Origin of the sequence: Pseudomonas sp. FP2338 (genome assembly GCF_030687515.1) — a bacterium.
Taxonomy (GTDB): Bacteria; Pseudomonadota; Gammaproteobacteria; order Pseudomonadales; family Pseudomonadaceae; genus Aquipseudomonas; species Aquipseudomonas salomonii.
Genome location: NZ_CP117436.1, coordinates 2,758,039 through 2,870,138, shown reverse-complemented (window position 1 = coordinate 2,870,138; position 112,100 = coordinate 2,758,039). Strand labels below are relative to the sequence as shown.

The 112,100-nt window shown below is 60.3% G+C and carries 111 protein-coding genes and 1 pseudogene (2 of these 112 only partly in view); 37 read left to right on the top strand and 75 right to left on the bottom strand.

Features of this window, described 5'->3' with window-relative positions:
* The 14 genes from tssM to tssA form a co-directional block, all read right to left on the bottom strand.
* Window positions 1-3,325, bottom strand: the 5' portion of a protein-coding gene (gene tssM, locus PSH96_RS13035) for a type VI secretion system membrane subunit TssM (protein WP_305459595.1). The gene continues 53 nt to the left of window position 1, outside the view; the window shows 3,325 of its 3,378 coding nt (coding positions 1-3,325); the start codon lies at window positions 3,323-3,325; its stop codon lies beyond the left edge, outside the window.
* Between the two features lie 15 nt (window positions 3,326-3,340).
* Entirely contained in the window at window positions 3,341-4,207 is an 867-nt protein-coding gene (gene icmH, locus PSH96_RS13030; protein ID WP_305459594.1) for a type IVB secretion system protein IcmH/DotU, read from the bottom strand.
* A gap of 5 nt (window positions 4,208-4,212) precedes the next feature.
* Entirely contained in the window at window positions 4,213-5,541 is a 1,329-nt protein-coding gene (gene tssK, locus PSH96_RS13025; protein WP_305459593.1) for a type VI secretion system baseplate subunit TssK, read from the bottom strand.
* Window position 5,542: 1 nt separating this feature from the next.
* A complete protein-coding gene (gene tssJ, locus PSH96_RS13020; protein ID WP_056859232.1) occupies window positions 5,543-6,025 on the bottom strand; it encodes a type VI secretion system lipoprotein TssJ in 483 nt (160 codons plus the stop codon).
* A complete protein-coding gene (tagH, locus tag PSH96_RS13015) occupies window positions 6,022-7,215 on the bottom strand; it encodes a type VI secretion system-associated FHA domain protein TagH (protein ID WP_305459592.1) in 1,194 nt (397 codons plus the stop codon). Before tagH ends, tssJ begins: the two co-directional genes overlap by 4 nt.
* 13 nt (window positions 7,216-7,228) lie before the next feature.
* On the bottom strand, window positions 7,229-7,360 hold the full coding sequence (locus tag PSH96_RS13010; RefSeq protein WP_305459591.1) for a type VI secretion protein: 132 nt from the start codon (window positions 7,358-7,360) through the stop codon (window positions 7,229-7,231).
* 73 nt (window positions 7,361-7,433) lie between these two features.
* The gene (locus PSH96_RS13005) at window positions 7,434-8,954 is read right to left on the bottom strand and encodes a sigma-54-dependent Fis family transcriptional regulator (protein ID WP_305459590.1); all 1,521 of its coding nucleotides are present in this window, start codon (window positions 8,952-8,954) and stop codon (window positions 7,434-7,436) included.
* On the bottom strand, window positions 8,951-11,389 hold the full coding sequence (locus PSH96_RS13000; protein WP_305459589.1) for an AAA family ATPase: 2,439 nt from the start codon (window positions 11,387-11,389) through the stop codon (window positions 8,951-8,953). The genes PSH96_RS13005 and PSH96_RS13000 overlap by 4 nt, the downstream gene beginning before the upstream one ends.
* Before the next feature lie 12 nt (window positions 11,390-11,401).
* Window positions 11,402-12,394, bottom strand: a complete 993-nt coding sequence (gene tssG / locus PSH96_RS12995; RefSeq protein ID WP_305459588.1) for a type VI secretion system baseplate subunit TssG — start codon at window positions 12,392-12,394, stop codon at window positions 11,402-11,404.
* Window positions 12,358-14,145: a type VI secretion system baseplate subunit TssF gene (tssF, locus tag PSH96_RS12990; RefSeq protein WP_305459587.1), complete on the bottom strand. Its 1,788-nt coding sequence runs from the start codon at window positions 14,143-14,145 to the stop codon at window positions 12,358-12,360. Before tssF ends, tssG begins: the two co-directional genes overlap by 37 nt.
* On the bottom strand, window positions 14,135-14,554 hold the full coding sequence (gene tssE, locus PSH96_RS12985) for a type VI secretion system baseplate subunit TssE (protein WP_370694337.1): 420 nt from the start codon (window positions 14,552-14,554) through the stop codon (window positions 14,135-14,137). The genes tssF and tssE overlap by 11 nt, the downstream gene beginning before the upstream one ends.
* Window positions 14,551-16,026, bottom strand: a complete 1,476-nt coding sequence (tssC, locus tag PSH96_RS12980; RefSeq protein WP_305459586.1) for a type VI secretion system contractile sheath large subunit — start codon at window positions 16,024-16,026, stop codon at window positions 14,551-14,553. Before tssC ends, tssE begins: the two co-directional genes overlap by 4 nt.
* 26 nt (window positions 16,027-16,052) lie before the next feature.
* Window positions 16,053-16,550: a type VI secretion system contractile sheath small subunit gene (tssB, locus tag PSH96_RS12975; RefSeq protein WP_305459585.1), complete on the bottom strand. Its 498-nt coding sequence runs from the start codon at window positions 16,548-16,550 to the stop codon at window positions 16,053-16,055.
* A gap of 34 nt (window positions 16,551-16,584) precedes the next feature.
* On the bottom strand, window positions 16,585-18,168 hold the full coding sequence (tssA, locus tag PSH96_RS12970; RefSeq protein ID WP_305459584.1) for a type VI secretion system protein TssA: 1,584 nt from the start codon (window positions 18,166-18,168) through the stop codon (window positions 16,585-16,587).
* Window positions 18,169-18,648: 480 nt separating this feature from the next.
* On the opposite strand from tssA, the gene PSH96_RS12965 reads away from it, so the two are divergent.
* A complete protein-coding gene (locus PSH96_RS12965) occupies window positions 18,649-19,164 on the top strand; it encodes an Hcp family type VI secretion system effector (RefSeq protein WP_017136833.1) in 516 nt (171 codons plus the stop codon).
* A gap of 53 nt (window positions 19,165-19,217) precedes the next feature.
* Here the strand turns inward: PSH96_RS12965 and PSH96_RS12960 are convergent, their stop codons facing one another.
* The gene (locus PSH96_RS12960; RefSeq protein WP_305459583.1) at window positions 19,218-20,039 is read right to left on the bottom strand and encodes an aldo/keto reductase; all 822 of its coding nucleotides are present in this window, start codon (window positions 20,037-20,039) and stop codon (window positions 19,218-19,220) included.
* 106 nt (window positions 20,040-20,145) lie between these two features.
* On the opposite strand from PSH96_RS12960, the gene PSH96_RS12955 reads away from it, so the two are divergent.
* Window positions 20,146-20,640 (top strand): DUF1543 domain-containing protein, encoded by a 495-nt coding sequence (locus PSH96_RS12955; RefSeq protein WP_305459582.1) that lies wholly within the window; start codon window positions 20,146-20,148, stop codon window positions 20,638-20,640.
* 4 nt (window positions 20,641-20,644) lie between these two features.
* Here PSH96_RS12955 and PSH96_RS12950 read toward each other — a convergent pair whose 3' ends face one another.
* A complete protein-coding gene (locus PSH96_RS12950) occupies window positions 20,645-21,190 on the bottom strand; it encodes a GNAT family N-acetyltransferase (protein WP_305459581.1) in 546 nt (181 codons plus the stop codon).
* Between the two features lie 20 nt (window positions 21,191-21,210).
* Between PSH96_RS12950 and PSH96_RS29580 the strand changes: the two are divergent.
* A pseudogene (locus PSH96_RS29580) lies at window positions 21,211-21,285 on the top strand (methyltransferase); the annotation flags it as partial.
* Window positions 21,286-21,288: 3 nt separating this feature from the next.
* Here PSH96_RS29580 and PSH96_RS12945 read toward each other — a convergent pair.
* Complete coding sequence (locus PSH96_RS12945; RefSeq protein ID WP_305459580.1) at window positions 21,289-22,512, bottom strand: YgcG family protein; 1,224 nt, start codon at window positions 22,510-22,512, stop codon at window positions 21,289-21,291.
* A gap of 127 nt (window positions 22,513-22,639) precedes the next feature.
* On the opposite strand from PSH96_RS12945, the gene PSH96_RS12940 reads away from it, so the two are divergent.
* Both PSH96_RS12940 and PSH96_RS12935 read left to right on the top strand, forming a co-directional pair.
* Window positions 22,640-23,458, top strand: coding sequence for an alpha/beta fold hydrolase (locus PSH96_RS12940; protein ID WP_305459579.1), 819 nt, complete (start codon window positions 22,640-22,642; stop codon window positions 23,456-23,458).
* Window positions 23,448-24,581 carry a PAS domain-containing sensor histidine kinase gene (locus tag PSH96_RS12935; RefSeq protein WP_305459578.1) on the top strand — a complete coding sequence of 378 codons (1,134 nt, stop codon included), beginning with the start codon at window positions 23,448-23,450 and terminating at the stop codon, window positions 24,579-24,581. Before PSH96_RS12940 ends, PSH96_RS12935 begins: the two co-directional genes overlap by 11 nt.
* Here PSH96_RS12935 and dapF read toward each other — a convergent pair.
* Window positions 24,578-25,381 (bottom strand): diaminopimelate epimerase, encoded by an 804-nt coding sequence (dapF, locus tag PSH96_RS12930; RefSeq protein ID WP_305459577.1) that lies wholly within the window; start codon window positions 25,379-25,381, stop codon window positions 24,578-24,580. The genes PSH96_RS12935 and dapF overlap by 4 nt on opposite strands.
* A gap of 104 nt (window positions 25,382-25,485) precedes the next feature.
* Between dapF and PSH96_RS12925 the strand changes: the two genes are divergently transcribed.
* Both PSH96_RS12925 and PSH96_RS12920 read left to right on the top strand, forming a co-directional pair.
* Window positions 25,486-26,514: an alginate lyase family protein gene (locus PSH96_RS12925; protein WP_305459576.1), complete on the top strand. Its 1,029-nt coding sequence runs from the start codon at window positions 25,486-25,488 to the stop codon at window positions 26,512-26,514.
* Window positions 26,515-26,556: 42 nt separating this feature from the next.
* Window positions 26,557-27,111, top strand: a complete 555-nt coding sequence (locus tag PSH96_RS12920) for an AAA family ATPase (protein WP_305459575.1) — start codon at window positions 26,557-26,559, stop codon at window positions 27,109-27,111.
* Between the two features lie 46 nt (window positions 27,112-27,157).
* Here PSH96_RS12920 and PSH96_RS12915 read toward each other — a convergent pair whose 3' ends face one another.
* Complete coding sequence (locus PSH96_RS12915; protein ID WP_305459574.1) at window positions 27,158-28,741, bottom strand: murein L,D-transpeptidase; 1,584 nt, start codon at window positions 28,739-28,741, stop codon at window positions 27,158-27,160.
* 41 nt (window positions 28,742-28,782) lie between these two features.
* Here PSH96_RS12915 and PSH96_RS12910 point away from each other — a divergent pair, with 41 nt between their 5' ends.
* Complete coding sequence (locus PSH96_RS12910; protein ID WP_056859212.1) at window positions 28,783-29,496, top strand: murein L,D-transpeptidase catalytic domain family protein; 714 nt, start codon at window positions 28,783-28,785, stop codon at window positions 29,494-29,496.
* A 30-nt stretch (window positions 29,497-29,526) separates the two neighbouring features.
* Complete coding sequence (locus tag PSH96_RS12905) at window positions 29,527-30,273, top strand: creatininase family protein (protein WP_305459573.1); 747 nt, start codon at window positions 29,527-29,529, stop codon at window positions 30,271-30,273.
* 130 nt (window positions 30,274-30,403) lie between these two features.
* Here PSH96_RS12905 and PSH96_RS12900 read toward each other — a convergent pair whose 3' ends face one another.
* Window positions 30,404-30,745 carry a hypothetical protein gene (locus PSH96_RS12900; RefSeq protein WP_056859833.1) on the bottom strand — a complete coding sequence of 114 codons (342 nt, stop codon included), beginning with the start codon at window positions 30,743-30,745 and terminating at the stop codon, window positions 30,404-30,406.
* Between the two features lie 33 nt (window positions 30,746-30,778).
* On the bottom strand, window positions 30,779-31,423 hold the full coding sequence (locus tag PSH96_RS12895) for an ATPase (protein WP_305459572.1): 645 nt from the start codon (window positions 31,421-31,423) through the stop codon (window positions 30,779-30,781).
* A gap of 143 nt (window positions 31,424-31,566) precedes the next feature.
* Between PSH96_RS12895 and PSH96_RS12890 the strand changes: the two genes are divergently transcribed.
* Window positions 31,567-31,812, top strand: coding sequence for a hypothetical protein (locus PSH96_RS12890; protein ID WP_305459571.1), 246 nt, complete (start codon window positions 31,567-31,569; stop codon window positions 31,810-31,812).
* Window positions 31,813-31,815: 3 nt separating this feature from the next.
* Here PSH96_RS12890 and yfcF read toward each other — a convergent pair whose 3' ends face one another.
* The gene (gene yfcF / locus PSH96_RS12885) at window positions 31,816-32,448 is read right to left on the bottom strand and encodes a glutathione transferase (RefSeq protein WP_305459570.1); all 633 of its coding nucleotides are present in this window, start codon (window positions 32,446-32,448) and stop codon (window positions 31,816-31,818) included.
* A 186-nt stretch (window positions 32,449-32,634) separates the two neighbouring features.
* Between yfcF and PSH96_RS12880 the strand changes: the two genes are divergently transcribed.
* Window positions 32,635-34,074, top strand: coding sequence for a hypothetical protein (locus tag PSH96_RS12880; RefSeq protein ID WP_305459569.1), 1,440 nt, complete (start codon window positions 32,635-32,637; stop codon window positions 34,072-34,074).
* Between the two features lie 60 nt (window positions 34,075-34,134).
* On the opposite strand, the gene PSH96_RS12875 is transcribed toward PSH96_RS12880, so the two are convergent.
* From PSH96_RS12875 to PSH96_RS12865, 3 genes are all read right to left on the bottom strand, one after another.
* The gene (locus PSH96_RS12875) at window positions 34,135-34,677 is read right to left on the bottom strand and encodes a DUF924 family protein (RefSeq protein WP_305459568.1); all 543 of its coding nucleotides are present in this window, start codon (window positions 34,675-34,677) and stop codon (window positions 34,135-34,137) included.
* 187 nt (window positions 34,678-34,864) lie between these two features.
* A complete protein-coding gene (locus PSH96_RS12870) occupies window positions 34,865-35,470 on the bottom strand; it encodes a LysE family translocator (protein ID WP_305459567.1) in 606 nt (201 codons plus the stop codon).
* Window positions 35,471-35,542: 72 nt separating this feature from the next.
* Window positions 35,543-36,415 carry a LysR substrate-binding domain-containing protein gene (locus tag PSH96_RS12865; protein WP_305459566.1) on the bottom strand — a complete coding sequence of 291 codons (873 nt, stop codon included), beginning with the start codon at window positions 36,413-36,415 and terminating at the stop codon, window positions 35,543-35,545.
* A gap of 117 nt (window positions 36,416-36,532) precedes the next feature.
* Here PSH96_RS12865 and PSH96_RS12860 point away from each other — a divergent pair, with 117 nt between their 5' ends.
* The 8 genes from PSH96_RS12860 (at window position 36,533) to PSH96_RS12825 (ending at window position 45,281) form a co-directional block, all read left to right on the top strand.
* Window positions 36,533-37,822, top strand: a complete 1,290-nt coding sequence (locus PSH96_RS12860) for an FAD-binding oxidoreductase (protein ID WP_305459565.1) — start codon at window positions 36,533-36,535, stop codon at window positions 37,820-37,822.
* Between the two features lie 20 nt (window positions 37,823-37,842).
* Window positions 37,843-38,931 carry a polyamine ABC transporter substrate-binding protein gene (locus PSH96_RS12855; protein WP_305459564.1) on the top strand — a complete coding sequence of 363 codons (1,089 nt, stop codon included), beginning with the start codon at window positions 37,843-37,845 and terminating at the stop codon, window positions 38,929-38,931.
* A gap of 69 nt (window positions 38,932-39,000) precedes the next feature.
* Window positions 39,001-40,644, top strand: a complete 1,644-nt coding sequence (locus PSH96_RS12850; protein ID WP_305459563.1) for a sensor domain-containing diguanylate cyclase — start codon at window positions 39,001-39,003, stop codon at window positions 40,642-40,644.
* Entirely contained in the window at window positions 40,644-41,093 is a 450-nt protein-coding gene (locus PSH96_RS12845; protein ID WP_305459562.1) for a GNAT family N-acetyltransferase, read from the top strand. Before PSH96_RS12850 ends, PSH96_RS12845 begins: the two co-directional genes overlap by 1 nt.
* 172 nt (window positions 41,094-41,265) lie before the next feature.
* Window positions 41,266-42,363, top strand: coding sequence for a carboxynorspermidine decarboxylase (locus tag PSH96_RS12840; RefSeq protein WP_065912037.1), 1,098 nt, complete (start codon window positions 41,266-41,268; stop codon window positions 42,361-42,363).
* A 28-nt stretch (window positions 42,364-42,391) separates the two neighbouring features.
* Entirely contained in the window at window positions 42,392-43,636 is a 1,245-nt protein-coding gene (locus PSH96_RS12835) for a saccharopine dehydrogenase family protein (protein ID WP_056859823.1), read from the top strand.
* Between the two features lie 734 nt (window positions 43,637-44,370).
* Window positions 44,371-44,706 carry a DUF6124 family protein gene (locus PSH96_RS12830; RefSeq protein WP_305459561.1) on the top strand — a complete coding sequence of 112 codons (336 nt, stop codon included), beginning with the start codon at window positions 44,371-44,373 and terminating at the stop codon, window positions 44,704-44,706.
* 71 nt (window positions 44,707-44,777) lie between these two features.
* A complete protein-coding gene (locus PSH96_RS12825) occupies window positions 44,778-45,281 on the top strand; it encodes a signal peptidase II (protein WP_305459560.1) in 504 nt (167 codons plus the stop codon).
* A 25-nt stretch (window positions 45,282-45,306) separates the two neighbouring features.
* On the opposite strand, the gene PSH96_RS12820 is transcribed toward PSH96_RS12825, so the two are convergent.
* The 4 genes from PSH96_RS12820 to PSH96_RS12805 form a co-directional block, all read right to left on the bottom strand.
* Complete coding sequence (locus PSH96_RS12820) at window positions 45,307-45,852, bottom strand: zeta toxin family protein (RefSeq protein WP_305459559.1); 546 nt, start codon at window positions 45,850-45,852, stop codon at window positions 45,307-45,309.
* Between the two features lie 193 nt (window positions 45,853-46,045).
* A complete protein-coding gene (locus PSH96_RS12815) occupies window positions 46,046-46,336 on the bottom strand; it encodes a hypothetical protein (protein ID WP_305459558.1) in 291 nt (96 codons plus the stop codon).
* A 147-nt stretch (window positions 46,337-46,483) separates the two neighbouring features.
* A complete protein-coding gene (glsB, locus tag PSH96_RS12810) occupies window positions 46,484-47,392 on the bottom strand; it encodes a glutaminase B (protein WP_305460059.1) in 909 nt (302 codons plus the stop codon).
* A gap of 231 nt (window positions 47,393-47,623) precedes the next feature.
* Window positions 47,624-48,034 (bottom strand): hypothetical protein, encoded by a 411-nt coding sequence (locus PSH96_RS12805; RefSeq protein ID WP_305459557.1) that lies wholly within the window; start codon window positions 48,032-48,034, stop codon window positions 47,624-47,626.
* A 109-nt stretch (window positions 48,035-48,143) separates the two neighbouring features.
* Here PSH96_RS12805 and PSH96_RS12800 point away from each other — a divergent pair, with 109 nt between their 5' ends.
* On the top strand, window positions 48,144-48,995 hold the full coding sequence (locus PSH96_RS12800; RefSeq protein WP_305459556.1) for a helix-turn-helix domain-containing protein: 852 nt from the start codon (window positions 48,144-48,146) through the stop codon (window positions 48,993-48,995).
* Here the strand turns inward: PSH96_RS12800 and PSH96_RS12795 are convergent, their stop codons facing one another.
* Both PSH96_RS12795 and PSH96_RS12790 read right to left on the bottom strand, forming a co-directional pair.
* Window positions 48,996-49,625: a ribonuclease T2 gene (locus PSH96_RS12795; protein WP_305459555.1), complete on the bottom strand. Its 630-nt coding sequence runs from the start codon at window positions 49,623-49,625 to the stop codon at window positions 48,996-48,998.
* 37 nt (window positions 49,626-49,662) lie between these two features.
* Window positions 49,663-50,643, bottom strand: a complete 981-nt coding sequence (locus PSH96_RS12790) for a Gfo/Idh/MocA family protein (protein WP_305459554.1) — start codon at window positions 50,641-50,643, stop codon at window positions 49,663-49,665.
* Window positions 50,644-50,770: 127 nt separating this feature from the next.
* On the opposite strand from PSH96_RS12790, the gene PSH96_RS12785 reads away from it, so the two are divergent.
* Complete coding sequence (locus PSH96_RS12785) at window positions 50,771-51,133, top strand: NUDIX hydrolase (RefSeq protein WP_065912014.1); 363 nt, start codon at window positions 50,771-50,773, stop codon at window positions 51,131-51,133.
* A 339-nt stretch (window positions 51,134-51,472) separates the two neighbouring features.
* On the opposite strand, the gene PSH96_RS12780 is transcribed toward PSH96_RS12785, so the two are convergent.
* From PSH96_RS12780 to PSH96_RS12765, 4 genes are read right to left on the bottom strand one after another with little or no spacing between them, the layout of a single operon-like run.
* On the bottom strand, window positions 51,473-51,967 hold the full coding sequence (locus PSH96_RS12780) for a periplasmic heavy metal sensor (RefSeq protein WP_305459553.1): 495 nt from the start codon (window positions 51,965-51,967) through the stop codon (window positions 51,473-51,475).
* Window positions 51,964-52,395: a hypothetical protein gene (locus PSH96_RS12775; protein ID WP_305459552.1), complete on the bottom strand. Its 432-nt coding sequence runs from the start codon at window positions 52,393-52,395 to the stop codon at window positions 51,964-51,966. The genes PSH96_RS12780 and PSH96_RS12775 overlap by 4 nt, the downstream gene beginning before the upstream one ends.
* The gene (locus PSH96_RS12770; RefSeq protein WP_305459551.1) at window positions 52,392-52,970 is read right to left on the bottom strand and encodes an RNA polymerase sigma factor; all 579 of its coding nucleotides are present in this window, start codon (window positions 52,968-52,970) and stop codon (window positions 52,392-52,394) included. Before PSH96_RS12770 ends, PSH96_RS12775 begins: the two co-directional genes overlap by 4 nt.
* Before the next feature lie 33 nt (window positions 52,971-53,003).
* Complete coding sequence (locus PSH96_RS12765; RefSeq protein WP_099547786.1) at window positions 53,004-53,315, bottom strand: YXWGXW repeat-containing protein; 312 nt, start codon at window positions 53,313-53,315, stop codon at window positions 53,004-53,006.
* A 217-nt stretch (window positions 53,316-53,532) separates the two neighbouring features.
* Between PSH96_RS12765 and PSH96_RS12760 the strand changes: the two genes are divergently transcribed.
* On the top strand, window positions 53,533-53,673 hold the full coding sequence (locus PSH96_RS12760) for a hypothetical protein (protein ID WP_183144480.1): 141 nt from the start codon (window positions 53,533-53,535) through the stop codon (window positions 53,671-53,673).
* Here the strand turns inward: PSH96_RS12760 and PSH96_RS12755 are convergent.
* On the bottom strand, window positions 53,670-53,918 hold the full coding sequence (locus PSH96_RS12755) for a DUF1652 domain-containing protein (RefSeq protein ID WP_305459550.1): 249 nt from the start codon (window positions 53,916-53,918) through the stop codon (window positions 53,670-53,672). The two genes, PSH96_RS12760 and PSH96_RS12755, sit on opposite strands and share 4 nt — an antisense overlap.
* Before the next feature lie 246 nt (window positions 53,919-54,164).
* Between PSH96_RS12755 and PSH96_RS12750 the strand changes: the two genes are divergently transcribed.
* Window positions 54,165-55,109 carry a sensor domain-containing diguanylate cyclase gene (locus PSH96_RS12750; RefSeq protein WP_305459549.1) on the top strand — a complete coding sequence of 315 codons (945 nt, stop codon included), beginning with the start codon at window positions 54,165-54,167 and terminating at the stop codon, window positions 55,107-55,109.
* Window positions 55,110-55,396: 287 nt separating this feature from the next.
* Here the strand turns inward: PSH96_RS12750 and PSH96_RS12745 are convergent, their stop codons facing one another.
* The 5 genes from PSH96_RS12745 to PSH96_RS12725 form a co-directional block, all read right to left on the bottom strand.
* Window positions 55,397-55,657 carry a hypothetical protein gene (locus PSH96_RS12745; protein WP_305459548.1) on the bottom strand — a complete coding sequence of 87 codons (261 nt, stop codon included), beginning with the start codon at window positions 55,655-55,657 and terminating at the stop codon, window positions 55,397-55,399.
* A gap of 3 nt (window positions 55,658-55,660) precedes the next feature.
* Window positions 55,661-56,107 (bottom strand): GNAT family N-acetyltransferase, encoded by a 447-nt coding sequence (locus PSH96_RS12740; protein ID WP_305459547.1) that lies wholly within the window; start codon window positions 56,105-56,107, stop codon window positions 55,661-55,663.
* 81 nt (window positions 56,108-56,188) lie between these two features.
* On the bottom strand, window positions 56,189-57,097 hold the full coding sequence (locus tag PSH96_RS12735; protein ID WP_305459546.1) for an AraC family transcriptional regulator: 909 nt from the start codon (window positions 57,095-57,097) through the stop codon (window positions 56,189-56,191).
* Window positions 57,098-57,133: 36 nt separating this feature from the next.
* Window positions 57,134-57,829 carry a fumarylacetoacetate hydrolase family protein gene (locus PSH96_RS12730; protein WP_305459545.1) on the bottom strand — a complete coding sequence of 232 codons (696 nt, stop codon included), beginning with the start codon at window positions 57,827-57,829 and terminating at the stop codon, window positions 57,134-57,136.
* A 66-nt stretch (window positions 57,830-57,895) separates the two neighbouring features.
* A complete protein-coding gene (locus PSH96_RS12725) occupies window positions 57,896-58,951 on the bottom strand; it encodes an AbrB family transcriptional regulator (RefSeq protein ID WP_305459544.1) in 1,056 nt (351 codons plus the stop codon).
* Between the two features lie 106 nt (window positions 58,952-59,057).
* Between PSH96_RS12725 and PSH96_RS12720 the strand changes: the two genes are divergently transcribed.
* Window positions 59,058-59,957 carry a LysR family transcriptional regulator gene (locus PSH96_RS12720; RefSeq protein WP_305459543.1) on the top strand — a complete coding sequence of 300 codons (900 nt, stop codon included), beginning with the start codon at window positions 59,058-59,060 and terminating at the stop codon, window positions 59,955-59,957.
* 13 nt (window positions 59,958-59,970) lie between these two features.
* Here the strand turns inward: PSH96_RS12720 and PSH96_RS12715 are convergent, their stop codons facing one another.
* Both PSH96_RS12715 and PSH96_RS12710 read right to left on the bottom strand, forming a co-directional pair.
* Window positions 59,971-60,300 (bottom strand): hypothetical protein, encoded by a 330-nt coding sequence (locus PSH96_RS12715; RefSeq protein ID WP_305459542.1) that lies wholly within the window; start codon window positions 60,298-60,300, stop codon window positions 59,971-59,973.
* 327 nt (window positions 60,301-60,627) lie between these two features.
* Window positions 60,628-63,120, bottom strand: a complete 2,493-nt coding sequence (locus tag PSH96_RS12710; protein ID WP_305459541.1) for a TonB-dependent siderophore receptor — start codon at window positions 63,118-63,120, stop codon at window positions 60,628-60,630.
* Window positions 63,121-63,375: 255 nt separating this feature from the next.
* On the opposite strand from PSH96_RS12710, the gene PSH96_RS12705 reads away from it, so the two are divergent.
* Window positions 63,376-67,983: an RHS repeat-associated core domain-containing protein gene (locus PSH96_RS12705; RefSeq protein ID WP_305459540.1), complete on the top strand. Its 4,608-nt coding sequence runs from the start codon at window positions 63,376-63,378 to the stop codon at window positions 67,981-67,983.
* A 1-nt stretch (window position 67,984) separates the two neighbouring features.
* Complete coding sequence (locus tag PSH96_RS12700; RefSeq protein ID WP_305459539.1) at window positions 67,985-68,368, top strand: hypothetical protein; 384 nt, start codon at window positions 67,985-67,987, stop codon at window positions 68,366-68,368.
* A gap of 56 nt (window positions 68,369-68,424) precedes the next feature.
* Here PSH96_RS12700 and PSH96_RS12695 read toward each other — a convergent pair whose 3' ends face one another.
* The 8 genes from PSH96_RS12695 to PSH96_RS12660 all read right to left on the bottom strand — a co-directional run bounded on the left by PSH96_RS12695 (window position 68,425) and on the right by PSH96_RS12660 (window position 76,446).
* A complete protein-coding gene (locus PSH96_RS12695; protein WP_305459538.1) occupies window positions 68,425-69,957 on the bottom strand; it encodes a sodium:solute symporter in 1,533 nt (510 codons plus the stop codon).
* Window positions 69,957-70,208, bottom strand: a complete 252-nt coding sequence (locus tag PSH96_RS12690; protein WP_305459537.1) for a hypothetical protein — start codon at window positions 70,206-70,208, stop codon at window positions 69,957-69,959. Before PSH96_RS12690 ends, PSH96_RS12695 begins: the two co-directional genes overlap by 1 nt.
* A gap of 133 nt (window positions 70,209-70,341) precedes the next feature.
* On the bottom strand, window positions 70,342-71,277 hold the full coding sequence (locus PSH96_RS12685; protein ID WP_305459536.1) for a choline kinase family protein: 936 nt from the start codon (window positions 71,275-71,277) through the stop codon (window positions 70,342-70,344).
* Window positions 71,274-72,230, bottom strand: coding sequence for an aminoglycoside phosphotransferase family protein (locus PSH96_RS12680; RefSeq protein WP_305459535.1), 957 nt, complete (start codon window positions 72,228-72,230; stop codon window positions 71,274-71,276). Before PSH96_RS12680 ends, PSH96_RS12685 begins: the two co-directional genes overlap by 4 nt.
* An 8-nt stretch (window positions 72,231-72,238) precedes the next feature.
* Window positions 72,239-73,519, bottom strand: a complete 1,281-nt coding sequence (locus tag PSH96_RS12675) for a Zn-dependent hydrolase (RefSeq protein ID WP_305459534.1) — start codon at window positions 73,517-73,519, stop codon at window positions 72,239-72,241.
* On the bottom strand, window positions 73,497-74,255 hold the full coding sequence (locus PSH96_RS12670) for a DeoR/GlpR family DNA-binding transcription regulator (protein WP_017134612.1): 759 nt from the start codon (window positions 74,253-74,255) through the stop codon (window positions 73,497-73,499). The genes PSH96_RS12675 and PSH96_RS12670 overlap by 23 nt, the downstream gene beginning before the upstream one ends.
* 221 nt (window positions 74,256-74,476) lie before the next feature.
* On the bottom strand, window positions 74,477-75,877 hold the full coding sequence (locus PSH96_RS12665) for an amidase (protein ID WP_305460057.1): 1,401 nt from the start codon (window positions 75,875-75,877) through the stop codon (window positions 74,477-74,479).
* Between the two features lie 131 nt (window positions 75,878-76,008).
* Complete coding sequence (locus PSH96_RS12660) at window positions 76,009-76,446, bottom strand: DUF3995 domain-containing protein (RefSeq protein WP_305459533.1); 438 nt, start codon at window positions 76,444-76,446, stop codon at window positions 76,009-76,011.
* 92 nt (window positions 76,447-76,538) lie between these two features.
* On the opposite strand from PSH96_RS12660, the gene PSH96_RS12655 reads away from it, so the two are divergent.
* Window positions 76,539-76,928 (top strand): DUF2946 domain-containing protein, encoded by a 390-nt coding sequence (locus tag PSH96_RS12655; protein ID WP_305459532.1) that lies wholly within the window; start codon window positions 76,539-76,541, stop codon window positions 76,926-76,928.
* Between the two features lie 94 nt (window positions 76,929-77,022).
* Complete coding sequence (locus PSH96_RS12650; RefSeq protein WP_305459531.1) at window positions 77,023-79,149, top strand: TonB-dependent siderophore receptor; 2,127 nt, start codon at window positions 77,023-77,025, stop codon at window positions 79,147-79,149.
* Between the two features lie 118 nt (window positions 79,150-79,267).
* Here PSH96_RS12650 and PSH96_RS12645 read toward each other — a convergent pair whose 3' ends face one another.
* Both PSH96_RS12645 and PSH96_RS12640 read right to left on the bottom strand, forming a co-directional pair.
* Window positions 79,268-80,287: an ABC transporter substrate-binding protein gene (locus tag PSH96_RS12645; protein WP_305459530.1), complete on the bottom strand. Its 1,020-nt coding sequence runs from the start codon at window positions 80,285-80,287 to the stop codon at window positions 79,268-79,270.
* 132 nt (window positions 80,288-80,419) lie between these two features.
* Entirely contained in the window at window positions 80,420-80,869 is a 450-nt protein-coding gene (locus tag PSH96_RS12640; protein ID WP_050547738.1) for a hypothetical protein, read from the bottom strand.
* Between the two features lie 406 nt (window positions 80,870-81,275).
* On the opposite strand from PSH96_RS12640, the gene PSH96_RS12635 reads away from it, so the two are divergent.
* From PSH96_RS12635 to PSH96_RS12625, 3 genes are all read left to right on the top strand, one after another.
* Window positions 81,276-81,551 carry a hypothetical protein gene (locus PSH96_RS12635; RefSeq protein ID WP_305459529.1) on the top strand — a complete coding sequence of 92 codons (276 nt, stop codon included), beginning with the start codon at window positions 81,276-81,278 and terminating at the stop codon, window positions 81,549-81,551.
* A 124-nt stretch (window positions 81,552-81,675) separates the two neighbouring features.
* Window positions 81,676-81,906, top strand: coding sequence for a hypothetical protein (locus tag PSH96_RS12630; RefSeq protein ID WP_056859433.1), 231 nt, complete (start codon window positions 81,676-81,678; stop codon window positions 81,904-81,906).
* Between the two features lie 77 nt (window positions 81,907-81,983).
* Entirely contained in the window at window positions 81,984-82,220 is a 237-nt protein-coding gene (locus tag PSH96_RS12625; RefSeq protein ID WP_305459528.1) for a DUF2789 domain-containing protein, read from the top strand.
* 6 nt (window positions 82,221-82,226) lie between these two features.
* On the opposite strand, the gene PSH96_RS12620 is transcribed toward PSH96_RS12625, so the two are convergent.
* From PSH96_RS12620 to iolC, 14 genes are all read right to left on the bottom strand, one after another.
* Window positions 82,227-82,430, bottom strand: coding sequence for a hypothetical protein (locus tag PSH96_RS12620; protein ID WP_017136429.1), 204 nt, complete (start codon window positions 82,428-82,430; stop codon window positions 82,227-82,229).
* A gap of 114 nt (window positions 82,431-82,544) precedes the next feature.
* Window positions 82,545-83,777 (bottom strand): methyl-accepting chemotaxis protein, encoded by a 1,233-nt coding sequence (locus PSH96_RS12615; protein ID WP_370694362.1) that lies wholly within the window; start codon window positions 83,775-83,777, stop codon window positions 82,545-82,547.
* A gap of 544 nt (window positions 83,778-84,321) precedes the next feature.
* The gene (locus PSH96_RS12610) at window positions 84,322-84,726 is read right to left on the bottom strand and encodes a TraR/DksA C4-type zinc finger protein (RefSeq protein ID WP_003191666.1); all 405 of its coding nucleotides are present in this window, start codon (window positions 84,724-84,726) and stop codon (window positions 84,322-84,324) included.
* A gap of 461 nt (window positions 84,727-85,187) precedes the next feature.
* Window positions 85,188-86,210 carry an ABC transporter permease gene (locus PSH96_RS12605; RefSeq protein WP_026013640.1) on the bottom strand — a complete coding sequence of 341 codons (1,023 nt, stop codon included), beginning with the start codon at window positions 86,208-86,210 and terminating at the stop codon, window positions 85,188-85,190.
* Between the two features lie 31 nt (window positions 86,211-86,241).
* The gene (locus PSH96_RS12600; protein ID WP_305459526.1) at window positions 86,242-87,795 is read right to left on the bottom strand and encodes a sugar ABC transporter ATP-binding protein; all 1,554 of its coding nucleotides are present in this window, start codon (window positions 87,793-87,795) and stop codon (window positions 86,242-86,244) included.
* A gap of 65 nt (window positions 87,796-87,860) precedes the next feature.
* Entirely contained in the window at window positions 87,861-88,790 is a 930-nt protein-coding gene (locus PSH96_RS12595; RefSeq protein WP_065931775.1) for a sugar ABC transporter substrate-binding protein, read from the bottom strand.
* A 48-nt stretch (window positions 88,791-88,838) separates the two neighbouring features.
* Window positions 88,839-89,015, bottom strand: a complete 177-nt coding sequence (locus tag PSH96_RS12590; protein WP_163005443.1) for a hypothetical protein — start codon at window positions 89,013-89,015, stop codon at window positions 88,839-88,841.
* Between the two features lie 127 nt (window positions 89,016-89,142).
* Window positions 89,143-90,171: a Gfo/Idh/MocA family oxidoreductase gene (locus PSH96_RS12585; RefSeq protein WP_305459525.1), complete on the bottom strand. Its 1,029-nt coding sequence runs from the start codon at window positions 90,169-90,171 to the stop codon at window positions 89,143-89,145.
* A 154-nt stretch (window positions 90,172-90,325) separates the two neighbouring features.
* Complete coding sequence (locus PSH96_RS12580; RefSeq protein ID WP_305459524.1) at window positions 90,326-91,336, bottom strand: Gfo/Idh/MocA family protein; 1,011 nt, start codon at window positions 91,334-91,336, stop codon at window positions 90,326-90,328.
* 18 nt (window positions 91,337-91,354) lie between these two features.
* The gene (gene iolD, locus PSH96_RS12575) at window positions 91,355-93,286 is read right to left on the bottom strand and encodes a 3D-(3,5/4)-trihydroxycyclohexane-1,2-dione acylhydrolase (decyclizing) (protein WP_305459523.1); all 1,932 of its coding nucleotides are present in this window, start codon (window positions 93,284-93,286) and stop codon (window positions 91,355-91,357) included.
* An 88-nt stretch (window positions 93,287-93,374) separates the two neighbouring features.
* On the bottom strand, window positions 93,375-94,196 hold the full coding sequence (locus PSH96_RS12570) for a TIM barrel protein (protein WP_305459522.1): 822 nt from the start codon (window positions 94,194-94,196) through the stop codon (window positions 93,375-93,377).
* Window positions 94,197-94,222: 26 nt separating this feature from the next.
* Window positions 94,223-95,011, bottom strand: coding sequence for a 5-deoxy-glucuronate isomerase (gene iolB, locus PSH96_RS12565; protein WP_017136421.1), 789 nt, complete (start codon window positions 95,009-95,011; stop codon window positions 94,223-94,225).
* The gene (iolE, locus tag PSH96_RS12560) at window positions 95,011-95,901 is read right to left on the bottom strand and encodes a myo-inosose-2 dehydratase (protein WP_305459521.1); all 891 of its coding nucleotides are present in this window, start codon (window positions 95,899-95,901) and stop codon (window positions 95,011-95,013) included. Before iolE ends, iolB begins: the two co-directional genes overlap by 1 nt.
* A gap of 175 nt (window positions 95,902-96,076) precedes the next feature.
* Window positions 96,077-98,014, bottom strand: coding sequence for a 5-dehydro-2-deoxygluconokinase (gene iolC, locus PSH96_RS12555; protein WP_305459520.1), 1,938 nt, complete (start codon window positions 98,012-98,014; stop codon window positions 96,077-96,079).
* On the opposite strand from iolC, the gene PSH96_RS12550 reads away from it, so the two are divergent.
* Window positions 98,013-98,216 (top strand): hypothetical protein, encoded by a 204-nt coding sequence (locus PSH96_RS12550; RefSeq protein WP_141722670.1) that lies wholly within the window; start codon window positions 98,013-98,015, stop codon window positions 98,214-98,216. The two genes, iolC and PSH96_RS12550, sit on opposite strands and share 2 nt — an antisense overlap.
* 82 nt (window positions 98,217-98,298) lie before the next feature.
* Complete coding sequence (locus PSH96_RS12545) at window positions 98,299-99,207, top strand: MurR/RpiR family transcriptional regulator (RefSeq protein WP_017136418.1); 909 nt, start codon at window positions 98,299-98,301, stop codon at window positions 99,205-99,207.
* Window positions 99,208-99,300: 93 nt separating this feature from the next.
* On the opposite strand, the gene PSH96_RS12540 is transcribed toward PSH96_RS12545, so the two are convergent.
* Complete coding sequence (locus tag PSH96_RS12540) at window positions 99,301-100,722, bottom strand: PLP-dependent aminotransferase family protein (RefSeq protein ID WP_305459519.1); 1,422 nt, start codon at window positions 100,720-100,722, stop codon at window positions 99,301-99,303.
* A 94-nt stretch (window positions 100,723-100,816) separates the two neighbouring features.
* Here PSH96_RS12540 and PSH96_RS12535 point away from each other — a divergent pair, with 94 nt between their 5' ends.
* Window positions 100,817-102,046, top strand: coding sequence for a multidrug effflux MFS transporter (locus PSH96_RS12535; protein WP_305459518.1), 1,230 nt, complete (start codon window positions 100,817-100,819; stop codon window positions 102,044-102,046).
* A gap of 155 nt (window positions 102,047-102,201) precedes the next feature.
* Here PSH96_RS12535 and PSH96_RS12530 read toward each other — a convergent pair whose 3' ends face one another.
* Window positions 102,202-103,107, bottom strand: coding sequence for a hypothetical protein (locus PSH96_RS12530; protein WP_056859446.1), 906 nt, complete (start codon window positions 103,105-103,107; stop codon window positions 102,202-102,204).
* 411 nt (window positions 103,108-103,518) lie between these two features.
* Between PSH96_RS12530 and PSH96_RS12525 the strand changes: the two genes are divergently transcribed.
* Both PSH96_RS12525 and PSH96_RS12520 read left to right on the top strand, forming a co-directional pair.
* Window positions 103,519-104,202 carry a response regulator transcription factor gene (locus PSH96_RS12525; RefSeq protein WP_003219726.1) on the top strand — a complete coding sequence of 228 codons (684 nt, stop codon included), beginning with the start codon at window positions 103,519-103,521 and terminating at the stop codon, window positions 104,200-104,202.
* The gene (locus tag PSH96_RS12520; RefSeq protein ID WP_099550136.1) at window positions 104,180-105,574 is read left to right on the top strand and encodes a HAMP domain-containing sensor histidine kinase; all 1,395 of its coding nucleotides are present in this window, start codon (window positions 104,180-104,182) and stop codon (window positions 105,572-105,574) included. Before PSH96_RS12525 ends, PSH96_RS12520 begins: the two co-directional genes overlap by 23 nt.
* Window positions 105,575-105,707: 133 nt before the next feature.
* On the opposite strand, the gene PSH96_RS12515 is transcribed toward PSH96_RS12520, so the two are convergent.
* The 3 genes from PSH96_RS12515 to PSH96_RS12505 are packed head-to-tail and all read right to left on the bottom strand — an operon-like array spanning window position 105,708 to window position 107,971.
* A complete protein-coding gene (locus tag PSH96_RS12515) occupies window positions 105,708-106,124 on the bottom strand; it encodes an SRPBCC family protein (RefSeq protein ID WP_305459517.1) in 417 nt (138 codons plus the stop codon).
* A gap of 27 nt (window positions 106,125-106,151) precedes the next feature.
* Window positions 106,152-106,949 (bottom strand): SDR family NAD(P)-dependent oxidoreductase, encoded by a 798-nt coding sequence (locus tag PSH96_RS12510; protein WP_305459516.1) that lies wholly within the window; start codon window positions 106,947-106,949, stop codon window positions 106,152-106,154.
* A 17-nt stretch (window positions 106,950-106,966) separates the two neighbouring features.
* The gene (locus PSH96_RS12505; protein WP_305459515.1) at window positions 106,967-107,971 is read right to left on the bottom strand and encodes an aldo/keto reductase; all 1,005 of its coding nucleotides are present in this window, start codon (window positions 107,969-107,971) and stop codon (window positions 106,967-106,969) included.
* Between the two features lie 114 nt (window positions 107,972-108,085).
* On the opposite strand from PSH96_RS12505, the gene PSH96_RS12500 reads away from it, so the two are divergent.
* Window positions 108,086-108,976 carry a LysR substrate-binding domain-containing protein gene (locus PSH96_RS12500; RefSeq protein WP_305459514.1) on the top strand — a complete coding sequence of 297 codons (891 nt, stop codon included), beginning with the start codon at window positions 108,086-108,088 and terminating at the stop codon, window positions 108,974-108,976.
* 873 nt (window positions 108,977-109,849) lie between these two features.
* Here PSH96_RS12500 and PSH96_RS12495 read toward each other — a convergent pair.
* The 3 genes from PSH96_RS12495 to PSH96_RS12485 all read right to left on the bottom strand — a co-directional run.
* Entirely contained in the window at window positions 109,850-110,074 is a 225-nt protein-coding gene (locus PSH96_RS12495) for a hypothetical protein (RefSeq protein WP_370694361.1), read from the bottom strand.
* Complete coding sequence (locus PSH96_RS12490; protein ID WP_305459512.1) at window positions 110,049-110,831, bottom strand: hypothetical protein; 783 nt, start codon at window positions 110,829-110,831, stop codon at window positions 110,049-110,051. Before PSH96_RS12490 ends, PSH96_RS12495 begins: the two co-directional genes overlap by 26 nt.
* Window positions 110,832-110,995: 164 nt before the next feature.
* Window positions 110,996-112,100 carry the 3' portion of an FAD-binding oxidoreductase gene (locus tag PSH96_RS12485; protein ID WP_305459511.1) on the bottom strand. Its footprint extends 188 nt past the window's final position, so only the last 1,105 of its 1,293 coding nucleotides appear in the window; its start codon lies beyond the right edge, outside the window; it ends in the stop codon at window positions 110,996-110,998.

Genomic DNA, 112,100 nt, shown 5'->3' with positions numbered 1-112,100 from the left:
TGGGTGTGCGCTGGCTGACCAACAGGTAATTGGCACGCAAACCGGCAAGATCGGACTTGAGTAGCTGCGCGTCGCGCCCACTGGCGGGCTCGCTGTGCAGCAAGTCAAAGAAGCGAAACAACGACCAGGCCCCGCTGTTCTTCTCGATGCCCAATGGCCGCTGTGCGCCGCGCTCCAAGACCAGGCTGCTGCGACCATTTTCCACTTCGCTGGGCCACTGGAACGTCACAGGCACAATCGGCCCATGGCGGTACTCCAGCTGCTGACCGCCAAAGCTCAACACCGCGCGGCTGACCGCCTGGTCCAGGCTATAAGGCGCCAACGTAAATCGAACCGCCAGTTCGGTGGAGTCGCCACCGAAAAAACCACGGCGGATGGTCTGCGCTTTGTCGAGTTGCTCCAGCAACGCGCGTGACATTGGCAGGCTCTGGCCTTCCAGGCCGCGCAAGCGATAACGCCCGCCGTCGGCGCTGATAAACGGGCGCAGGTAATGGTCATAGAACCTTGCCAGCACGCCCTGGGGTTTGAAAAACTCCTCGAAATCGCCCAAAGCCACGTCGCTGCTGGCATGGGCATTGAACGGGTAACGCTGGCGGATAGCCCTGGCATACAAGCTATACACCTCGCTCTGATAGCGTTGGTTCACATGCGTATAGGCCTCATCGAACAAATGCCGCCAACTGTCGTCGGCAAGGCCCTCGACCCAACCTTTGAGCGGCAGCGGCAAACGTGCGGCACTGTCGCGTAACTGTCCCAACCCGGGTTGTTGCCCTTCCATACGCCGTTTCACCATCTGGAACGCCGCCTGCTCCGGTGCCCCTTCGCGGTTCAGCGCCGCCAGTTGCAGGTGCACAGCATCAAGCTGGCGCAATGCCTGGGTCAGTTGTTCACCCGGGTTTTGCTGCTCATCAAGCAGTTGATGCAAGGGCTCGAAACGGCGTTGCAAGGCGCGTCTTGCGGCGTCATCGCCTGTGGGCTTGGGCAAAACGCCTGCGTGTACACGGGCAGCCATCGACTGAGCAATAGCCGCCACATCACCGGCCTCCTGAGGCATCGCTGCCATCGGGTCATCGGTGGATAGCAAACGGGTATTTTCACGCACCTGCTGTAACAGCAACACCAGCGGTGATTGCGCCGAGGTAAGGCGCGCCAGTTGTTCGGCGTCCTGGCGCAGGTTGTCGGTTTCGCGCAATCGAACCTGGCCCAAGGCCTGGCTCCACGCATCGGCGTACTCACTGAAGTAGCGCTGTTGCAGCTCGACGATCAACCGGCGCAATTCCATCGCACTGAGGTCAGTCGCCTGCCCCAGCACCCAATTGTCCAGGACAATCGCGTTAACCAGTCGCGGGCCTTGCTGGTCGAAATACTGCACATAGCGCTTGCTGTAAAACCCGGCAATCGGTTGATCCAGCGCCGTGAACACAGTGCCGTCCGTGAGGCGGCTGGGTTCCAGCGTGTGCGATTGCTCGCGCAGTACGCGATACACCACATCTGCCAGCGACTCTGCGCGCAACACCTGGCGAGCCTGGGCGACCAGCTCATCATTGAGTGGAGCGGCAAAGGGTTGTTCAAGCAGCCGGGCGAAGTGCTCACTCAGGCGCGCCTGCGTCGCAGCCTCACCGGCAAAGCGCTCGGACCACCGACTGGCTACGCGCTCCGCCAGCCACCCGGCGTCACGTCGCTCGCGCAGATTGAGCATCAGGTAGGCGCGCAGGTTATCCAGTAACCGTTCGCGATCCCCAAGGCTCGACTGCACCTGTTCTTCGAGCAGCGAAGCGACTTGCACAACCATTTGCTGCAGGGCATCGTTGTAGGCCCTGACTAGCGGCGGTCGGCTCACTTCGCCCTGAAACAGTCCGGCTCTCTCCAGCACGCCTGCCTCTGACACCGACGGAAACACCCGCGTGGCCGCCAGGCGATTATCCAGCAACGTCAGTAACGCCAAGGTCTGGTCCGCATCGGTCGGGGCCGACGTATCCACCTGACCTAACTGCGCCAACTGCTCCAGGCGTTGGTGGTTGATCCCATAGCTGTGCATCCAGAGCATGCCCGCCGCACCGATGACCAACGCTACGGCGCTCGCCCATCCCGCCTGCTGCCAACGAATGCGTCGATGCTCCTCGGTGTGCAACCCCGCAAGATCGGCCTCGGCGAAAATCACTTGGTTGAAAAGACCTTGCACAAAGCGTTCGTGCCGCTCACCCGCACTGGTCAAATAGAAACCTCGCAACCCCTGGATGCGCTGATTGCGATGGGCGCAGAACGCCACTTCGATAAACAGGCACAAACGCTCACCGATGCGTGCCACCTGGGGCACAAAATCCAGCATCCGGCCACGGCGCTCGACATTGCGCTCCTGGTGCAGGCGCTGCACCAGTTCGCCACTCACACGCTGCAGCAACGCCTCGAACGCCTGGCGTACCTGCGCCATGGGCACACCCGTGGGGCCGCCAGTGATCAGCTCACCGAGCACGCCCTCTGCGGCGCTGTCGTGCGGTGTATCAAAAAACGCGCTAAAGCCCGGGATGTGGTCAGCGTGGGTCAGCACCAGATAAACCGGAATATCGATATGCAGCGTCTGCTGGATATCTTGTAACCGGGAATGCACATGCCGTGCATGGCGCTCCAGATCATGCTCATTGCTGCCCAACAGGGTGTCCACCGACAACGTCACCACCACCCCATTGAGCGGGCGTACCCGGCGCCTGGACTTGAGCAGCCCGAGTAACGTCGACCAACCTGCGGCATCGACTGCGCGGTCGGGTTGGTCCAGGTAGCGCCCGGCACTCTCCATCAGGACGCCCTGATCGGCGAAGAACCAGTCACAGTAAGCACCGGCCCCTGATGATACGGCCTGAAGGTGATCCGGCGGGCGCTGCAAGCCATTGGCCGCCAGCAAAGCACTCTTGCCGCTGCCTCGCTGTCCGATCAACAAGTACCAGGGCAGCTCATTGCGTGCGCGCAGGCTGCGCCCGACATATTGGCGAGATGTTTTCAAGGTATGCAGCGCCTCCTTGAAACGTCCCCGCACCTGTTTGCGCTCATCCTCTACCAGCCCAGGGTGCTGACGGCCAGCCTGGTCTTCCTCGATCCGGGACCGCACGCTGCGGCGTGTTCCCATAACAGCCATCGCCAGCCCCCATAGCAGAAACAGCGTGCTGATGGTCAAAAGGCGAGCCGTAGCGCCCTGCCAGAACCGGTGGTCATCCACCGCCAGCAGAGGCCCGAAAAACCACACCAGGCAGGCGCTGCAAAGCACCAGCAACAAGCTCCATACCCAAACGATGCGCAGCAGGGTGCCCGCGCCCTTGAAAAAAGCGTTCATTGAATGTTCCCAGCGTTACAAGGGCGTCGGAGTCAGTTCCGGCGCCGAAGATTGAAAGGGTTGCAATGCATGGGCTCGCTCCTGCCCCAGTACCCAGGCAGTCGTCGAATACATCGCCAGCAAAGCGATCACGCCCAACGCCACACACCAGGTTGCAGAGAGCGTGCGCAGCCGCTTGCGGCGTGCCTGCTGCGGTCGGGAGGCACAGGCAGACACAGAAACCGGGGCGCCACGCACATGCCTTATCTGGCGATACAGCGCGTCACGTACGCCCTCAAGCTCGGTCACGCCGCGCTCCATGACTCTGTATTTGCCTTCAAACCCCATCGACAGGCACAGGTACATCAGCTCCAGCATGGCCAAGTGTTTTACCGGGTCGCGAGACAGTCGCTCCAACAGCTGAAAAAACTTTTCGCCGCCAAAGGTTTCGTTGTGAAAACGGCTTAGCAGACTGATCTTCGACCAGTCGCTGCGGCTCCCCCACGCCGTGGTGACTACCGCCTCATCAACGACGCTGCACAGCACATAGCGAGCAGCAATCACCTGAGCGCTTTCAATGCCTTCATGCTGGGCGCGGACCTCAAAGCGTGTGAGGCTCGCGGCCAGGCGGTCGTTGAGCGTCTGCAGGTTCTCCCGGCCGCTGCCGAGTTTAAGTTCAAGCACCTCGGACATCAGTTCCCAGGCCGCTGTCACCAGCGGGTTAAGGCCCACGTTGAAACGTGGCGCGCCCTGTACAGCGGCGGCGTAGACCATGCGGTCTTCCAACTGCTCAAAACGCGGTGGTGAGACGAAGTCCGTCACCGGCCCCTGTGCCGGGCCGTGGCCGTTACGGTCCAGCAAGACGGTTTTCTCATCCAGCGGGTATTCACTGTCCATGTTCATGATGTTCAATTCCTGATAGCCCAGAAGGTCAGTTCCAACTCGCTGAACTCGCCGCCGACATGGAACGCAAAACCACCCGATTGCTCCAGTTGTGCGATGTCACGGGCACTGAGCTCGAGCATGAAATAGGTTTTACCGGCATGAAACGGGATCTGGCGTGGCGCGACCGGCAGCGGTTTGACCTTGATGCCCGCCAGGTGCAGGTTGACCAGTTCACGGATGCGCTCTACGGGGCCGACCTTGAGATGGGCCGGCAAACGATGGCGCAGTTCTTCCGAATCGCATTGAGCCGCGACCGCCAGGATGAATGTCGCGCTGCCCAGCAGCTTGAGATCGGCCACAGGGCAGACCATCACCCCGTACTGGCGTTGTTGCAGCAGCAGCTCCAGGGCATGCTGCTCAAAGACCATCGACAGCACCGTGCGCAACCCCGCCATCAACCCACGAAAACTCGCGCCCTGGTCACCATGGAGGTAGCGCACCTGCTGGGTGGCACGTTTGCTGTCGCTGGCAAACGTCGCCAGTTCGCCCAGTATCGACAGCATCTCGCGGAACAACGCCTCTGAACGCACTTGCGGCTGAGCCAGGTAATGACGCAACACCGGCTCGGCCCGATTGATCAGTTGCAGCATCAGAAAGTCGGCAATCTGCGCACCCGCCGTGGCGCCATTGCCGCCAATCCGCTCAGCAATCGCATCTCCCCGGCTGGCCAGCAGGCTGATCACTTCTTTGAGGCAGGACGAAACAAACCCCGAGCCCTGCACATAAATAAACGTCGGGGCAAAATCAGGCTCCATCCGCAGCCCCTCTTGCGCAGAGCATTCCAACACCTGGGCAATCTTCAGCTTCACGTAGACCTCATCACCCGGCTGCTCACCCAGCAACAGGCGCAAATCCGGGCGTGCGCAACTGATCTGGCAACGCGCGTCCCGGCCCGCATTGGAGTCCGCCACTTCAACGTCACAGGCGATGTAGCGCGCCAGCACATCCGACGCCTCCTGCGTGCGGGTTTCAACCTGGTTGCCGGTCGCCATCGGCAACGCCAGGTACACCGATTGGCTGCCCGCGTTGGCCGGCACCTCCAGTACCAGTGGCGCCATGGTAGTGGTCAACTCGAACAGACTGCCGTCCGGCAACACGCCACTGGCTTGATTGACCACCAACTTGCCCAGGCCCAGGTACTGCAGGTCGATGTCCAGGCTCATGAAACCCCAGGCATCACTGCCCAGCAAACGGGTTCGGTTGAGCTGCTGCTGGTAATAACGGTCGTTGTGTTGCAAATGCTGGGGGCGCAGCAACATCCCTTCCTGCCAGATGACTTTATGAACCTGCATCTCAATTCTCCAAGGCGCTGACGAGCGGGTCGCCAGCACGGATGCCCGCCTGGTCAAGCACCAGGTGCGCTCGCGTCACTTGCTGTGGCGCCAGCGGCAGCACCCAACGCCATTGCACATGGGGCAAATCGCGATACGCCGCGATGATGCCCACGTAACGGCTTTGCGGTTCGCTCCTGAGCTTGAGGGCCACCTGCTCGCCGGGGCGCAACTCGAGTTCCTCGCTGCTCACCCAGTCTTTGGGCAATGCCTGCTCGGCATGCCCATACAGCGTGAAAAAATCCGCGTTTTCGAATGCCACCGGATGCTTGAGTTCGAACAGCTGCACCACCACCGGAGAGGGGCGCCCATGCAGGTCGGGGTTCACTTCGTCACTGGCGGCCAGCGTCAGGTCGAGCTTGGTCACTGTGGAAAAGGGTGACAGGCTGCTGCAACCCCCCAGCAGCATCAATACGACCAAAAGAGGTAGAGCGACACGGGTCATGGGCATCCTCCTGGCGGTGTGGCAAACAAGGCTGAGGCCAGGCGTACCTGCTCCTCATAGGCCTTGGCAAAATCGCCGCGCAACGGGCCCGAGTTCAATGCATCTGCTTCGACCAAGCGTTGATAATGGCGCTGGTAGGCCCGCCAATGCGCCCTGTCGGTAAAGAACCTTGGCACCTTGTCATCGCGCGCAAAACCGGCCTGCAAATGGCCGGGGGCAAACGTCGCCAGCGAGGTGCGCAGCGCCGTGCGGCACGCAACGAGCAGCGCGACCTGATGCACTTGCATTTGCCGGTACACCTGCGTAATGGCCGCTTCGGCGCTGGGTTGCGCCAACTCCCCCATGCCCAGCAGCGCCGCCAACACAGAATCCATGCCCAGGTTGTCTTTCAACGCGTTCGGACGTTTGATCAAGGTGCTCGCGTCCAGCCTCAATTCGTTGTGCAGTTCCTCGTGAGTGCGCAGGTTCTGTTGCAACCCATCAATTGCGTGCCTGAGTAAATTCGCAGCCTTAATCGCCAATGCCTCGCGGCCAGCGCAATCGAGCGCCTGCACACTGACCCCCAACGCCGTGGCGAACTGAGCCCAGAACCCTTCGTCGGCTGCGGGCGCCTGCGAGTCAGGCAATACAGGCTCGACCCTGTCTCCCGGAGCGTCTGCCTGTGCGGGTAAGGCCAGGTAATCGCGCTCAACACAGTCACCCGACATCCAGACACTCGGTGCCTCTTGTACGTCGTTCAAGGCGTCCAGCTCGCACGGCGGTGCCCCGTGCATCGACTGGCGATCCCATTCATGCACGGGGTCCAGGCCCAGATAAGCGTCCTCGGGTATCACCCCGCCCGCGGTGGGTAATGGCTGGCGATGCGATGCCACGCGCTCAATCAACCGCGCACGGACAGCAAACGGCCCCAACTGGAAAACATCACCCTCCACGATCAGCCGCGCCTGCCCCTTTTGCAGCGACTTGCCACTGCCCACCTCACGGATACCGTTACTGCTGATATCCGTCAGGAAATAACGCGCGTCACGGTAAGCGATCAACCCGTGGTGACTGGAAAGCAAGCGACTGGGGTCAGGAATAATCCAGTCGCAACCGGCTCCACGACCGAACACGCCGCCTATTCCATCGAACACCTTGCGCGGTGGCGGCTCACCGCCCCCGCCCTCACACACCTCAAGCACTAATCGCATGAAAGGCTCCATTTCATTGGCCGCGACGGGTCGCTTGGGGGTCACCCAAAGGACGATAGTCAGCATCATCAAACACGTAATTGGCGCTGCAGCCGCTCAGCAAATACAACACAAGCACCACGGCTCGCCATGGACGATCAGGCATCGGGGTTCTCCCAGGTAGATAAGACAAACGGATAAGCGCAGCGCCCATGAGCACGCCAGCGTGAACACGCCATTCAACATTCCCCTCGAGTGGGGATATTCAACCGCGCAAGCCGGTACAGCAGCGTGCGACGCGCTACCCCAAGTTCACGCGCAGTGCGCGTTCGATTGCCACGGTTCTTGTGCAGGCAATCGATCAGAAAGACCCGCTCCACCCGCTCCATGCGCTGACGCAGGGTTGCCTCGAGGGTTGCACCTGCGGGCGCCGATGACAGCGACAGGTGCGCAGGTAAAATTACCCCGTCATCACACAGCAGCACCGCCCGTTCGACCAGGCATTTGAGCTCACGCACATTGCCTGGGAAGGCGTGGCCGGAGAGCTGATCAAGCGCTGCGCTGGACCAGCTGACCAGCGGTTTTTCGAGTGCCGCGCAGACCTTTTCAGCAAAGTGCCGGGCAAGCAGCAGCACATCGCTGTCGCGCTCACGCAATGCCGGTAATTGGATAGGGAACTGGGCCAATCGGTAATAGAGGTCCTCGCGAAAAGTCCCCTGGCTGACCATTGCCAGCAGGTCGCGATGGGTGGCGGCGATAATTCGCACGTCGACCTTGTGAGCGGTATTGGCGCCCAGCGGGCGCACTTCACCTTCTTGTAGAACCCTCAGCAGTTTTGCCTGCAGGGAGAGCGGCATATCGCCAATCTCATCCAGCAGCAGTGTGCCGCCATCGGCTGCGTCAAACAGCCCGGCATAGTTACGCTCCGCACCGGTGAACGCGCCTTTGCGGTAGCCGAACAGCTCACTCTCCAACAAGCCCTCAGGGAAGGCTGCACAGTTTTGCACCACAAACGCTCGCGTGCTGCGCGGGCCGGCGGCGTGAATCGCACGCGCCACCACCTCCTTGCCCGTGCCGGTTTCACCGTGCAACAGCACGGTAAACGGGGCCTGCACAACCTTGCCGATCAGGCGGCAAGTGGCCTCCATCGCAGCGCTGTTGCCGATCAAGCCATAGGCGCCGGTCACAGGTGTATTGCACGGGGGAACAAGCATGACTTGCCTGGGCTGGGCAAGCCGCAACAGGGTTGATTGGCCCAGGGCAAAGCTGCCCAATTGGCCCAAAGAAGCGGCGTAGCCGTGCAATTGCGCAGGGCGCAGGCTGGCGCAAAGCAGAACGCCGCACACCGCTTTGCTCCGATTAAACAAGGGCAGGCATGTCAGCGAGTGCCAAGGCAGCGCCGCCAAGGGCAGAAAACCGCTGTCATAGGCGCTGTTGCACAGTTCATCAATGGTCAGTTCCCGCCCCTGATCAAGGACGTAGTGCAATAACTGCTGGTGCTGAACATCTACGCTTGCGGCCCGCTGGCCTGAGGGTTCCCCGTCGGGAAAATACTGAGCGATCAGCCCCAGCTGGCCGGTGGTTTCATCCCGTGCATACAGTTGGCACAGGTCGCACTGGCTCAACTGCGCAGCGGCCGTGACGCAAAGGTCCGCCAACCTCGATTCCTCGCGCTCGAAGCCCAGGCGGGTAAACCAGCCCAGCAGTTGGTCGGCGTAGGCCAGCGAATCAGGCAACGGCTTGAATGGGCTGTGCGTCATAGGCTGAACTCACACACTGGCACACCGCTGCCATCCAGCGTCGCGTGGGTGGCCGAGAGAGATTCACCAACGGCCATCGCACCGAGCAGACGATCAACGATCGGCGGCAGCAGGTGAGACTCGATCCACTGGTCGATATAACGCGCGCCACTGTCCTGGTGCATACAGCGCTCGACCATGTGCGTGACCAGTTCGGCGCTGTAGCTGAACACCAGTTCGCGCGCCTGCAACCGTTGGCCAAGGCGCGCCAGCTTGAGCCTTGCCACGTCCTGTAAGCGTTCGCCTGCGAGCGGGTAATACGGCACGACACGCATGCGGGCCAGCAGAGCCGGCTTGAAGTGAGCGCGCAATACCGGGCGAATCACTTCCTCCAGGGCCGCTGCGTCAGGGCGCCGGCCGTCGGCGCACAGTGTGCTGATGCAATCGCTGCCCAGGTTGGACGTCATCAGGATCAGCGTATTACGAAAATCAATTTCGCGGCCTTCACCGTCATTGGCCAGGCCCTTGTCAAAGACCTGATAGAACAGGTTCAGCACCTCTGGGTCGGCCTTCTCGATTTCATCGAGCAACACCACTGAATAAGGTCGCTGGCGCACGGCCTCCGTCAGCGCCCCGCCCTCGCCGTAACCAATGTAACCGGGAGGCGCTCCAATCAATCGGGACAGCGAGTGTTGCTCCTGGTACTCCGACATATTGAGCGTGATCACAAACCGCTCACCGCCGTACAGCAAGTCCGCCAGCGCCAGCGCCGTCTCGGTCTTGCCGACCCCGCTTGGGCCGGCGAGCAAAAATACGCCCACCGGCGCCTCAGGATTATTGAGGCCCGCAGCCACCGCTCGCAGGTTACGATCCAGCGCCTGCACCGCCGGTTCCTGCCCGATAATTCGCTCGCGCAGGGCGTCGGCAAAACCCAGGACGCGCTCACTGTGCTCCAAGGCCAGTTGCTCAACCGGGATGCCGGTCCAGCCGCTGATTACCTGGGCGACTACCCGTGGGCATACTTCATGGCTGGCTTGCTGCTGTTCACGCTGCATCCAGCGCTGCTCGATTTGCTGGCGCTCAAGCTCCAGAGCGTCCAACCGCTGGGCCAGTGCTTGCAACGCCGGTTGGTCAACGGGCAAGCCGGCTTCAACATCGCGCTCAAGCGCCACACGCTGGCGAGTGCCCTCAGCCCATTCAGCGCACAGCTGCTGCAACGCCTCAGGCGCCGTCGTCAGGCGTATACGCACTTGCGCACAGGCGGTATCCAGTACGTCGACGGCTTTGTCCGGCAACTGTCGCCCTGCCAGGTAACGAGCGCTCAGTTGTGCTGCCGCCACCACCGCATCGTCACGTATATAGACGCCGTGGCTGGCTTCATACACCGGCACCAACCCGCGCAAAATGGAGACCGCCTGCGCAATACTCGGCTCGCCGACTTTTACCGGCTGGAAGCGCCGTGCCAACGCCGGGTCTTTTTCGATGTATTTTTTGTACTCGGACCAGGTCGTGGCGGCGATGGTGCGCAATTGACCACGCGCCAGGGCGGGCTTGAGCAAATTGGCGGCATCGCCTCCACCCACCTGCCCGCCGGCACCCACCAGGGTATGTGCCTCGTCAATAAACAGGATCACGGCCTGTGGTGAGGCGTTAACCTCGTCGATCACACCTTTGAGCCGCCGTTCGAACTCGCCCTTGATGCTGGCGCCGGCCTGCAACAAACCCATGTCCAAGGTCAGTATGCGTACGCCTTTGAGTGGCTCGGGCACCTGTGAGGCAACCACTCGCAATGCGAGCCCCTCGACGATGGCGGTCTTACCCACGCCCGCGTCTCCCACCAGAATCGGGTTGTTCTTGCGCCGACGCACAAGGATATCGATCAATTGACCGATCTGCGCGTCACGACACAGGACCGGGTTGATCCGCCCTTCACGAGCCTGATGCGTCAGGTCATGGGTAAAGCGCTCCAGCAGTGACTCGCCTTGTCGCAACGGCGCGGTTTCGCAGCCCCGGCTCAACAAAAAATCACGCACGCGTTGCGCGTCCAAGCGGCTCAATAACGGCTGATAAGCACTGCCCGCGTGTTGCAGCGGATGACGCAGAAGTGCCAGTAATAAAGCACCGGCGCCGACCTCAACCTGCCCCAACTCCAGGTGGGCAACCATTAACGCTTGTTGCAACCATTGCACGAGTGCCGGGGCAAACACCGGGCTGCGCGATGCACTTTGTTCGCCGTTGAGCAGTAACAGAGCCTGAAGCTCACCTGGAGCAATTCCGGCATCCGCCAGCGCCTTTACCAAAAGCCCCTCGGCATGTTCCAGCAGCGTCAGCAGCAGGTCCTCAACCAACACTTCCTTGCCGCCACGCGTTACACAACGCTCGGCGGACCGCGCCAGGTCAAGGCGCGTCTGAGGCGTCAAGGTCCGGATCAGTTGTTGCAGGTCTACATTCATCATAATCATCAGTCCCTAATCAGAGTTGCTGGCCAGAGTGACCACACCGTCGGCACTCTCGTACCCCAACCAACTGGTCCAACCGAGACGACACACGTTGCGCTCGCCAATATGCAGCGGCCGCACTTCGCCCTCGGCCAGTACCAGGCGCACGTCATATTCCAGTGGCGTGCGCAGCATCAGGCGAACCAGCGAGCACAGCGGCTTGCAGGCGCTGCCAGCGGGTAGAAACGCGTGAAAGCGCGGCCAGCTCAAGCCCTCGACATGCACCCTGAATTTGCCGCTGCGATCGGCAACCTGGTGCCCGAGCAGCAGGTCTTCGCCAAGCACGTTGTTGGCCGCCCCGAGTTGATTGCGTTGCTGTTGCGCGATAACCACCGTGCGTTCAACCCATTGCTCTATGAACAAACGGCTGTGCTTGAAGTAATGACGCAGCACCGTTTCGATCAAGGTGGCCGAGTGCACTCGCAGGCTCAGCAACCCCAGGTACGGCAACAATCGCTTGCAGTCCAATTGCGCCGCGTCGCGAATCTGGTGGCTGCCCAGCCCGACCAGCGCGAACATCTGTGCGGAAAAAGCATCACTGGCGTCGGTGCGAAAACTCGCTCGGTAGCGATATTTGCGCCAGATCGGCAGCATCAACCTCTGCAGGCGATGGTGAAATACGTCAAGAAAGCCACGGCTCACGCTGCCACTCGCCTGCTCTTGATAAAACCCGGGCAATGGCGAACCGGCGCCAAACAGGCCGAGCACGTTAAGCCGCAGGCGAGCGCGTAACTGTCCGTGCTCGACAAAAAAAGCCACCCGGTCAATGTCGTGCCCAGGGAACCCCAAGCTTGGGTTGGCCTGGAACTCGAGCAGGTCATAGAGCGCGTCGTCATCCAGCGATGGATGGCTGTCGCGCAGGCGTTCGATCACCTGCAGCACCGCCTGGAACAACGAATACTCGCGAATGGTGCGTGTTAGAGCGGTCAAAGCAGGGCCTGCCGGCCCATCCGGGGTGGCCATAGATACACGTCTCCTTGTGTGCTGGTGACCCGCAGTTCGTGATACGAATTGAGGCCGGCGTAGAGGGCAAAAAACTCATTGAGTGCCGAGGCGAAGACAAACAGGTCGCCCTGGCCGGCAAAGCCGTTGGCGTCAATATTCAGGTCGACCTGCAGGCCGCGTATTGGCAGCCCTCGATGCATTCGGTCGACGGCTTGATGACGGATGGCCTTCAACGCATCCAGTCTTCGCTGACTGACGTTGTGTGCCTGTCGATCGTGGTAGCGCGGCAGGTCGTAGGTCTGGAGGATGACTTTCAGGGCGCTGGTATCGGTCAACGAGAGGTAGTTGAGCGACATGTTGCTGATCAACTTCCAGAGGAAGTCCTGGTCCAGAGGCGGAGCAAAGCTCGCCGTCGGCGCACAGATATTGCGAAACGTCAGGAATTCCGGTGTTTGTTCGCAGGGCTGGTTGATCTCTCCCACTTGCAGCAGCTGTGGCAGGTTGTGGTTGGTGCAGGTCAATTCAATCGAGAGGGTTTCCTGCTCATGGCCTGGGCCAATACCAAAACTCAACCAGGTATCCAGTTCGGCACTTTGCACCGACGAGCGCTGACGAATGCTGTAGCTGGGCGTGCGCGTTGAAGTGGCATTGCCACTGCCATGCTCGAAGGATTCGAATGGCACATACGCCTGGTAGCCCAACCCACCCGGGCGCCATCCGGTCACCTGGTCCACGGAAAAGACTGCGGCATTGCCCCGCGCTATGCCACCCGGCAGCAGCAAGTACTCATCCTGCTTGCCATCCAGGCGAATGGGCACTGCATCATGTTTGAACAGGTTGGCAATGGGCGTGCAATACAGCTTTACGTTGTCCAGAGTGGGACGGTACGTCGCATGCGCGTGGTGGCTTAACTTGAAACGCAGCTCTACACACCTGGCCCGCTTGAGCAGCTCATGCGGCAACGCCTGCAATACATCCAGCCCCAGTACATCGACAAACAGATACTTGTCCGCAAACGCAAAATATTCCTGCAGGTGGCGATAGCCGCAAAAAGTGTTCGCCGGATAGGGAATCAGTGCATGTTCCTCATCGAATCCCACCGGTTTTACCTGGTTTGCAGCAAGCCGCAACGACAACGGCTGGCCCTCGCGATCACTGATCACAAGCCCTTCATGGTCAAAGAGCCGTAATTCAATGCCTTCCAGATGACGCAGCAGGCTCAGATACAAGCCTTGGCTCACCTGTCGATCACCCGCAAGGTGCAAGCGCAATTGATCGAATGCCAACTGACTCAGATTGCCCTCCACGCTCATCTCCATGCGCAGGTTGAGGAGCGTTTGTGCGCCCTGGGCCACGTACTCCAGGCGGCTCAGTTGCAACGCCAGCACCTGGGTGGCGTAGCAGGTACGAAAGCGGCAGCGCTCACCATTGACCAGTACGCTTTCAACCGGCGTGTCCCGTTCTACGCTTACCGTGGTGCACGCATGTTTCAACGGGTCAAACTGCAAGATGCTGAAGGCCGGCAGCGGCCGCATATAGTTGGGCCACAGCAGATGCATCAATGAATGAGTCAGCTCTGGAAGCTCGTCGGCAAGCTTCTGGCGCAAGCGTCCAGTCAGGAACGCAAAGCCCTCCAATAGACGCTCTACATCCGGATCCTGGCCTGAATCGGCGAGAAAAGGTGCCAAGGCAGGATTACGCTCAGCAAAACGCCGCCCAAGTTGACGCAAGGCACTGAGTTCACTTTGGTAAAAGTGGTTAAAGGACATCAGGCTGTACCTCAACCTGACCACCACCGGCCAACTGCGCGTTAAAAACCACCGGTTGCACAACGCCGTCGATGAGCAGTGTTGCCTCAATCACAAACGCCAGGACCAAAGGGTTGCCGGTATCGGGCAAGCCCCTGACACGCACATTCGACAGACGTGGTTCGTATACCTGGATGAACCGTTCAATCGACAGCCGCGACTGGCTCAATGACTCATGCAGGCTCAAGCGCATGTCATTGAGGTCGGGCAGCCCGTAGTCTGGCAGCGTCAAGACACTGCCTGCACGTGTGCCGAGCATGTTCTCCAAGTGCGCGGCAATCGACGCTACGCTGCCGGCCCTGCCGGGTGCCAGGCCTTCGAGACGCTCAAACAGGCTGCGATAGTCGGGTATCCCCTGCCCCTTTCTCATTCTTTGTCGAGTTTGCCGACGAGGGACAGGGTGAAGTCCGCGCCCATGTACTTGAAGTGCGGCCGTACACTGAGGTTGACGCGGTACCAACCCGGTTCGCCCTCGACATCACTGACCACGATGCGAGCAGCCCGCAATGGGCGTCGCCCACGCACTTCGGCGCTGGGATTTTCCTGGTCGGCAACGTATTGGCGGATCCATTTGTTGAGTTCCAGTTCCAGGTCGGTGCGCTCCTTCCATGAACCCAACTGCTCGCGCTGCAACACCTTGAGATAATGCGCCAGCCGGTTGACCACCATCATGTAGGGCAGTTGCGTTCCCAGGCGGTAGTTCAACTCAGCGTCCTTGCCCTCGGCGCTGTTACCGAAATACTTGGGTTTTTGTACCGAGCTGGCGGAAAAGAACGCCGCGTTATCACTGCCTTTGCGCATGGTCAGGGCAATAAAGCCTTCCTGCGCAAGCTCGTACTCGCGACGGTCAGAGACCAGGACTTCGGTCGGGATCTTGGTTTCAATTTCTCCCATGCTCTGGAAGTGATGCAGGGGCAGGTCTTCCACCGCGCCACCGCTTTGCGGACCGATAATGTTCGGGCACCAGCGAAAGCGGGCAAAACTGTCCGTCAGCCGGGTGGCAAAGGCAAACGCGGTATTGCCCCACAAATAATGTTCGTGGCTGTTGACCACGTTTTCCTGGTAGGCAAATGTCTTGACCGGGCACTCAAGGGGATCGTAAGGGGTACGCAACAGGAATCGCGGCACGGTCAGGCCAATGTAACGGGCGTCTTCGCTCTGACGAAAGCTTTGCCATTTGGCAAATTGAGGCCCCTCGAAATGATCCTTGAGGTCCTTCATGTCAGGCAAACCGGTAAAGCTTTCCAAACCGAAAAAGCTCGGCCCTGCGGCGGCGATAAACGGTGCATGGGCCATGCAGGCAACACTGGAAACGTATTGCATCAGCTTCACATCCGGCGCGCTTGGCCCAAGGAAGTAGTTGGCAATAATGGCGCCCACGGGCTGGCCGCCGAACTGGCCATATTCGGCACTGTAGATATGCTTGTAGAGCCCGGACTGAGTGGTTTCCGGGGAGTCTTCGAAATCGTCCAGCAGGTCCTGTCGTGAGACGTTCAGCAGTTCGATCTTGATGTTCTCGCGAAAATTGGTGCGATCGACGAGCAGTTGCAACCCTCTCCAGGCAGCTTCCAGCGCCTGGAAATCCGGGTGATGAAGGATTTCATCCATTTGCTCGCTGAGCTTCATGTCGATCTCGGCGATCATTCGATCGACCAGACGCTTCTTGACCGGCTCGCCGCTGTTGTGCGGTTTGACAAGCTCTTCGATAAACGCCGAGACACCGCGTTTGGCAATGCTGTAGGCCTCGTCATCCGCGCTCAGCAGTGTCTGGGCAATGATGGTATCGAGAATGCTGTGCTCGTCAGCCATTCGGGTGGGTAGCGCATGCTGTGGGATGGTCATGGCATCAGTGTCCTTTACTGAAAATGTCAGGCTGCGGGGTCACTCAACCCCAGTTCGGCCAATACCCGGGCGCGGGAGTCGTCATCCGCCAGCGCCTGTTCGATCGCCTTGCGAAAGCTCGGCGTGTTACCCAACGGCCCCTTGAGGGCCATCAGCGCTTCACGCAGCGCCATGAGTTTTTGCAGCTCCGGGATCTGCTCGACCAGGTTCGCCGGGGTGAAATCCTTCATCGAGTTGACCCGCACCTGGATCGACAGCGCTTCGATATCGGGCTGTTCCTGCAGGCGATTAGGCACGCTCAGGGTCAACGCCAGTGCCTGTTTGGCCAGTACGTCATCAAAGGTGTGCTTGTCGATACCGATCGGCTTGCGGTCTTCGAGCTTGCGTGAGTCTTCGCGCTGGGCGAAGTCGCCCAGCACCAGCAACTTCAGCGGTAGCTCGACCTCTTCCTGGGCGCCCCCGACGGCGGGCTTGAAGGTGATATTGATACGTTCCTTGGGTGCTACCGAACCTTCTTTGGCCACGGTAAATCTCCTTTTTTCGAGGGGGTTCAAAAGCCTATTCAAGTACCGCTTCAACATCGAAGTGGCAGAGCCTTCGGTGGGTAGTTTCCTTGCGCTCGCGTATGGCCTGGTTTTGCGGCAAAAGCTCGCAACAGCGATACAAAAGCTGTGCAACCTGCAGTGCCAGTTCAGGCTCCCAACGATCCAGACTGTCGCGCTGAAGCTCGTGGTCCAGGCCTTCCAGCTGCACCTTCGCCAGCGCATGCTTGCCTGCCGATAGGCACAATCGCGCCAGTGCCAGCCGCCAATGAAAACGCGCGCGCTCGCTGCGTGCGCTGCGCATGCCCTGCTTGAGTTCGTGTATTGCCTCCTTGAGCCCGTCCTTGCGCAACCTGGGCATGACCTCTTGCAAGGCCGCCTCCCAGGGTTCGGCGTTGGCATCCTCCACCACGGCGGACGGCGCAGGCGGCTGCAAGTGCCGAGCGACCTGAAGCGTGATCCAGTCCCGGGTGGCGGTATCGGCAAACGGCGCACCCTCGTGAAACCTGAATTGGGGCAGGTCCGGCAGCCGTTGCAGTAACAGCGCGAAGCTGACTTCCAGTTCGGTCATGGCCAGATCGGCCTGCAAGGCCTCAAGGCATTCCCAGACCATGCGCAAGCCGTCAAACCAGAACAACGCACCCGCCAGGCTGGCCTCAAGCTCAAGCAACAGTTCGCCGTAATGCCCTTGGGCAAAACGCTCCCGGTAGCGCTTGAGCTTGTCGGGCGTCGGGCCACGCAGCACCGTGAGGCGGTCACTATCAGCGTCCGGGTAGCTGTTGAGTGCCAGCCAGGTCAATGCACGGTTAAGGCGCAAGGCGCGCAGGTCGGTCGCATCCTGGCGCAGCCACCAGTTGCATAAGTGCCGTCCATGCTCCTGCAATGTGCGCAGTGACTTGTGGGCCTCTTTTTCGCTGGCTATCGCAGGGTTGCCTGTTTTTTCCTGACCTGTTGCCGGCTCGGGGCTCAGCAACCGCGTCGCCGCCTGCTTGACCTGAGCAATCACACCCGCCGAAACGGCTTCTGGCAGTTCTGCTTGTGCGGCCTGCTCCAATCGCTGCGTCAACTGCCTGCGCAGCGGCAACAACAGCGGCGCCTCATCACTCAAGTGCGCAGACCAGAGCCGATCAAGGTGCGCCAGGTGCTCAAGCATGCAGCGAAATAGTGGCTGTTGATCCTTGAGCGAAACGCTGTGTGCAAACACCTGCTCCAGGCGCAGCGCCAACCAGCCCAGTGCGGCGCCACGGGTGCGCATTTTTTGCGGATAGACAACCGCCCAATGGTGCTCACACAAATGACGCATCAACCCCAGGCCCGCCAACAGCCCTGGAAAAGATTCGCGTTGGTACAACGCCCAGGTCAACCAGGCCGCCAGCCGCAGATCCTTGGTGTGCTGACGCAACAGGCCTTCGCTGATCTGCATGACCGCCTGCCAGTCCGGCTGGGTGCTGACGTGCATCGATTGCAGCTTGCCAATCTCGGCCTCCAAAGCCTCATATTCACTTGAAAAGCGCATGTCTGCACCTGCAAAGTTACCTGGCGAACAGGGCACTAAGGCAAGTTCAATATAATAACCACACAAAGCGCCTGAATAATCCATTTTGGACCGCACACCATTTAAAACAATAAAATTCTGCGCACCTGAAGCACGCTCAGGCGCAAAAAACACGACTATAAAAACCTCGCCACTCTCTCCACGAAGTTCGCAAACACTAGCCGGACAAATAACATCCGGCAAGTGTCAAGTCGGCACTTAAGGATTTTCCTACAACCCCCTAAATCATTGGCGTGCGCACCATTTTGCGCAGCAAAACCAGCACATCATGCTCCATCAACCCTCTCCTCCAACAAGCACACGAAAAAACTAGACGAGCAAATTAATGCACACTTCTGCGCAACCAATTTCATTTAAATCTGATTAAAGGACCCACCTTCTTAATGAAATCAAGTTCAATAACAAGCAAACCCCCTGCTTTTACTGGGCTTGTTAATTTCAGGCACGCTTCTTGTTATAGGAACTTGCCCAGCCGGCACAACTACGGCTGGGCACTACTTCAACCATCAGGCAAGGAAACCCGTCATGCCAACACCCGCATACCTCTCGATTACCGGTGTCAAACAAGGACTGATTACGGCAGGCACGTTCACCCAGGACTCGGTAGGCAACATTTACCAGGAGGGCCATGAAGACCAGATCCTGGTCCAGGCTTTTTCGCATCAGGTGATCATTCCCCGTGACCCGCAATCCGGTCAGCCAACCGGCCAGCGCGTTCACAAACCGCTGATGATCAGCAAGGTCTTCGATAAATCATCGCCCCTGCTGTTCAGCGCGCTGACCAGTGGCGAGGAAGTCAAATGCCAACTGCAATGGTTTCGTACCTCCTCGGCCGGCACCCAGGAGCACTATTTCACCATCGAGCTTGAGGGGGCGACCATCGTGGACATCCAGTCACGCATGCCCAACTGCCAGGCACCGGAAAACGCGCACTTCACGCATCTGGAAGACGTGCATTTCACCTATCGCAAGATCATCTGGACGCACGAAGTGGCGGGTACTTCCGGCTCGGACGACTGGCGTAGCCCGGTCGCCGGCTAACCCTGGGTGACGCAGAAACGGCGGCCATGGACGGCACCGTTTCTGCGGGTCTGCTAGACCATTGACAGTGGATGCTTGCGCTTGGGTGCACCGAACACGCGATCAATCGCATCCAGATCGTGCTCGTCGAGCACCAGTTTCGCGGCGTTCGCGTTAAGCCGCACATGCTCGGGGCTCACCGCCTTGGGGATGGCAATCACACCGTCCTGGCGCAGTACCCAGGCCAGGGCGATCTGTGCGGGTGTGGCCTCATGTCGATGGGCAATTTGCTTGAGCGTCGGGCTGGACAGCAGTTCGCCGCCCTGGGCAATTGGGCAGTACGCCATCAGTGGCAAATGGTGCTGTTGCCACCAGGGCAACAGGTCGAACTCGATACCCCGCTCTTCGATGTTGTAGAGCACCTGGTTGGTCGCACAGGCGGGGGACGCAAGTTCCTGCAGGTCGGCGACGTCAAAGTTGGAAACACCCCAGCGGCCGATCTTGCCTGCCTCGCGCAGACGTTCAAACGCTTCGACGGTTTCTTCAAGCGGGTACTGGCCGCGCCAGTGCAGCAGGTACAGGTCGATATAGTCGGTGCCCAGCCGTTTGAGGCTGGCCTCACAGGCACGCGGCACGCCCTTGTGGCTGGCATTGTGAGGGTAGACTTTACTCACCAGGAACACCTGCTCGCGCTTGCCGTGAATGGCCTCGCCCACCACCTCTTCGGCGCCGCCTTCGCCGTACATTTCAGCGGTGTCGATCAAGCTCATGCCTTCGTCGATACCCAATTGCAACGCGGTGACTTCGGCTTTGCGCAGGTCCGGGTTTTCACCCATGCGCCAGGTGCCTTGGCCGATGACAGGCACGGGAACACCGGCCAGATCAATGGTACGCATAACAACCTCCTGATGAGTTGGCGAATTAACAGTGTGGCACTGACCGGACAAAAGGGTTCAATCGAAGTATGGTTAGCCTTTACCCAATCACCAGGCAGGAACTGTAATGCTGTTTGTGGTCATGCTCGGGGGCAAGCACCCAAGGGCAAAAATCGAAGTTCACGATGTGGTGTTCGCAGTGGCGGACACGCTGCAAGCCACCTACTCGCAATTGCGCAATGGCTGGTTCGGCAGCCCCAAGGGTATGCACATCGACGCCTGGATGGCGGTCGATGGCGTAGACGGCTGGAAGGTCGAACTCAGCCAAATGGCGCCGCCTGCCGGTGCCCATCACCTGTACTTCATCAACCTGGGTGGTTATGAAGCCAAGGTGTTCGGCGAGGCCCACCATTACTTACTGGTGGTGGCCCGCGACAAACAGGAAGCCAAGCGCAAGGGCCAGCAGCAGCGATTGCAGCACTGGTCGCAGGCCCATACCGATGGCGTGATGGACATTGACGACTGCCTGCCTATCGATCTGGTGGACGGGCGCTATGTTCACCTGGTGCAAGGCGCACACCTGCCGATCATCCAGCAGAACGACTACATCCCCCTGCCCTGAGCCCTTATGTGCAGGGCTCCAAGGTTTTGCCAAATAAACGATTGCCGTGGGTTTCTCCCTGGAAGGAATAGGTCGGCGAGCCCAGCACCTCGTAACCACGTCGAGGGTAAAAACCCAACGCGCGTTCATTGCCTTCCCACACGGTCGCCCACAATAAAGACGCGGCGCCCAGGGCCGCGCGCTGTTCCGCCGCCTGCAGCAACCGATAGCCAATGCCCTGCCCGGTAAATCGCTCCTGGATGTAGAGACGCTGCAACTCGGCGGCATCCGGTGCTGGGATCATCGAATGAGCGGCATGGAGTTTGATCTGGGCGAAGCCGACAAGGTGGCCGTGCGACTCAGCCACCACCAGCGAGAGACCGGGCTGTGCCAGCAGTTGGGCGATGGTCTGCGGCGCAAAGGCTTGCAACGCCTCTTTGGCAATCGAGGCGCGGATGCCTTGGGTGGCATACGTATCGAGAAACACCTGCATACCGAGCACGCCAATGCATAAGGCGTCCTCGGCAGTGGCATCCCGAACAGTCATGGGCGGCGGCTTGATAACAGGCATTGAGTCTCCGTGGGGTTAAAGCCGGATTCGAAGGCGTGGAGCTGTTCTACGCCGGCTTCAGTTTTAAAGGATGGGTAGGCTACAAACCGCGCTAGCGCTTACCAACTGCCGGATGCACCCCCGCCACCACTGGAACCCCCACCCCCGGACGAGCTGCTGCTTGAACTGGAACTTGAACTGGAACTTGAACCCGAGCTGCCGGAGCTTGAGCCAGAGCCGCCCCCCGAACCCGAGCCGCCATCGGAAATGCTCTGCAAAAATACAATAAACGCCACCACCGATGCGGCGGGTATGGCGATGATCCAGCCTTGGTAACCATGCCCCAGCAGCAACCCGACGACCACATACACCGCTGCCACCACCAGCACCCGCATGAGGAAAAAGCGCGGGCTATTCTTCCAGGATTGGTGGATAACGAAAAACAGCCCCACGTACAACCCCAGCACCAACGCACTGCCAAACGGCCACACCAGCCAATGGACGAAGTTGACGGCCACGAAGTGGTCCACCACCAGCAGCCCGACAACGTAGGCCAACACGCCAATCACGCAATAAAATACGGTGCGCGCCAGCCACAACGCGCCGAAAGTCGCGCCGCCAATCAGCAGGGTCAGCGGCAATACCAGCAGGTACATCGGCCAATCGCGGCCGCCCCCATACAGCGTCAACAGCAGCGTAACTGCCACGGTGGCGATTAACGCCCGGCGCCAGGGCAGCTTGCCGGCGGCGATCAGCACGCCGCCGACGCCTCCCAAAATAAACGCCAACAACACTGCAATAGCCTGCGGGTTGACCTCAGGCCCCACTGGTTCGGGCAGGTCGCCGCCGTCTACCAGCACGCCCAGGTCATCGACAGCTTGTTGAATCCCTCCCGCATAGTCGCCCTGGCGAAACGCCGGGGTGATGTGTTCTTCGATGATGCGATGGGCCAGCAGGTCGGTAACCGTGGCTTCGAGGCCGTACCCCACCTCGATACGCACTGTGTGGTCGTTCTTGGCCACCACCAGCAGGATGCCGTCATTGACGTCCTTGCGCCCCAGTTTCCAGGCACGGAACAGTTGATTGGCAAAGTCCTCGATGGTAGCGCCGCCGGTAGTGGGCACCAGCAGCACGGCAACCTGGGCGCCTTTGCGTTGTTCGAGGGCGGCGAGTTGAGCCTTCAAGCGCTCGGTTGTGCCGTTATCCAGCGAGTTGGTGAGGTCGATCACCCGCTGGTTGAGGGCGACCTTGATCGGCGAAGTGTCCGCCTGGGCCATGCTCAACAGACCCATCAGCAGCAGGGACAGCAGGCTCAAGACGGATTGGCGCACATACAGCCGCATGCTTTGTTACCTGAAGTTTCTTCGAGGAGGCGTCGACTTTACCTTATAGACGTATAACGCGTGACCCCACGCCCACGACTATCTAAACTGCCCACACATATAGCAATGCGCCATAGCAGAGAACTCCATGAACCTAAAGCACCGCAACAACGTCAGTGTGATGGGCAACGGCACGGCGACCTTGGTGTTCTCCCACGGTTTCGGCTGCAACCAGGCCATGTGGAATTATCTGGCGCCGCACTTTACCGGGCGTTTTCGCGTCGTGATGTATGACCTGGTGGGCGCCGGCCTGTCGGACCTCAGCGCATTCGACAAGACCAAATATGCTGCGCTGGAGGGCTACGCCCGCGATTTGAACGAGATTATCGACGCGTTCGCCAGCGGTCCGGTGATCCTGGTCAGCCATTCGGTCAGCGCGATGATCGCCACCCTTGCTGACCGCCTGGCACCAGACCGTATCGCCGCCCATGTGATGATCGGCCCTTCCCCGCGTTATATCGACGACGTGGGTTACGTCGGCGGTTTCAAGCGCAGCGATATCGATGACCTGCTCGAAACCCTCGACAGCAACTACCTGGGCTGGTCCAGCACCATGGCCCCGGTGATCATGGGCGCCTCCCCCGAGCCAACGGCGTTGAGTGCCGAGCTGAGCGACAGCTTCTGCCGCACCGAACCGGACATCGCCAAGCAATTTGCGCGGGTAACCTTTATGTCGGATAACCGCAAAGACGTGATCGGCCTGACCACGCCCGTGCTGATCCTGCAATCCCGTGACGACCTGATTGCGCCAGTGGCGGTGGGCGAATACCTGCACAGCGTGCTGCCCAACAGCACCTATTGCCTGGTCGATAACGTCGGCCATTGCCCGCATATGAGCGCGCCCCTGGCCTGCACGGCGGCGATGGACGACTTCCTGGCGCCGTGGGCCGTGGCCCATGTCGGCTGACCTGTTCGACAGCGCCGCCTGTGCGCTGGCCGTCACCACTGAGGACGGCACGATCCTGCGCGCCAACACGCTGTTCGGCGAATGGCTGGGGCTGCGCAGCGCCGAGCTGGGCGGGCGGCGCTTCCAGGACTTGCTGACCATGGGCGGGCGAATATTCCACCAGACCCACTTGGCACCCATGCTGCGCATGCGCGGCAGCGTGAGCGAAGTCAAACTCGACCTGGTGCACCACGACGGGCACAAAGTGACCGTATTGCTTAACGCCAGCGCCCGCGAACAGGCCGGCGCGTTGGTACACGAGATCGCGCTGTTCGGCACCACCGACCGCGACAAGTACGAGCGCGAGCTGCTCAATGCGCGCAAGCTTGCCGAAGCCCTGTTGCAGGAACGCACCAGCACCGAATTGGCGCTGCATCAGGCCCAGGCCGAGCTGAGCGAAGCCTACGCCATCGCCCAGCGCCGCGCGTTGTTTGCCGAGCAGATGGTGGCGATCGTCAGCCATGACTTGAAAAACCCACTGACCGCCATCCGCATGGCCACGGACATGCTCGCGCGCAGCGAGCGCACGCCCAAGGAGCGCCAGTTGCTGGGCCATATCGGCCAGTCCTCGGAGCGCGCCCAGCGAATGATTGCCGACCTGCTGGATTTCACCCAGGCGCGGGTCGGCCACGGGATCAGCATCAAAACCACGCCCTTGGACTTGCACAGCGTGATCCTGCACGCCGTGGATGAACTGCGCGTGGCCTTCCCCAAGGCCACGTTAAAGCACCAGGCCGAAGGTATGGGCGAAGCGTGCCTGGATGCCGACCGGGTGCAGCAGATCATTGGTAACCTGGTGGCCAACAGCGTGGCCTACGGCGACTTGTTGATGCCCATCACCGTCACTTCACGCCTGGGCGAGGGTGGCTGCCAAGTGGCCGTGCATAACCACGGCGCCGCGATCCCGCAAACACTGCTGGCCGGGCTGTTCGAGCCCATGACCCGTGGCACCGACCAGGGCAGCGAGGTGCGCAGTGTGGGGCTGGGCCTGTATATCGTGCGTGAACTGGCCAGGGCCCACGGTGGCGACGTGGTGGTGAGTTCCTGCGCCACCAAGGGCACGACCTTTACCGTGACGCTTTAGACCAGGTACGCCGTGCCCTGCATGACCGGCTCGACACGGCCGGTCAACACCACACCGCCCTGCCCATCCCACTGCACAGTGACCGTGCCACCGTCGCACTGCACCTCAACCGTAGCGCTCAGCAACCCGCGTCGAATCCCATTGACTACCGCGCCGCAGCAGCAGGAGCCGGAACCCAGCGGCACGCCCCCGCCGCGCTCCCAGATCCGTAGGCGGATGTGAGAGCGGTCCAGCACCTGCACAAAATGCACATTGGTGTTGGCCGGGAACAGCGGATGGGTTTCCAGCGCCGGGCCCACGGCCTCCAGGTCGATGCCGCTGATGTCGTCGACAAAATAGGTGCAATGCGGGTTGCCCATGCTGCAGGCGGCAGGCGCGCCATCGATGGGCAAGGTGCGGGTGTCCAGCGCTTCGGCCAGCGGCACGGCAGACCAGTCCAACGAGGGCGCACCCATGTCCACCGACACTTGCTGCCCGGCGGCCCGCACACAGGTCAGCAAGCCTCGATCGGTGCGCAGTACGAGGGTGTCGCGGCCGGTTTCATGCATCAAGCGGTCGGCCACGCCGCGGGTGGCGCTGCCGCAGGTTTGCAGCGGTGTACCGTTGGGGTTCCAGAACTTGATGCGGGCCAGGGCATCTTCGCAGTCGAGCACCACGGCCAGTTGGTTGAAGCCGATACCGGTGTGGCGGTTGCCCAGGCGCCGGGCGACCTGCGCAGTGATCGGGTCATCCTGGCCACGGCGGTCGATGATGATGAAATCGTCGCCATGGGCATGCATCTTCACAAAGGGCAAGGTCATGGGCGGTCCTCGGTCGAGATCAGCCCGCAAGCATACGGGAGTTTCATCCAGGCTGTTTCAGCCGCGTGCTAGCGTTGGCGCATCCCTGTCCAACAGAACCGCTCATGAACAAAACGACTTTTGCCTTTACCTTACTGCTGGCCGCGTTGCCCGCGATGACGATGGCTGCAAGCCTCTGCCAGCCTGCGGCTGCAAACCCTGCCGCCAAAGCCCTGTTGGCCGCCGCCCAACGGCATTTGGTCGACCTGCCAGCGCCGTTGCCGCATGTGCACACCGAAGGCACCCTGCCAAACCATGGCATTCGCGAGCAAAGCATGGTTGCCGAAAAGGACTGGCCGCTGATGCGCCAGGCGGCGCTGGCCTGGCGCATCAGCGGTGACCCGCGCTACCTCAAGCAAGTCGACGAGTACCTTGCCGCCTGGGCCGATGTCTACCAGCCGGACTTCAACCCCATCGACGAAACCAACCTCGATATGCTGATCACGGCCTATGCGCTGACCGCCGACCATTTGCGCCTGGAAACCCGCGCCGCAAGCCGCCGCTTGATCAGCAGCCTGGGCAATGGCTACATCGCGCATATCGAGCAATTCCACGGGCAGAAAAAAGCCACCCAGACCAATAACTGGCAGAGCCACCGCGTCAAGTTGGTGACCCTGGCCGCCACCGCACTCGACGACCGAGCCATGCTTGAGCAGGCCCATCAGCTGTTTAAACAGCAAGTGGCCGACAATATCCTGCCTGACGGCTCGGTCACCGACTTCCAGGACCGTGACGCCCTGCATTACGTGGTCTACGACCTTGAACCGCTGGTGCAGGCCGCACTGGCCGCCAAGCCCTACGGCGGCGACTGGCTCAACCTCAAGACCAATGGCACGTCGCTGCGCGCCGCCCTGGATTGGCTGGTGCCTTACGCCACCGGGCAACGCAGCCACCAGGAATTCCTGCATACCCACGTACAGTTCGACAAAGACCGCGCCAAGGTGGGCGAAGCCGGCTACAGCGGCACCTGGGATGCCAAAAGCAGCGCAACGTTGTTCTGGCTGGCGGCGCAACTGGATAAACGCTACCTGCCCGTGGCCACGCAATTGGCCGCCCGCCCCGCCGGCTGGATCAGCGCCTGCTATTTGAAGTAAGCAACGCTAGACTGGCCAGGCGCCCTACTCGAAGGATTGACCATGCTTATTGTATTCAGCGGCCTGCCCGGCACCGGCAAGACCACCATTGCCAGCGCACTGGCACGTCGGATAAACGCGGTTTACCTGCGTATTGACGTGATTGAGCAGGCGCTTAGGGATGCAAACGTATTGAACGCTGATGTGGGTGCCAGCGGTTATGGCGTGGCGAATGCGCTGGCGTTGAGTAACCTGCGACTGGGGCAGACGGTGATTGCCGACGGTGTAAACCCGGTGAAGGAGAGCCGGGAGGCGTGGCAGGCCGTGGCGGCGACAGCGGGTGTCGAGCTGCTTGATATTGAAGTGGTTTGCTCTGACCTGCGGGAACATCGGCGCCGTGTGGAAAGCCGCACCGGTGATGTGGCCGGGTTGGTGCCGCCTTCCTGGCAATCCGTTTCAGTACATGAATATGAAGCGTGGGCTGAAACGCCACTGACTGTCGACACTGCACGTGCGACAGCTGCCGAGGCCGTCGACGTGATCCTGGCGCACATCAACCTTGTGGCGAGCAGGCATGATGTGGAGAACAAGCCTGCTCGCCACAACGACCCCGTCTGACACAATAAGCCTGCTCGCCACAACGAACCCATCTGCCACGCGAGCTTCAGAGCACCGCGCCCATCGCCTTCACCAACACCGGGTCACGCCCATAAATATCCGGCGAGTACACCAACCCGCCCTGGCGATCGACTTCCACTGTCCAGTAGCCCAACAGCACCGGCACCGGCGTGGCCAGCCTGAATTCATGGGTTGTGCCGGTGGCGAGCAATTCTTCGGTGCGTGTGCGTTCGGCCGGGGTTACCAGCAGGTCGCGCAGCATCATCGGTTGCTCAACCCGCACACAGCCCGAACTGAAGGCCCGTGGGCCTTTGGTAAACAGCGGCTGGCTCGGCGTGTCGTGCAGGTAAACGGAATAGGGGTTGGGAAAGCGCATCACGATACGGCCCAGGGGGTTGCGCGGGCCGGCTTCCTGGCGCAGCAGAATGTTGCCGGGGTGCGACCAATCCACCTGGTCGGCCGTCAATGGGCGGCCCTGAGCGTCGAGCACTTGCAGGTTTTGCTGGCGCAGGTATTCGGGGTTAAGGCGGATGGCCGGGAGTTTGTCCTCACGCATGATGGTCGGCGGAATGGTCCACGTGGGGTTAAGGGTCAGCCGGGTAATGCGCGACTTGAGCAGTGGCGTCTGGCGCTCGGCACGCCCGACTTGCAGGCGGGTTTGCCACACCGGGATGCCGCTCTGGTAGACGCTCAGTTGCGCGCCCGCGACATTGACCACCACGCCTTCGGGCTCCAGGTCCTGGGCCAGCCAGCGGAAGCGTTCGAGGTTGATGCGCAGCTGGTCGCGGCGCATCGCCGGGCTGATATTGAGTTCGGCCACGGTGCCCGTGCCTATTACACCGTCGGCCTGCAGCGAGTGGCTGAGCTGGAAGGCCTTGACCGCCTTGACCAACTCATCGCGGTACTGCCGGCTGTTGCCCGTCGGCGCCTTGGCCAGGTAGCCACCGCTGTACAAGCGCCGCGCCAGTTCGGGCACGCGCGGGTCGTCCATGCCTGGCTTGAGCAGCGGCCCGGTGGCGACCGGGTCCCAATGGGGCAAAGGCTGCAGGCGCACAGTGGCATAGGTATTGCGCAAACTGCGGTACAGATCAGCGCTGGGGCGCGCCTGGTCAAAGGCTTGGGCCATGTCTTGCAGGCCGGTGGCGGCGAAGGCCAGCACTTGAATATTGGGGTCGAGGGTGGGTGGCTGGGAATGCCACAGCGGCTCGAAACGCGATTGTTGCAGGCGCCCGTAATGTAAATCCTGCAGGGCTTGCAGGTATTGCCGGCTGCTGCCGATATCGCTGCACAGCATGTTACCCGTGGCCTCCACGATAGGCAGGCTATAGTGAGAGGGCTCCAGGCCATCGTCGGCCAGCATCAACAACTGAGATTGCAGTGCGTGGCGGCGCTCATCGGACCACAGCGTCACATTGCCCTGTTGCTGGTAGAGCGCCTGCAAGCGTGCTTGGGCCGTGGCGTCTATCTGCGCGGCAAGGTCGGGGCAAACGCTGGGCAGTTGAGAAAGGGCCAACTGCACCGGGCTGGTCGAAACCACCGGTACGGCATCCACCGGCAGCTCATCAGCTGTCGCGACCAATGGTGCAACGAGCAGGCAAATGCTCAAGTAACATGCGTGTTTTTTGAACAATTGACTCAACTCCAATCCACAGCGGGGGGGATGTACTGTACATGCTGACTTTAATATGCCGCGCCGGCTTGATCGCCGTGGCCCTGGCTTCGTTGAGCAATGTTACGCTCGCCGCCACTGCCAACCCTCCTACTTTGTATAGCAGCCTGGCGCGCTCGGCTCCAGAACTCAATCCCACTGTACTGAAAAGCGCCCTGAGCGCGGTGCAATGCGCGGTCAATAACGGCGAAGAGCGTTCGGATCGCCTGGCCGTCATTGACTACTCCCAGCCCTCGACCGCCCGTCGGCTGTGGATCTTCGACCTGCGCAAGAAGACCCTGGTACTGCGCGACCTGGTGGCCCATGGTGCCAAATCCGGGGAAAACTTCGCCACGCAATTTTCCAATCGAGAAGGCAGCCACCAATCCAGCCTGGGTTTGTTCCGCACCCAGGAGAGTTACCTGGGCACCCACGGCTACTCGTTGCGCATGGACGGCCTGGAGCCGGGCTTCAATGACCAGGCCCGCGACCGCGCGCTGGTGATTCATGCGGCCGACTACGTCAACCCGGCCTGGAGCAGGCGCGAAGGCCGTATCGGCCGCAGCCAGGGCTGCCCGGCCGTGCGCCCGCAAGTGGCGCGCCAGGTGGTAGACAAACTCAAGGATGGGCAGTTCATGTTCTCCTGGTACCCGGACCAGCGCTGGCTGAAGTCTTCGACGTACCTGAACTGCAAGCCCCAACAAGTGGCGAGTAGTCGTACAATCCGTGGTGGTTAGCCTGTCCCCACAGATAAAAGAGAGCGTCGCATGCTTCTACACACATCCACCTGGATCGAGATCGGGCAGTTTCTGGAGCGCAGCCGCACGGTGGTGATCCCCATCGGCTCCAACGAACAACACGGCCCTACCGGCCTGCTGGGCACTGACTGGATGTGCCCGGAAATCATCGCCCATGAGGCGCAGAAGAACGCCGACATTCTGATCGGCCCGACCTTCAATATCGGCATGGCCCAGCACCACTTGGGCTTTCCCGGCACCATTTCATTGCGCCCTTCCACCTTTATCGCTGCAATTGGCGACTGGGTGCGTTCATTGGCCGGGCATGGTTTCGACAAAATCCTTTTCTTGAATGGTCACGGCGGCAATATCGCCACCATCGAAGCGGCCTTTTCCGAGCTGTACGCCGAAGCCAGCTACGCTCGCCGCCCGGCCGGGTTTGCGCTCAAGCTGGTGAACTGGTGGGACCTGGAAGGCGTTAATGAGCTGGCTCACCGCCAATTCCCGGTGGGCCACGGCAGCCATGCCACGCCGTCGGAGATTGCGGTGACGCAGTGGGCGTACCCGGAATCGATCAAGTCGGCCGAGTATTCGCCGCAAATCGCCAACACTGGGCCGATCCGCGAAGCGCTGGATTTTCGCGCGCGTTTCCCGGATGGGCGCATGGGTTCGGACCCGGCGTTGGCGACGGTGGAAAAAGGCGGTGAATTGGTAGCGTTGGCGGCCAAGGGGTTGGTCAACACCGTGAACGCCTTCAGCAACGAAGCCAAACCTTAAGCCTTACATAAAACAAAATGTGGGAGCTGGCTTGCCTGCGATGGCGGTGTATCAGTCGAGAAGTATAGTGACTGACACTCTGCTATCGCAGGCAAGCCAGCTCCCACATTGAACAGTGTGAAGGTTTGGGTTACTTGCAATCCTGCGCCGCCAACTCCAGCCGCGAAGGCTTGATTGCCGACGCCAGTGGCTTGCGCTCATACAGGAACACCTTGGTGCCGTCCTGGGACTTGTAGGCTTCCAGCACATCATCGGCAGCAATCTTGCTGGTCAACACCACTTTGGCGTGACGCGAGTTCTGGGTCACGGTCGAGGTAATGCCATGCTTTTCAAGCTTGGGCAATACGCACTGCACATAGCCCTCAGGCGTCTTGCTGGTTTGCAGGGTCAAGCTCGGAGCATTGGGAGCGGTGATACAACCGGTCAGCAACAAAGGTGCCGCGGCCAGGGCCGGAATGAAAAAAGCGCGCATATAAAATCCTGAGTATAAAAAGAAAAGTTCATATCAACTGGCGCGTACCAACGCCTTGAGCGACACATCGAACTGCTTCAACGCATCAAGCTGTACATCACGCTGCTGTTCAATCTGTGCGGCAATTTCCGGCGCCGCCTTGTCATGCACCCACACCGCCGGCACTTGCTTGTGCACCGAGCCTTCGGCCTTGGCGATGTATTGCAGGTTCGCGTCATAGAAGCGTGCAACAAAGCGCGCCTCAACCTGATCGTTACGCTGGGTCAACAGTTGGTTGTGGGTATCGAGCACCACCACCACATCCGGGTGCGCCTGCACCAGTTCATCCAGGCTGCTATAGACCGTTACGGCAAGAAAAGTGCCCTGCAACGAACTCATTAACCAATCGATCGCCAGTTCCGGGTCGGAGCTGTTGACGAATGCCTCACGGATGCGCCCGTCGAGGGCGTCCTTGGCGCCGTTCATGGCCATGGCGTGGTAGCGTTCAAGGTAGCTGAGGTTGTCGCGGGTGTTTTCGCTGTACAGCACTCCCACCGATTGCGCGTGCCGCAGGGAGTCTACGCTACCGACGAGGGGCAGCAAATGGCCGGTACGCAGATCATCGGCAATCGCCGGGTTGGCCAGCACCGTGGTGCCGAGCATCAGTATCATCAGGCCCAGCTGAATAATCGTCCTCATCGCGCATTTCCTTGAGCAGCGTGTCGATGGGGCGATTGTCCGCTTTTGGCGCAAAAACAGAACCTGTGATCCTTGATGGTGACTATCATTTGAACCGATAGTGTCAGGCAGCCTCTTCTCATAAAACCTATAAGGACCACGCCATGAAGCCCCACCAGAAAACCTTCGACCGCATCCGCGAAGCCGTATTGCCGGAGTTTCGCGAGCGGGTCGCCGATTACCTGGTCGATTATGAAGACGTGCTGCAGGACGAAACCGCAGAAGCCGACCTGCGTTACGCCACTGTCCAGCAACTGCGCGGCTACCTGCGCGGTTTGAACACCACACGGGTGCTGGGCATGGCCGATTGGGAAGACCTGGACCGGCGTGTGGCCCAGGAATGGCTGTAACCCCTAGAGCGCCGGGCGTTGCAGGTTGACCCAGGCCTGCACCGAGGGCCGCTGCCATTGGCGTTGTGCATAGGCCACCAGCTCGGACGGCACGTTGTCACCGTTGAGGATCAGGCGGTTGAGCATCACGGCCAGGTCAACATCAGCAATCGACCACGCGCCGAACAGGTATTGCGCGTTGCCTGCCAATAACGCCTGTGCCGCGCTGATCAACTTGCGCGCGGCCGCCTCACCTGCAGGCGACAGCGGCGGCCTCTTCTGTTCGTAAAACACCACCAGCGTCGAGCGTTCCTGACGAATCGCCTGCAAGTCGCTGCGCAGCCACGCCTGGACCTGACGCGCCCTCGCCCGCTGTTTTGCGTCCGTCGGGTACACCGTGGTCTCGGGGTAAGCCTCATCCAGGTATTCGCTGATCGCCGAGGACTCCGACAATGCAAAGTCGCCTTGCACCAACGTGGGCACGCGCTGGGTCAGGGACAGTTGGGCAAATTCCGCCGCGTGGTTTTGCGCCGTGTCCAGGTCAAGGGTGACGGTTTCGAAGGCCAGGCCCTTTTCCAGCAGGGTGACGAACACCGACAGGGCGTAGGGGCTGGTGAATTGAGCATCGACATAAAGGCGCAACGACGGTGCGGGCATAGAGGTTCTCCTCGGGTGAAGGCCCACGCTACGAGATCGGCGCCCAGAAAGACAATGCGCAGTTTTTATGGAGGCATTCCTGGCGGGAATAGCAGCATTAATGGCAAGATCATAGCTCTTTGCCACCTGGCGAAGCCGTGCCGGCCTTCGCACCACTCACCCATAGCTTTCAAGGAAGATAAGCTTATGAAACAAGCAGTTGTCGTTATCCATGGCATCGGCGAACAGCGCCCGATGGACACCTTGCGCGGCTTCGTCGAAGCGATGATCCCGGCGGACACGCCCGATGGCACGCCGTTTTACTGGAGCAAGCCGGACCGGCTATCGCGCAACTTTGACCTGCGTGTATTGAAGTCGTCGGGTCGCACCAGCACGGATTTCTACGAGTATTACTGGGCCCACAAGATGCAGGGCACCAAGGTTGGCCACCTGCTGGGCTGGTTGTGGGATATTTTCAAGCGCCCACGCCGTGACATTCCCGAGGCCATCGTGCCGATCTGGCGCACCACGCGCTGGACGGTGCTGGTGCTCCTGCTGCTGATTGCCAGCGGCACCCTCGCCACGGCCTGGGGCCGGTTCGACCACAGCGACAACCCCTTCGCGCTGGTGCCACTGCTGCTCGGGGCCATCGGCCTGGGCCTGCGTTATTCCGCGCTGTCCTACCTGGGCGATGCGGCCCGCTACCTGAGCCCCAACCCGCAGAACGTGGTGGTGCGCGAACAGATCCGCGCCGATGGCGTCGCGTTACTGCGCGCCCTGCACAACAAGGGCGACTACGACCGCATCATCGTCGTCGGCCACAGTTTGGGCAGTGTGATTGCCTACGACATCGTCGGCTACCTGTGGCATGAACATCACGATCAACTGACCAAGGTGATTCCCAGCAACCGCGAGTTGGCCAACCGTTATGCCGAGCACCAACCGCTGCAACCGGTGATCAACGAAACGCTGCCCAACGCCGGCGCCGCCCTCGACGGTAGCCTGGGCAGTGTCCTGAGATTTCGTGACCAACAGGCCCAAGCGTTTATCGAACAGCGCGGCCTGGGCAACCCCTGGCGCATTACGGATTTGGTCACGGTGGGTAGCCCCATGGCCCACGCCAGCCTGTTGCTGGGCCGCAGCGTGAGTGACTTTAAAAAACGCATCGAGCGCCGCGAAGCGCCGGCCTGCCCACCTACCGAAGACACCAAGGGCTACGGCTACAACGCCCGCCAGCCGGTGATGCTCGGGCAAAAACCGTTCACTCCACAGTACCTGCACCACGCCGCGGCGTTTGCCGTGACGCGCTGGACCAACCTGTACTTCCCCGCGCCCTACGGCTTGTTTGGCGATATCGTCGGCGGCCCGGTCAAGCCGGTGATGGGTGCAGGCGTGCTGGATTTACCCGTCACCGTGGGCACCTGGAAAGGCTGGCTCGCTCGCTCCTGGCTCAGCCACACCCGCTACTGGAGCGAGCGCGGCGGTGCACAGGGCTACCTCGGCACGCTCACCCAGGATGAAAACGCGATTACCCATGGCCCGCGCCCCTCGGCCACCGAAGCACTGCGCTGGGCGGTCGACCTCAAGGGGCTGCGGCGCTTTCGTCCAGTGGCTACCAAGGAAACCCTGGCGCCCGCCGAGGCCTAGGACCACGCACGTCCAAACGGTTTCGATTGAAGGTGGGAGCTGGACCGAGTCGTCTCTGGCCTAGCCGGCGAAGCCGCCGGCCTTGAGAAACTCGTGCTCGAGTTCGGTGGTTGCCCTGGCCAATACCGCATTGCGATGGGGAAACCGCCCAAACCGCTCAATGATATCGGCGTGCTCCTTGGCCCAATGGTAGGTGCTGGCGTCCAAATGCTGGTTCAACGCCAGCGAATGCTGCTGGTCCGCCGGGTCTTCGGAATGTTCAAACGGCAGATAACAGAACGCGCGCAGTTCCGGCTCGATCTGTTGATCCAACCCGGCGTCCACCATCCGGTAGGCGTATAAACGCGCCAGCGGGTCGGTAGCAAACATATGTGCTGTACCGCGAAAGGCATTGCGTGGGTATTGATCCAACAGAATCAACAAGGCCAAAGCGCCCGGCGCCGAATCCAGCCAACCCTCCAACTCACGCCGGGCGGCTTGCATATGCGTGGCGTGAAAGGTCTCGCGAAAGGCCGCGTCAAACGCCTCATCCTTGGTGAACCAGCGCTTGGGCCCGGCCTGCCTCCAGAACGCGATCACTGCCTCGGCGGATTGTTCGTTCATGCTCGTCATTGTTCTCTCCCACTCTTTAACGCAAAAAAAGCCCGGTAGATTTCATCATCGACGTCGGCGATATCCATCAAGTTTCCCACAAGAGCCGCTCAAGCTCGTGCGCGGTCGCACTTATGGGGTATGGATCGCCCTTGACGTCGGAGCCTGACACTGCGCGCCACCGAGGCTGCCCCACGGCTTAAGGTGTAAAGACGTGCAGGTAGAACGCATGAAACATGAAATACGCACACCCGGCCAGCGCCAGCCCCATGCAGCGGTTGAACCAGATAAACGCCGCCGCCCCGTTGATCCGCCGCCCCAGCAGCGCGCCCAGCAAGGCGTACACCCACGGCGCGCCGACCGCGCCCAGCCCCAGCAAGGCCGACACGCCAAAGATCGAGGCGCCGGTAATATGCGCCGCCGGCAACATCACGCTGGTGATCGGCAACACCGCGACGATGCCCTTGGGGTTGAGCAGCTGAATCACCAGGCCATTCCAGAAGGTCAGGGTCTTGGCCGGCGAACCTGAAGAATCATCCACCTCGGTACGCGCGGTGAACACCTGGTACGCGAGGTACAGCGTGTACACGCCGCCAATCAAAGAAATATACGGCAACGCCGCCTGGGAGATGATCGCTTCGCCGGTGTAGCCGAACACCACGAACATCAACAGCATCGCGCACCCCACGCCGATGTAGAAGCCGGTGGAGCGACGGAACTTGCCCGTGAGGCCGGCGTTCAGGCCCATCAGGTTGACGGGGCCGGGGCTGTACATGACGCTGAACGCGTAGAGAAAAATGTCCATGGGGAACCTGCAGTAGAAGAAGTCAGGCGAGTCTACTGAGGGGGTTAGTGCGCATTCTTGAACGTTTGTGGTTCAGCGCACCTGTCGCCCAAACCACTCCATGATCACTGCACAAGCCGGATGGGATGCAGCCATCGGTTGCAGGCACAGCGCGTACACCCCGCCCGTTTCCAGCGGCTCACCCAACGGCACCACCAACATCCCGCGCTCGATCGATTCGGCAGCCAGCGTCAGGTCAGTCATCGCCACACCAAGCCCCCGCGCAGCGGCATCCAGCGCCAGCTCGTCAAGGTTGAACGGGATGTGCCGGTAATCCTCCAGCACACCAGCGCCGTGGGCGGCCAGCCATACACGCCAGTCTTGTTTGTCCACCGAACGGTGCAGCAGCGCCACGCTACGCAGGTCATCCAGCGTGGCCAGCGGCCTCAGGCCGGGTGTGCACACCGGCACCAGTTTTTCCTGGAACAGCGTCAGGCATGCCGGATCATTCGGCGGTTTGGGCAGGTATTGAATGTACGCATCGCTGTCGCCCGCTGGCTCAACCACTTCGGTGGCGACGGTCTCGATCGCCAGGGCAATATCCGGGTGCAGTCGGTAGAAATCACTGAGTTTGGGCAGTAACCAACGCACGGCCAGCGACACATGCAAGCGAATGCGAAAGGCGCGTTTTTGCGGTGAAATCCGCTCCTCCAGCACCTTCAGTTGCCCGAGTATGCTGCGGGCGCTGGCCAACACTTGCTCGCCCTCGGCGGTCAGGCACAGGCTACGACTGGTGCGGGTCAACAGCGGTACGCCGAAATGGCCTTCCAATTGCTGAATCTGGCGACTGACTGCGCTTTGAGTCAGGCACAGGGTTTGCGCGGCTTGGGTAAAGCTGGCGCTGTCGCTGACTTCTACCAACGCTTGCAGGCCCTGCAACGAAGGTACGTGACGAATCTTATCCATGCGTTTTCCGAATAGCTGGATGATTTTATAACGTTGGTTGTATCACCCAAGCCCCTATAAATTCCAGCCATCGACTTAACTCATTCATGCTATCAACGCATGCATCCGAGGTTTTCCGTGGACAATATCTGTGGCTGGATCGCCCAAACCGTCGCTCTTCCCATCCGCAGCAGCTTGCAGGGCACGCAACAAGCCGACTGGCTGGTGATCGGCGCGGGTATCACCGGCCTCTGCGCAGCTCACAGCCTGGCAGCCATGCACCCGCAAGCGCGCATCGTGATCGTCGATCGCCAGTGTGCGGCCCAAGGTGCTTCCGCGCGGAACTCGGGGTTTGTGGTGGCCCATGAACATCCGGCCGAAAGCGAATTGATGGGCCGCCCCGGGTTCGCAGGATTCGAGGTGGACACTGTCATCTCCCGCGCGGCCAGTGACGAAGTGCGAAAACGCATCAAGCACCATGGCATCGACTGCGACTTTCGCGACAACGGCTATTTCTTTGCTGTGCATGACAGCGACAAGCTCACCCACGTCGATGCCAAGCTCGCCACCCTGCATGCCCTCGGCGCATCCGCGCAACTGTTGCAAGGCGACGCACTGCGCCACACGCTCGGTACCGCGCATTATCAGGCAGGGATCTGGTGCGGCGATGGCAACGCTCTGCTGCAACCGGCCAAGTATGTTAAGGGGTTACTGGACGCTTTACCGACCAGCGTCAGCCTGTTTGAAAACACCGATATCACCGGGTTGGAGCGCATGGCAAACGGTGCCATTCGCGCCACCAGCACTCATGGGAGCGTCAAGGCGCGGCAGGTGCTGGTGTGCCTGAACGCCTTTATCCCGCGTGTCGGCCTGGACCGCAGCGCCACCTTTCCCATGGAACTCAGTGCCAGCCTCACCCGCCCGCTCACACCAAAAGAATGTGCAGCCGAGCCCTGGGGCGTGCTGTCGACGCGGCCGTTGGGCGCCACCGTGCGCCTGACTCCGGACCGGCGCTTGATGATCCGCAACACCGCCGAATACCGCACCCGTGACTTGTCCAACGGCGATTTGCTGCAACGGCGCCATCACCATTTGCTGGGTTTGCAACGGCGCTTCCCATGGCTCACTGAGCAGGATATCCACTACACCTGGACCGGCCACCTCAGCGCCTCACGCTCTGGGCAGCCCTACTTCGCCAAAGTCGAAAACAACCTGTACGCCATCGCCGGCTGCAATGGTTCCGGTGTAGCACGCGGCACGTTGTGGGGGCGATTAATAGCCGAATGGGCTTCAGGTGAAAGCTCGCCTTTGCTGCAATCGGTCATCCAGCGCGCGCAACCCGGCTGGTTGCCACCGCGCCCGCTGTTCGACCTCGGTGCCCTGCTGCGCATGCGCGTCGAAGCTGTGCGTGCCCGTTCAGAAATCTAAAACAAGAAAAGGTGAATGCAATGCACATCAACCAATTGCCCATGGCGGTTTTACTCAGCGCGTTTTCAGTGGTCGGCTACGCCGCCGAAGAAGTGAATATCTCCAACTGGAACGGCTACATCGCCGACGACACCCTCACCCGCTTCACACAAGCCACCGGCATCAAGGCTACCTACGATATTCACGACAGCAACGAAGTGCTCGAATCAAAGCTGATGACCGGCAATACCGGCTATGACGTAGTCAGCCCTTCCAACCACTTTTTGTCGCGACTGATCAAGGCTGGCGCCATCCAGAAGCTGGACCGCAGCCAGCTGCCGAACTGGAAAAACCTCGACCCATTGCTGATGAAAAAACTCGAGGTCAACGATCCGGGTAACCAGTACGGCTTCCCGTACATGTGGGGCACGGCAGGCATCGGCTACAACGTCGAGAAGATCAAGGCGATTTTCGGCAACACTGACGTCACCCGCTCATGGAAGATGTTCTTTGATGAAGAAACCCTCAAAAAACTCAGCACCTGTGGCGTGGCGATCATCGACAACCCCACACAGATCCTGCCCATCACCCTTAACTACCTCGGTCTGCCCCATCACAGCCATGAGCCCGCCGACTATAAACAGGCCGAGCAGGCCTTGTTGAAGATCCGGCCCTATATCCAGTACTTCCATGCGTCCAAGTACATCAGCGACCTGGCCAACGGCAATATCTGCGCGGTGATCGGTTTCAACGGCGACGTAGTGCAAGCGGCTGCGAGCGCGAAGGAGGCCAAAAACGGCATAGAGATCGCCTACTCGATCCCCGAAGAAGGCTCGACACTGTGGCTGGACATGGTGGTGATGCCAAAGGCTGCGCCCCATGAAAAAAATGCTTACTCGTATATGAATTATTTGCTCGACCCCAAGGTGATCGCCAACATCAGCAACAGCATCCACTACGCCAACCCCAACAATGCTGCGGATGAGTTTCTTGACCCGGCAGTGAGACAGGACATGGCGATTTACCCGCCAAAAAGTGTGGTGGACAAATTGTTTATCGTTGAAGACTTGCCACCTGCAATAGCACGCCTGGCGACGCGTTTATGGACCAAATTGAAGACCAATACCTGAATCAAAACCTGGCAATCGGTCTGAAATTACGCCTACCATGTAAAGACTTGCCGCCTTAGACAAAGCCCCATGATCAAAGCCAGTCTGCGTAGTCACCTGACCCTGTGGTTTGCCGGTTTATCACTGCTGACGTTGTTGAGCGTCGGGGTCTACGTGGGCCGTATCGCCACTGAACAGATGAAGCAGGCCAGCGGCAATGCCCTGCTGAGCACGGCGCGCTCCACTGCGGCCTTGCTCGCTGTGCAACTGCGTGAACGCCAGCTGGAAGTGTCTTTGCTGAGCAAGGCGCCGATCATGCGCAAGGGCAACCTGGATGCGCCGGACATCCTCACCCTGATGGAACTGCGCACCCAGTCACGCGCCGAATATGCCTGGATGGGTATCGCCGACGCCGAGGGGCATGTTCGTCAGGCGGTCAATGGGTTGCTGGTCAACCAGTCGGTAAGCCAGCGGCCCTGGTTTCAGGCTGGTCTTCGCGGCGAATACACCGGTGACCCTCACGAAGCGGTGTTGCTGGCCAAGCTGTTGCCCAGTTCGGCCAGCGGCGAGCCATTGCGTTTTATCGACTTTGCCGCACCTATCCGCAATGCCCAGGGAGAGACCATCGGTGTGCTGGGTGCGCATGCGCATTGGCGTTGGGTCACGCAGATCGTCGACTCGGCGGTGATGCAAAAAGACGCTATCCCCGATATCGAGGCCCTGATCGTCGACTTCGACGGCAAGGTGCTCTACCCCGAAAGCCTTTCCGGCGAGCAAATGCCGCAAGGCAAACTGATCACCCATTCCGGCTGGTGGGCCGGCAACGGCTACGTCACTGCCTCCGTCGCCGTGCCGAGCCCGTCCAATGCGAACATGACCTGGTACATCATGGTCCGTCAGCCGCTGGACGTGGCCCTGCAACCGGCGCGCACACTGCTGTATAAATTGCTGATGCTCGGCGTACTGGCAGCGGTCGCGTTCGTATTGGCGGCCTACTACCTCGCCTCCTCCCTCAGCCGCCCGATCGAACGCCTGGCCAAATCCGCCAGGCTCGTTCAGGAGCAGCAACCTGGTGCCGCGTTTCCCCAGGAACACTCAGTGCTGGAGATTGCGCAACTGGGCCGCTCCCTTACCAGCATGACCCAATCGCTGCTGGCCAAAGAGCGCCAATTGCAAGAAGCCAACGCCTCTCTGGAAGCCACCGTCGCCCAACGCACGGCCGACCTCACCCAGGCCAACGCCGACCTGCTCAACCTGGCGACCCACGACGCGCTGACCGGCGTCTACAACCGCCGCCGCTTCGACGAAAAACTCGCCGAGAACAGCCTGCTGTTCCAACGCACGGGCCGCACCTTCGCCCTGCTGCTGATCGACGCCGACTACTTCAAGCGCGTCAACGATACCTACGGCCACGCGGTCGGTGACGAGGTACTGTGCCAACTGGCAGCCCTGATCGAAAGCAACACCCGCGCCACCGACTTTGTCGCACGGTATGGCGGTGAAGAATTCGCGGTGTTGCTGCCGGAAGTCGAAGAGCCGGACAGCCCTGAGGTGGTCGCCGAGAAAATCCGCGCGGCGGTGGCGGCGGCGACATTTGCGACGGTGGGGCATGTGACGGTGAGTATTGGCGTGAGCATCGCAGAGTCAGCCGACCGGGATTCCTCGGCATTGCTCAAGCGTGCGGATATGCAGTTGTATCAAGCCAAGGACGCGGGTCGCAATCGGGTGGCGTGATGGTTCTCAGCCAAGACTTTTCGATAAAACGACTGGAAGATCTGCCCGAGCAGATCCACACGCTGCAAGTGCAGGCCGTGGCCGAGGGGTTCAGGTTCCTCACGCGGCTTATCACCGAATGGGAAAACCGCACCACTCGGTTTGATCAACCCGGCGAATGCCTTTTGGGTGTGTTCCGCCACGACCAGTTGGTCGCAATCGGGGGCGTTTCACGCGATCCGTATTCCACTCCCGACAACGGCCGAATACGCCGCGTCTACGTCGCTCCATCGATGCGTGGGCAACATATTGGAAAAGCGCTGGTACAACAGTTGCTGGCATTCGCCGCCATGCACTTTCAAACGGTGCGCCTGACGACAGACACAGCGCAGGGCGCAGCGTTTTATCTACAGTGCGGGTTTCACTCGGTGACTGATGACACCGCCACTCACGCCAAGTCCGTGAAGTGATTTGGCTCACCTGCAGCTACCGAAGACCGGCGTTGTAGCCATAAACAGTCATACTCAGACGCTACCCTTGGAAACCTGGCGCGCAAAATCCGCCCGCTAACCTTTCGATCTGATCCAAGTGCGGGCACAATGCGTGTCCTTTTTTGGCAGGCACCGCCGCAGGCTCTCAAAAATGATCAAAACGCCGTACTACCTCATCGATAAACAGAAGCTTCTGGTCAACATGCAGAAGATTGCTTACGTGCGCGAGCAGTCCGGCGCCAAGGCGCTGCTGGCGCTCAAGTGCTTTGCCACCTGGTCGGTGTTTGACCTGATGCAGGAATACATGGACGGCACCACCTCGTCGTCGCTGTATGAATTGAAGCTCGGTCGCCAGAAGTTCGAAGGTGAAGCGCACGCCTACAGCGTGGCGTGGGCTGACGACGAAATCGAAGAGATGCTGGAGAACTGCGACAAGATCATCTTCAACTCCATCAGCCAATTGCAACGTTTTGCCGAACGCAGCGAAGGCAAGACCCGCGGCCTGCGCGTCAACCCGCAGGTAAGCAGCTCCGACTATTTGCTCGCCGACCCGGCGCGCCCATTCAGCCGCCTGGGCGAATGGGACCCGGTGAAGATCGAAGGCGTGATCGAGCAGATCTCGGGCTTCATGTTCCACAACAACTGCGAGAACGGTGACTTCAACCTGTTCGACCAGATGCTGAACACCATCGAAGAACGCTTCGGTGCGCTGCTGCACAAGGTCAACTGGGTGAGCCTCGGCGGCGGCATCCACTTTACCGGTGAAGGCTATGCCATCGACGCCTTCTGCCAGCGCCTCAAGGCGTTCTCGCAGAAGTACGACGTGCAGGTGTACCTGGAACCCGGCGAAGCGGCGATCACCAACAGCGCTTCCCTGGAAGTCACCGTGCTCGACACCCTCTACAACGGCAAGAACCTTGCTGTAGTGGACAGCTCCATCGAAGCCCACCTGCTGGACCTGCTGATCTACCGCCTCAACGCCAAGCTGGCGCCGAGCGAGGGTGAACACACCTATATGGTGTGCGGCAAATCCTGCCTGGCCGGGGACATCTTCGGCGAGTATCAATTTGATCGTCCGCTGGCCATCGGCGATCGGCTGTCGTTCATCGACACCGCAGGCTACACCATGGTCAAGAAAAACTGGTTCAACGGCCTGAAAATGCCGTCCATCGTAGTGAAACAACTCGACGGTACAGTCGAGGTGGTTCGTGAATTTGGTTACGACGACTACCTGTCCAGCCTTTCGTAAGCTGGCGGATAAAGGAGAGATAAAGCAATTGAAAAAGAACGTTCTTATCATTGGTGCAGGAGGTGTCGCCAAGGTGGTGGCCCACAAGTGCGCGCAGCACAACGACGAACTCGGTCGTATTGCTATCGCGTCGCGCAACATCTCCAAATGCCAGGCCATCATCGACAGCGTCAAGGCCAAGGGTAGCCTCAAGGTGCCTGCGGATATTAAAGCCTTTGCGCTGAACGCCATGGACGTGGAAGCGACCAAGGCCCTGATCCGCGAGACAGAGTCGCAGATCGTCATCAACGTAGGTTCCTCGTTCCTCAACATGTCGGTACTGCGTGCCTGCATCGACACGGGCGTTGCGTACCTGGACACCGCCATTCACGAAGAGCCGGGCAAGGTCTGCGAGACCCCGCCGTGGTACGGCAACTATGAATGGAACCACCTGGAAGAGTGCAAACAGAAGAACATCACTGCCATTCTTGGCGTGGGCTTCGACCCGGGTGTCGTCAACGCGTATGCCGCGCTGGCGCAGCAACAGCATTTCGACCGCATTGATTCGATCGACATTCTCGATGTCAATGCCGGCAGCCATGGCAAATACTTTGCCACCAACTTCGACCCGGAAATCAACTTCCGCGAGTTCACCGGGCAGGTGTGGAGCTGGCAGAACAGCCAGTGGACCAGCAACACCATGTTCGAAGTCAAACGCACCGACGACCTGCCGGTCGTCGGTTCGCAGAACCTCTACCTTACCGGCCACGATGAAGTGCACTCGCTGTCGAAAAACCTCGACGTGCCCAACGTGCGTTTCTGGATGAGCTTCGGCGAACACTACATCAACGTGTTCACCGTATTGAAAAACCTCGGCCTGCTCTCCGAAAAGCCGGTCACCACCGCCGAAGGCCTGGAAGTCGTGCCGCTTAAACTGGTCAAGGCCGTGCTGCCCGACCCGTCTTCGCTCGCCCCGGGCTACACCGGCAAAACCTGCATCGGTGACCTGGTCAAAGGCACCAAAGGCGGCCAGCCACGTGAGATGTTCATCTACAACGTGGCCTGCCATGAAGAAGCCTTTGCCGAGACCGACAGCCAAGGCATCTCCTACACCGCAGGCGTTCCCCCAGTAGCCGCAGCGCTGCTGGTAGCCCGTGGCGAGTGGGATGTGAAGCACATGGCCAACGTCGAGGAACTGCCGGCTGAGCCGTTCCTGAAGGCGCTGGACGTGATGGGCTTGCCGACTCGGATTAAAGACGAGCACGGTGATCGGGCTTGGGATGCGATTGCCTGATCAGGTGATTACTGACCGAACAAAAAAATGCGCCCTCAGGGGCGCATTTTTTATTGGCCGGATATCAACCGCAACCCCAATGAAGATCAAAGTGTGGGAGCTGGCTTGCCTGCGATAGCCATAGGTCTCTACACAATTTTTTAAAGCTGCCACATTCCTCTGTGGCGAGCAGGCTTGCCCTGCGTTGGGCTGCGCAGCAGCCCCAATGTAGACACCGAGATACTCCTGAAAGAACGCTGAGTCTGTTTTTTTGGGGCTGCTGCGCAGCCCAACGCAGGGCAAGCCTGCTCGCCACAACAGCCCACTTGCCACAGACGTTGTGTTCACCAGAAGTAGATACCTATGCTGCGATAGCAGGCTTCCAGTGCCGCATGGGTTGGCTGACACACTGCTATCGCAGGCAAGCCAGCTCCCACAGGAGATCGCGTGCGTTCAGATATTTCCCACAAGGGTTTCAGGTTGTCGGTCGGAAGTGGGCTGACTAATCTCTGTGCCGTCGCTGCCAATTCAGCGGCCGGATTTGACCGTCCGATTAATTAAAGTACAGCTTGGCTCAAAGCTATTTCAGGTGTTTTTTTCACGCCTGAGGTATCGTGTTGCGGTGGCTGTACGCGGGATACCTTCGGGTATGCCGGATTTCCTTTGATTGCCGGTCGGTCAACCCGTGTACAGCTGCCACCCTCTTCGCTTGACCGCGAACGTTGGCAGCTCCACTCAATCTTAGGACCTTCACCATGATCAAAGACAGCCCAAATCCCCCAGGCCAGTCAGACTACGACACCAGCACCCTGCACGAAGTGGCCTACCGTGCGATCGCCCACTACCTCAACCCCGGCAAACCCATTCCCGAACCCAGTGAAGGCATCTTCACCGTGCGCGCCGACCTGGGCACCGAAACCCTGCTGGTCAACGCTTCCCAGGACTTGGCGTCCATCAGCGATATCGCCAACCACCTGGCGTTTGAAATCGACGGCTCCCAACGCAATGTCGCGCTGGGCATCTGCCGCATGCTCGAAGGTGTGCAGTTGCTGGTGGACAAAGCCCTGAACGTAGCCCACCCAGCCGCCTAAAGATGGACGCGATAGAGCGCCTGAGCTATCTTCGGGCGCTCTATCGACAGACCGGAACAGGAAGTTACCGCTTGAGTACATCGCCCCTTCTGCGAAGCCGCACCTTCGCCCTCCTCGCCGGCCTTGCCTTTGTTGCCGTGGACCAGTTGGTCAAGCTGCTGGCCTTGGTTTCGCTTCAAACCAGCAGCTTCAAAATCGGCTCCAACCCTCTCAACCTTGCGCTGGAACTGAGCCTCAACCCAGGCGCCTTCCTCAGCCTGGGCGCCGCATTGCCGCCGCAGGTCAAACAGCTGATCTTTATCGTTGGCGTAGCCGTCGTGGTGACGTGGGCCATGGGGTGGTCGCTTTCCAACTGGAGCCAGCCGCTGCGTAAAGTCTTGCCGCTTTACGCAATTGCCTTGGGCGGTATCGCCAACTTGATCGACCGTGTGTTTCGCGACGGGCATGTCGTGGATTACATGGTGCTGAGCGTGGGGCCCACACACACCGGGGTGTTCAATATTGCCGATATCGCGATCACCGCCGGGGCGCTTTATTTGTTGGTGGATTTGCTCAAAAAACCGCGAAACGCTTGATTAGCCAAAGCCCTTACCCTTTGCTCTACGTCAGCTTTTCGATGACATACTGCTGAAACCAGGCCGGCTGGGTATTAGAGACGATATCGATATCTTCGCCTTCTGTAATTTCAGCAAGCTGAGCAAAGCTAGGCTCACCGTCCTGCGAGTTGTCAAAAATATAAGCTCGATTGGATAGCAATATCGCCTCGAAAAGATTCTCCAAAGAGCGGTTATATCGAGATCGGATTTTGTCGGCAGGAACATCATGCCCGCCAATGGAAGCTCTGTAAGCAACCCGAGCAACGTTGATATCTGCGTCTGCCGTAGCGACGTAATAAACGTAGACGCGATAACCGGCAGCTTTCGCGTGCCGCAACAACTCAATCTTGCTAGTGTCCGACATCACGGTTTCAAAGGTAAAACTCACGCGTTCTTTAATCAGAGACACGCGAATAAAGTCAGATAAAGCCGACGCAATATAGGAATCAATTTGCCGGGATGGAAAGGTCATCCACTCGCCGTCCACAACCAGGTTATCCAGCTTGGCAAGAGAGTCGGGGAACCTTAAAAGTAGCGTATGACTGCGCAAGAATGGAAGCGCCAGCCTGGCATATTGCTCAAGTCCAAACGTAGCGAACTCGAATGCCCCGTTTCGCGGATGCCTAACTCAATCGCGTCAGGATTGATGTAGTTAACCAGCAAATGCGCCGGAACCTTCGAGTTGAACGTACTTTTCCCGCTCCCGTTAGGTCCGGCGAACATCCGGACTCGGGGCGTTGTACTCAAGCCTGGATCTGCGCCTGGGCGGATCGGCGATCCAACAGAGACTTTCTGGTTTTCAAGCGCGTGCCGGCCTTGAGGGTCCCGTAGGCTTCGACCGGTCGAATAACCAGAGCCTCTGTGTTTGAAACTTTCATGAGTTGGCCCGCACGCACCACGAGGACAGACTCACCTTTGGAAATGGCAACCTCGTAAGCGTCCCGAAATGCCTTGGCTGCTATAGAGGGAATACTCGACTCTTGGGCGAGCACCTGTGCTTCAGTGATCTGCGGCTTAACTTTTTTACGCGACATGCTGGTCTCCGGCTTAGGACAAGGGAGGATCAATGACGATTAGCATAGATCACCCCGGGCGTCGAACGCTGGATCAACTTTACCTCAACGTGTATCCCCTGTCCTCTCAGCCAGTGTTAGCGTCACTTGCCTTCAAGGTCGACGCTTTCAAAACACCGACCAGCCAATCCGCTCACTCAGCAACTCCAACGCCTTCATCCCCGCCAGCGAGTTCCCCGCCGCATTCAATTCCGGCGACCACACGCAAACGGTAAACTGCCCCGGCACCACCGCGACAATCCCGCCGCCAACCCCGCTTTTACCCGGCAAACCCACGCGGTAGGCAAAGTTGCCCGCCTCGTCATACAGCCCGCTGGTGGCCATGATCGAGTTGACCTGCTTGGTCTGGCGCGCGGTCAAGATCTGTTCGCCACTGTGGGCACTCACGCCCTCATTGGCCAGGAAGCTGAAAGCCCTGGCCAGATCCAGGCAGCTCATTTGCAGCGCGCAGTAGTTGAAGTAACTGTGCAGCACCGCGTCGACGTCGTTGTGGAAGTTGCCGAAGGCCTTCATCAGGTAGGCCATGGCCGCGTTGCGCGCGCCGTGTTGGGCCTCGGAGTCGGCGACGACGCTGTTGACCAGGATGTGCGGGTTACCCGACAGGCGCCGCACGAAGTCACGCATCGACAGGATCGGCACGGCAAAGCGCGACTGGTTGATGTCGCAGATCACCAGAGCGCCGGCATTGATGAAGGGGTTGCGCGGGCGGCCGCGTTCGAACTCCAGCTGCACCATGGAATTGAACGGTTGCCCCGAAGGCTCGTGGCCCAGGCGCTCCCAGATGGTTTCGCCGCCATGGTCGATGGCCTGCACCAGGCTGAACACCTTGGAGATGCTCTGTACCGAGAACAGCGTGTCGGCGTCGCCGGCACAATAGGCCGAGCCGTCGTTGCCGTACACGGCGATGCCGAGCTGGTTGGCGGGTACATCGGCGAGTGCGGGGATGTAGTCGGCGACTTTGCCCTGGCCGATCAGGGGGCGAACTTCGCCCAGGATCGATTCCAGCAGTGCCTGCATGTCTTGTCCGGTCATTCTTTTTGAATCAGTGATAAGCGGGGCGCGGAGGATACTTTAATGTGCCCGTAAGCACACCACTCAACCAATGTGGGAGCAGGCTTGCTGTGGCGAGGGAGCTTGCTCCCGCTGACTGCGAAGCAGTCTCCGGCTTTTTAGGGGCGCTTCGCACCCCAGCGCAAGCAAGCTTGCTCGCCACTGTTAGCCCGCATACATTTTGTATCGCATAGCCGCTCAGAAATGCGCCACATCCGACACCTGCTCATCGAGCACATCCCGCGCCAGCGCCCAGGCGCGATCCCTGGATTCCACCACCAGCAGCGGATAGCCCCAGGCTTTGCCGAACATCACCGCAAACGGCTTGAGGGCCAGGCGTTGCGCGGCGCTGGGCTCCACCTGGATCATGCCTTTGACGTAGGCACGCAGCGCCTGTTTGTTTTTCTTCATCCAGATCGAAGCGTGTTTGCGCTCTTCGTGGGAGTGCTCGTGGTTGTTTTCGTCGACGGCTTTTTCGTGCAGCAGCACAAAGGCTTGCTGGCGAGCCAGCAGGCTTTCGAACACCACAAAAGCATCTTCGGGGCCGCCTTCGTTCGGCGCGTCAAACACGATTTTCACCACAGGGAAGGTTGTACTGTCGAGTCGCACGGCAAAGCTCCTGAATGAGAGTGGCTCTCACTATAGTGATGTCACGACTGGACGGCATTGCACAGAATAGCCAGAATGTTTCGCAATTCGGCCAATGAGCGAATCCGCCATGCAACGCCACCGCCTCGAAGAACGCGACCTGTCACGGTCCAGGGACGCCGACCTCATCCCCCGCGCCGTGGTGGCCGTGGGCGCCACCAGCACGTCCGAGCGTTGGGAACACACGCCGCATTCCCATCGCAAAGGCCAATTGATGTACACCCTGCGCGGGGTGATTCATTGCCAGATCGAGGCCGGAATCTGGATCGTGCCGCCCCAGTGCGCGCTGTGGATTCCCGGTGGCCTGGCCCATGCGGCGCGGGGCGCCGGCGAGGCTGAGGTGTATTGCCTGCTGATCGACCCGGACGCTGCCGGCGCCCTGCCCGCTCGAGGCTGCACGTTGGCTGTGTCCGGGCTGTTGCATGAGTTGATCAGCAAGGCGGTAACGTTTCCTCACTTGTACGAAGAAGACGGCGCACAGGGGCGCCTGATCAACACTCTGCTGGATGAACTGGCCCAGGCGCCCATTGAAGACCTGCACCTGCCCATGCCTCAGGACTTGCGGTTGCGGCGCCTGGCCGACAGCTTGCTGGCCAACCCCACTGACAAGTCCACGCTCGAACAATGGGCACTGCGCATCGGCATGAGCGAGCGCAGCATGACGCGCCTGCTGCTGGAAGAATTGGGCTTGAGTTTTGGCCGCTGGCGCCGGCAATTGCATGTGATTTTGTCACTGCAACGCCTGGCCAAAGGGGAAAGTGTGCAACGGGTGGCACTGGACCTGGGTTATGAGAACGCCAGCGGCTTTATCACCATGTTCCGTAAAGCCGTTGGCCAGCCGCCGGCGCGTTACCTGGCGGATCGCGCCGGCGCGTCGAGTGCAACGGCGGTTGGCGCCATCGCGTTGCACCCCGACAGTTGATTAACGCTGCACCGGAATGCGGATATCGCCGCCCCTGCATTGGCTCTTAACACTGCGGGGGCAGCCGGCAAAACGCAGCTCTTTGCTCAGGCACACGCGCACTTCGGACAGCACCCTGCCTTTGCAAATGACCGCCATGCCATGGTTGCCCATGGCCGGGTTGCTTTGTCGGAACAAGCTCTCGATCTCTTGTGCCTCCATGTAATTGGGCACGTTGAACGGCTGCAGCTGCTGCGGAATCTGCACGGCCGCCAGCGCCGTATCACTCGCCTCCAGATAGCTCGAAGCATCCAGCCCGCTGCAGGTGCCATGTTTGGCCCACTCGTGCTTGAGCAAGGCCTGCGTAGGGAAGATCAGCGCGCCCTTGGCGAGGTCCGCCGCCGACAGCCGAGATTGCGTATCGCACGACGCGGGCCAGCCGCCTTTGGCGTACTGCGGCCAAAGCCCGTGCAGCACAAACCCATAGCCTTTGCCCGTGCATTGCTCGTTGCCAGGGTGCGTCAGGCAGAACGTCGGCGACCATGACAACGACAGCACATAAAAATCAAACTCCCCAGGCACCCCCTGACTACGCGGGGCCGCCAGCACATGGGTGGCCAGTAACAGCCACAACAGCATCCAATATTTCATTTGCCTATTCCTGAGAGAAAAAACAGGTATATCCCGATTAACCCGGCAAATTAGGGTTACGGAGTAACACCTTATCGAGGATCCGATCTGTCTTCAGCGCCTCGATCGCCAGCGAAGGGTGCTCGGACTCGCCACGAATATGCGCATTCATGGCCAGTACGTGATGCCACTGGATATGTTCATTGCAGGGTATTTCCAGCACCTCATTCACCTCACCTTCCAGGCGTAACGGCTGGTCTTCAAACACAGCAAAGGTGATGCGGCCACGGCTGCCGATCAGCTCCACGCGGTCTTCGCGCCGGTCTGCGACAAAGTTCCAGCAGCCCATGCCCAGCGCGCCGTTTGCGAAGGTCCAGCAGGCCGTTACCGCATCTTCCGCCGCGTAATTGCCGGCCTGTCGTGCGGTAAACCCGGTGACCTCGACGATATCGCCCGCCAGGTACTGGAATAAATCAAACCCATGGCTGGCCAGGTCGGCAAAGTAGCCGCCACCGGCAATGGCCGGGTCGGTGCGCCAGTTGGCAGCGCTGGCATCGGCGGCGGCCGGCGGCTTGCACAAGCTCCAGGTCACCTGGCGCAACTCGCCAATGCGCCCTGCCTGCAGCCAGTCGCGTATTTGCTGGAAGCGCGGCAACGAACGGCGGTAATAGGAAACAAACAGATGCAGCCCCGCCCGCTCGAAGGTGCGCTGCATCAAGGCACTCTGCTCGGCATTCAGCGACATGGGCTTTTCGACGCAGCAATGCTTGCCGGCTGCCGCCACCATCAAGCTGTATTCGAGGTGGCTGTCGGGCGGTGTGGCGATGTACACCGCGTCCACTTCGGGGTCGTCGATCAAGGCCTGGGCGTCGGTATAGAAGCGGGCAATGCCGTGGCGTGCCGCATAATCACGCACCGCTTCTTCACGGCGCCCCATCACGGCCACCAGCGCCGAACCTGGCGCTTTGTAGAAAGCGGGTCCACTCTTGAGTTCAGTGACGCTGCCACAGCCAATCATGCCCCAACGTACGGTATTCATCAGTTGTCCTCGTCCGTTTTCATCAAGGGGGCAGTATCCACATCACCGCTGGTGCATGCCAGCCTCAATCAGTATGACAATTGCATTACACTTTCATGACAGTCACTGAGCCAGGCAGGTGTAGACATTGAAAATCCGTGCAACCGTTATTTGTGAACACGAGGGGCATATCCTCTTCGTGCGCAAGGCCCGCTCCAAATGGGCGTTGCCGGGCGGCAAGGTCGAGCGTGACGAGCGCCCGGTCGGCGCCGCCGCACGCGAGCTGGAAGAAGAAACCGGGTTGAATGTGGATGGTTTGTTGTACTTGCAGGAGTTAAAAGCCCGCGACACCGTGCACCATGTGTTCGAGGCCTCGGTGGTGAACATCAGCGAGGCGCGCCCTTGCAATGAGATCATTGACTGCCGCTGGCACGCCTATGGGGCCATAGACGAGCTAGACACCACCGACGCCACCCGGCACATCGTCAAGTCCTTCGTGCGTCGCCTCTGACTCCCTGCTCTGCCGTTCGACAAAGGATTTGACGAACGCGGCAGCGGCTGCAAATCCCGTCCCACCCAACGCGTACTGGATCACTCTCTCCCCTGCTGCCGCTTAAAGCCAGATAGACCGAGGCGCCTGCATCGCAGCGGTGCGACGATTCGACAAGCCAGCTCCCACAGAAGAGCGGACCGGTGAAGCTATTGAAACCTCACTCGGTTAAAAATGTGGGAGCTGGCTTGCCTGCGATAGCATCAACTCGGCTTACCTGATGTACCGAGGTGTCTGCATCGCAGGCAAGCCAGCTCCCACAATTGGATCGCATGGCATCAGCTGGATGTAAGCAACCGCTCAAGAACGCGGCCTGGCCCCGGCCACCTGCGGCAGCTTATCGCGGTTTTTAGCCTGCCCACGCTGGTACAGCGCCTCGACCAGTTTCTGCCGCTCATCCTGGGGCAAATTGCTCGCGAACTGTGCCAGCGTTGCGTCCACCAACGCCCGCAACGCCGCATCCGCCTCGCGGGCCTTGGCCAGTTCAGTCACCAGTGCCTCACGATCCAGCGTCGGCGCTTCGAGCTGCTTGATCACCCCCAGGCGTGCTTCGCGACCGGCCATGATCAGCGGCTGGCTCTCGGCGCGGTTGTGGCGCAGCAACTGCCGCAATTCCTTGCGCCGCTCCATCGGCAACTTGATCATCGCCTGGCGCAGGCCGTGCTGGTTGACCACCGCTTCGGCGGGCTTGGCAGTGACCATCCAGTGATAGAGGCCGCCGCCTACACCGCCGATCAAAAACACGTTGAGCAATACCGAAAAGACCAACCAGGGTTTAAGGGATGTTGGGGTCATTGCTCGGTTTCCTCGGCGTTGACGGTGAAGACGACATCGGCGTCGCCCTGATCGAAGACGCTGGGCAGCACGTCGGATGAGAGCATCGGCAACGGCACACTCAGTGACGCCACCAGTACTCCGGCGGCGATGCCGGCAATGCCCACGCCCACCAAGCCTGCGGGCGACAGCCAGTTGGCATAGCGCGACCAGAACGACGGCCGTTTCGGCGCAGACTCGCGAATCTGTCGCGCAAGGGCCGGTTCGTTGAACACAAGCGGGTGGCTGTCCAACTGGGCATCGAGCCAACCGACCTCGCGCAATGCCTCGCGGGCTTGAGGGTTGCCGCTGTCGAGCAGTGCCTGGGCAGCGGCTTGTTCGGCGCTGGGCCAGCGATGCAGGCTGGCGCCATAGGCGTCAGCCAAGTGCGCAAAGCGTTCAGGTGTCATGGTTTTCCCCTTCCTGGGCGGGCGAGCCCGGGTGTGTCGGCAAGTTGACTGCGCAACTGGCGTCGGGCCCGCGACAGCAGGCTCTCCAGTGCCTCGACGCTGATGTTCATCAGGGCCGCGGCGTCGATGTTCGACAGCTCCTGGTAGTACTGCAGCACAATGGCTTCACGCTGGCGCTCGGGCAAGCTCGCCAGGGCGGCGGCCATCCTGGCGCTGCGGTCCGCCGTTTCCAACTGTTCATCCGGCGAGGGTGCGCTGTCCGCCAGTTCCAGCGCCTCGTCCTCATTCAACGGGCGCGCCTTGCGCCGGCGCAAGCGGTCATGGCACAGGTTGAGCGCCACGCGGTGCAGCCAGGTGTCAAAACGCGCTTCGCCGGGGCGCCAGTTGGCCGCCTGGCGCCAGATGCGCAGGAAGCTTTCCTGGGCCACGTCCTTGGCTTCGTCGGCATCCCCCAGCAGCCGACCGGCGAGCGCAAGCAGGCGCGGCAGCTTGCGCGTCACCATTTCGTTGACGGCCGCAGGTTCGTTGTTGCCGATACGTGCCAGTAGCTCAACGTCCGGATCAGTGTCTTTCAATCAGGTAATACTCGGTCCGGGGGCTAAGAGGTTTCAGCGGATCCAGTGCCCTTCGCGCCAGTACCAGTTGGGGCCACGGGATTCCCAGTGCCCAGGCTCCCAGCGTGCGTTACGCACCACTTCCTGCCAGTGGCCCGGCACCCAGGCATAGGCGCCACGTTCCCATTGCCAGTGGCCACGGTCCCAGACGAAACCTGGGCGTTCAGCCGGGATCACTTCGACGCGCTCCGCCGGTGGGGCCTGGCGAATGATCACTTCGGTCTGGGCGAAGGTCGGGGTGCTGACAAGTGCGGCGAAGGCCAGCGGGACCAGCAAGGCGTAGCGCAATTTGGCCAGTGGGTTCATGGCAACTCCTTCATACGGCGGACGAAAATGTCCGCTGCTGATGGGTTGAACGCTGGGCACAGGGAAATCCGTCGCGAGAAACCCAAGTTTTTTCTCGACGCTGGAAGTATTGCTCAGAGGATGAATACGCTGGATGAAATGTTCGAAAGTATCGCGACGGATTTGCGCCGGTGGTTGCGTTCAAGACGTAACGCAGAACACACAATGAGGAAATATCATGACCCGTCGACTCTCTATGCTGGTTGCCGCCCTGCTGATTGTCAGCCTGAGCGGCTGCGTGATCCTGCCCGAACACCGGCATTGCTGCTGGCGCTACTACGGCGCAGTCGACACCTCAACCAGCACCGTGAACAGCTAGCCTACCGCCGCAAAACCACGGCGCCCGGCCTTGATTTCGGTGCGCAGTTCGCCAATAAGGTTTGAGATGGAACGGATGCTGTCCAGGCCTTGGGGCGAGACACGGGTCAGCAGCAGATCGACGCGACCCGACGCCGGCTCGAACACACTGATGCGCAGTGAGCCGTCGCTGTTGAGGCTGCAATCACACGCCAGCGGCAGGAAGCCTGTGGCCATGATGTTATTGAGTTCATTGATCGCAATCATGCTGAGCCCCCGTCCCTGGCTTCGACCCTGTGGGTGTGATGCAACCAGCATAGGTAAGGTTTTGCCTGCGACTGAACAATTAATTCAAAAGTGATACCTGTGCCGCATTTCGCCCTGTAAACGCTGGTGCACTGGCGCCAGAAACCCAGCACCCGACCTCTCGTCTGCTGCTTTGGCAAGGGCTTGACTCACGATCTGTATCAAAAGACGCTCTTGGCTTTTCGCCATCATCCCGAGCCGACCGCCATGAGCATCGTTCCTCCGAGCCAGCCCGACAGCGACGTGTACAAAACCCTGCTGGAGTCGACCAACGCCATCCCGTGGCGCATCGATTGGCAGAGCATGACGTTCAGCTACATCGGCCCGCAGATCGAAGCGCTGCTGGGCTGGAGCCCGCAAAGCTGGGTGAGCGTGGATGACTGGGTCGAACGCATGCACCCGGACGACCGTGAATACGTGGTGAACTTTTGCGTGTCGCAATCACGCGCCGGCGTGGACCACGAGGCCGACTACCGCGCACTGACGGTCAACGGCGACTATGTGTGGATCCGCGATGTGGTGCATGTGGTGCGCAAGGACGACGAAGTCCAAGCCTTGATCGGCTTTATGTTCGATATCAGCGAGCGCAAGAAGACCGAAGAGCACTTGATTCGCCTGCAAAAACAACTGGAGGAATACTCCTTCCAGGACGGCCTGACCGGCATCGCCAACCGCCGCATGTTCGACACCGTGCTCGAGCGCGAATGGTCCAGTGCGCTGCGCAGCCAGTTGCCGCTGTCGTTGATCATTCTGGATATCGATTTTTTCAAGCAGTACAACGACCACTACGGCCATATCAAGGGCGATGAAGCCTTGCGCCAGGTGGCGCGCACCTTGTCGTTGGCGGCTAACCGACCGCGGGATTTCATTGCGCGTATCGGCGGCGAGGAATTTGTGTGGCTGCTGCCCGAAACCGACGCAGCCTCAGCCCGGCAAGTGGCGCAACGCTGCCTGCACTTGATTTGCCAGCAGCAGATTGAACACGCCGTTTCGCCGGTTTCCAAGTTGCTGAGCCTGAGCCTGGGGGTGGGCACGCATACCGTGACGCCCAACAGCGACCTGCTGGCGTTCGTCGAGTCGGTCGACAAGTTGCTGTATCAGGCCAAACGCAATGGACGCATGCGCGCAGAGTTTGCCGACAGCCAAGTGTGACGCGAGGTCAAATTGCGGGCAAAAAAAATCCCAAGTAGCTGATGGAAACTTGGGATTTAAAAATGCATAAACCGTGGGAGGTGAACGCCCGGCTATAGTAACGACTGTAAAAACCTGTAACAAGATTATTTTATTCCTTTCGTCGGATTAAAATCCGCGTAAGTCATTCAATAACCACATGATTTTTAAGGTAGCCAAGCAAACAAGTGCCACTTTTTGGTGCAATAAACCGGTATAACCCTGATCACTTCGTGGCTATATATCCATTATTCAAATGGGGTTATTACTCATAACGGCGCGACACTCTCGCTGTATCGCTTTTTGAGTTGCTTACAGGCTTCAAGCAATTCAAGGTCGGACGTCGAAGTGGCACAGGCCACACTTTCAAGCTGTTGGCACAGCACCAAGCGTTCGGCGGCCTCCTCTCGTTCCAGGTCGACCCGAGCATTGAAACGCATAAACAAGACGCCCAGCAGCACCGCAGCGCACACCACCCCGATCGCCGCATAGCGAAGGCCGTTGGTGGACGCGGATTCTGCCGGGTTCATGAGTTAAGGTGCCCTGCTCTTTTCATACCGCACATCATCGCCCTCGACCCGGCCGACCTGCGTCCAGCCCAGCCGTTGATAGAACCCGTTGGCGCGGATCTCATCGCGCCCGTCGGTGATCAGGTACAGCGTCGGGTGGTGCTCAAACAGCGCGGCTTCAGCCACCGCCATCAGTTGGCGGCCCAGGCCCCGGCCTTCATGGGCGGGCAGTACGAACATCGCAAATACCTCGCCGCTGTCAAAATTGACCATCGAAAAAGCAGCCGGCTCGCCCGCCACTTCTGCCAGCCACACGCACGGCGCTTCACGGATGCTGTCGGCCAGCACCTGTGGGGTAATGCCCAGATCCGCCATCTGCTCACGGCTCAAGTGGTTCTGCACCACAGCGGTGCGAATGGCGAACAACGTATCAATATCTGCCAGCGTCGCCAGCCGAATAAGGGTTTGCATACATGCCTCCTCCGTGGATGCACGCAATTGTATGTAAATAGAAACACATAGATTGTCGTGGATTTGTAAGAAGGCGCTCGACTACAGGGGTTTTGCCTGTTGTTGTCGCCGAAACTGCCCTGGCGCCAGGCCATGGGCCTTGCGAAAACAGCGGGAGAAGTACGCCTCGTCGGTAAACCCGCAACGCAGGGCAACGGCACCGATCATCTGCGCCGTGTTGAGCAATAAGGTGCGCGCCAATTGCATGCGGCGGTCGAGCACCCACTGGGAGAAGGGTTTGCCGGTTTCTTTGCGCAGCAAATGGGTGAGGTAGTTGGGTGACAGGAACGCAGCGGCCGCCGCGTCAGTAAGATTGAGGCCCGGCTCGTGCAGATGCTCGCGAATGTAGCCGTGTACCCGTGCCAGAGCGTCTTTGCGTCCGCGCCGGGTGGCATTATTGGCGGCAAACGCCTGCAAAGGTTCGGCGTACTGCTGGCAAACCAACCCGACCAGTTGGAACAGATACCCCTTCAAGCGCTCACGGGCGCCGAAGGTGCGCTGGGCGTCCAGCGTGCGCATATGGCCGAGCCAGGTGTGCACTTGCTCAAAGTCCGCGTCGTCAAGGATGAAGTCCAGATGCTCCTGAAAACGAAACGGTGACAGCTCCGGCGCCTGGCTGATGGGGATGTCTTCCAGGTCCAGCGGGTCGCAGGTCAACTGCGGCAGGAAGAACGCCTGGCTGAAGTTGATCAGCATGAACTCGCCGTCTTGTGGGTGGGGAATCACATGCAAGCGATGGGGCAGGATAAACGCCAGGGCTTTGTGCGGGAACGGACGCACCGCACCGCCGATATGTTGCACGGTGTCGCCGCCCAGGTTGATCTGGATCTGGAAGTATTCGTGCCGATGCGGACTGGTCAGCGCCGCCCGCCCGCGCTTGTCGCGGATATAGAAATCGGGGCGGTCGCTGCGTTGTTCCATGCCATAGGTGGTGACGCGGGTGCCTGGCATAACGGTCTCTCGAATGGCCTGGGCACCACTTTAGCCTCAACCCTGGCTGAGGGTGAAACTCAACTCGCCGATACCATCGATGCCGGCGGTCACCACGTCTCCACGCTGCAACGCGCCGACGCCTGCCGGGGTGCCGGTAAAGATCAGGTCACCGGCCTTGAGTGCTACGGATGTTGAGGCGTAGCTGATAACTTCACTCACCGACCAGATCAGGTCAGCCAGGTCGCCGACCTGGCGCTGCTCACCATTGACCTTGAGCCAGATCTTGCCGCTGGCCGGGTGCCCGATGACGCTCGCCGGTTGCAAGGCGGTGCTGGGCGCCGACTCATCGAACGACTTGCCCCACTCCCACGGGCGCGCGAGCTTTTTCGCCTCGGCCTGCAGGTCGCGACGGGTCAAGTCGATGCCGACGCCATACCCCCATACGTGGGACAAAGCGGCTTCAGGACTGATATCCACCCCACCCTTGCCGATGGCCACCACCAGTTCCACCTCATGGTGCAGGTCGGCAGTCAGCGGTGGGTAGGCGATCACGCCTTCGGCCGGCACCACCGCATCCGCCGGTTTCATAAAGAAAAATGGCGCTTCGCGATCCGGGTCATGCCCCATTTCGCGGGCGTGTTCACTGTAGTTGCGGCCCACGCAGAACACGCGACGCAGCGGGAAACGTGCGTCGCTGCCCTGTACGGCCAGGGATGGGGTTGGCGCGGGGGTGAATACGTAATCAGTCATGGCCTGTGCCTCTTGGTTTACCTGGCACCAGTATGGCCAGCAGCGCCGGGGCAAAGTTGGACAGGTTTACGCAGATTTTGCACTGGCCGGTGTTTGTGCCCGCAACGCTCGATCAAGCAAGCGATACAGCGGCAGGCACGCGGCCTGGATCAGTAACATGCGGATAATCTGCATCGCCGTCACCAATGTCACTGCCAGCCCAAGCGCCTCGGCGGTCAAGCTCATTTCGGGCGCGCTACCAGGCATCATGCCCAGCGCCAGCGACAACCACGAGAAACCCAACCCGGCACCCAAGCCCCATGCGGCCAGTGCGGTAGCAATCACCGAGCCAGCCAGCAGTAACATCACCTTCAAAAGAAAACCGGGTGCGCGGCGCAAAAAGCCGCGGTCGAACGTGGCGCCCAGCGCACACCCTATCAACAGTTGCCCGCAGCCACTGAGCCACACGGGCATGCTCATCGACAGATTGTTGCAACCCACACCGACCGCACAGATCAGCAACGGCCCAAACGTCCAGGGATTGGGCAGGTTGCAACGCTTGAACGCCAATGCCGCCAGAAAGCCCATGGCCAGGAGGAAAATCAGCCACGGCCAGACCACCGGCAACGCCGTGCGCGCACCGCTATGTGCCACGCCAAAGTTTGCAACAGCAGGCACTGCCAGCAGGATGAGCAACAACCTGAGACTGTGGGCGGCGGCGATGAAACTGGTGTCGGCCTGGCGCTGCCGGCCCAGGTGTACCATCTCGGTGGAATTGGCAGGCATCAAGGCGAAAAATGCGGTTGGCAGCGGTACGCCCCACCGATGCAAAACCAGTACCGAGCACAAAGCCAGCACCAGCGTCAGCAAGACAGCCATACCGATCAACCCAAAGTGGGCCGCCACTTCCTGCATGACCGGCAACGTGAAGTGGCAACCGATGGCAACCGCCACAATCAACTGCCCGGCTTTGCGCCCGTGAGGTATTTGCGGTACCTGGCCGCCGCCGCAACGTGTCAGCAGAACTGCCAGCAATGAACCTATAACCCAAGGCAAAGGCCATCCCGCCCAGTGGGCAAGGCTGCCGCCCAAGGCACCGACGATCAGCGTTGCAGGCCAGTAATAACGAGGGTCACGGGGCATGATGAAATCCGACATGGAGAAGAATGCCGACAGGTTATAGACTTGCGCTCATCACAAAAAATATCCATTTGTGAAGCTTCTTATCATTCTTTGTTATGTGAGCCTTATGAATCTCAAAGCGCTGGAGTACTGCGTAGAAATTGCTCGCCAAGGCAGTTTCACTAAAGCTGCGCAGACCTTGCACGTAGCACAGCCGGCCTTGAGCATGGCAGTCAGTCGCTTGGAAGATGAGCTGGGGGTGGCGCTGTTCAACCGGGCCACGCGCCAGATCAGTGTCACGGCCGAAGGCCAACTGTTTCTGGCCCACGCCGAAAAATGTTTGCAGGGGCTTGCCGGCGCTCGCCGCGAGCTGCAGGACCTGGACCAATTGCACAGCGGCGAAATCCGCGTCGGCGTGCCGCCCATGTACGGCATCCGGCACATTCCCGAATTGCTGATGCAGTTTCGCGCCCGCTACCCGGGAATTGCCATGCATGTGGTGGAAGGCAGTGCCGATGACATCAGCGAACGCCTGGCCACACGCAACATTGACGTGGCGCTGCTGGAGTCACGGCGGGTCAATCCGCAGTGGCAATCGGAATGGCTCGGCAGTGATGAGATGGTGCTGTGCATGAACCAGGAGCATGCATTGGCCGGGTTCGCCTCAATCCCGGCAGAACGCTTGCAGGATCAGGCCATGCTGGTGTTCGACAACACGTTCCTGCAACGCCACCTGCTGGATACTTTTTGCAGCAACGCCTGCGTGCAGTTCAGCATTGCCCTGGAAAGCAACTTCGTGCCGCTGGTGATCGCCGCCACGCGCAACGGCATGGGCGCGTCCACCCTCTTGCGTTCGGTTCAAATCCAGGAAGCGGGACTCGTGGGTGTTTCATTCGAGCCCGCGCAGTTTATGCACTTCAACCTGTGCTGGCGCGCCAATGAGTACCTGTCACAGGCCAATCGGCGTTTTATCGAAATAGCCCGGGCGTTTTTCCATGAGGACGCCGGTTCGCCGCTGTCACGCTGAACCGGCGAAGCGATCATTTACGCGCCACTTTGTAGCGCAGGCAGTCCTGATAAAAACTCTGGCGGATGGCCTCGGGCTTTAGCCGTGAGTGGCTGTCGTAGGTCTGCTCGGTAATGCCCATGGCCATCATGCGCATCCACGACTTGCTGAACTTGATGGTCTGGATCTTCTGGCGCGCGGCATACAGCGACACACCCGACAGCTTGAGTTCCTGCGCCCTGGCGGCGGTGCCGGCGCCCCAACTGCACATGTACTTGTCGCCCTCGCGCAACTCCCGTGCCTGCACGCTCGCCGCGCCGCCAGCCAGGGAACAGGCGATCAGCATCATTCCAACAGTGCGCATTTGCATCCCCACCTAACCACCTGAAAATAAAAGTGATTTTGGCGGGGATTTTGTTACAAAGGGGCCATTAAATTGCCTTCCTGGGTAAACATTTACTTAATAGGTGTTGGCAAAAACCCTGTGGCGAGCGACTGTGGCGAGCGAGCTTGCTCGCGCTGGGGCGCGCAGCGGCCCCTCGACCGGATGACCGTGTACATCAGGTGTACCCAAGTGTCAGGTTTTGGGGCTGCTGCGCAGCCCAGCGCGAGCAAGCTCGCTCGCCACAACAGCTCGCTTGCCACGAAAGCTCGCTTGCCACAAAAAAATGATGACCGTAGAGGGTGCCGATTACCACTGGTAGGTGGCACTCGCCTGCACGGTACGTTGCGAGCCATACCAGCACCACGAATAGGAGTAGCACGAGGCCACGTATTCCTTGTTCGCCAGGTTGGTGGCGTTCAGCGCCAGGCGCAGGTTGTCCTTGGGGTTGGCGATATTCGGGATGTCATAGTGCACCGCCGCATCCATCAAGGTGTAGCCCGGCACTTTCAGGGTGTTGGCGGTATCACCCCAGGACGACCCCACATACCGTGCGCCGGCACCTACGCCGAAGCCCTTGAGCCGGCCGTCGTGGAAGGTGTAGTCGGCCCACGCAGAGGCGGTATGGCGTGGCACGCCGTAGGTGGTGGTGCCCTCAACGGGAACCGCCGGCCCGGTGCCGACATCGCTGATCGGCGCGTAGCGAACGGTGCTGTTGGATTTGCTCGCGCGGTTGTCCAGGTAGGCATAAGCCGCGGTAATGTCCAGGTTGTCATTCAGGCTGGCCTTGCCTTCCAGTTCAAAGCCACGGGACTGTTGCTCGCCGTCCTGGATCTGGCAACGGCCACTGCCGCACAGGTGCGTCGGGTCCGGGTCCATGGTCGGCACGTTGGATTGGCGCAGGTCGAAAATTGCCGCCGTAATGAAGCTGTTGCTGCCCGGCGGCTGGTACTTGATGCCGATTTCATACTGCTTGCCTTCGGTGGGCTTGAACACCGAACCGCCGTAACCCGTGCCCGATTGCGGGTTGAACGACTCCGCATAGCTGGCATACGGCGCCAGGCCGTTATCGAACAGGTAGACCAGGCCGACCCGTCCGGTAAACGCCTTGCTGTCCAGCGACGACTTGCTCTTGGCGCCGGAGCTGATGGTTTTGGTGGTGCTGTCGGTGCTGGCCCAGTCATAGCGACCACCGAGCAACAGCACCCATTGGTCCCACTTCATTTGCTCTTGCAGGTAAACACCCGTCTGCTCGCTGCGCGCGGTGGCGTCGGTGATGAACGCGGGCGTGGTGACCGGCGCGCCGTAGACCGGATCGAAGATATCCAGGTCCGGGCCACTGCCATAGCCAGTCTTGGTGTCGGTGCGAGTGTTCTGGTAATCGAGCCCCATCAACAGCGTGTGCTGCAACGGCCCGGTGTCGAACTTGGCCTGCACCTGGTTATCGAGGGTGTAGGCATCCATATCCACATCGGCGGCGATAGTCGAGCGCTTGGAGGTGCGGTAGTCGCCCATCAGGTAGCTGTTGTAGATGCTGCGATATACGCCTTCGGCGCGCAGGTAACGAGCATTCTGACGCACCGTCCACACGTCGTTGAAGTGATGTTCGAAGGCATAGCCGAGGGAGTAATGCTCGCGGTCGCTTTTTTCGAAGTTCTTTTCACCGTCATAGAAGTCCACATCAATCTTGCGTCCGGTAGGGCTGCGCAACACCGAGCCCCAGGCCGGCACCGACCCGTAGGACGCGCCTTTCGGGTCTTTCTGGAAATGCCCGAGCAAGGTCAGCGAGGTGGCATCGTCAGGGCGCCAGGTGAAGGCACTGGACAGCGACTGGCGGCGGGTTTCGGTGTGTTCGACCTGGCCATCGGCGTCATCGAACAACCCCGCGACGCGGTAGGCATACACACCCTGATCGTCAATCGGGCCGCTCAGATCGAAGGTGGTGCGCTTCTTGTTGAAGGTGCCGTATTCCACGCCGACTTCATGAAAGGGTGTGTCCAGCGGGCGTTTGGTGACCATGTTAATCACCCCGCTTGGCGTGCCCTGCCCGTACAACACAGAGGCCGGGCCGCGCAACACTTCGACGCGCTCCAGGTCGAAGGCGTCTTTCTGCGGCAAGGCATCCCGGCTTGACGGCATGCGCAAGCCATCGAGGTAGGTAGCCGGGGCAAAACCACGAATGGTCAACTGATCAAGACGCGACGCCGTGGCGCCACGGGTCTCCGGCACCACGGCAGCGCTGTAGCGCAGGATCTGGTTGAGGCTTTCGGCGTTTTGCGCGCGCATCTGGTCCTTGGTGACCACCGAAATCGACTGCGGCGTCTCGATCAGCGCGGTATCGGTCTTGGTGCCCGACAGGCTGCGGGTGGCGACATAACCCGCCACCGGCCCGGTGGGGCTTTCGCTCTGGTAGGCGCCGCTGATGGTGGTGGCCTGCAACTGCATGGCGCCGCCATCGTCCGGGATCGCTTCGAGGCGGTAACGGTCGGCGGAGATCTTGATGGCCTGCAAGCCACTGCCCGCGAGCAATTGCGCGAGTGCCACGTCGGTGTCGTATTGCCCGCTCACACCGTTGCTGTGCTTGCCGCGCGTCAAGCCTGCATCAAACGCCAGTACCAGCCCGGCCTGCTCGGCAAGGCTATTGAGGGATTGGCTCAAGTCACCGGCGGCAATCGAGAACCGGCGCAACGTGCTGCCGGTCTCTTCGGCAAAGGATGGCTGGACGACGAACAACGGCACAGCGGCAAAAGCCATCGCCACTGACAGGGCCAGTGGGTGCAAGGGACGAGCAAGGCGCGACATGGGAAATCCTGCGTAATGGAGGTTCTATTAACCATGACGGCCATGTCGCCAAATCGGGCAAGGATGAGAGTCATTTTTATTTGCATGACTTAATTGCAATGAGCCGGGTCGCTTTTTCGCGTAGTCCTCCGGGATAGTTTTTCGCGGTTTTTACCCATCTCGCGTCATCCCATTCTGATTTTCCCAACCATTCGTCCAGCGGCTTTTTCCTGCAGCAGACTCCGACGCCTTGCCCTTTTTGCCGAGACGTCACGGATGACCAACGCCGCCCACATCGCCTTTATCGAACATGAGCTCAATGGCTTTCATCAGAGCCTGACGGAGTATCGCCAGCAGATGGGCGCCTGGTATGCGCGGGCATTGGATACGCTCAGCCATGCGGCGGACATGCCGTCGCTGCTGGGGATGGACCGCGTGCTGCGGGTTGGCGATGCGCAGCAGTCCGTGAGTATTACTGACATGGGCTTTTCCACCGTGGCCCAGTGCCCGGCGGGCGGCGAGCTGAAAATCCAGAGCCTGTTCGAATCGGTGTATGACGTGCCGATCGGCAATATCCCCGTTGAGGTTGTCGGGCTGGATGACGGCAGTTCCACGCTTGTCATGCTCGATGAGCACGGCAAGGGCTCCCATTTTTGCGCCGCTGGCGGGCGCTATCAGGTGCGGGTACAGGGCGGCGTTTCTGCGCAGCAAGTGGACGTGCTGTTTGCCTCTTACGCAGGGCTGACGGCCGACCTGGAGCACTGGCTGCGCGAGCAGTGGAAAGATTTCAAACCCTATTGGCAGCAATCGACCGCCAGCGCGATTGGCAGCGGCGTACTGGCGGGCAGTTGGGCGGCAATCCGCGACGTGTGGGACAGCATCAAGCAGGTGCAGGCGATTCTTGAAGACCCGCTGAAATTCGCTGAGCAACTCGGCGCCCAGGCCGCCAAGTTGGCGCAGTTGGCAACCGATGCGCCCAAGGTCATGGAACAGGCCATGTTACTGGCCAGCGATGAGGCCGCGCTGTACCTGATCCTGCGCACCGCGATGCTCTGGCTGGATGCGTTGCCACCCGGCGAAATCGCGGAAACAGCGGCAGGGTTTGTAGTGTCGCTGCTGATTGATCTGGTGATCGGCGTAGTACTGACCATCGCGTTGCCGGCGGCGGGCGTGGCTTATCTCGGCTTGCGGCTGGCCAAATACGGCGCGCGGGTGCTGGAGGCCGCTGTGGGTTTTGTCAGGAGCCTGCTCGGGATGCTGACCAAATTCATGCAGGCGGTGGATCGCTACAAGGCGGTGGCGGTTCGCGGTGTGGTTGGCGGGTTGAAGCAAGGCACGCTGCAAATGCGCTGGCGGGCGCGACAGAACGCGGTGGTTAAGCAAAAAGAACACGTTGATGACGTGCCTGCTTCGGGCAAGAACCTTAATGGCGATGCGGCGGCACCTGCGGACAAAACTGTTACCCACGGTTGCCCCGTTTCGATGGTCACCGGCGAGGAATTGCTGACCCTCACCGATGGCACGCTGGACGGGATTTTGCCGTTTGAATGGACACGGCTGTATCGCACCAGCGCGGTGGAAGTGGATTGCGGGTTGGGGTTTGGCTGGAGCCATTCGCTGGCGCAACGGCTTTCTGTTTCCGGTGAGTCGGTGGTGTGGACGGATCATGAAAATCGCCGCACTGAGTTTGTGCTGCCCTCCGCTGCTCGACCGGCGATTACCAATAGCTTGGCTGAAGCGGCGATCTATTTGGGCGACTTGCCCGATGAACTGGTGCTGGCTCAGGCATCGCGGTTTTATCACTTTCAAGAAGGTGTGCTGACCGCCATCAGCGATGCGTATGACAACCGGCTGCGAGTTTTTCACGATCGTTTGGGGCGGGTTGAGCGGCTGGACAATGGCGTAGGCCGCTCGCTGCTGTTGCGGTATGAATTGGGCCGCATTGTGGCGGTGGACTATCAGGTTCATCGCGCCAAAGGGCATGAACCCTTCGAATGGGTGACGGAGCAGAAGGTTGTTTCCTACGCCTATGACGACCTTGGCCGACTGGTTTCTGCGACCAATGCTGTAGGTGAAAGCGAGGTTTATCGCTACGACGAGCAGCACGTCATTCTTGAGCGTGGGTTGGCCGGTGGGGCGAGCTTCTTTTGGGCATGGGAACGGGCTGGCAAGGCGGCGCGGTGTGTTCGGCATTGGGCCAGCTTTTCGCAGATGGATACGCGCTATGCCTGGGGTGACGACGGTCGTGTCACGGTGCATAACGCCGATGACAGCCGGGAAGTGTATGTCCACGATGATCGTGCACGTCTGGTGCAGCGCATTGATCCGGACGGCGCTGAACACTTCAAATCCTATGACGACAAGGGCCGGCTGACAGTTGAGCAGGATCCGCTCGGGACGGTGACGGCGTATCAGTACGACGACGCCGGACGCTTGGTGGCGCTGTTTCCGGGGGACGATGAGCCGACGTCCTACGAGCATGACAACGGGTTCGTACGGGTCGTAAGGCGTGGGCTCGCCGTCTGGAAGTATGAGCGCAATGACCAGGGCGACGTCATTCGCAAGACCGATCCTGACGGCACTATTACGGACTACAGCTACAACAAATATGGGCAACTGACGGGGGTTTGGTTTCCCGACAACAGTTGCCATCGGCTGGTCTGGAATGAGCGTGGGCAGCTGCTTGAGGAGCTGCTGCCCAATGGGGGTATCAAGCGTTATCGCTATGACGACCTTGGGCGACAGATCACGCGGGAAGAGGAGCACGGCGGGCTCACGCAGTACCAATGGGACGCTGCCGGACGCCTGCGAAAACTGACCCAATCCGGCGGCGCAACGCGCGAATACAGCTACAACGCCTACGGAAAAATCACCGCCGAACACGACGAACTCGGCCACGTCACCCGCTACGAATACGCCGACGGCCTGCACCTGATCAGCCGCCGAATCAACGCCGATGGCAGCCACGTTAAGTACCGCTACGACAATGCGCGCCTGCTGCTGACTTCAATCGAGAACGAGGCAGGCGAAACCTACCAACTCAATTACCACCCCAACGGCCTGATCCAGCAGGAAATCGGCTTTGATGGCCAGCGCACGGCCTATGTGTATGACCTCAACGGCAACCTGGCGGAGAAAACCGAACACGGCGACGACGGCAGTCAGCTCGTTACCCGCTACAAGCGAGACCACGCCGGCCGCCTCGTAAGAAAAACCCTGCCGGACGGCAATATTGTCGACTATGCCTACGACCGCCAAGGCAATCTCCTCAGCGTCGACGACGGCCACTGGGCGCTGGCCTACGAATACGATCCACAAAACCGCCTCACCGCCGAACACCAAGGCTGGGGCACCTTGCGCTATGGCTATGACGCCTGCGGCCAACTGCACAAACTGCGCCTGCCGGACAATAACCGGCTGGTGTTCAACCACGACAAAGGCGGCCACCTTTCCACCGTCGAACTGAACGGCGAAACCCTCACCTCCCACCTGTTCAAAACCGGCCGCGAACACCAGCGCCAGCAGGGCCAGCTCCTCAGCCACTACCACTACGACGACCAAAACCGCCTGCACGCCCACGCCGTCAGCCAACAGCAACACACGCTTTACCAACGCCAATACGACTACGACAAAAGCGGCAACCTCACCCGCCTGCTCGACACCCGCAAAGGCGAACACCACTACCACTACGACCCCCTCACCCGCCTGACCCGCGCCGACCACTCGCAAGACGTACAGGAACGCTTCGGCCACGACCCCGCCGGCAACCTGCTCATGCAAGACCGTCCCGGCCCGGACATCGTGGCGGGGAATCGGTTGATGATTCAGGGCGATCATCACTACGACTACGACGCCTTCGGCAATTTGATCCGCCAGCGGCGTGGCAAGGGTCATCAGCTCGTTACGGAATACTGCTACGACTGCCAGCATCGGTTGATTGGCATTACCCAACCCAATGGGCAAACCGCCAGCTATCGCTATGACCCGTTTGGGCGGCGGATCAGCAAGACAGCGGATGGGAAAACCACGGAGTTTTTCTGGCAAGGCGACAAGGTAGTTGCTGAGCACCACGCGGATCGGCATCGCAGCTATATCTACGAGCCAGACAGTTTTCGGCCACTGGCACTGCTGGAAGGTTTTGGCCCAAAAGAAACAAAGCCCTTCCACTACCAACTCGACCACCTCGGCACCCCGCAGGAACTGACAAACCCCGAAGGCGAAATCGTCTGGTCCGCGCACTACCGCGCCTACGGCGAAATAGCCCGCCTAGACGTCAGAAAAATCGACAACCCGTTGCGTTTTCAGGGGCAATATTTCGATGCGGAAAGCGGGCTGCACTACAACCGGCATCGCTACTACAATCCAGATATTGGTCGTTACCTGACGCCGGATCCGGTGAAGTTGGCGGGTGGGATTAACGCGTACCGGTATGTGCCCAATCCAACAGGGTGGGTCGATCCGATGGGCCTAAGTACTTGCCCTGGTGGAGATAAGTGCAAACCAAAAAACAAAGTTGACGATCCAACACTCAAAACGACAGGCGTGGAGGGAGAGCCACTCAACCCCACGACCTCAAACATTGGAATGGGTTATCACAAGGAAGTCTACGCTAACAAGCCAGTAAAACCTGAAGAAGCCACCACGAAGTGGGATGAGTTCTTAGGACCTGGTCCCCATACGAACACTAATCCTAGAACTGGCAAACCCGACGACAACAGGATAGTTTCTAGCGACGCGAAAAGAAGTATCCGTTACGGCACTCATGAAATGAACAGTAAGCCAAACAAGCATCACTACCACGAGGAAACGTGGACACTCGAACTCAAAAGCAACACGATGAATGTGGACAATACTGTTGTAAGAGTCCCTCTACCGAAGAAATAAAATGAAAATACGGGTCACCGATACGTTTTTTAAACAAAATATATTGCATGTGTGTTTCCACTCGACCATCGGAGAGGCCACGGCATTATGGGGCGAAATTGCGCCGAAAATCGGTGAAATTATCGACGTTGAGTTTGATTTTGAGGAGGTTTTCTCATGGAATATAAACATGAAGCCAACCTCTGAAAAATCTTCAAAAATCAAAATGAAAGATAGCCTCATCCAAATAACCGCCGAGCTGGTCCAAGCTGACGAAGACGGATGTGCAGCATTAAAACTCGGCGATTCAATAATCCTAATTGAGTTGGATGGTCCCATACCTCAGAAATCAGGATTTGTTGAACTCAGCGCTACCGCAATTCAACTTTACCCAACACATATTTGAGTCCACCTAAGTCAAACGCTCAAACCGGGGCCACTCGCCGCAGCCCCTATCCATTCTCAACTCATAACCGGCGCAGCCCCCACCTGCACCCCACGCCCACCAGCCGCCATCTCAAACAACCCCTCCACCCGCGCTTTCTCCACCGCACTCGGCTTGATCACCAGCGCACACACCACAAAAATCGCAGCATTCACCACCAGCCCCACAATCCCGCTGGTCAACGACCCCAGCGCGGGGATGTCATCCGGGTACAGTGTGGTCAGCACAATCGCCACCACAATCCCCGCCAACATGCCGGCAATCGCGCCTTGTTTGTTGCCACGGCGGCTGAAGATGCCGAAGAACAGTGGCACGGCCAGTTGAATGATGCCCTGGTAGGAGATCTGCGCCAGTAATTGCAGGCGGGAATAATCAAAGGTCAGGTAGGCCAGCACCGAGGCGGCGACGATAAACACCACCATGCCGGCCTTGGCCAGTACGGTGAGTTGGCGGTCGGTGCGTGGGGTGTTCCAGGTGGCCAGGTCGTTGGCGAACTGGGTGCCGCAGACTTGTACGCAGCCGTCGACGTGGCCGATGCTGGCGGCCAGTACGATGACGATGGCCAACGCCAGCAGCCAGGGCCCGCCGATGTCGAACAGCGAGAGGAACCAGCCTTGTTGCGGGTGGGCCAGCACGTTGGGGTCCTGGCTGATCGCAGCGGCGAACAGCATAAGGATGCCGTAGAAGCCGCCCACCAGCAGCATGGTGTACAGCGTGCCCTTTTTCACTGCGCGCACGCCGCTGGCGGTGTAGATGCGCTGGAAGCTCATCGGCCAGCACATCGAGCCGATCACGCCGGTGAAGATCAGGCTGAACATGTACATCGGGCCATAACCGGTGCCGGTGGCACCGGGGATTTGCAGCATTTTCTCCGGTAATTGCGCGAGGTTGGAAAACGCTGCCTGATCGCCGAACAACAGGAACACGCAGACGCCGGCGCACACCACGTAGGCGATCAGGCCCTGGAACATGTCGGTCATGATCAACCCGCGCATGCCCATGCTCACGGTCCAGTATTGGCGGATCAGTACCACCGCCACGCCTGCGAACAGGCAAGTGGTGACGCCCCAGCGGCCAAAGCTGGCGAACTGGAACAGCATCGCCAGGGCCTGGATGCCCATCACCACCCACGGAAACACCGAGATGATGCCGATGATCGAGGCCACCCGTTTTACCGCCGGGCTGCCGAAGCGCATGCCCAGCAGGTCCGGCTGGGTGCGCAGGTTGAAGCGTTTGCCCCAGGTCCAGGCGCGGCTGGCCATCAGGTACATCGCGGTCACGCCCAGGGTCGCATAGACCATGCCGTAGAAACCCAGGGCGCCGCCGACGCTCAGGGCAAAAAACGCGGTGAAAGTCGAGCCCGGCCACCAGGAGTTGGTGTAGCACATGGCGATATACCACGGCCCATAGGAGCGCCCGCCAACAGCGTAATCGGAAAAACTGGTGCTTTCGCGGTTGGTGGCATAGAGCACGGCGATCATCCCGGCCAGGAACAGGCCGATCACACCGAAGGTAATCAACAAATGGGCATCGCTGCTAGTGCTGATCATCACACGCCCTCCTCGTCAGGAATGTCACCGGCCTTGAGTTCGGCCAGATACAACGCCCACACCCCAAGGGCGGCGAGTACGGCAATGGCGATCCAATAGAAGATCGGCAGTGGGACGCCCACCACCAAGGCGCGACTTCCACTCACGCTCAAGTAAAACGGCGGGAATAACGCCAGCATCAACAACAGGAAAAAGTAGCCGCCGAAGATCTGGTTTCTCAGGCGTGCAGGTGACGCGCTTGCAGGTTTCATGATGGAGGGTGCTCCTTGAATTTCTGGATCGGTTTGTTGTGTGATCAATCAAAAAATCAAGCAGTGAAACGTCAGCGCAAACCAGCGCCAAAAGAGCTACAGGGTGACGCGTCGTTATTGTGCTGGCGCAGGCTCAGGCCTGTCTTAGCCAGGTTTCCCATTGCGAATCATTGATCACGCTTCGGGCGCGCATATGCTTCCAGGCACCGTATTTGTAGAAGTCGAAATCCAACTGCGACACCGCGTGCTGGACCATCGCCCAGGTCGACCATTTGATGTCGGCCAGGGCCTTGTGCAATTTGATCCGCGCCAGGCGTTGCGGGGTGACCTGGCCGAAATAGTCTTCGATCAGCGCCAGTTCCATCTCGTCGGTGAAGAACATCTCGCCAAACCACAGCGCCAACTCGTAATGACGGTCGTTGTTGGAGGCGTATTCAAAGTCCACCAGGCGAATCTGGCGGCGGTCATTGAGCATGAAATTGCCCGCCAGTGTGTCGTTCATGCACGGCGCCAGGTCGATGCCTGATGCTTGCAATGCACCACGCGCGCGGTCGCACTGACGGCGCAGCCAAGCATCATCGGTGGGCTTGCAACCTTGCAGTTCTTCGACCTGGCGCTGGTGCTCGGCAATCATGTCGAATACGGTTTTGGTCTGGCACAACGGCGATTGGTCGTTGAACGCCTTCAGCGCATGCAAGGCGTTATGGCGCACATCGCGGTCGAGAAAGTCCTGATTCGAAGAGGCCCGCCAGCCTTCCATGAACTCGAAGACTTCAACACCAAACTCTTCGAGGAAGGCGAACACCGGCGCGCCATAGCCGGTTTGCGCGGCCTTGACGCTGGCATCATGGGCGGTGCGCCGGTCGATAAACATCTCGGTGCCGGTACCGGGTATTTTGAAGAAGTAGGCGGTGTCGAGCCCGCTGACCTCGACCCGCCAGTTGCTGTTGGAGATCCCACCGCTGACCGGCTCGTAACGAATGCCCGAACCGCCCCAATCGCGCACGCCGCGCACGGCGGCCTCCAATTGGCATTCCTGAGGCGTACAGGCCTCACCCATTGCTTTCATGCCTGCCCCTCCTGTACCTGCCGTAACCAACTTTCAAATCGCGGGTCTTGCAAGCTTTGCCGGCAACGCAGCAAGGTCCACTGCCCCACCTTGGAAAACTCTAAAGGCCGCGTCGAAGTCGCGCCGACCCACAAGCCCCACAGCGTCCAGTACCAATCATTGATCAGCGCATAGAGGCGGCAGCGGGCGTAATCGCACTCGCGACACTCACCGGCCCACGCCTTGATGCCGTCACGCCACTGGCTTTCGAAGGCGTACAACTCGTTGAGGCTGAGGGCCACGTCGTACCAGGGGTCAAAGCAGCCAGCGTAGTCGAAGTCGATCAATTGCAGCGCGCCGCCGGGGCCGATCATCACATTGCTCGCCAGCCCGTCGCCGTGCAAGGGTATGCAGGTGCCAGGGCTCAATTGCAGTGCGGTCCAGGCCAGATCGATGCAGGTTTCAATCCACCCATGATCAGCGGGCAAGCCCACACCATCGCGACTGCACAGCTCACGCAGGTGCTGGATATCCTGCAGCGGCGAGCGGTTGAAGCCCGGTGAAGTGCCGACGTGCAACTGCCGCTTCAAGGCCCACAGCGCTTGCAGGCGCTGGGGTTGCAGTAACTCATCGAGGCGTGCCCAACGCCACTCGTGGGCCGGCAACGCATCCAGCAGCAACACACCTGCGGCTACGTCCACCAGGCGCACGCCGGGGGTTACGTCACAGTCAGCCGCCAGTTGGGTGGCGCGGCCGGTGCGCTCGATGTCGATCAGCGCACGCATGTCGTCGTGCAGCACTTTGGCGTAGCACCGGCCCCAGGGCGCCGTGAGGTGAAAGCCGGTCCACTCGGTGGCCAGGCGTATCGGCGAGGCGATACCGGCCGTGCCGTCCGTGACCTCGACATGGGCGGACAGGCCGGCGGACTCCAGGGCGCCCATCAGGCGCGACAGTGCATCAATACGGTTCGACATGGTGTCCCTCACCGGTAAGCGTTGGGGCAAGTACAGGCGCAATGCAGCAGCGCGGTCAGCATCTGCAGGCCGGTGCGCATGTCGCGGTCGTGGGTGAACTCCGCCTCGTTATGGGACACGCCGTGGCTGCTCGGAATGAACAACAGGCACGCCGGGTAATGCCGGCCGAGGCTGATGGCGTCGTGGCCGGAGACCGTGACGCTGTTGCCGACTGCCAGCCCTAGCTGTTGACCGACACCGTAGGCCAATTCGGCAAAACCAGGGTGCAACGTGATCGGCGCACGCAGGGCTCGGCTTTCGACTTCGTAAGTGGTTGCGGTCGAGGCGGCGACGGCCTTGAGGCTGGCATCCAGCCGATAACCGGCAACCGCCAGCAATGCCGTGTCCGGCGAGCGGTATTCCACATGCAAGGTGACGCGCGACGGCACTACGTTGGGCGAGTTGGGGTAAATTTCCAGGCGCCCTACCGAGCTGTGAAACTGCAGCCCGTGCACGTCCGCTTCGGCGCGCACGGTGGTAATCGCATGGGCCGCCGCGAGCAAGGCATCTTTGCGAGCGGCCATCGGGGTTGGGCCGGTGTGGTTCTGTTCGCCGTCGAAACGGATACGCTGCTTGAGCGCCGCCCAGGTTTCACGCACTACCCCGATGTCCAGGCCTTGGCTTTCGAGGCCATCGCTTTGTTCAACGTGGATTTCCACGTAACCGGCCACCTTCAATTCAACCAGGCCGTCGCCCAGATAGCCGATTGCATGCAGCGCATCCTTGAGGCGAATGCCGTCGCCGTCGCGGCATTCCCAGGCGTCGTGCAGCGCCAGGTCGCCGGTAAACACACTGCTGCCGATCAGGCTGGGTTGAAAGCGCGCGCCTTCTTCGTTGGTCCAGTTGACCACCGCCAGGTTGCACGCCGGGGTTTCGCCGCGCGCGTGCAGTTGGCGCGCCAGGCTGGCGACAGCAACTGCGCCGGCCAACACCCCATAGATACCGTCGAAACGCCCTGCGCTGGGCTGGCTGTCCAAGTGTGAGCCACACAGCACATAGGGAGCGTCCGGGTTGAAGGTAATCAGCCCGAACAGATTTCCGATGGCGTCTACCCGCACTTCGAAACCGCGTTCGCGCAGCCACGCACTGAACAGGTCACGCACCGCGCCGTCTTCGGCCGACGCGGCCAGGCGGTGCAAGCCACCTGCCGGTGTCGCGCCGATGGCCGAGCTGTCGCGAAACAGCGTCTCGAACGCCTCGATGTCCGCCTCACTGGGAGACAACCATTCAGGGGTAAAGGATGTCGACATGGGCGTGCTCCAGGCAGGTCGCAAACTCCGCGGACGGAGGGCGATTGGTGACTAAAGTGGTGATGGCGCTGAACGGCAGAGTGTTGATGAACGTGCGATGGCCGAACTTGGCGTCGTCCGCGAGGATGACGCTGCGCAGGCAGTGTTGGGTCAGGGTGCGGCGCAGCAGCGCCTCGGGCTCCTGGTAGTCCATGAAGCCCAGCTGCAGGTCCACCGCGCCGATGCCCATGAAGGCGATGTCGTAATGAAACTGGCGGACAAATTCCAGGGTGTGGGCGCCGATCAGCGCGTTGTCATTACGGCGCACATCGCCGGGTACCACCAGCACCTGGTTGCTGCTTTGCTGGGTGATCAACTGGGCGATGTCCAGCGAGTTGGTGATGATGCGCAGCTGGCTGAAACCAATTAATTGCTGGGCCAGGGCCAAGGTCGAGGTGCCGGTATCGAGAAACAGCACCATGCCCTCGCTGACCAATTTGGCAGCACAGACAGCCATGCGCGTCTTGGCCTGGGCCTTGATGCGGGTGCGCACTTGCAGCGGCTGTTCTTCGTTGAGCCTGGGCAAGATCGCGCCGCCATGGATGCGGCGCAACTTGCCGGCCTCCTCCAGGTATTTGAAGTCGCGCCGAATGGTTTCTTCGCTGACAAACAGCGCTTGCGCCAGGTCCGACGCCTTGACGCGCTGATGTTGGGTGAGCATGAGCATGATTTCGTCGAGACGCGGCTGGTTAAGCATAAAAGGTGCATTCCAAGGCAAATTCGAGCCATCAGTATCGCGCGCTTTGCGCCCACCACGGTACGCGGCATGCACCGCTCCGGCAGGGGGCAAAGGACGATTGACGGCAGTTGATCGGGTCACGGGTACCTCTCACTCATCAAGGTGTGAAAGGGCAGAAACACTACAAAAGGATCTGTCCAGGGCAGGCTTCTAACGAGCCGGCTCCACGGGTAATCAGGTCAGGACAACAAAGGAGGCAGGTGCTGATCCCAAGGCGCAATGGCTTCCACTGCAGCGCAGAACTGCAACACCTGGGCGTCGGAAAAGCGCGGGCCGACCACTTGCAACCCAATCGGCAAGCCGCTCGGGCTGAAGCCGCAAGGCAGGCTGGCGGCGGGGTTGCCGGTAATATTGAACGGGTAGGTAAAAGGCGTCCAACGCGCCCAGGGCACGGCGCCGTCTGCACCCGGCCAGCCGTCGGGCGCGACCTGGTCGGCGGCGAACGGCAGGGTTGGCAGCGTCGGCAGTAGCAACACGTCGTACTCATTAAACAACGCGTGCACCTGGTTGGCGAACTGCGCCCGCTGCTGCACGGCCTTGAGGTAGTCACCAAGGTCGTACTCGCCCGCGCGCTGGATCAACGCGGCAAAGCCTGGGTCCAGTTGGTCGAGGCGATCGGCCAGGGCTTTGCCGTAAGCAATGCCGCGCCCGCCGACCCACAAGGTTTCGAACGTGGCGAGCGGGTCCTGCCAGCCCACTTCCAGGGTGGTCACGGTGACCGGCAAACGTTCCGCCAGGTTGTACACGGCGGCCTCGACGCTAGCGGCAATGACCGGGTCGACCGGGGTGTTGAACAATGTCGGGCAATACGCCACCCGCAGCGGCCCCAGTGGCTGGTCGCAGCGTGCCAGGCAGGATTCGGTCAAGGCCGGTAAGGCTTGGTGATCCAGCGGGTCAGGCCCGGAAAGAATGTCGAATAATAAGGCGCTGTCGCGCACCGTGCGCGTGATCGGCCCGGCATGGCTGAGCATTTCGGTGGCCGACCATGGCCAGGTCGGAATGCGGCCCAAGGAGCCCTTCATCGCGAACACTCCGCAGAACGCGGCCGGAATGCGCACCGACCCACCGCCATCGGAGCCCAGCGTGCCCGGCACCATGCGTGCCGCCACGGCAATCGCCGAGCCGGAGCTGGAACCACCGCTGGTGAGCTGTGGGTTCCAGGGATTGCGGCCGTTGCCGAACACACGCGAGGTACTGGCGCCAGTCCAACCGAATTCGGTGGTGGCGGTTTTGCCGAGGATAATTGCACCGGCGTCCTTGAGGCGGCGAATGATCGGCGCATCCTGGCTGGGCACATGCTCAAGGCCGGTCAACGAGCCTCGGGTGGTGCGCAGGCCGGCGGTGGAAAACAGGTCCTTGATACCAAAGGGCACGCCATGCAGCGGGCCACGCAACTGCCCTGCCCTGGCCTCTTCGGTCAGCACCTGCGCTTGCGCCAATGCCGAGTCGGCGTACACGTCGCCAAACGCATTGAGTGTGGGATTGTGGGTTTCGATTGCGTGCAGGCTTTGCTCGACCAGGTGTACCGCAGACAGCGTGCCCGCGCGAATGGCCTCGGCAGCGTCGATCACAGTGGGCATCAAAAGGTCTGCGTTCATTGAGTATCCTGGGCCGTCTGCACATGAGTCCGGTGGGTACGTCAATAAACGCCCACGCCTGGGGGCGTGTCAAGTGGGTTTTGTTGGCTATGTGGCTTTTGTGTGTTTTGTTATCAGCTCCACGCCACGATCAACAAGCCCGCGCCTAACACCAGGCACAAGGGTGAGTAGAAATAGGTGTCCCAACGGGCAAATCTGGACCCGCTCACCTTCTTGAAAAAGCCCACCAGTTCCGAATCGCCTATCGCCCTCGCGAACATCACCAAGGCAATCGCACTGATGCCCCATTGCAGAGCGCCGTGGGACACCGGCGAAAAATACAACCCGGCCCGCAGGCACACCAGCAACGCAATCGCCACCAAGCCCATCGCCACCAGAAACGTGCCCAACGCCGACGGCTTGAACGCCGGCCGCGGCCCCTGGGCGAACTCGCCGGGCAATTCGGGGATGGCGGCCAGGCTGCCGAGCTTGCCGCCGGCGGCCCAGTACAGATGCACCATGCTGATGCAGGTAAAAATCGCGACGATCCAGCGTGCGACGAAAAAGCTCATGGCAGGCGCTCCCTCAAAGGTGCGAATGAGGATAGTCGGCCTGAGATTTTTTGTAGGCATTTCGTCGGCGGCTGATGGTAAAGTGCCGCCCCATGAAAATCGCCCGTGCCGACCGCTCACTCATTGCCTGGATGCTGTATTGCTGCGTCCTGTTCAATGTGTTCGCGTGCAGTATTGGTCATGGGCAGATGCTGGGCATGCAGCTCAACGGCATCGGCGGCCAGTTTTGTACGGTCGACCCGCGCACCCAAGCGCCTGCGCAGAACAACTCCACCGACGAGAACCTGCCGACGCTGTCCAAGGCGTTCGGCTGCCCATTGTGCTCGACCGGCGGCATGGGCCCGGCACTCAGTTCCAGCCTCAATGTAGCGGTGTTGCCGCAACCCCACGCGCCACCGCCGGCGGTGGTGCTTGCTGCTGATATTCCTGCCCGCTTCACCTGGCCCACGGCCAACCCACGCGCGCCTCCCGCTTTTGCCTGATCCCTGCGCTTTCTGATCTGCATCAGCCACCGTTCCCTTTAGGACTACGGAGCGCTGTGCGTTGTTTTCAAGCCAAGATTTTCAGGATTCAACCATGAAACATTTACCCTTGTTGGCGGGCCTGTTCGGCTGCCTGCCTGTCTGTGCCTGGGCGCTTGAGCTGGCCCCCACCACCATTGATGGCGAACAAACCAGCGAACCGGGCCTGGCCCTGGACCAATCCAGCGGCACCGCGTCACGCCTGGGGTTAAGCCTGCGCGAAACCCCGGCGTCGGTGGCCATTGCCAACCGCAACGACATTGAGCGCCATGGCGCCAAGACCTTCCGCGATGCGGCCAACACCTTGCCCGGCGTCAACGCCAGTGCGCCGCCGGGGTTTGGCGGGTTTGTGTCCTATCGTGGTTTTACCAGCAGCCAGATCACCCAGATGTTCAACGGCATCAACGTCGCCACCGGCCTGGCACGGCCGGTGGATGCGTGGATCTATGACCGGGTGGAGCTGGTCGGTGGCCCCTCCTCCCTGATCAACGGCGCCGGCTCCGTGGGCGGCTCGCTCAACTACGTGACCAAGCTGGCCACCCGTGAGGAACAAGCCGCCGAAGGCCAGCTCAGCTATGGCAGCTACGACACTGCCGGCATAGCCTTTGGCCTTAACCACGCCCTGACCGAACCGGGCGCCGAGGTGCAGCACTACGCGCGCCTGGATGTGAGCCGCAACACCAACCACAGTTACATCGACCGCGACCAGCGGGATGCCTGGAGCCTGGCGTTTTCCTTGCTCAGTGACCTCACCCCCAACCTGTCCCACACCCTGGCCCTGGAATACCAGGATGAGCATGAAGACAGCCCGTATTGGGGCACGCCGGTGCTCAACCCCAAGGCGGGTGAGTTGAAAATCGACAAGCACAACCGCTTCAACAACTACAACGTCGCCGACGGTCGTTACGAGCAACGCACGATCTGGATGCGCTCGATCATCGACTACCGGATCAACGACAGCACCACGCTGAAAAACATCCTGTATCACCTGGACAGTCAGCGCGACTACCGCAACCTGGAAACCTACCAGTACAACGCCGACAACAGCGCGGTGAACCGCTCGACCGCCTACCAGGTGCGCCATCAGGGCGAGCAGCACGGCAACCAGTTCGAACTGCGCCATGACGACAGCGTGTTCGGCCTGTCGACCACCTGGTCCGGTGGCTTCGAGTACAAGGTCAACAGCACCACCAATAACCCGTTGAATGTGCCGGGCAACAGCACGGTGGACCCGAACGCCTACAACCCCGGGCACTTCTACGACATTCCGGGCACCAAGCCAGGTTTTATCAAAGACAAGACCAACGAGGTCACCACCAAAGCCCTGTTTGTGGAAAACCGCCTGGGCCTCACCGATAAACTCTCGCTGCTCACGGGCCTGCGTTACGACGCCATCGACCTGGATGTGACTAACCATCGCGTAGTCACCGCCACCAACCCACGGCACTTCAAGCGCAACTGGGAACCGGTCACCGGCCGCGTGGGCCTGACGTATCAGTTCATTCCATCGGCCAATGTGTATGTGCAATACAGCACCGCGGCCGAGCAGCCTTCCACCACCACTCAAGTGTTCGACGTGTCGACCGGCAAACAGTGGGAAGTCGGCAGCAAGTTCGACTACCTCGACGGTCGCGGTTCGGCCACCGTCGCCGCCTACAAGATCGAGCGCAAGGACTTTGCCGTCACCGACCCGCTCGACCCGAACAACAGCATCCCGGTGGGTGCGCAGACCTCCAAGGGCATCGAGCTGGCCAGCTCGTTACGCATCACGCCACGCCTGCTGGCCGAAGGCAACGTTGCCTGGGTGGATGCCGAGTACGATGACTTCAACGAGAAAATCGCCAGCGGCGCGGTGGTCTCGCGCAAAGGCAATACGCCCACCAACGTGCCCAAGCGTGTGGGCAACCTGTGGCTGACGTATGATTTTGCCGAGGACTGGCAAGGCGGTGTGGATGCGCGGTATGTGGCCCAGGTGTATGCCGATAACGCCAATACCCAGACAGTGCCGGCCTATACGCTGTACGGCGCGTTCCTGCGTTACAAAGTCGATGCACATACCTCGGTGACCGGGCGGGTGCGTAACCTGACGAATGAGGTGTATGCCGAGTTTGCGCATGTGTCGCCGGCTTACTATTTGGGCTCGCCGAGGACGTTTGAGTTGGCCGTACAAACCCGATTCTAAACCTGGAATAAAGAACCAAATGTGGGAGCCGGGCTTGCCCGCGATGGCGGTGTGTCAGTCATGTATACGTTGACTGTTACACCGCCACCGGGGGCAAGCCCGGCTCCCACATTGGAGGTTACTTCAGGCTCGCCTCAACCTTCTGCGCCACCTCCGGCGTCAACCACGCCTTCCACACTTCTGGATGTTCCTTGAGGAACATCTGCGCCACTTCACGCGGCGCCGTGTGATTTTCGCTCATCGCCGCCAAGGCTTTATTTAACGGCTCGATCGGGAACTGCACCTTGGTAAAGAACTCGGCAATCTGCGGCTGCGCCTGCTGGAACGGTGTCGACACACCGATGCTCAGCTTGGACGCCAACGAGCGTGTCGGCCGTGGGTTGGGGTTGTCTGCATCGGTCAGGGTCTTCCAGGCATCGGCGTCAAATGGCGGTTCTTCCAGCTGGATCAGCTTGTAGCGGCCCATCAAGGGTGTTGGCGACCAGTAGTAGAACAGCACCGGCTTGCCCCGGCGAATCGACGACGCAATCTCCGCATCCAGCGCCGCACCCGAGCCACTGCGGAAATTCACATAGCTGTCGTTCAAGCCATAAGCCTTGAGCTTCTGCGCATTGACCACTTCCGAGGTCCAGCCGATCGGGCTGTTGAGAAAGCGCCCTTTGCCGGGTGACTCCGGGTCTTTGAACACGTCCTTGTAACGCGCCAGGTCCTGCACGGTCTTGAGGTCCGGCGCCAACGGCTTCAGGCCTTTGGCCGGGTCGCCCTTGACCACGTATTCCGGCACCCACCAACCCTCGGTGGCACCTTTGACCGTATCGCCCAGGCCGATGACTTTGCCTTCGGCTTCGGCCTTGATCCACACCGGGCTGCGGCCGGCCCATTCTTCGCCGATCACCTGGATGTCATTTTTTGCCAGCGCGGTTTCCAGGGTGATGGTGGTACCGGGCAACGTATCGGTGGGCAGGTCATAACCCTTTTCGACGATAAAGCGCAGCACTTCGGTGATCAGGCTGCCGCTTTCCCAATTCAGGTCGGCAAAGTGCACCGGCGTTTGCGCAGCCGATACCGGCAACGACAGACTCACGGTCGTCAGCGCCGCAGCCGCAGCCGCCACCACCCGGGTTCTCAATCCTTTCATGCCTCTGCACCTCGCATTTTCACAGCCATAGCGGGCGGCTTTGCTGCGGATGCGCGAAGCCTCTGAATAGTTAAGTCAACTCAACTGTAGTAGAGGTTCCGGAGGAGCAAGAATACACGTGGCGTTTAGCAGTTATTCACTGGCCTTGAACGTCACCAGTTCACCCTTGCGCCACTTGGCAGCCTTGCCGGTCACGGCCTTGAGGGTTTTGGTCAAGCCTTCCTGCAACTGTTCATTGGCGGCGAACACCAGCATCACGCTGTGGCCTTCCTTGAACACGATGCCCTGGCCTTCGGTCGACGAAACAAAGGCGTAATCGCCCAAGCCATACACCGTCAACTTGATGTCGCGAAACTTCAATTCGAACTTGCCGCCTTCGCGGCTCGGCAATACGGCGGCACGAAAATGGTCACCGACCTTGAGTTCCAGGCGCGGTTTGTCATCCACGACCAGCGCCGATTCAGTATCGATCTCGGCGATGTAAATGCCTTCCGGCGTCTGTTCAGTGATGTAAACGAAACGGGATTGAAACTGCTTGACCAACTTTGCGCGCAAATCACCCAGCACGAATAACGCGTGCATATCCAGATTACTGACTGCCAAGGAAACGCCCCCACATCAAAAAAGGCACTGACCGCCGGAGCGGGCAGCACAAAAAAACGGCCGTTACGGCTCGATCACACATTCGTAAAAAACTGAAGAAACCTGCTACCACGCCATAAGACTAGTACAGCGATACACGATGGACCTTATGCAAGGTCATCAGCCAGCACAGCAAATCACAGGTTCAGCCGCCCGAGAACTCGGACCGACCCACTTCAGAGAATAACCCGGTTAAAAAAGCGATTTCCGACAGCCTGCACATTACATAACACCCGGAATGGAACCAGGCATCGGCTGGTAACGACAATACTAAAACAGCAACCCGGTTCAAAACCACTCGAAACGCTGCTGGTAAGTCCACAAGATCGATCGACAGGAGCTGAGCATGCAACCACGTCAACACGCCGTTATGTCGTCCCGCACTCGTTCATCATGTCCCGACGAGCGCCAATACTACTGCTTACATAACCCCAGCGGGTACTCCAATTGCGTTCTTTACCAAGTGGTACCGGCCGGGCGCAATTTCTTTCATATCCTGGAAGTGACCAGTGGCAGGATCAAAGGCTTTCGCAGCACGCACTCGAAGGCCTGTGAATTGGCCAAACAGCTCGAAGCCAGCCTGAATGCAATTCACGGCGCGATGGTTTCGTCCCCCGGATGACTTTACTGCGCCGCCGCCCTTCAACTACTGCCATACTGACCCGCCCATTGAAATGTGTCCCTTGCGGGTCAGTATTCATCAGTGCAGTGACCTTGATGCAGTTAACTTGAAGGGAAGGCGATACGTGACGGAATTTGATATTGGCGAATTTTTCATCCATGGCGATGCGCGGGAAGTAGACGGTGAATTTCAAGCGGTGATCATTATGCGGGCCAAACCACCGCTGACCACGGTTACCACGCATCAGGTCGAAAAAGATCGTTGGTTCAAAACCGTCGACGCTGCGGCCATTGCCGGCAAAGATGCCGCCAAGGCGCTGAAGTCCGCCGTGGATTCAGGTGCACTCAATTCCTGACCAGTGCAAATCCTGAACTCTGTCGCGTCCCAGGCCTCACATGCACAACATCCCTCACCTTGCATGGAGAACCCACCATGGACGCGCCAATTCCAACGCTTGAAACCCTGTTTGATCAACTCGGCCTGGATTCAACACCCGAAGCCATCGACGCGTTTATCATCGCGCATCCGCTGGCCGAAGACGTGAAGCTGATCGACGCACCCTTCTGGTCTGCGCAACAAGCGGCATTTCTCAAGGAAGAACTGCGCGACGACGCCGAATGGGCAATACCGGTGGATGAGCTGAACCAGCGCCTGCACCAGCCCCAATAAAACGCTTCAATGCAGGCTGTCTGACTGTTCCAGGTGCATCAGCGCCTGCCAGGCAGCTCTGCACTCCTCGGCTTCACTGCGGCTGGCGAATGCCGTGCCGCGTTGCTCGCCATTGAGCAACACTACCCAGCAGGCTTTCTGGCCCAGCGCACGCAGGGTTTCGGGAACACCGCTGCCGATCATTACGGCGACATCGACCTTGTTTTGCATGGAGCTTCTCCGCCACATTAGTTAGCTACCTAACAATGTTGGCCATGCTACGGTTTTATTCCAGTTGGAAAAAGCTATCCCCGGAATAGCTCCATTGCATAAACAGTAACAATCCTAATGCCCAGCCTTGGCCCCTTCCGGTTTATAGCCCAGACGCAATCCACCCCAATGCCGCCCCTTGACCATGATCGGCACCGACAAATCGTGCATCAGCTCGCCCGTGTCGCGGGTATAGGTCTGCAACAGCACTGCTTGTTGATGGCTGCCGCAACGAATGCCGGTACGGTCGTCGAACTTGCGTTTGGTACGGTTCTGCACGGCGTCAACCTGTGCATCGCCGGTCAGGGTGTGGGAGAACGCCTTGTTATGCGTGGGCACATAACCCTGCGGTGTGCAGGCAATCGCAAACACCAGCCCCTCATGACGCGGCAGCAATGCTTCCTGGATCGCCGGCAGCACTTGGTCGGTGTAGCCATCAAAGCGCGTGTGGTATTTGCTCGGTTGGGTATTAGGGATGGGGGTGTAGCTGCGGTCGAACAGGTCTTCCAGGCTGATGCGGTTTTGCAGGATGTCAACCTCGAACTGCGCACCAATACGGCTCGCCCCTTCACGGGCCAGGTCGTAGATGCGCTGGTGATAGTCATCCAGCCCGACTTCAGCCAGGCGTTCACTGATGGTTTCTGCCTGCCCTTCCATCTGCACCGCGACCTCGGCCAGTTGCCGTGTCTGCTGGTCGCTCACCGATAGATCGCTGCGCATCTGCTCGACCGCGTGAAACAGGCTGTCGAGTTGCGCGCGGTTGGTGTCGGTGCCTTGGGCGATCTCGTTGACCTGCCCTTCTACGTCGGCGGCCAGGCTGGCGATATTTTCCAGTTGCTCACCCGCCTGCTCTACCTGCTCGACGCCGATGTGCAAGTCGGCGGACAGTTGACGAATCTGCTCCACGACCTGGGTGGTGCGTTGTTGAATATCGGCGACCATCACGCCGACCTCATCCGTCGCCGTGGCCGTACGCCCGGCCAGGCCACGCACTTCATCGGCCACTACGGCAAAGCCGCGCCCGTGCTCACCGGCGCGCGCCGCTTCAATGGCGGCGTTCAGCGCGAGCAGGTTGGTCTGGCTGGCAATGGACTGGATCACCAGGGTCACACGCTGGATCTCTTCACTGCGCTGGCTCAGCGCTTCGATCAACTCTCGGCTGGCATTGGCGCGCAGGCGCAGTTGGTGCATGCGGGTGATCGATTGGGCCAACACTTCGCGCCCTTCAGTGCTGCGCTGGTGCGCCTGGCTGGCCGCGCCCAAGGCCTGCCGGCTGAGTTGAGAGGTGACTTGCTCGGTGCCGATCATCACTTCGGCGCTGCTGACAATTTGCTTGGCGGCGCCTAATTGCGATTGCACGCGCGCGGCCAGTTGCTTGACCGAATAGGCCACGCCGGCAGCGGAAAGCGCGTTATGACTGGTGGTATAGGAAAGATCGCGAGTCAGCTCACCCAGCGTATCAATCGCCAGGGGCGGCGCGACACGCGGCACTCGGGCTTTGAGCGCAGGCAGCCAGATCACCAGCAAAGCCAGTGGCAGGCACAGGTACAGCGGCAAACCGGCAAACGACAGGCCCAGCAAAACCAGCACCAGCGCGGTGCTCTGCATAAGCGGCGTCAGCCAGCCGGGCAGCACACGCACCACCATTTGCGGTGGCGCTGCTGCGCCCATCAGAGATCCGTCTCCAGCCATCGTCGTCACCCCACTGTTTGTCGTTATTGTTGCTGCATTAAACGCCACTATAGAGCCATTATCCATGGGCCTTTCGTGGGGGGCTTGCAGCAGATCAATAGACAGGGGCGTAACCGGTGTTTCTTCGGGCATCACAGCTGCGATGCCCGACTTCAGGGGATCAGGCCTGGCGCTGGTGCTTGTCGATCTGCTCGTGGCGCTCTTGCGCTTCGATGCAGTACTTGGTGGTCGGGCTGATCAGCAAGCGCTTGAGGCCGATAGGCTCGCCGCTGTCATCGCACCAGCCAAAAGAATCTTCCTTGATGCGTTCCAGGGCACGCTCAAGCTGCGGCAGCATGCGCTGGTCGCGGTCGATGGCGTTTACCAGCCAGGTGCGCTCTTCTTCCACAGAGGCAGCGTCAGCCGGGTCCGCCGGGGTGTCCAGGCTTTCGATGGCGATGCGGTTCTGCTCAATGCGCTCGTGGTGTTCCACTTTCATGTCTTGCAGCAACTTCTCGAAAAAAGCGTGCTGTTCGGCATTCATGTAGTCATCCGCCGGCATGGCCAGCAACTTTTCCTTTGTCATTGATTTCTCTATAAAAAATACGTGCATTAAGGCGAATAAGGGAGCGTTCCGGCAGACCTTCGCAGGCCTCGGAAAGGCGCCGTCCATTTCAAGCGCCACCCGGCACTCAATTTACGAGGGGCGGCAGTCTAAGGCCGACTTGAGGGCTCAGCAACTGAAAAGACAGGCAATTTTTCCCAATTAACCCCCAAAGGCACCAGGACGGGCTTGGCGAACGGTCATCGGAGTGCGTTTATAGCAAGAAATTCAGTGCTGTGGAGCTATATAGAAGACAAACGGTTAGAACTGATTGATAAAGACTAACTGTGAGAGCTGGCTTGCTGTGGCGAGGGAGCTTGCTCCCGTTCGACAGCGCAGCTGGAGCAGGCTTTTTAGGGGCGCTTCGCACCCCAGCGCAAGCAAGCTTGCTCGCCACAGCAAGCCAGCTCCCACATTGGATAGGTGTTGCCCGTAACTCGGTATCAGCGCTTGAGCTTGCGCTTGTTGCGGTACTGGTCGATCACCACCGCAATCACGATGATCAAGCCCTTGATGATGTCCTGGATATACGCATCCACCCCCACAAAGGTAAACCCGCTGGCCATCACCCCGAGGATCAGCGCGCCGATCACCGTGCCGGTGATGCGCCCTACCCCGCCCGCCAGGCTGGTACCGCCGATCACGGCCGCCGCAATCGCATCCAGTTCATAGGACATGCCCATGCCGGCCTGGCCGGTGGCCGCCCGTGCCGAGGCCACCACACCGGCCAGGCCCGCCAGCAGACCGGCGATACTGTAGACGATGATCAGGTGACGCTTGACGTTGATGCCCGAGGTGCGCGCCGCCTGCATGTTGCCGCCGATGGCGTAGGTGTACTTACCGTACTTGGTGTAGCGCAGGGCGATATGGAAGATAACCGCCACCACCAGGAAGATAATCACCGGCATCGCACCATGGCCGATGGCCGTGTACGAATCCGAGAGCATGCTCACCGGCTGGCCTTCGGTGTAGTAGCGCGCCAGGCCACGGGCCGAGACCATCATGCCCAGGGTCGCAATAAACGGCGGAATGCCGGTCACCGCAATGATACTGCCGTTGATTGCCCCCGCCAGCAGCCCGACCCCCAGGCCCATGGCCACCGGAATCCACACCGGCAAGTCGGTCAGGCTGGGAAACACCGCCCGGGAAAAGTCCGAGGTTTGCGCCAAGCTGGCAGCGATCATCGCCGATAACGCCAACACCGAGCCGGACGACAAGTCGATACCGGTGGTGATGATCACCTGGGTCACGCCAATCGCCAGCAGGCCGATGATCGACACTTGCAGGATCATCAGCACCAGACGCTGGGAGTTCATCAGGAAGCTCTGGTCGCGCACGATCCAGCCGAACAGTTCAAACACCAGGCCGATGCCGATCAACACCAGGAAGATACTCAGCTCGGTGGGTAAACGCCGACGGTGCTTGACCGGTGCCGTGGCAGGCTTGTTGTCTGTTATTGCGTTCATAGCCAATCACCTTCTTATTCTGTGCGGTTCGTCAGTGGACTACGGTCATACCGGAAGCCAGCTGCATGACTTTTTCCTGGGTCGCATCGGCGCGGTCCAGGGTGCCCATCAGTTCGCCTTCGTGCATCACCATCACCCGGTCGCTCATGCCCAGCACTTCCGGCAACTCCGAGGAAATCATGATCACCGCCATGCCTTCGCTGGCGAGGAAGGAAATCAAGCGATAGATCTCGGCCTTGGCGCCAACGTCGATGCCACGGGTCGGCTCATCGAGGATCAGCAAGCGCGGGTTGGTCATCAGCCAGCGCGCCAACAAGGCTTTTTGCTGGTTGCCGCCGGACAGGGTGTCGATGCACTGCTCCAGTGACGGGGTTTTCACCCGCAGCTTCTTGCACATGTCTTCGCACAGCGCGCGCAGAGCTTTCTGCTGGATAAAGCCGTTACCCGAGTAATGCGGCAGCACGGCCATCTCCATGTTCTCCAGCACCGACAGGCACGGGAACAGGCCACTGAGCTTGCGGTCCTCGGTCAACAGCGCAAAACCTTTCTCGATGGCCATATGCGGGTCGGTGATGCGCACCGCTTTGCCGTCAAGGGTAATCTGGCCGCCGGAGCTTGGGGTGATGCCGAAAATGGTCTCTGCCACGTTGGTACGCCCCGAGCCCATCAACCCGGCGATGCCGAGAATTTCACCGGCATGCAGGTCGAACGACACGTCCTTGAACACGCCGTCCAGGCTCAAGTCGCGCACCGACAAGAGCAAATCGCCGATGGGTGTCTCGCGCACCGGGAACAACTGGCTCAGTTCGCGGCCGACCATCATCGAGATCAGGCTGTCGCTGTTCATGCTGTCGGCGCGCTGCAGACCGATGTACTGGCCGTCGCGAAACACCGCCACTTCATCGGCGATGGCAAACACTTCGTTCATTTTGTGCGTGATGTAGACGATGCCTTTGCCCTGGGACTTGAGGTCGGCAATGATCGAAAACAGGTGGGCCACTTCCTTTTCGGTAATGGCTGAAGTCGGTTCATCCATGATCAGGATGTCGGAGTCGTAGGACACCGCCTTGGCAATCTCGACCATCTGCCGCTCGGCGATGCTGAGGTTGCCGACCTGTTCTTCCGGGTCCAGGTTGATGCGCAAACGGGCCAGTAACTCGGCGGTGCAGCGGTGCATTTCGCGGTGGTTGACCATGTGCAAGCTATTGAGCTGCTCGCGGCCGATCCAGATGTTCTCGGCGATGCTCATGTGCGGCATCAGGTTCAGTTCCTGGTGGATCATCGCGATCCCGGCCTTCTGCGCCGCCAGCGGTGTTTCAAACACAATCGGCTTGCCGCGCAGGCGGATTTCACCGGCGTCGGGCTGGTAGATGCCGGCGATGATTTTCATCAACGTCGACTTGCCCGCACCGTTCTCGCCCATCAGCGCCAGCACCGAGCCCGGGCGCACGCGCAGTTGCACATCGGCCAGGGCCACGACGCCGGGAAAGCCTTTGCTGATGTTGACGATTTCCAGCAGGTAGGGTTCTTCCAGCAGCGCGGGCTGGAGACCGGGGGGCTGCGAGACAGTGGCGTGAGCGAGCATAGAAAAGTACCTCGACTGCAGGGCGACCGTGGCCGCCCTGCCGGCTTATTGTTGTTGTGTGCGGGCTACTTGAAGTCTTTGACGTTGTCCGGCGTGATCAGCTGGAACGGGATCACCACGTTCTGCTCGATGGGCTCGTTTTTAGCCATCTTGCGCGCGGTCTCCACCGACTTGTCGGCCTGGCCTTTGGCGTCCTGGAAGGCCGATACGGTCATGTCGCCCTTGGTGATCGCATTGAGGCCGTCCGGGGTGCCGTCGACACCGGCGATCAACACGCCTTTTTTGCCCGCCGACTTCAGCGCCATGGATGCACCAATGGCCATCTCGTCATTGTTGGCCAGTACCGCGTCAAAATCGCGGCCCTGGGTCAGCCAGTCGTTGACCAGGGTCATGCCCTTGTCACGCAGCCAGATACCGGTCTGTTCCTGTTCGATCTTGATGCCCGGGTACTTGGTCAGGACTTCCTTCACGCCCTTGGTACGGTTGGTGGTGGAGTTGTTCGCCAGGTCGCCCAACAGAATCACAATGTTGCCCTTGCCGCCGAGTTTTTCGGCGATGTATTGCATCTGCAGTTTGCCGGCCTCGACGTCATCGGACACCACCGCTGCCACGCCCGGGGCCAGGGTTGGGCTATCCGGGCGGCGGTTGACGAACACCAGCGGGATTTTCGCTGCGGTGGCGGCCTTGATGATGTTGGCGGTCGATGCGGTGTCCACCGGGTTGACGATAATCGCGTCGACCTTCTGGCTGATGAAGTTCTCGACCTGGCTCAGTTGCTTGACCACGTCGGCGCGCGCATCTTCAAACTGCAATTGCACACCATCGCCCTTGGGATAGGACTTGGCTTGTTTGTCCATGTCTTCACGCAGGTAGGTCAGGAAGGTGTCATCGAAGGCGGACATGGTCACGCCAATCTTGAGGTCGGCGGCCGAGGCAAAACCACTGGCCAGCAACATCGACAGGGCCAGCGCGGTAAAACGGATCGGGGTCTTCATGAACGGTCTGTCTCCACTTTCTTGTTGGTTTTTTGGACGTTGCGTTTATCAGCGTTCGGCAGGCAGTCGAACCACCGGTGCCCCCGGGATGCAGCAGACCAGCGCGCCGTGGTTTTCGACACACAGCACATTAAGGAAGGAGAAGTAGAACGGCCGGGCGCGGGGCAGACCGCGTGGCGCTGAGGCAGGGCGTAAAACTCGCAGTACAGCGTTGAAGATTTTCATCTGACGGTACCTGGTTGTTTTTGATCTTGTTTTTGTTGAGCCGTGCGAATCGAGTTCGAACGTACTTTATGCAACCTGGAAAAGACTTTATTAGAAAATAATTTCCATATCAACCTGTTTTAGAATTTTATTCTATTTTTGTCGAAACCACCTGCTGGCGCTCGGCGCTGAGGCGTGCGGCGTCCAATATACGGGTGGTTTCCAGCGCGTCATAGGCACTGACGGGCAGCGGCCCCTGCCCTTGAACGGCCAGTTGCAACTGGCTATAGAACTGCGTCCAGCAGCCCTTCTCGGACGGCACGCGCTCGCGCTCTTCACCTTGCTCAAACCAGCCCCAGCGTCGATGTTCCTCGGCGCCCCAGTGCTCGCCTTCGGTTTTCGGTGACTTGCCGGCCATCAGTGCCTCCTCCTGGCCGTCCAGACCGTCAACGGTGTAACAACCCAACGTACCACTGACGCGAAAACGCGGGGCCTGGCTGTTTTGCAGGGCGTTACCCCACAAATGGGAAACCACCCCATTGGCGTGGGTCAGGGAGACAAAAAAACCGTGGTCGAGGGTTGGGTGTTCGGGGCTGAACTGCAATTGCGCGAATACCCGATCCACCGGGCCGAACAATTGCAGCGCCTGGTCTACCAAGTGGCTGCCCAGGTCACGCAGCCAGCCGCCGCCACTGGCATTGCCCACCGCTTGCGGGCTGTAGCGTTCGACGCGGGATTCAAAGCGCGTGATCTCACCCAAGGCACCGGCGTCGATCAGCTTGCGCAAGGTCAGGTAATCCGAATCCCAGCGGCGGTTCTGGTAGACGCTGAGCAGCGAGCCCTGGCGCTCGGCGGCGGTAATCAGCGCCTGGGCCTGTTCGGCGTTACTGGCGAAGGGTTTGTCGCTGACCACCGCCACGCCGTGCTCGATGGCTTCCAGCACCAGCGCCGGGCGGCCTTTGAGGGTGGTGGAGATCACCAGCGCATCCACGCCGGCCTCGACGATCTGGCCGATGCTGTCAAAGGCCTTTACGCCCGGAAGGTCGGTACTCAATTGCTGGCGGCGCTCCGCTGAACGGGTCACCACGCCAACAAAGGTCGCACCGGGCAAAGTTGCAATCAGCGGCGCATGAAAAAAGCGCCCTCCGTGGCCGTAGCCGACTAGTCCGATTCGCATAAGTTGTTTCCTTGTTGAATTGCAAACCCAATCAAGTGTGGGAGCTGGCTTGCCTGCGATAGCGTCGTGTCAGTCGATGAAGCTCTCACTGATAGACCCCTATCGCAGGCAAGCCAGCTCCCACAATGACTGCATTCCACCTGGCAGATTGTGATTAGCCGTAAAAGTGCGGACGCTCCGGCAAGCTCACCTTCACGATCTGCTCACTGTTCTGCGCCTCGATGCACGCATCTGCCGCCACTGCCGCCGCAAACCCGTCCCAGGCCGAAGGCCCGCCGACCTGGCCCGCACGCACGCTGTCGATAAACGCCTGCAATTCCACGTCGTACGCCCCGATAAACCGGTCCTTCCAGTCCATCAAAATGGCATTCGACAGCTTCGCACCACTGCGCATTTGCACCTGCGAAGGCTCCGGCAGCTTGGCAATGCCAGTCTCGCCCACCACTTCACACTGGATGTCGTAGCCGTACTGGCAGTTCACGAACACTTCCACATCGATGCGTGTGCCCTTGGCGGTTTCCAACAGCACGATCTGTGGGTCGCGCAGGTGGGCCAGGGCTTTGCTCGATTTGCGCGGGAACACCACCTGCACCGACACGTAGTCATCGTTGAGCAACCAACGCAGCACATCCAGCTCGTGGATCAAGGTGTCGGTGATCGCCATATCGGTCTTGTAGTTCTCGCCCACCGTCGGGTTGCGGTGCGCGCAATGCAGCATCAGTGGCTCGCCGATCTGGCCGCTGTCGATCACGGCCTTGAGGGCGCGATAACCTTCGTCGTACGGGCGCATAAAGCCCACTTGCACCAGACGCTTGCCATAGGCCAGTTCAGCATCGACGATCTTGCGGCAACCTTGCGCCGTCACCGCCAGCGGTTTTTCGCAGAACAACGGCTTGCCGGCGGCGATGGCGGCCAGTACGAACTCTTCGTGGCTCGGCCCCCAGGACGTGACCAGAATGGCTTCGACCTGTGGCGAGTTGATCAGCGCATGACCATCGGCGTAGACCTCGGCGGCAAGCTTCAAATCAGCGACGACCTTGGCGGCTTGCTCAAGGTTGATGTCGGTCACCGCCACCACCTGGCTATTGAGCAAGGTCTGGCTGCAACGACGGATATGGTCACGGCCGATAGCGCCAGTGCCAATCACTCCAAGTTTTAACGACATACACAACTCCTCTTGTTATTAGTACTGCCGGGCCTTGGCCAGCTGTTCATTGAGTTTTTTCGCGGCGGCATTCGTGCGTTCACTGGTGGACACTTGCGCCACGCCCACACGCCACCACGACAGGTAGCCGTGGACCATGGTTTTGGGCAGTACCTTGATATCAATCAGCGTGGACACCGTTTGCGTGCGCGCATCGGCCAGGGCCGCTTCGAGCTGCTCCACGCTGCTGACCTTGTAGGTCTTGCAGCCATAGGCTGCCGCGCTCATGGCGAAATCCACCGGTACCAGGCCGCCGTCGAGCTTGCCGCTCTCGGGGTTACGGAAACGGAACTCGGTGCCGAAGCTGTCCATGCCGTTGCCGATCTGCAGGTTGTTGATGCAGCCGAAAGCCATGTTGTCGAGCAGTATCACGTTGATCTTGCGTCGTTCCTGGATCGAGGTGGCCAGCTCCGAGTGCAGCATCATGTAGGAGCCGTCGCCGACCAGCGCATACACTTCCTTGCTCGGCTCGGCCAGCTTCACACCGAGGGCGGCGTTGATCTCGTAGCCCATGCACGAATAGCCGTATTCGACGTGGTAGGTGTTGACGCCCTTGCTACGCCAGGCGCGTTGCAAGTCGCCGGGCAGGCTGCCGGCGGCGGCAACGATGATCGCATCGTCTGCCAGGGTGTCGTTCAACACGCCGAGTACACGGCTCTGGGTCAGGCACGAACCGGTCAGCTCGATAAATTCGCGCAATACGGCGCGGTCCAGGTGGTCATCCACTTCCGGCACAAAATCGTCGCCGTGGTATTGCACCTGATGCACGCGATCCACTTCCGCGTCCAGCTGCACCTTGGCGTCGCGGACCTGCTCGCCCCAGCCGGCGCGGTAGTCGCCCAAGGCGTCAGCCAGCGCGTCGAGGGCAACCTGTGCATCGGCCAGCACTTGCACGCCGTCGAGTTTCAACGCATCGCACGGGCTGATGTTGAGGTTGAGAAACTTCACCTCGGCATGCTTGAACAGCGACTTGGACGAGGTGGTGAAGTCGGTATAACGCGTGCCGATGCCGATGATCAGGTCCGCCTCGGGCGCCAGCAGGTTCGCCGCCAGGCAGCCGGTTTCACCGATGCCACCGACGTTCAGCGGATGGCTGGACACCACTGCACTCTTGCCCGCCTGGGTTTCGGCGAAGGGAATCTCAAAACGCTCGGCAAACGCTTGCAGGGCCGCATTCGCGCCGGAGTACTTCACCCCGCCGCCACAGATAATCAGCGGCTTGCGCTTGCCCCGGAACGCCGCCAGCGCATCGCCAATCATCGCCGCCGTGGCCGGGCGCCGTTCGATGCGGTGTACGCGTTTTTGCAGGAAATAATCCGGGTAGTCCCAGGCTTCGGCCTGCACGTCCTGCGGCAGCGCCAGGGTCACGGCGCCGGTTTCGGCCGGGTCTGTGAGCACGCGCATGGCATGGATCGCCGCCGTCATCAGTTGCTCAGGGCGGTTGATACGGTCCCAGTATTTGCTCACCGAGCGGAACGCATCGTTGGTGCTGATGCTCAGGTCATGGAATTGCTCGATCTGTTGCAACACCGGGTCCGGCTGGCGGCTGGCGTACACATCACCGGGCAACAGCAGCAGCGGAATTCGGTTGGCCGTGGCGGTCGCCGCCGCGGTGAGCATATTCGCCGCGCCGGGGCCTACCGAGGCGGTGCACGCGTAAATCTTGCGGCGCAGGTGCTGCTTGGCGAAACCGATGGCAGCGTGGGCCATGCCTTGCTCGTTACGGCCCTGATGCACCACCAGGTCGCCGCTGTCCTGCTCCAGCGCCTGGCCCAGGCCCAGCACATTGCCGTGGCCGAAAATCGTGAACACACCGGCGACAAACTTGCTCTGCACGCCATCGACTTCGATGTATTGGTTATCCAGGAACTTCACCAGGGCCTGGGCCATGGTCAGTCTTGTTGTGGTCATCACTTGCACCTTGTGTGAATGCAATTGGATTGATTAACACTGCTTCAATGTGGGAGCTGGCTTGCCAGCTCCCACAGGTTAATCGGCGTCAGGTTCGGGGGTTTTGCAGGTGGGCGATGCTGGCCCCGATGGCCTGCTGGATATCCGCCAACCCATGCACACTCTCGGCAAACGGCTCAAACGACAGGTAACCGCCGTACCCGCTGCTGAGCAAAGTGTCGATCTGCGCGGCATTGCCAAGGATATCGCCCTCGCCCACCAGCACGCGGTGGCCGTCACGAATCGAATTGAGCGGCGCTTCGGCGTCTTCTACGCCAGAGATATGCACCAGCCCGGTCAGTTGCGGGAAGAACTCCTGCTCACTGGCCAGGTGGTGGTGAAAGGTGTCATGCACCAGCCGGAACACATCCAGGCCGCCAATCGACTGAATCGCGTCCACCGCCCCGCGCTTGCGGCGCAGGGCACATTCTTCAAAGCCCAGCGGCTCGATAAACCCGAGGATGCCGTACTCGCGCAGGATCGGCGCCAGCTCGCTCAGCGCCGTGCGCAAACCGGCGGCACGCTGGGCTTCGTTGCGCGTATCGCCGCGCTCATTCAACGGGCACATCACCAGGCCCTGCGCGCCGCATTCACGGGCGTAAGTGGCGAGCTTGATGGCCTGGGCCCGGCGCTCGTCATTCCACACATCAAAGGGGTACAGCGCATTGATCGACAGCACCGTGATGCCCTGCACCGCGCATAATTCACGCACGCGGCTGGCCGGGGTGCCGTATTCGATTTCATGGCCTTTAAGGTCGTTGCGAATCTCGATGGCATCGCACTTGAGGGCCGCGGCCAACTGGATAAAGTCCGGCAACGAGAGGTTGGGGGCGACCATGCGGTTAAGGGCAAAACGTAGCGGCGACTTCATTGTTGTTGTTCTCCGTCCAAAACCGTTTAGAGGTCCAGCAGCCAGCTGTGCTGCGGGTCGTTATGGAAATGCCAGGCGCGTTTTGGCCCGGCCATCACGTTGAGGTAATACGATTCATAGCCATACGGCACGCTGACCGGGTGATACCCCTTGGGCACCACCACCAGGTCGCTGTTTTCCACGGCCATGGCCTGGTCGATGCTGCGGTCGTCGGTGTACACGCGCTGGAACACAAAGCCCTGCGGCGGGTTGATCTGGTGGTAGTAGGTTTCTTCCAGAAAGCTCTGGTGCGGCAGGTCGTCGGTGTCGTGCTTGTGCGGCGGGTAGCTCGACGAGTGCCCGGACGGCGTGCGTACTTCCACCACCAGCAGCGAATGGGCCGGCTCGCTGTCGGGCAGGATGTCGCACACGTAGCGGGTGTTGGCGCCTTTGCCGCGCACGCTGCGTTTGCACTGCTCGGGGCGAATCAGGCGCGGTTCAAAGCCAGGCGCACCGGGCGCGGCGCAGACGGCAATCTGCACGTCGCTCAAGGCGGTAATCTGCGCATCGGTGCCGGGCGGCAGGTACGCGGCGAACGGCGATTTGTCTTCGAACACCGACTGGCGGTCGCCAAGGTTCTGCCAGTTAAAGCCTTCGCCTTCGATATTGACGCGACCGCTGAGCAGCACCAGGCACAGCTCTTGATCCCCGGCGGTGACCGGCAGCGTTTCGCCCAGGCTCAGTCGATAAGCGGAAAAACCCACGTACTCCAGGCGGCCTGCTTCCAGGGCTACCATGGTTTGCCCGCGTTTGCTGCTTTTGACCAACAAGCTCATCACTTAGTCCTCTCGTTGAGCAGCGCGCGCAGGGTGTCGTAGCCTTTTTTGGCATAGACATAGCTAGGCGCCACGGCCGGGTCCTGCTCGGCTTCGACCACCAGCCAGCCCTTGTAGTGGGCCGCCAGCAGCACATCGAGCAACTCGGCAAAATCGATGTCGCCATCGCCGGGCACGGTGAACGTGCCGTTGACGATGCAGTCAGGGAAGCTCCACATCTGGTTGCGCGCCAGTTGCACCACCGGCTTGCGTACGTCCTTGAAATGCACGTGGCAAACGCGGTCGATGTGTTTGCGCAGGACCTCGAGGGGTTCGCCGCCACCCATGTAGCAATGGCCCGAATCAAACAGCAGGCCGACTTCCGGGCCCGTTCGTTTCATCAACTGGTCAATGTCTTCAGGGGATTCAACGTAGGCGCCCATATGGTGGTGATACGCCAGGCGCACGCCTTGGGACAGGGTGAAACGCGCCAGCTCCGTGAGCTTGTCGGCGTAGTCCTGCCAGGCGTGTTCGCTGTGAAAACGCGGGCGTTCGATCAGGCGCACCTTCGAGCCCTGGATCGAGTCGGCGACTTCGCCGTACACCAGCACGTTAGCGCCATTGAGCTTGAGCAGCTCGACATGGCTGGCGATGGCTTCGATTTCTTCGGCCACCGAACGGCGCGCCAGGCGGCTGGAATACCAGCCGGAGACCAGCGCCAGGTCATAAGGGCGCAGCACATCACCAACGCCCTTGGCGTCTTTGGGGAACTTGCCGTTGAGTTCAAAACCTTCGTAGCCGATGTCCTTGCCTTCACTGAGCGCAGTGCTCAGCGGCGTTTCACCGCCCAGGGCCGGCAGATCGTCGTTGCTCCAGGAGATCGGGTTGATGCCAATTCGGATTGCGGGCATGGCTGCACCTTTTATTGTTTTCAGATAACACTGAGATCTGCTTTATGTGGGGGCTGGCTTGTGTGGGAGCTGGCTTGCCTGCGATGGCATCACCTCGGTTTCATGGGTAGACCGAGTCGATGCTATCGCGGGCAAGCCCGACTCCCACAAAAGCAGCGCCTACATTTGACTGTGTTTAGTTTCTAGCACTGCGCCAGGCATTGATGAGCTGCTCGAACGTGGCCTGCACCTGCTCAATCAACCCTTCATCATCAATCTCCCCCGCCATCCACGCACGGCTTGGCTCCTGGAAGATCGTGCGGCCCACGGCGAACCCACGGCAGGTGGTGCTTTGGCTGGCTTGCTGAAAGCCATCGGCCAAACACTGCGCCGACGCATTCAGGCCCAGCAGCACCACACCACGGCAGTACGGGTCACGCTCATGGATCAGTTCGTCGAGCTTTTTCCAGTCTTCGGCCGACTGCGCCTCAATTTTCCACCACGCCGGGTAGATGCCCAGGTTGTACAGGCGCTTGAGGCTGCGGTAGAGCACATCGGGATAGGTCGACGGGTGATCCTTGGGCGGCACGACTTCCAGCAGCAGTTCATGGCCGCTGACCAGGGACGCCTCGTACACCGCCTTGAGTTGCGCCTCTTGCTCCAGGCGCAGCATCGGTTCGTCGTCCGGGTGGAACTGCACCAGGCACTTGATGATTTGCTCCTGGGGCCAGGCAATCAGGTTGCTGCCCACCGAGCGGCCATGTTCAAACGCCAGTGGCCGCGAGTTCTGCACCTCCACCGGGCGGGCGATCCACCAGCCACGGCCGCTGGCGGCATTCAACGCGTCCTGGCCGAAGCGCTGGTCGGCCAGCAGGCCCACATCGGCTTCGATGCCCTGCTGCGCCAGCTTGGTTTCCACACGTTCGATGGCCTGGATAAACAGCTGCTTGATGTCGCTGATACGGGTCAGGTCCTGGCCGCCTTTTTGCGCCAGGTCCACCAGTTGCCAGCGGTGGTCGAAGGCAAACACAAACAACTGCTTCCAGGTTTTGCGCGGCACCGTGACGCGGTGCAGGCGTTGCAGGGTCACGTCCTGGTCCGGCCGGGTGATGGGCACCGGGCTGTTGAACAGGTAATCCAGTTCGGCCGGCGTCGGCATGGCCGGCGCGCAAGCGTGGCGGGACACGACCAGGCCGCCGCAGGCGTTGGCCAACTGGCTGCAACGCTCATCGCTGGCGTCATTGATCCAGCCGCTGAGGAAGCCGGACATGAAGGCGTCACCGGCACCCAGCACATTCAGCACTTCAACCCGCACGCCGGGGTAAATCGCGCCGTCTTCCAGGCGCGCCGGGATGGCGCCGTGGATCACCGTGCAGCCTTGCGGGCCGAGCTTGACCACCAGGGTCGCCGGGGTCAGTTCACGTACGGTGCGCAACGCCGTCAGCAGGTCTTCACTGCCACCGGCGATCAAGAACTCTTCTTCAGTGCCGACGATCAGGTCGAAACGCGGCAGGATGTTCTGCACATGCTGGCTGACGTTCTGGTCGGCAACAAACCGCGTTTCGCCGTCCGCCTTGCCCGCCAGGCCCCACAGCACCGGGCGGTAGTCGATATCCAGCACGCGCTTGACGTTGTGCTTGGCGGCGTAATCCAGCGCCTGGATGCTGGCCTTGTACACGCCATCGGTGGAGAAATGTGTGCCGGTGATCAGCAAGGCTTTGCTGGAGGCGATAAAGCCCTCGCTGATGTCTTCGGCGCGCAGGGCCATGTCTGCGCAGTTTTCGCGGTAGAACACCAGCGGAAAGGTTTCGCGGTCTTTAAGCCCCAGCAATACCAGGGCGGTGAGGCGTTCCGGGTCGACCTTGATACCGCTCACATCACAGCCTTCACGGGCCAGGGATTCGAGCAGGAACCGGCCCATATGGTCATCGCCCACGCGGCTCAACATCGCCGACTTGAGGCCCAGCCGCGCCGTGCCGAAGGCAATATTGGCGGAGGAACCGCCGAGGTACTTGGCAAAGCTGGACACGTCCTCAAGCCGCGCACCGACTTGCTGCGCATAGAGGTCGACGCCCAGGCGCCCGAGGCATATCAGATCCAATTGACGCCCACTGGCAAAACGAGTCTGGCCCATGCTGGCTCCTGTTATTTTTATCAGCCTGCGTGGTGCCGCCGTGGTGACGGCACACGCTCTTGGTGCAAGCAGACTAGAACGTCCGGCGGCGGCAATCAATATTTATTCCATAATTATTTTTAGTGGAATATTTTTTCCAATAAGCCAGCATAATGGCATGCCAGCCGCCGTGCATCGTTTCAGCAGCCCACGTGCGCCGTGATGCCGAGGTATTTTTTTGCGCCTACCCTGTAGACTTGCGTCACCCATCAGCGCATCAGACGAACACGCCAGAAGGATTGCCCATGTCCCGCACCGATCCCGAGACCACCCTGGAAGATACGATCGCCAGCCCTCCGATCAATGCCGAACGCCTGTTGCAGCTGATCACGGACGAATACGAAAGCCTGCCGCGCCAGCTCAAACGCATTGCCAGCTACATGAGCCAGCAGAGCGACCGCATTATGGTCGACCGCATCAGCGACATCGCGCGCGAATGCGAAGTGCACCCTTCGGCCATCGTGCGGTTTTCCCAGCGCTTCGGTTTCAGTGGGTTCAGCGAGATGCAGGCGCTGTTTCGCGAGGCTTACACCCACAAGACCACGCCGGTGCAGAACTATCAGCAGCGCATCCGCAGCATGATCGCCAACAAGTCGCAGAAGGCCAGTGGCGGCGACCTGGCGCGTGAGTGCGTGAATGCCACCCTCTCCGGCATCGAGCGCCTGGGGCTGGAACTGGATGATGTGGCGTTCGAGAAGGCGGTGGACCTGGTGGTCAACGCCGACAATATCTACGTGGTCGGCGTGCGCCGCTCGTTTGCCGTGGCCGATTACCTGGTCTACAACCTGCAGCACACCAACAAGCGCATCCACCTGATCTCGGGCCTGGGCGGCAGTTATCGCGAGCAGATGCGCAGCGTGCGGGCCAACGACCTGGTGATCGCGATCAGCTTTACGCCCTACGGTAAAGAGACCCAGCATTGCCTGCGCATTGCCCAGCATCATCAGGCCAAGACCCTGATCATCACCGACAGCAACCTGTCGCCCCTGGCCAAACGGGCGAACGCGGTGTTGTTGGTGAATGAGGGTTCTTCGTTTGCCTTCCGCTCCTTGAGCGCCACGCTATGCCTGTGCCAGGCGTTGTTTATTGCCGTGGCGTATCGGTTGGAATTGAAGGTGGATGAGATTCACGAGCAGGTCGGTTTCGACGACTGACCTGCCGGCAACGCGGGTCTCCTGTGGGAGCTGGCTTGCCTGCGATAGCATCAACTCGGTATGCCTGATACACCGAGTACTGCCAAGGGGCGGTTAAGCCGCCTTTAACAATTTCGTGAGCACTCGCCCGTGAAAGCGAATCTGCGCCAGGGTCAGCGCGGTGTAGCCGATGATCACCGCCGGCGGCAGGCTGGCTTCGTTACAGAACTTGCCCAACGGCTGCAAGGTCAGGCCGACGGCGGCAGCGCGGCTGCAAAAGTCCGCCTCGCCGACGCCCGTCGGCAACCACAGCACAAAATGCAACCCGGCCTGCTGGCCGCTGACCGTGCAGCCCTGCGGCAGGCAGGCGAGCAACGCATCGCGGCGTGCCTGATAGGCTTGGCGTGAAGCGCGCAAATGGCGCACGAACGCCCCACTGCCCAGGAATTCGACCAGGCCCAATTGATCCGTGGCGCCCACCGAATGCCCGGTCAATTGTGAAGTGCGCAACAACCCGGGCCGCAGCGCCCTGGGCACCACCATGAAGCCCACGCGCAAGCCGGGAAACAGGTTCTTGTTGAAGCTGCCGCAGTAGATCACACGGTCGCCGGAGTCGAGGGATTTGAGCGCGGCCAGTGGCGCGCTGTTGTAGTTGTATTCGCTGTCGTAATCGTCTTCGACCACCCAGGCGTCAGCGCGGGCGGCCCAGTCCAGCAATGCCAGGCGGCGCGAGACCGACAGCGTCATGCCCAACGGCGCCTGGTGGGCAGGCGACACGTAAGCCAGCCGCGCCGTGGCTGGGAGCTGGTCGGTATCGAGGCCGTCGGCTGTGACCGGGATCGATCGAACCTGCGCACCGGCCAGGCTGAACAAGCGTCGCGCCGGTTTATAACCCGGGTCTTCGACGCACGCCGTGTCGCCGGGCTTGAGCAAGGTGCGCGCGATCAGGTCAAGAGCGTGACGAATGCCCGTGGTGACAATCACTTCATCCGCCTCGCAGTGCATGCCGCGATAACTGCGCAGGTAGTCGGCGATTTGCTCGCGCAACGCCGGCAACCCGGCCGGGTGCGCAGCCTCCAGGGCCCCCGGCGGCGCCGACAGCAAGCCTCGGGAAATACAGCGTGCCCAGGTTTTCAAGTCGAACAGGCCGGCATCCGGGCGCCGGGCCACAAAGGGCACGTGGCTTTGCACGCCGGCGTCGGGCTGATCAGGCACGGCCAGGCGGCGTGGGTTGCCGCTCGGCGCCGGGGCCGCGATAAATTGCTCGGGGATCACCGCACTCACCCGCGTGCCGGAGCCCGCCACGCGTTCTACGTAACCCTCGCTGTGCAAGCGCTCGAACGCCGCTTCCAGGGTGCCACGCGATACCAGCCAGCGTTCGGCCAGGCTGCGGGTCGAGGGCAAACGGCTGCCCGCCGGCAACTGCCGGTTGAGGATGGCGGCGCGCAACGCGTCATAGGCGCCCTGTTGTTTGCCGGCGTTCAACGTATCCGGGCGCGGCAGGTCCAGGGTGGCGGCGGTTTTTCCTCGGCGCATAAGTGGTCCAGTGTTTTAAGCCATAAGTGGCTCAAAGGATTAAACCACAAAGTCGTTAGAGTTCAGGCTCTACTCGTTAGCGAAGAAGCTTCCCATGACTCAACGCGCCCTCTCCACCGGATTCTGGCTGGTCCTGCTGACCGTGCTGATCGCCCTGCCCCGTCTCACGCTGGACCTGCACCTGCCAGCCTTGCCCGCCATGGCCGACTACTTCCACAGCAGCGACAGCCAACTGCAATTGACCCTCACGCTATACACCCTGGGTTCGGCAATTTCCCTGCTGGTCAGCGGCCCGTTGACCGACCGCTTCGGCCGGCGCCCGGTATTGCTGGCCGGGCTGCTGCTGTACGTGGTGGCGACCGTGACCTGCGCCCAGGCCGACAGCCTTGGCGTGCTGGTAATCGCCCGGCTGTTCCAGGCCCTCGGCGGTTGCTGTACCACGGTGATCGGCCGAGTGATCGTGCGCGATTACTTCGACCGCCACGAGCAGGCGCGTCTGCTGGGGTTGATCTCCATGGCCATGGCCATCTCGCCGATGGCCGCGCCGGTGCTTGGCAGCCTGGTGCTGCCCTTGATCAACTGGCGTGGCTTGTTTGTGCTTCTGGGCTTGATCGGCGCCGTGCTGTGCCTGGTGGTTTACCGCCGCCTGCCGGAAACCCGCCCGCCGGAAGTTGCCGCCGCGCCACCGAGCAACCTGCTGCGCGTGTATGGCCAACTGCTGCGCGATCGTTATTTCCTGCGATACGCCCTGGCCATCGGCTGCGTGTACAGCACGTATTTCCCGTTTATCAGCGAGTCGTCTTCGCTGTTGCAGCGCGGCTACCAACTGACGGCCACGGAATACGCACTGGTATTCGCCGCGACGATCAGCGGCTACATGCTCGGGGCGAACCTGTTTCGCCGTTTGGTATTGCGCTTCGAGCCCGACCGCTTGATCAACGCTGGGATCGGCCTGAATGTGCTGGGCAGCGTATTGCTGGCGATGGTTACCCTCACGCTGCCGGGAGAATGGCTGGCGATTGTGCTGCCGATGGTGGTGATCATGGTGTCGGTGGGGATGGTGATTCCGGCCTGCCAGCTGTCGGTGCTGCAGCCCTATGGCGCGATTGCGGGGACGGCGTCGGGGTTGTTCTTTTTTATCCAGATGATCCTGACGGCGGTGAGCAGCTGGGTGACGGGGTTGTTGTCGGATGGCACTTCACTGCCCTTGGTGATCATGACTTCCGTGGCGAGCGCGCTTCTGATTACAAGCTGGCTGACACTGCACAGAACCCAATGTGGGAGCGGGCTTGCTCGCGAAAGCGGTGTATCAGTCAACTCATGAATAGCTGACAGACCGCCTTCGCGAGCAAGCCCGCTCCCACAGGGGGACCGAGCTTGGCTCAGGTTTTAGTGCATAAAGATCGCGATCAGGATGATCAACGGAATCGGCACGCCGAGGAACCACAGTAGTAATGAGCGCATGATGTTCTCCTTGAATTAACGAACGTAGTTTTCGGTTTCGACGTACACCACGGCATCCCGACGACGACCGCCGAAGGTTGCCGCGAAACTGGCAAAGAACGCGCCGATCAACAGGGCCACGAAGGTCCACAGCGAGGTGTAGGCAGCGACTTTGGCGGCAGTGTCGGCCGCTTGCTTGGCTTTGAGCTTGGCATCGTCAATGGCTTTACGGGCTTCGCCGTACACCTTGTCGATACGCGCTTCGGCGTCGGCCTGGCTGAGGTTGGTGCGCTGGCTGATCAACTGGGCCAGGTAGGTACGGTCTTCCGGTGCCAGTTGGCCGTCGTTGCTCAGGGTGCGGGTGAGGATGCGTGCAACCACGCCGTGTACCGCGTCATCGCCAACGGCAGCTGGGCGGTCATCGCGGAACAGGCTGTCGACGTAGTAGTCGAAGTCGCCGCTGTTGGCCCCCTTGGTTGCGCTGCCGGCGGCCTGGCTGATGCCGCTGGCGGCACCTGCGGCCACACTGGCACCGGCTTTCACGCCGCCGCTGACCACGCTGCTGACCGAACCGACCACCAGTACTGCGGTGACCAGGGTTGCGACGGCCCAGGCGAGGAAACCATGGGCCGTGTCGCGAAAGTACACTTCATCGCCATGCATATTCGCCCACTTCACACGCAACCGGCCGGCAATGTAACCGCCCAGTCCCGAAGCGACGATTTGGGTGAATGCCAGCCAGATAATCGTGGAAATACCCAGCCCCTTGGCGCTCATGCCACTGTCGGCCCACGGCGACACCGCCGAAAAGCCCAGGCCGAAGCCCAACAGCACCAGGATAAGCGACAGTGCAGCCGCCGCAGCGGCCCCGGCAAAGATTGCGCCCCAGGAAACCCCAGAGCGCGCGCTTGACTCTTGCAGCGTGGATGACGATGTGATCATTGTTGTTTTGCTCCTGGCAGGAAAAATAGTGTTACAAGTCTCAAAAGGGACAGTGCAGGCAGCGTGCCAGCCGGAGCAAAAATTAAAATCCTTTTATTTCAATAAGTTAAGTAATTTGAACTTCCCAGGACCGTGCAACTTGCAAGAAACCACAGTGGCGGGCGTGCTTTATGCAATCTCGCTTCAAACCCGCTCACTGTGGGAGCTGGCTTGCCTGCGATAGCGGTGTATCAGATACAAAATATCAGGAGGGAAGACCGCTATCGCAGGCAAGCCAGCTCCCACAATAAAAGTGTGCAACCCGGATATTTGTGGTGGTTTTGCCAAGATGAAGTTTAATTTAGGAAACATTCAGCTACTTCTTGGCAAAATGACCCCACTTCTAGTGTGAATCGCTCACCAGGTAATCCTATGACCCGTATTTTGACCATCGAGGATGACGCCGTAACAGCCCGCGAGATCGTCGCCGAGCTGAGTAGCCATGGACTGGATGTGGATTGGGTGGACAACGGCCGCGAAGGCCTGGTCCGCGCTGTGAGTGGTGATTACGATCTGATCACCCTCGACCGGATGCTGCCGGAGCTGGATGGCCTGGCCATCGTCACGACCCTGCGCACTATTGGGGTGTCGACGCCGATCTTGATGATCAGCGCCCTCTCCGATGTCGACGAGCGCGTGCGCGGCCTGCGGGCCGGTGGCGATGACTACTTGACCAAGCCGTTCGCCTCCGACGAAATGGCCGCACGTGTCGAAGTCCTGCTGCGGCGCAAAAGTACGGTCAAGGAATTCGAAACCGCCCTGCGCGTGGCCGACCTGGAACTGAACCTGATCAGCCGCGAAGCCAGCCGCGCCGAGCAGCCGCTGAGCCTGCTGCCCACCGAATACAAACTGCTTGAGTTTCTGATGCGCAACACCGGGCAGATCCTGTCGCGGATGATGATCTTCGAGGAAGTCTGGGGTTATCACTTCGACCCGGGCACCAACCTGATCGATGTGCACATCGGTCGCCTGCGCAAGAAAATCGACCCACCGGGCCTCACGCCGCTGATCCGCACGGTACGAGGTTCCGGTTATGTCATTGCTGAACCCCTCTAAGGGCTGGCGCTCCTCCAGCAGCCGCTTGCTGGCGCTCTACAGCTCGTTGTTTGTGGCCTGGAGTTGCATCCTCATGGGGGTGCTGTATTTCGAAGTGTCGGGTTACCTGGGCGACCTGTCCCGCCACTCGTTGATGCAGCGCCAGCACTTGTTTCAGCGTTTCGACGGCGAAGAACTGGTGGAAGCCCTGACCACCAGCATGACCTTCGACATGAAGGGCGTGGACGCCTATGGCCTGTTCGATGAGCAATTTCGCCCCCTGAGCGGACCGATCCGCGCCGTGCCGCCGGACTTGCCGCTCGATGGCAAGATCCACGCGCTGGCCAATTGCGTCGAGTCCGACGACCCCAAACTGCCCAAAGACAGCTGCGACGCCGTCGCCACCCACACCGAAGACGGCCGCTGGCTGGTGTTGGTGCGGGCCAACGGTTCGCTGTTCGGCGTCACCCGGATCATCTGGCATGCACTGCTGTGGGCGCTGTCGCTGACCATTATTCCCGGCGCGGCCGGCTGGCATTTGTTGCGCCGCCGCCCGTTGCGGCGTATTCGCGGGATCCAGGCGAGTGCCGAGGCCATCGTTGCCGGCGACCTGACCCACCGTTTGCCGCTGTCGAATCGGCGTGATGAGCTGGACATGCTTGCGGCCATCGTCAACGCCATGCTCGACCGCATCGAGAAGCTGATGAACGAGGTCAAGGGCGTGTGCGACAACATCGCCCACGACCTGCGCACCCCGCTGACACGCTTGCGTGCGCAGCTGTACCGCATCAAGCAGGAAGCCGAGGAAAACTCGGTGTACGCGGTGAAGCTCGACGACGCCATCGCCGAGACCGACACGCTGATGGCGCGCTTTCGCGGGCTGTTGCGCATCTCGGAGCTGGAAGACCACCAGCGCCGCTCGGGTTTTTTGGTAATGGACCCGCTGCCGCTGCTGCGCGAACTGCATGACTTTTATCTGCCGTTGGCCGAAGAAGGCGAATTGCAGCTGCGCCTCGAAGTGCCCGAAGCGCTGCCGTGGATCACCGGCGACCGTGCGCTGCTGTTCGAAGCCTTGGCCAACCTGCTGAGCAACTCGATCAAGTTCTCGCCCGCCGGTGGCGAGGTGATCTTGCGTGGTGTGAATGACGGCGGCAGCACGCGCATCGAAGTGCACGACTCCGGGCCGGGTATTCCGGCGGCGGAACGTGATGCGGTGTTCCAGCGTTTTTATCGTGTGGATGAAAGCGACCAGCAAGGCGGCTTCGGTTTGGGCCTGTCGATTGTGGCGGCGATCATCAACTTGCACGGGTTCAAGCTGGAGGTTGGCAGCAGCCAGCGTGGCGGTGCGCGGTTGGTGCTGGAGTGTCGGCAGCAGTTGATGCCCGAAGCCTGAAGATCACCTCGGTCAAAAAATGTGGGAGCGGGCTTGCTCGCGAATGCAGTGTGTCAGTCAACAGATTCATCGACTGACCCACCGCATTCGCGAGCAAGCCCGCTCCCACATTGGACTTGCAGTGCCTCTTATATCAGGCCGGAAAGTTGGCGCGCAACGCCTCTAGGCCGCCGCTGTACACGCCGGTAAACAACTCTTCCACCGCCGCATCCGTGGTCCCGGCTGCCGGGGTGAACACGCCGGACCAGGTCACTTTCGCCGAGCTGTCGGTGAGCGCCTCAACCTGCAAGGTCGCAAGGTAGGCACTCACCGGAAACGGCGATTGCTCGATGGTGTAGCTGTAGCTGCGCGCTACGTTATCAAAACGCTGCAAACGCTCGACCACCACACCGCCATCCGCGGTTTGCAGGTGGCGCACGCGCCCGCCCTCGCTCGGCTCGCTCTTGACGATAAACGGCAGCCAATCCGGCAGCGCGTTGAAGCCACCGACCAATTGCCAGACCTGATCGGCCGAAACCGGGATTTCAATTACAGAAGAAGCTGTCGCCACACTAAATACTCCAGGAAAAATAAGATTTCAGATCGCCATGCTGTCGACCACACCACCGTCGACCCGCAGCGCAGCGCCTGTGGTTGCAGAGGACAGCGGTGAAGCAATGTACGCCACCAGGTTCGCCACTTCATCCACATTCGCCGCGCGCTGGATGATCGAGGTCGGCCGTGCGTTACGCACAAACACATCGGCTTCGTCCCGCGCACTGCGTCCGGACTTTTGTGTGGCGTCCTTGAGCATCTGCTCCAGGCCGTCGGTAAAAGTCGGCCCCGGCAGCACTGCGTTCACCGTCACGCCGGTGCCCGCCAGGCGCTTGGCCAGGCCATGGGAAACCGCGAGGTTGGCGCTTTTGGTCACGCCGTAGTTGATCATGTCGGCCGGTGTGGCCACGCCAGACTCCGACGACAGGAAGATCACCCGCCCCCAGCCCTGCTCGACCATGCCGGGCGTGTAATGCCGTGCCAGGCGCACGCCGGAGATCACGTTGACCTCGTAGAAGCGCGTCCACTCGCTGTCGGGTGCGTCGAAGAAATCCACATCGTTGAAGATGCCAAGGTTGTTGACCAGGATGTCGGCACGCGGTTCGGCGGCGAACAGTTTCTCGGCGCCTGCGGCGGTGCCGAGGTCGGCCACCAGCCCGCGCAGATCGGCACCTGGCACCGCCTGGCGAATGCTCGCCAGCGCGTCGTCGACCTTGCCCGATTCGCGCCCGATCACCACCACGGTGGCGCCGCAGGCTGCCAGCGCCTGGCTGATGCCCAGGCCAATACCGGCGGTGCTGCCGCTGACGATGGCTACTTTGCCGCTTACATCAATTCTCATCGGTGGTACTCCTGAAGTTAAAGCGGCAGAGGCGCACGGGCCGAAATCAACCGGGCCTCGCGCAGCGCCTGCCAGAAGGCTGCCGGGATCTTCTCTGACAACGCCGCAACGTCTTCGGCAATCCGCCCCGGACGACTGGCACCTGGAATCACCGCCGCCACGGCCGGATGCGCCAGGGAAAATTGCAGGGCTGCGGCTTTTACGCTGACCCCGAACGCTTGGGCAATCGCCTTGATCTGCTCGACTTTATCGATAATCGCGGGGCTCGCCTGCTGGTATTCGAAGTGCGCGCCACCGGCCAGAATGCCGGAGCTGTAAGGCCCGCCGACGACGATCTCGACATTCTGCGCCAAGGCTGCGTCCATCAAGCGCTGCAAGGCACGTTCGTGGTCCAGCAAAGTGTAGCGGCCGGCCAGTAGGAAGCCATCGGGCTGGGCTTCGGTGAGGTCAAGGGTCAGCTCGCAGGGTTCAACGCGGTTTACGCCCAGGCCCCAGGCCTTGATCACGCCTTCTTCACGCAGGCGGGTCAGCACCTTGAAGGCGCCGGTGCGCGCCTGGTTGAAGTAGTCCAGCCATTGGTCACCGTAGAAATCCTGAGCGATATCGTGAATCCACACGATGTCCAGGCGGTCGGTTTGCAGGCGCTTCAGGCTGTCTTCGATGGAACGCAAGGTGGCGTCGGCGCTGTAGTCGTTGAGCATCTTGTTGGGACGGCCGTGTTCGAACACGCCGCTTTTTTCGCCGAGGTCGCGGGCGCTTTCTTCGACTTCATCGAGAATCACCCGGCCCACTTTGGTGCTGAGCACGAAATCATCGCGGTTGTACTGCGACAGCGCCTGGCCCAGGCGGATTTCCGACAGGCCCGAGCCGTAGAAGGGAGCGGTGTCGAAGTAACGCACGCCGTGGTTCCAGGCGGCCTCGACGGTGGCCTGGGCTTCGTCTTCAGCAATCGCGCGGAACATATTGCCCAGCGGTGCGGTGCCAAAGCCCAGCGGGCCGGGCAATTTGTCTTTCAAGCTCATGGTGGATCCTCAATCGGTTGTGGGTCGCTGTGACCGTTGAGCAGATCCTAGATTGCAGAGATCGGACCGTCCAAGACATACTGCGACCAACTTGAGTCCTGAAAGGTCTTACACATGATTGATCTTCGCCAACTGCGCTACTTCGAAGTGGTCGCTGAAGAAGAACACGTCGGCCGTGCCGCCGAGCGCCTGCATATCTCGCAGTCGCCGCTGAGCCGGCAGATCGCCCAGCTGGAAGAGCGCCTGGGCCTGACCCTGTTCGAACGCAGCCAGCAGCGCATCCGCCTGACCCGCGACGGCCAGACGTTCCTGGCGGAAACCAAGGCGCTGTTGACCCACGCCAATCGCTTGGAATCCTTGGGCAAACGCCTGGGACGCGGCGAAGAAGGCGGTTTGTGCATCGGCTACATCGAAAACGCCATGCATGCCGGCGTGCTGCCCAATGCGTTGCGGGTATTGCGCGATGACCGGCCCACCGTGCATATCAAGCTGTACAACTTGCCGTCGCTGGAACAGCTCGAAGGCTTGCGTCAACGCAGCCTCGATATTGCCCTGGTCGGCGAGCCACCGGCTACCGACGACCCGGACCTGACGGCGCTGCAGGTGCTGGACGACCCGATGCTGCTGGCGCTGCCGGAGCAGCATGCATTGGCGCGCCACAGCGAGTTGTTGCCCGAGCATCTGGCTGATCAGGAGTGGATCGGCGTGCAACGCAAGCCTGGCGCCAACCCCGCCGATGACTTCGTGGCTGCGTGCATTCGTGCTGGTTTTACGCCGCAGATTCCCATGGAAGCCAGTGAGCCATTTACCGCCCTCGGCCTTGTCGCCTCGGGGTTGGGTGTGGCGATGGTGCAAAAGGGGCTGAGCCGGAATGCGCCGCCTGGGGTGGTGTTGCGTGAACTGCCATGGCTGACCTACACCACGCCGCTGTGGGCGGCGTGGCATCGAGTTAATTTGCGGCCGTTGGTGGAAACGTTCAGGAAGGTGCTGACTGAGCCGCGGTGATGGGTGTTGGTGTTGGTGTTGGTGTTGGTGTTGGTGTGTATATCCGTTATTTAGGTAACGGCGGCCTATGGTTCCGCTCTTACAGCGGCTCACTTTTTGAGGGACCAAAAAGTAAGCAAAAAGTCCTCGCCCCAACACTCGGTGCCTCGCTGTGGCTCGGCATGCCCGCAATCCGCCAGTGATTTGGGGGGCCGCCGCCACGCGCCATCCATGGCGCGGGGCGGCTAAACCGGCATCCCTGCCGGTTTACCCCCCAAATCCCTGTCGAATTCCGGCCATCGTGTTTAACGGGGCGATTTCAGATCAAGATCAAAAGCGCAGATCAAAAGACCGCTGACTTCGTCATCGAAAAGGATGTAAGGGCCAGAGCAACAGCAACAGGAACAGCAACAGCAGTGCCATACTCGGTCAAAGGTGGGAGCTGGCTTGCCTGCGATGGCATCAACTCGGTGTGCCTGATGTACCGAGGTGTCTGCATCGCAGGCAAGCCAGCTCCCACAGAAAAGCAGATCCCAGGTGTATGCAAACCCGCTTTTCGCTTTTGATCTAACCACTCAGGTCGGCTACTAGGCCGCCGTGCTGTAGATTTTGATCTTGATCTGAGGCGCCCCGTTAACCACGATGGCCGAACGCAGGCTTGAATCCGTGGGTAACCCGGCAGGACGCCGGGTTAGCCGCGCTGGGCCAAGGATGGCCCATCGCGGCGGCCCACGGATTCAAGCCGGAGTGAGGGCACACCGAGCATTAGCGAGGTGCCGAGTGGTGGGGCACAGACCTTTTGGTTACTTTTGGGGCGTTTGCCAAAAGTGACCCGCTGTAAGAGCGGAACCAATAGCAGCCGTTACCTGAATAACGGATATACACCCATACCCACTACCGCCCCAACCTAACCATAATCCCCGCCGACTTGACGAAAATCGCAATCCCCACAAACACCAATCCAATCGCACCCCCCTGCTCCCCCCTCAGCTGTTCGCCAAAAAACCAGTAGGCGATGAACAACCCCGACACCGGCGCCGGCACCATCAGCGACAACGGCGCCAGCACCGAGGCCGGGTATGTCTTCATCAGGTTACTCCAGACCCGGTAACCAACGATGGTGGTGACATAACACTGGAAAACAATCGAAAACCCCGCGCCCCAGGTCGCGCTTGCTCAGTTGCATACCGCGCGCCTTACGCCAATGCCTTCGGTTGCTTGCCGAGGTCAGCGAAGTTGTCGAATGCTTCGGGCGGTAGATGTCGTGGCGCTCGTAGTAGTTGTACACCACCGAAAGCTTTTGCTCGGTCACCGTCGGCTCGCTGTGATGCAGGGTTTTCCGGCCTTGCATGATCAACAACGAACCCTTGGTGGCAAAAATCCTGCGGTGCTCGATCCAGGGTTTTTCCTGGCTGGGATGGTGGCGCTCGACCTGCATGCACAGCGGCGCTTCCTGGTTAGTGGTGAGAAACAGCAGCACGGTGATGCTATTGGTGTCGTAATGCAGCCCAAGGGTGCCGCCACCGGCCGGACAGACTTTGATATTGATGTCGGAAAGCGGGTACGGCGACACCACTGTGTCGGTATGCGTAATGAGGCTGATCAGCGGCACCAGGCTGTGGTAGATCGCAGTCAGTTCCGGCACATAGCGCCGGATGTCGTCGCCCTTGAAGATGTGGTGGTTGTACAGCCCACTCAGCTCCGAAACGGCATCGGTGCCCAGGCCCTGGTGCTTGACCCAGTCGACGCCCTGTACCGCAATGATGTTGTTGACACGGGCCACGAGCGTATCGCACAGGTCATCGGGGAGTATCCCGCCGATAACCGTGGCAAGGTTGTAGAAGTAGTCGTGTCGGTGTTGATTGACGTCAAACATAGGCATCCTCCCTGGACAGTATTTCGTGCGGGGCAGAATCTACGTAAGAATTGGGCGGCGGGTAACTAACCGTACGGTCAGTAGCAAAACTGTATAAAAAGTGCCTGCACACAGGCACTTCATCACTTCCCCATCACACTCCAAACGTTAAATGTGACGTCAAGTCAGAGCATTTCCCGCAACCGGTACCACAGCATCCCCAATGCCAGCAGCGGTGAGCGCAAGGCCTTGCCGCCGGGGAAGGTCATGTGCGGCACTTGGCTGAAGATATCCAGGCCGTGGCTTGCACCGGCGTGAATGCCTTCGGCGAGCAGGCGCGCGCACCAATGGGTCACGTTCAGGCCATGCCCGGAATAGCCCTGGGCGTAGAACACATTCGGGTACTGCTTGAGGCGCCCGACCTGGGGGAAGCGGTTGGCGGTGATGCCGATCTTGCCGCCCCACTGGAACTCGATGGCGGTGCCTGCCAATTGCGGGAACACCTTGAGCAGCTTGGGCTGCATATACGCGGCGATATCCGCAGGGTCACGCCCCGAATAATGGCAGGCGCCGCCGAACAGCAGACGCCGGTCAGCCGAGAGCCTGTAGTAATCGAGCCCGACTTTCTGGTCGCACAGGGCAAGGTTTTGCGGGATCAACTGCTGGGCCAGTTCGACCGACAACGGCTCGGTGGCGATGATGTAGCTGCCCGCCGGCAGCACCTTGCCGCTCAGGCGCGGTTCCAGTTCCTCCAAATGCGCGTTACAGGCCAGTACCAGATTAGCCGCACGCACCGTGCCGCCGGCGCAACGCACCTGCACCGTATCGCCGTGCACAATCTCCAGCACCGGGGTTTGTTCGAAAATCCGCACCCCGAGCGACTCGGCCACCTGCGCCTCGCCCAGCACCAGGTTCAACGGGTGCAAGTGCCCGGAGCCCATGTCCACCAGGCCGCCAGCGTAGACGCTGGAGCCCACCACCTGCGCCATGTCTTGCGGGCCGACCAGGCGGGTTTCATGGGCATAACCCAACGCTGCCAGGCCCGCCTGCTCGCCCTTGAACGCGGCAAACTGCGCCGGGGTGTTGGCCAGTTCGCAAAAGCCCCAATGCAAATCGCAGTCAATGCCGTGCTGGGCGATACGCTCGCCCACCAGCGCTACCGAGTCGATCCCGGCGCGCTGCAGGTAACGCACGCCCTCCTCGCCCACATACTTGGCGAACCCCGACACGTCATGGCCGATACCACGAATCAGTTGCCCGCCATTACGCCCACTGGCGCCCCAGCCAATG

Excerpts from the sequence above, each read along its gene's own strand:
- PSH96_RS12580 (WP_305459524.1), bottom strand. The coding sequence starts at position 91,336 with ATGTCGTTAAAACTTGGAGTGATTGGCACTGGCGCTATCGGCCGTGAC.
- PSH96_RS12665 (WP_305460057.1), bottom strand. The coding sequence starts at position 75,877 with ATGCCCACTGTGATCGACGCTGCCGAGGCCATTCGCGCGGGCACGCTG.
- PSH96_RS12955 (WP_305459582.1), top strand. The coding sequence starts at position 20,146 with ATGCTGTTTGTGGTCATGCTCGGGGGCAAGCACCCAAGGGCAAAAATC.
- PSH96_RS12615 (WP_370694362.1), bottom strand. The coding sequence starts at position 83,777 with ATGATCGGCACCGAGCAAGTCACCTCTCAACTCAGCCGGCAGGCCTTG.
- PSH96_RS12750 (WP_305459549.1), top strand. The coding sequence starts at position 54,165 with ATGAGCATCGTTCCTCCGAGCCAGCCCGACAGCGACGTGTACAAAACC.
- PSH96_RS12595 (WP_065931775.1), bottom strand. The coding sequence starts at position 88,790 with ATGAAGACCCCGATCCGTTTTACCGCGCTGGCCCTGTCGATGTTGCTG.
- PSH96_RS12505 (WP_305459515.1), bottom strand. The coding sequence starts at position 107,971 with ATGAGCTTGAAAGACAAATTGCCCGGCCCGCTGGGCTTTGGCACCGCA.
- yfcF (WP_305459570.1), bottom strand. The coding sequence starts at position 32,448 with ATGCCCGCACCGTCGTTGCGCCTTTATGTCGATGCTCAATTCACCAGC.
- PSH96_RS12935 (WP_305459578.1), top strand. The coding sequence starts at position 23,448 with ATGTCGGCTGACCTGTTCGACAGCGCCGCCTGTGCGCTGGCCGTCACC.
- PSH96_RS12880 (WP_305459569.1), top strand. The coding sequence starts at position 32,635 with ATGAAACAAGCAGTTGTCGTTATCCATGGCATCGGCGAACAGCGCCCG.
- PSH96_RS12735 (WP_305459546.1), bottom strand. The coding sequence starts at position 57,097 with ATGCCAGGCACCCGCGTCACCACCTATGGCATGGAACAACGCAGCGAC.
- PSH96_RS12745 (WP_305459548.1), bottom strand. The coding sequence starts at position 55,657 with ATGAACCCGGCAGAATCCGCGTCCACCAACGGCCTTCGCTATGCGGCG.
- PSH96_RS12920 (WP_305459575.1), top strand. The coding sequence starts at position 26,557 with ATGCTTATTGTATTCAGCGGCCTGCCCGGCACCGGCAAGACCACCATT.
- PSH96_RS12500 (WP_305459514.1), top strand. The coding sequence starts at position 108,086 with ATGATTGATCTTCGCCAACTGCGCTACTTCGAAGTGGTCGCTGAAGAA.
- tssG (WP_305459588.1), bottom strand. The coding sequence starts at position 12,394 with ATGGCCACCCCGGATGGGCCGGCAGGCCCTGCTTTGACCGCTCTAACA.
- tssF (WP_305459587.1), bottom strand. The coding sequence starts at position 14,145 with ATGTCCTTTAACCACTTTTACCAAAGTGAACTCAGTGCCTTGCGTCAA.
- PSH96_RS12645 (WP_305459530.1), bottom strand. The coding sequence starts at position 80,287 with ATGAAAGGATTGAGAACCCGGGTGGTGGCGGCTGCGGCTGCGGCGCTG.
- PSH96_RS12945 (WP_305459580.1), bottom strand. The coding sequence starts at position 22,512 with ATGCGGCTGTATGTGCGCCAATCCGTCTTGAGCCTGCTGTCCCTGCTG.
- iolC (WP_305459520.1), bottom strand. The coding sequence starts at position 98,014 with ATGGGCCAGACTCGTTTTGCCAGTGGGCGTCAATTGGATCTGATATGC.
- PSH96_RS12655 (WP_305459532.1), top strand. The coding sequence starts at position 76,539 with ATGAAAATCGCCCGTGCCGACCGCTCACTCATTGCCTGGATGCTGTAT.
- PSH96_RS12545 (WP_017136418.1), top strand. The coding sequence starts at position 98,299 with ATGTCCCGCACCGATCCCGAGACCACCCTGGAAGATACGATCGCCAGC.
- PSH96_RS12905 (WP_305459573.1), top strand. The coding sequence starts at position 29,527 with ATGCTTCTACACACATCCACCTGGATCGAGATCGGGCAGTTTCTGGAG.
- PSH96_RS12760 (WP_183144480.1), top strand. The coding sequence starts at position 53,533 with ATGACCCGTCGACTCTCTATGCTGGTTGCCGCCCTGCTGATTGTCAGC.
- PSH96_RS12740 (WP_305459547.1), bottom strand. The coding sequence starts at position 56,107 with ATGCAAACCCTTATTCGGCTGGCGACGCTGGCAGATATTGATACGTTG.
- PSH96_RS12620 (WP_017136429.1), bottom strand. The coding sequence starts at position 82,430 with ATGCAAAACAAGGTCGATGTCGCCGTAATGATCGGCAGCGGTGTTCCC.
- dapF (WP_305459577.1), bottom strand. The coding sequence starts at position 25,381 with ATGACCTTGCCCTTTGTGAAGATGCATGCCCATGGCGACGATTTCATC.
- tssE (WP_370694337.1), bottom strand. The coding sequence starts at position 14,554 with ATGAGAAAGGGGCAGGGGATACCCGACTATCGCAGCCTGTTTGAGCGT.
- tssC (WP_305459586.1), bottom strand. The coding sequence starts at position 16,026 with ATGACCATCCCACAGCATGCGCTACCCACCCGAATGGCTGACGAGCAC.
- tagH (WP_305459592.1), bottom strand. The coding sequence starts at position 7,215 with ATGCGATTAGTGCTTGAGGTGTGTGAGGGCGGGGGCGGTGAGCCGCCA.
- PSH96_RS12680 (WP_305459535.1), bottom strand. The coding sequence starts at position 72,230 with ATGTCGAACCGTATTGATGCACTGTCGCGCCTGATGGGCGCCCTGGAG.
- PSH96_RS13010 (WP_305459591.1), bottom strand. The coding sequence starts at position 7,360 with ATGCCTGATCGTCCATGGCGAGCCGTGGTGCTTGTGTTGTATTTGCTG.
- PSH96_RS12510 (WP_305459516.1), bottom strand. The coding sequence starts at position 106,949 with ATGAGAATTGATGTAAGCGGCAAAGTAGCCATCGTCAGCGGCAGCACC.
- PSH96_RS12710 (WP_305459541.1), bottom strand. The coding sequence starts at position 63,120 with ATGTCGCGCCTTGCTCGTCCCTTGCACCCACTGGCCCTGTCAGTGGCG.
- PSH96_RS12695 (WP_305459538.1), bottom strand. The coding sequence starts at position 69,957 with ATGATCAGCACTAGCAGCGATGCCCATTTGTTGATTACCTTCGGTGTG.
- PSH96_RS12895 (WP_305459572.1), bottom strand. The coding sequence starts at position 31,423 with ATGAGGACGATTATTCAGCTGGGCCTGATGATACTGATGCTCGGCACC.
- PSH96_RS12855 (WP_305459564.1), top strand. The coding sequence starts at position 37,843 with ATGCACATCAACCAATTGCCCATGGCGGTTTTACTCAGCGCGTTTTCA.
- PSH96_RS12700 (WP_305459539.1), top strand. The coding sequence starts at position 67,985 with ATGAAAATACGGGTCACCGATACGTTTTTTAAACAAAATATATTGCAT.
- PSH96_RS13000 (WP_305459589.1), bottom strand. The coding sequence starts at position 11,389 with ATGATGAATGTAGACCTGCAACAACTGATCCGGACCTTGACGCCTCAG.
- PSH96_RS12705 (WP_305459540.1), top strand. The coding sequence starts at position 63,376 with ATGACCAACGCCGCCCACATCGCCTTTATCGAACATGAGCTCAATGGC.
- PSH96_RS12685 (WP_305459536.1), bottom strand. The coding sequence starts at position 71,277 with ATGAAAGCAATGGGTGAGGCCTGTACGCCTCAGGAATGCCAATTGGAG.
- iolB (WP_017136421.1), bottom strand. The coding sequence starts at position 95,011 with ATGAGCTTGTTGGTCAAAAGCAGCAAACGCGGGCAAACCATGGTAGCC.
- PSH96_RS12520 (WP_099550136.1), top strand. The coding sequence starts at position 104,180 with ATGTCATTGCTGAACCCCTCTAAGGGCTGGCGCTCCTCCAGCAGCCGC.
- PSH96_RS12690 (WP_305459537.1), bottom strand. The coding sequence starts at position 70,208 with ATGAAACCTGCAAGCGCGTCACCTGCACGCCTGAGAAACCAGATCTTC.
- PSH96_RS12635 (WP_305459529.1), top strand. The coding sequence starts at position 81,276 with ATGCAACCACGTCAACACGCCGTTATGTCGTCCCGCACTCGTTCATCA.
- PSH96_RS12490 (WP_305459512.1), bottom strand. The coding sequence starts at position 110,831 with ATGTTTGACGTCAATCAACACCGACACGACTACTTCTACAACCTTGCC.
- tssA (WP_305459584.1), bottom strand. The coding sequence starts at position 18,168 with ATGGATTATTCAGGCGCTTTGTGTGGTTATTATATTGAACTTGCCTTA.
- PSH96_RS12865 (WP_305459566.1), bottom strand. The coding sequence starts at position 36,415 with ATGGATAAGATTCGTCACGTACCTTCGTTGCAGGGCCTGCAAGCGTTG.
- PSH96_RS12525 (WP_003219726.1), top strand. The coding sequence starts at position 103,519 with ATGACCCGTATTTTGACCATCGAGGATGACGCCGTAACAGCCCGCGAG.
- PSH96_RS12875 (WP_305459568.1), bottom strand. The coding sequence starts at position 34,677 with ATGAACGAACAATCCGCCGAGGCAGTGATCGCGTTCTGGAGGCAGGCC.
- PSH96_RS12870 (WP_305459567.1), bottom strand. The coding sequence starts at position 35,470 with ATGGACATTTTTCTCTACGCGTTCAGCGTCATGTACAGCCCCGGCCCC.
- icmH (WP_305459594.1), bottom strand. The coding sequence starts at position 4,207 with ATGAACATGGACAGTGAATACCCGCTGGATGAGAAAACCGTCTTGCTG.
- PSH96_RS12590 (WP_163005443.1), bottom strand. The coding sequence starts at position 89,015 with ATGAAAATCTTCAACGCTGTACTGCGAGTTTTACGCCCTGCCTCAGCG.
- iolE (WP_305459521.1), bottom strand. The coding sequence starts at position 95,901 with ATGCCCGCAATCCGAATTGGCATCAACCCGATCTCCTGGAGCAACGAC.
- PSH96_RS12570 (WP_305459522.1), bottom strand. The coding sequence starts at position 94,196 with ATGAAGTCGCCGCTACGTTTTGCCCTTAACCGCATGGTCGCCCCCAAC.
- PSH96_RS12550 (WP_141722670.1), top strand. The coding sequence starts at position 98,013 with ATGCTGGCTCCTGTTATTTTTATCAGCCTGCGTGGTGCCGCCGTGGTG.
- PSH96_RS12540 (WP_305459519.1), bottom strand. The coding sequence starts at position 100,722 with ATGCGCCGAGGAAAAACCGCCGCCACCCTGGACCTGCCGCGCCCGGAT.
- PSH96_RS12840 (WP_065912037.1), top strand. The coding sequence starts at position 41,266 with ATGATCAAAACGCCGTACTACCTCATCGATAAACAGAAGCTTCTGGTC.
- iolD (WP_305459523.1), bottom strand. The coding sequence starts at position 93,286 with ATGACCACAACAAGACTGACCATGGCCCAGGCCCTGGTGAAGTTCCTG.
- PSH96_RS12830 (WP_305459561.1), top strand. The coding sequence starts at position 44,371 with ATGATCAAAGACAGCCCAAATCCCCCAGGCCAGTCAGACTACGACACC.
- PSH96_RS12725 (WP_305459544.1), bottom strand. The coding sequence starts at position 58,951 with ATGCCCCGTGACCCTCGTTATTACTGGCCTGCAACGCTGATCGTCGGT.
- PSH96_RS12950 (WP_305459581.1), bottom strand. The coding sequence starts at position 21,190 with ATGCCTGTTATCAAGCCGCCGCCCATGACTGTTCGGGATGCCACTGCC.
- PSH96_RS12605 (WP_026013640.1), bottom strand. The coding sequence starts at position 86,210 with ATGAACGCAATAACAGACAACAAGCCTGCCACGGCACCGGTCAAGCAC.
- PSH96_RS12910 (WP_056859212.1), top strand. The coding sequence starts at position 28,783 with ATGCTGACTTTAATATGCCGCGCCGGCTTGATCGCCGTGGCCCTGGCT.
- PSH96_RS12965 (WP_017136833.1), top strand. The coding sequence starts at position 18,649 with ATGCCAACACCCGCATACCTCTCGATTACCGGTGTCAAACAAGGACTG.
- PSH96_RS12640 (WP_050547738.1), bottom strand. The coding sequence starts at position 80,869 with ATGCACGCGTTATTCGTGCTGGGTGATTTGCGCGCAAAGTTGGTCAAG.
- PSH96_RS12585 (WP_305459525.1), bottom strand. The coding sequence starts at position 90,171 with ATGCGAATCGGACTAGTCGGCTACGGCCACGGAGGGCGCTTTTTTCAT.
- PSH96_RS13005 (WP_305459590.1), bottom strand. The coding sequence starts at position 8,954 with ATGACGCACAGCCCATTCAAGCCGTTGCCTGATTCGCTGGCCTACGCC.
- glsB (WP_305460059.1), bottom strand. The coding sequence starts at position 47,392 with ATGCAGGCACTGCTGGAATCGATCCTGGGCGAAGTTCGCCCCCTGATC.
- PSH96_RS12670 (WP_017134612.1), bottom strand. The coding sequence starts at position 74,255 with ATGCTTAACCAGCCGCGTCTCGACGAAATCATGCTCATGCTCACCCAA.
- PSH96_RS12755 (WP_305459550.1), bottom strand. The coding sequence starts at position 53,918 with ATGATTGCGATCAATGAACTCAATAACATCATGGCCACAGGCTTCCTG.
- PSH96_RS12925 (WP_305459576.1), top strand. The coding sequence starts at position 25,486 with ATGAACAAAACGACTTTTGCCTTTACCTTACTGCTGGCCGCGTTGCCC.
- PSH96_RS12890 (WP_305459571.1), top strand. The coding sequence starts at position 31,567 with ATGAAGCCCCACCAGAAAACCTTCGACCGCATCCGCGAAGCCGTATTG.
- PSH96_RS12900 (WP_056859833.1), bottom strand. The coding sequence starts at position 30,745 with ATGCGCGCTTTTTTCATTCCGGCCCTGGCCGCGGCACCTTTGTTGCTG.
- PSH96_RS12800 (WP_305459556.1), top strand. The coding sequence starts at position 48,144 with ATGCAACGCCACCGCCTCGAAGAACGCGACCTGTCACGGTCCAGGGAC.
- PSH96_RS12610 (WP_003191666.1), bottom strand. The coding sequence starts at position 84,726 with ATGACAAAGGAAAAGTTGCTGGCCATGCCGGCGGATGACTACATGAAT.
- PSH96_RS12940 (WP_305459579.1), top strand. The coding sequence starts at position 22,640 with ATGAACCTAAAGCACCGCAACAACGTCAGTGTGATGGGCAACGGCACG.
- PSH96_RS12795 (WP_305459555.1), bottom strand. The coding sequence starts at position 49,625 with ATGAAATATTGGATGCTGTTGTGGCTGTTACTGGCCACCCATGTGCTG.
- PSH96_RS12780 (WP_305459553.1), bottom strand. The coding sequence starts at position 51,967 with ATGACCCCAACATCCCTTAAACCCTGGTTGGTCTTTTCGGTATTGCTC.
- tssJ (WP_056859232.1), bottom strand. The coding sequence starts at position 6,025 with ATGACCCGTGTCGCTCTACCTCTTTTGGTCGTATTGATGCTGCTGGGG.
- PSH96_RS12715 (WP_305459542.1), bottom strand. The coding sequence starts at position 60,300 with ATGCGCACTGTTGGAATGATGCTGATCGCCTGTTCCCTGGCTGGCGGC.
- PSH96_RS12775 (WP_305459552.1), bottom strand. The coding sequence starts at position 52,395 with ATGACACCTGAACGCTTTGCGCACTTGGCTGACGCCTATGGCGCCAGC.
- PSH96_RS12535 (WP_305459518.1), top strand. The coding sequence starts at position 100,817 with ATGACTCAACGCGCCCTCTCCACCGGATTCTGGCTGGTCCTGCTGACC.
- PSH96_RS12960 (WP_305459583.1), bottom strand. The coding sequence starts at position 20,039 with ATGCGTACCATTGATCTGGCCGGTGTTCCCGTGCCTGTCATCGGCCAA.
- PSH96_RS12675 (WP_305459534.1), bottom strand. The coding sequence starts at position 73,519 with ATGTCGACATCCTTTACCCCTGAATGGTTGTCTCCCAGTGAGGCGGAC.
- PSH96_RS12600 (WP_305459526.1), bottom strand. The coding sequence starts at position 87,795 with ATGCTCGCTCACGCCACTGTCTCGCAGCCCCCCGGTCTCCAGCCCGCG.
- tssK (WP_305459593.1), bottom strand. The coding sequence starts at position 5,541 with ATGCAGGTTCATAAAGTCATCTGGCAGGAAGGGATGTTGCTGCGCCCC.
- PSH96_RS12845 (WP_305459562.1), top strand. The coding sequence starts at position 40,644 with ATGGTTCTCAGCCAAGACTTTTCGATAAAACGACTGGAAGATCTGCCC.
- PSH96_RS12625 (WP_305459528.1), top strand. The coding sequence starts at position 81,984 with ATGGACGCGCCAATTCCAACGCTTGAAACCCTGTTTGATCAACTCGGC.
- PSH96_RS12650 (WP_305459531.1), top strand. The coding sequence starts at position 77,023 with ATGAAACATTTACCCTTGTTGGCGGGCCTGTTCGGCTGCCTGCCTGTC.
- PSH96_RS12660 (WP_305459533.1), bottom strand. The coding sequence starts at position 76,446 with ATGAGCTTTTTCGTCGCACGCTGGATCGTCGCGATTTTTACCTGCATC.
- PSH96_RS12850 (WP_305459563.1), top strand. The coding sequence starts at position 39,001 with ATGATCAAAGCCAGTCTGCGTAGTCACCTGACCCTGTGGTTTGCCGGT.
- PSH96_RS12720 (WP_305459543.1), top strand. The coding sequence starts at position 59,058 with ATGAATCTCAAAGCGCTGGAGTACTGCGTAGAAATTGCTCGCCAAGGC.
- PSH96_RS12815 (WP_305459558.1), bottom strand. The coding sequence starts at position 46,336 with ATGTCGCGTAAAAAAGTTAAGCCGCAGATCACTGAAGCACAGGTGCTC.
- PSH96_RS12790 (WP_305459554.1), bottom strand. The coding sequence starts at position 50,643 with ATGAATACCGTACGTTGGGGCATGATTGGCTGTGGCAGCGTCACTGAA.
- PSH96_RS12530 (WP_056859446.1), bottom strand. The coding sequence starts at position 103,107 with ATGATCACATCGTCATCCACGCTGCAAGAGTCAAGCGCGCGCTCTGGG.
- PSH96_RS12730 (WP_305459545.1), bottom strand. The coding sequence starts at position 57,829 with ATGACTGATTACGTATTCACCCCCGCGCCAACCCCATCCCTGGCCGTA.
- PSH96_RS12765 (WP_099547786.1), bottom strand. The coding sequence starts at position 53,315 with ATGAACCCACTGGCCAAATTGCGCTACGCCTTGCTGGTCCCGCTGGCC.